General features: G+C 57.4%; 96 protein-coding genes, 1 tRNA gene and 1 other RNA gene (2 of these 98 cut by a window edge). 29 read left to right on the top strand and 69 right to left on the bottom strand.

From position 1 onward, the window contains the following. From M2Q46_RS09985 to mnmC, 8 genes are all read right to left on the bottom strand, one after another. Positions 1-591: the 5' portion of an ABC transporter permease subunit gene (locus M2Q46_RS09985; protein WP_022983464.1), read on the bottom strand. The gene continues 189 nt to the left of window position 1, outside the view; only the first 591 of its 780 coding nucleotides appear in the window; its start codon is at positions 589-591; its stop codon lies beyond the left edge, outside the window. A 173-nt stretch (positions 592-764) separates the two neighbouring features. Then, positions 765-1523, bottom strand: coding sequence for a glutamine ABC transporter substrate-binding protein GlnH (gene glnH / locus M2Q46_RS09990; RefSeq protein ID WP_009455006.1), 759 nt, complete (start codon positions 1521-1523; stop codon positions 765-767). A 201-nt stretch (positions 1524-1724) separates the two neighbouring features. Continuing rightward, positions 1725-2516, bottom strand: a complete 792-nt coding sequence (locus tag M2Q46_RS09995) for a MetQ/NlpA family ABC transporter substrate-binding protein (RefSeq protein ID WP_009455007.1) — start codon at positions 2514-2516, stop codon at positions 1725-1727. A 50-nt stretch (positions 2517-2566) separates the two neighbouring features. After that, entirely contained in the window at positions 2567-3226 is a 660-nt protein-coding gene (locus tag M2Q46_RS10000) for a methionine ABC transporter permease (protein ID WP_022983463.1), read from the bottom strand. After that, entirely contained in the window at positions 3223-4233 is a 1011-nt protein-coding gene (locus tag M2Q46_RS10005; RefSeq protein WP_045930959.1) for a methionine ABC transporter ATP-binding protein, read from the bottom strand. Before M2Q46_RS10005 ends, M2Q46_RS10000 begins: the two co-directional genes overlap by 4 nt. A gap of 246 nt (positions 4234-4479) precedes the next feature. After that, positions 4480-4555 (bottom strand) — tRNA-Lys (locus M2Q46_RS10010). A 265-nt stretch (positions 4556-4820) separates the two neighbouring features. Further along, complete coding sequence (locus M2Q46_RS10015) at positions 4821-6989, bottom strand: glycoside hydrolase family 31 protein (RefSeq protein WP_115634325.1); 2169 nt, start codon at positions 6987-6989, stop codon at positions 4821-4823. Positions 6990-7140: 151 nt separating this feature from the next. Further along, positions 7141-9006 carry an FAD-dependent 5-carboxymethylaminomethyl-2-thiouridine(34) oxidoreductase MnmC gene (gene mnmC, locus M2Q46_RS10020; protein ID WP_302357171.1) on the bottom strand — a complete coding sequence of 622 codons (1866 nt, stop codon included), beginning with the start codon at positions 9004-9006 and terminating at the stop codon, positions 7141-7143. Between the two features lie 132 nt (positions 9007-9138). On the opposite strand from mnmC, the gene M2Q46_RS10025 reads away from it, so the two are divergent. Then, the gene (locus tag M2Q46_RS10025; RefSeq protein WP_060185615.1) at positions 9139-10002 is read left to right on the top strand and encodes an inositol monophosphatase family protein; all 864 of its coding nucleotides are present in this window, start codon (positions 9139-9141) and stop codon (positions 10000-10002) included. 159 nt (positions 10003-10161) lie between these two features. On the opposite strand, the gene M2Q46_RS10030 is transcribed toward M2Q46_RS10025, so the two are convergent. Continuing rightward, complete coding sequence (locus M2Q46_RS10030; RefSeq protein ID WP_203145058.1) at positions 10162-11859, bottom strand: AMP-binding protein; 1698 nt, start codon at positions 11857-11859, stop codon at positions 10162-10164. Between the two features lie 80 nt (positions 11860-11939). Between M2Q46_RS10030 and M2Q46_RS10035 the strand changes: the two genes are divergently transcribed. The 3 genes from M2Q46_RS10035 (at position 11940) to mgtE (ending at position 15172) form a co-directional block, all read left to right on the top strand. Continuing rightward, the gene (locus M2Q46_RS10035) at positions 11940-13139 is read left to right on the top strand and encodes a M20 aminoacylase family protein (RefSeq protein ID WP_035271064.1); all 1200 of its coding nucleotides are present in this window, start codon (positions 11940-11942) and stop codon (positions 13137-13139) included. Between the two features lie 185 nt (positions 13140-13324). Next, a complete protein-coding gene (locus M2Q46_RS10040) occupies positions 13325-13669 on the top strand; it encodes an acyl-CoA thioesterase (RefSeq protein WP_003803527.1) in 345 nt (114 codons plus the stop codon). A gap of 21 nt (positions 13670-13690) precedes the next feature. Then, positions 13691-15172 carry a magnesium transporter gene (gene mgtE, locus M2Q46_RS10045; RefSeq protein WP_109088800.1) on the top strand — a complete coding sequence of 494 codons (1482 nt, stop codon included), beginning with the start codon at positions 13691-13693 and terminating at the stop codon, positions 15170-15172. A gap of 290 nt (positions 15173-15462) precedes the next feature. Here the strand turns inward: mgtE and M2Q46_RS10050 are convergent, their stop codons facing one another. The 3 genes from M2Q46_RS10050 to M2Q46_RS10060 form a co-directional block, all read right to left on the bottom strand. Beyond that, positions 15463-16356, bottom strand: a complete 894-nt coding sequence (locus M2Q46_RS10050; protein ID WP_170978597.1) for a DUF1932 domain-containing protein — start codon at positions 16354-16356, stop codon at positions 15463-15465. Between the two features lie 212 nt (positions 16357-16568). After that, entirely contained in the window at positions 16569-19295 is a 2727-nt protein-coding gene (gene secA / locus M2Q46_RS10055; protein ID WP_009455031.1) for a preprotein translocase subunit SecA, read from the bottom strand. Between the two features lie 119 nt (positions 19296-19414). Then, complete coding sequence (locus M2Q46_RS10060) at positions 19415-20347, bottom strand: M23 family metallopeptidase (RefSeq protein WP_009455033.1); 933 nt, start codon at positions 20345-20347, stop codon at positions 19415-19417. 18 nt (positions 20348-20365) lie between these two features. Between M2Q46_RS10060 and M2Q46_RS10065 the strand changes: the two genes are divergently transcribed. Further along, entirely contained in the window at positions 20366-20848 is a 483-nt protein-coding gene (locus tag M2Q46_RS10065) for a DciA family protein (protein WP_115634326.1), read from the top strand. Between the two features lie 33 nt (positions 20849-20881). On the opposite strand, the gene lpxC is transcribed toward M2Q46_RS10065, so the two are convergent. From lpxC to rnpB, 16 genes are all read right to left on the bottom strand, one after another. After that, positions 20882-21805, bottom strand: a complete 924-nt coding sequence (gene lpxC, locus M2Q46_RS10070; RefSeq protein WP_026485180.1) for a UDP-3-O-acyl-N-acetylglucosamine deacetylase — start codon at positions 21803-21805, stop codon at positions 20882-20884. Positions 21806-22015: 210 nt separating this feature from the next. Continuing rightward, positions 22016-23182 (bottom strand): cell division protein FtsZ, encoded by a 1167-nt coding sequence (ftsZ, locus tag M2Q46_RS10075; RefSeq protein WP_035271073.1) that lies wholly within the window; start codon positions 23180-23182, stop codon positions 22016-22018. A gap of 171 nt (positions 23183-23353) precedes the next feature. Beyond that, entirely contained in the window at positions 23354-24580 is a 1227-nt protein-coding gene (ftsA, locus tag M2Q46_RS10080; protein WP_009455039.1) for a cell division protein FtsA, read from the bottom strand. A 7-nt stretch (positions 24581-24587) separates the two neighbouring features. Beyond that, the gene (locus tag M2Q46_RS10085) at positions 24588-25379 is read right to left on the bottom strand and encodes a cell division protein FtsQ/DivIB (protein WP_009455041.1); all 792 of its coding nucleotides are present in this window, start codon (positions 25377-25379) and stop codon (positions 24588-24590) included. A gap of 17 nt (positions 25380-25396) precedes the next feature. Then, positions 25397-26347, bottom strand: a complete 951-nt coding sequence (locus M2Q46_RS10090; protein WP_035271076.1) for a D-alanine--D-alanine ligase — start codon at positions 26345-26347, stop codon at positions 25397-25399. Then, on the bottom strand, positions 26344-27750 hold the full coding sequence (gene murC / locus M2Q46_RS10095; RefSeq protein WP_022983453.1) for a UDP-N-acetylmuramate--L-alanine ligase: 1407 nt from the start codon (positions 27748-27750) through the stop codon (positions 26344-26346). The genes M2Q46_RS10090 and murC overlap by 4 nt, the downstream gene beginning before the upstream one ends. After that, positions 27747-28820, bottom strand: coding sequence for an undecaprenyldiphospho-muramoylpentapeptide beta-N-acetylglucosaminyltransferase (murG, locus tag M2Q46_RS10100; protein ID WP_226348922.1), 1074 nt, complete (start codon positions 28818-28820; stop codon positions 27747-27749). Before murG ends, murC begins: the two co-directional genes overlap by 4 nt. After that, positions 28817-30010, bottom strand: coding sequence for a putative lipid II flippase FtsW (gene ftsW / locus M2Q46_RS10105; protein WP_022983452.1), 1194 nt, complete (start codon positions 30008-30010; stop codon positions 28817-28819). The genes murG and ftsW overlap by 4 nt, the downstream gene beginning before the upstream one ends. Then, entirely contained in the window at positions 30007-31536 is a 1530-nt protein-coding gene (gene murD / locus M2Q46_RS10110) for a UDP-N-acetylmuramoyl-L-alanine--D-glutamate ligase (protein WP_302357175.1), read from the bottom strand. The genes ftsW and murD overlap by 4 nt, the downstream gene beginning before the upstream one ends. Beyond that, on the bottom strand, positions 31533-32705 hold the full coding sequence (mraY, locus tag M2Q46_RS10115) for a phospho-N-acetylmuramoyl-pentapeptide-transferase (protein ID WP_035271084.1): 1173 nt from the start codon (positions 32703-32705) through the stop codon (positions 31533-31535). The genes murD and mraY overlap by 4 nt, the downstream gene beginning before the upstream one ends. Then, on the bottom strand, positions 32695-35472 hold the full coding sequence (gene murF, locus M2Q46_RS10120; RefSeq protein ID WP_302357182.1) for a bifunctional UDP-N-acetylmuramoyl-L-alanyl-D-glutamate--2,6-diaminopimelate ligase MurE/UDP-N-acetylmuramoyl-tripeptide--D-alanyl-D-alanine ligase MurF: 2778 nt from the start codon (positions 35470-35472) through the stop codon (positions 32695-32697). Before murF ends, mraY begins: the two co-directional genes overlap by 11 nt. Next, positions 35469-37208 carry a penicillin-binding protein 2 gene (locus M2Q46_RS10125; RefSeq protein WP_035271088.1) on the bottom strand — a complete coding sequence of 580 codons (1740 nt, stop codon included), beginning with the start codon at positions 37206-37208 and terminating at the stop codon, positions 35469-35471. Before M2Q46_RS10125 ends, murF begins: the two co-directional genes overlap by 4 nt. Next, on the bottom strand, positions 37205-37507 hold the full coding sequence (gene ftsL, locus M2Q46_RS10130) for a cell division protein FtsL (RefSeq protein ID WP_268380786.1): 303 nt from the start codon (positions 37505-37507) through the stop codon (positions 37205-37207). Before ftsL ends, M2Q46_RS10125 begins: the two co-directional genes overlap by 4 nt. Further along, complete coding sequence (gene rsmH / locus M2Q46_RS10135; protein WP_268380789.1) at positions 37504-38574, bottom strand: 16S rRNA (cytosine(1402)-N(4))-methyltransferase RsmH; 1071 nt, start codon at positions 38572-38574, stop codon at positions 37504-37506. Before rsmH ends, ftsL begins: the two co-directional genes overlap by 4 nt. A gap of 7 nt (positions 38575-38581) precedes the next feature. Next, complete coding sequence (gene mraZ, locus M2Q46_RS10140; protein WP_009455053.1) at positions 38582-39010, bottom strand: division/cell wall cluster transcriptional repressor MraZ; 429 nt, start codon at positions 39008-39010, stop codon at positions 38582-38584. A 289-nt stretch (positions 39011-39299) separates the two neighbouring features. After that, an RNA gene (rnpB, locus tag M2Q46_RS10145) (RNase P RNA component class A) lies at positions 39300-39705 on the bottom strand. Between the two features lie 65 nt (positions 39706-39770). On the opposite strand from rnpB, the gene M2Q46_RS10150 reads away from it, so the two are divergent. Continuing rightward, entirely contained in the window at positions 39771-41585 is a 1815-nt protein-coding gene (locus M2Q46_RS10150) for an ATP-binding cassette domain-containing protein (protein WP_083054110.1), read from the top strand. A gap of 15 nt (positions 41586-41600) precedes the next feature. Here the strand turns inward: M2Q46_RS10150 and yfaE are convergent, their stop codons facing one another. The 8 genes from yfaE to M2Q46_RS10190 form a co-directional block, all read right to left on the bottom strand. Continuing rightward, positions 41601-41909, bottom strand: coding sequence for a class I ribonucleotide reductase maintenance protein YfaE (gene yfaE, locus M2Q46_RS10155; RefSeq protein WP_009455057.1), 309 nt, complete (start codon positions 41907-41909; stop codon positions 41601-41603). Continuing rightward, complete coding sequence (gene nrdB, locus M2Q46_RS10160; protein WP_026485169.1) at positions 41906-43042, bottom strand: class Ia ribonucleoside-diphosphate reductase subunit beta; 1137 nt, start codon at positions 43040-43042, stop codon at positions 41906-41908. The genes yfaE and nrdB overlap by 4 nt, the downstream gene beginning before the upstream one ends. A gap of 18 nt (positions 43043-43060) precedes the next feature. After that, positions 43061-45340: a class 1a ribonucleoside-diphosphate reductase subunit alpha gene (nrdA, locus tag M2Q46_RS10165; protein WP_035271093.1), complete on the bottom strand. Its 2280-nt coding sequence runs from the start codon at positions 45338-45340 to the stop codon at positions 43061-43063. A gap of 198 nt (positions 45341-45538) precedes the next feature. After that, positions 45539-47365 carry a DNA helicase RecQ gene (gene recQ / locus M2Q46_RS10170; RefSeq protein ID WP_302357183.1) on the bottom strand — a complete coding sequence of 609 codons (1827 nt, stop codon included), beginning with the start codon at positions 47363-47365 and terminating at the stop codon, positions 45539-45541. Between the two features lie 9 nt (positions 47366-47374). After that, positions 47375-48511 (bottom strand): hypothetical protein, encoded by a 1137-nt coding sequence (locus tag M2Q46_RS10175; protein ID WP_035271098.1) that lies wholly within the window; start codon positions 48509-48511, stop codon positions 47375-47377. Between the two features lie 21 nt (positions 48512-48532). Then, positions 48533-50305, bottom strand: a complete 1773-nt coding sequence (locus M2Q46_RS10180) for a ClcB-like voltage-gated chloride channel protein (protein ID WP_302357185.1) — start codon at positions 50303-50305, stop codon at positions 48533-48535. Between the two features lie 8 nt (positions 50306-50313). Continuing rightward, a complete protein-coding gene (locus M2Q46_RS10185) occupies positions 50314-51363 on the bottom strand; it encodes a cytochrome d ubiquinol oxidase subunit II (RefSeq protein WP_009455069.1) in 1050 nt (349 codons plus the stop codon). Then, positions 51360-52700, bottom strand: a complete 1341-nt coding sequence (locus M2Q46_RS10190) for a cytochrome ubiquinol oxidase subunit I (protein WP_302357186.1) — start codon at positions 52698-52700, stop codon at positions 51360-51362. Before M2Q46_RS10190 ends, M2Q46_RS10185 begins: the two co-directional genes overlap by 4 nt. Before the next feature lie 161 nt (positions 52701-52861). Here M2Q46_RS10190 and M2Q46_RS10195 point away from each other — a divergent pair, with 161 nt between their 5' ends. The 5 genes from M2Q46_RS10195 to M2Q46_RS10215 all read left to right on the top strand — a co-directional run bounded on the left by M2Q46_RS10195 (position 52862) and on the right by M2Q46_RS10215 (position 58125). Continuing rightward, positions 52862-54619, top strand: coding sequence for a glutamine--tRNA ligase/YqeY domain fusion protein (locus M2Q46_RS10195; RefSeq protein ID WP_035271102.1), 1758 nt, complete (start codon positions 52862-52864; stop codon positions 54617-54619). 10 nt (positions 54620-54629) lie between these two features. Then, entirely contained in the window at positions 54630-55400 is a 771-nt protein-coding gene (gene minC / locus M2Q46_RS10200; RefSeq protein ID WP_026485162.1) for a septum site-determining protein MinC, read from the top strand. Between the two features lie 223 nt (positions 55401-55623). Beyond that, complete coding sequence (minD, locus tag M2Q46_RS10205; RefSeq protein WP_009455077.1) at positions 55624-56439, top strand: septum site-determining protein MinD; 816 nt, start codon at positions 55624-55626, stop codon at positions 56437-56439. 1 nt (position 56440) lies between these two features. After that, positions 56441-56719: a cell division topological specificity factor MinE gene (gene minE, locus M2Q46_RS10210; protein ID WP_009455079.1), complete on the top strand. Its 279-nt coding sequence runs from the start codon at positions 56441-56443 to the stop codon at positions 56717-56719. Between the two features lie 257 nt (positions 56720-56976). After that, positions 56977-58125 (top strand): aromatic ring-hydroxylating dioxygenase subunit alpha, encoded by a 1149-nt coding sequence (locus M2Q46_RS10215; RefSeq protein WP_302357187.1) that lies wholly within the window; start codon positions 56977-56979, stop codon positions 58123-58125. Between the two features lie 122 nt (positions 58126-58247). On the opposite strand, the gene M2Q46_RS10220 is transcribed toward M2Q46_RS10215, so the two are convergent. From M2Q46_RS10220 to ettA, 3 genes are all read right to left on the bottom strand, one after another. Then, positions 58248-58475 carry a glycine zipper 2TM domain-containing protein gene (locus M2Q46_RS10220; protein WP_035271107.1) on the bottom strand — a complete coding sequence of 76 codons (228 nt, stop codon included), beginning with the start codon at positions 58473-58475 and terminating at the stop codon, positions 58248-58250. A 125-nt stretch (positions 58476-58600) separates the two neighbouring features. Further along, complete coding sequence (locus tag M2Q46_RS10225) at positions 58601-59137, bottom strand: isochorismatase family protein (RefSeq protein ID WP_009455085.1); 537 nt, start codon at positions 59135-59137, stop codon at positions 58601-58603. Between the two features lie 10 nt (positions 59138-59147). Then, positions 59148-60821 (bottom strand): energy-dependent translational throttle protein EttA, encoded by a 1674-nt coding sequence (ettA, locus tag M2Q46_RS10230; protein ID WP_009455087.1) that lies wholly within the window; start codon positions 60819-60821, stop codon positions 59148-59150. Positions 60822-60983: 162 nt separating this feature from the next. Here ettA and M2Q46_RS10235 point away from each other — a divergent pair, with 162 nt between their 5' ends. Beyond that, positions 60984-61484 carry a hypothetical protein gene (locus tag M2Q46_RS10235; RefSeq protein WP_088451053.1) on the top strand — a complete coding sequence of 167 codons (501 nt, stop codon included), beginning with the start codon at positions 60984-60986 and terminating at the stop codon, positions 61482-61484. 6 nt (positions 61485-61490) lie between these two features. Here the strand turns inward: M2Q46_RS10235 and M2Q46_RS10240 are convergent, their stop codons facing one another. Together M2Q46_RS10240 and M2Q46_RS10245 are read right to left on the bottom strand one after the other, a co-directional pair. Beyond that, positions 61491-62414 carry a glycosyltransferase family A protein gene (locus tag M2Q46_RS10240; RefSeq protein WP_035271108.1) on the bottom strand — a complete coding sequence of 308 codons (924 nt, stop codon included), beginning with the start codon at positions 62412-62414 and terminating at the stop codon, positions 61491-61493. 251 nt (positions 62415-62665) lie between these two features. Next, positions 62666-62794: a hypothetical protein gene (locus tag M2Q46_RS10245; protein ID WP_003803595.1), complete on the bottom strand. Its 129-nt coding sequence runs from the start codon at positions 62792-62794 to the stop codon at positions 62666-62668. A gap of 225 nt (positions 62795-63019) precedes the next feature. On the opposite strand from M2Q46_RS10245, the gene uvrA reads away from it, so the two are divergent. Genes uvrA through M2Q46_RS10260 form a run of 3 tightly spaced genes read left to right on the top strand, consistent with a single transcriptional unit; the run spans position 63020 to position 70468 of the window. Then, complete coding sequence (gene uvrA / locus M2Q46_RS10250) at positions 63020-68722, top strand: excinuclease ABC subunit UvrA (protein ID WP_302357189.1); 5703 nt, start codon at positions 63020-63022, stop codon at positions 68720-68722. Continuing rightward, positions 68695-69807 (top strand): aminodeoxychorismate synthase component I, encoded by a 1113-nt coding sequence (gene pabB, locus M2Q46_RS10255; RefSeq protein ID WP_302357190.1) that lies wholly within the window; start codon positions 68695-68697, stop codon positions 69805-69807. Before uvrA ends, pabB begins: the two co-directional genes overlap by 28 nt. 10 nt (positions 69808-69817) lie before the next feature. Then, on the top strand, positions 69818-70468 hold the full coding sequence (locus M2Q46_RS10260; RefSeq protein ID WP_302357191.1) for an aminotransferase class IV: 651 nt from the start codon (positions 69818-69820) through the stop codon (positions 70466-70468). Here M2Q46_RS10260 and M2Q46_RS10265 read toward each other — a convergent pair. Then, positions 70445-71245 (bottom strand): tRNA threonylcarbamoyladenosine dehydratase, encoded by an 801-nt coding sequence (locus M2Q46_RS10265; protein ID WP_257113040.1) that lies wholly within the window; start codon positions 71243-71245, stop codon positions 70445-70447. The two genes, M2Q46_RS10260 and M2Q46_RS10265, sit on opposite strands and share 24 nt — an antisense overlap. A 252-nt stretch (positions 71246-71497) precedes the next feature. Between M2Q46_RS10265 and M2Q46_RS10270 the strand changes: the two genes are divergently transcribed. The 5 genes from M2Q46_RS10270 (at position 71498) to purU (ending at position 75447) form a co-directional block, all read left to right on the top strand. Then, the gene (locus tag M2Q46_RS10270; RefSeq protein WP_302357193.1) at positions 71498-72169 is read left to right on the top strand and encodes a gamma-glutamylcyclotransferase; all 672 of its coding nucleotides are present in this window, start codon (positions 71498-71500) and stop codon (positions 72167-72169) included. 9 nt (positions 72170-72178) lie between these two features. Continuing rightward, positions 72179-72811 (top strand): pyridoxamine 5'-phosphate oxidase, encoded by a 633-nt coding sequence (gene pdxH / locus M2Q46_RS10275; protein WP_035271119.1) that lies wholly within the window; start codon positions 72179-72181, stop codon positions 72809-72811. A 39-nt stretch (positions 72812-72850) separates the two neighbouring features. Next, positions 72851-73363 carry a flavin reductase family protein gene (locus M2Q46_RS10280; RefSeq protein WP_009455106.1) on the top strand — a complete coding sequence of 171 codons (513 nt, stop codon included), beginning with the start codon at positions 72851-72853 and terminating at the stop codon, positions 73361-73363. Between the two features lie 88 nt (positions 73364-73451). Next, positions 73452-74567, top strand: a complete 1116-nt coding sequence (locus M2Q46_RS10285; protein WP_137431407.1) for an NAD(P)/FAD-dependent oxidoreductase — start codon at positions 73452-73454, stop codon at positions 74565-74567. Between the two features lie 25 nt (positions 74568-74592). Further along, positions 74593-75447 (top strand): formyltetrahydrofolate deformylase, encoded by an 855-nt coding sequence (gene purU, locus M2Q46_RS10290; RefSeq protein ID WP_164837966.1) that lies wholly within the window; start codon positions 74593-74595, stop codon positions 75445-75447. Between the two features lie 320 nt (positions 75448-75767). On the opposite strand, the gene ggt is transcribed toward purU, so the two are convergent. Together ggt and M2Q46_RS10300 are read right to left on the bottom strand one after the other, a co-directional pair. Continuing rightward, on the bottom strand, positions 75768-77513 hold the full coding sequence (gene ggt, locus M2Q46_RS10295) for a gamma-glutamyltransferase (RefSeq protein WP_060185599.1): 1746 nt from the start codon (positions 77511-77513) through the stop codon (positions 75768-75770). Next, positions 77510-78391: a LysR substrate-binding domain-containing protein gene (locus tag M2Q46_RS10300; protein WP_302357194.1), complete on the bottom strand. Its 882-nt coding sequence runs from the start codon at positions 78389-78391 to the stop codon at positions 77510-77512. The genes ggt and M2Q46_RS10300 overlap by 4 nt, the downstream gene beginning before the upstream one ends. A 290-nt stretch (positions 78392-78681) precedes the next feature. Here M2Q46_RS10300 and M2Q46_RS10305 point away from each other — a divergent pair, with 290 nt between their 5' ends. Beyond that, positions 78682-79875, top strand: a complete 1194-nt coding sequence (locus M2Q46_RS10305; RefSeq protein WP_022983442.1) for an acyl-CoA dehydrogenase — start codon at positions 78682-78684, stop codon at positions 79873-79875. Positions 79876-80138: 263 nt separating this feature from the next. Here the strand turns inward: M2Q46_RS10305 and M2Q46_RS10310 are convergent, their stop codons facing one another. Continuing rightward, positions 80139-80585, bottom strand: a complete 447-nt coding sequence (locus M2Q46_RS10310; RefSeq protein ID WP_035271462.1) for a MaoC family dehydratase — start codon at positions 80583-80585, stop codon at positions 80139-80141. Positions 80586-80959: 374 nt separating this feature from the next. Between M2Q46_RS10310 and M2Q46_RS10315 the strand changes: the two genes are divergently transcribed. Next, positions 80960-81775 (top strand): alpha/beta fold hydrolase, encoded by an 816-nt coding sequence (locus M2Q46_RS10315; RefSeq protein WP_060185596.1) that lies wholly within the window; start codon positions 80960-80962, stop codon positions 81773-81775. A gap of 65 nt (positions 81776-81840) precedes the next feature. Here the strand turns inward: M2Q46_RS10315 and M2Q46_RS10320 are convergent, their stop codons facing one another. The 8 genes from M2Q46_RS10320 to M2Q46_RS10355 all read right to left on the bottom strand — a co-directional run bounded on the left by M2Q46_RS10320 (position 81841) and on the right by M2Q46_RS10355 (position 90025). Next, a complete protein-coding gene (locus M2Q46_RS10320; RefSeq protein WP_268380819.1) occupies positions 81841-82866 on the bottom strand; it encodes an L-threonylcarbamoyladenylate synthase in 1026 nt (341 codons plus the stop codon). Then, positions 82859-84031, bottom strand: a complete 1173-nt coding sequence (locus tag M2Q46_RS10325) for a 5-(carboxyamino)imidazole ribonucleotide synthase (protein WP_257113036.1) — start codon at positions 84029-84031, stop codon at positions 82859-82861. The genes M2Q46_RS10320 and M2Q46_RS10325 overlap by 8 nt, the downstream gene beginning before the upstream one ends. A 24-nt stretch (positions 84032-84055) precedes the next feature. Continuing rightward, on the bottom strand, positions 84056-84568 hold the full coding sequence (gene purE / locus M2Q46_RS10330) for a 5-(carboxyamino)imidazole ribonucleotide mutase (protein WP_226348940.1): 513 nt from the start codon (positions 84566-84568) through the stop codon (positions 84056-84058). A gap of 242 nt (positions 84569-84810) precedes the next feature. Next, on the bottom strand, positions 84811-85692 hold the full coding sequence (locus M2Q46_RS10335; protein ID WP_009455127.1) for a phosphoribosylaminoimidazolesuccinocarboxamide synthase: 882 nt from the start codon (positions 85690-85692) through the stop codon (positions 84811-84813). Between the two features lie 139 nt (positions 85693-85831). Further along, positions 85832-86896: a class II fructose-bisphosphate aldolase gene (gene fba, locus M2Q46_RS10340; protein ID WP_009455128.1), complete on the bottom strand. Its 1065-nt coding sequence runs from the start codon at positions 86894-86896 to the stop codon at positions 85832-85834. A gap of 81 nt (positions 86897-86977) precedes the next feature. Further along, complete coding sequence (gene mog, locus M2Q46_RS10345) at positions 86978-87607, bottom strand: molybdopterin adenylyltransferase (protein ID WP_052159344.1); 630 nt, start codon at positions 87605-87607, stop codon at positions 86978-86980. Positions 87608-87687: 80 nt separating this feature from the next. Then, positions 87688-88446 carry an SDR family oxidoreductase gene (locus M2Q46_RS10350; protein WP_009455130.1) on the bottom strand — a complete coding sequence of 253 codons (759 nt, stop codon included), beginning with the start codon at positions 88444-88446 and terminating at the stop codon, positions 87688-87690. A gap of 136 nt (positions 88447-88582) precedes the next feature. Continuing rightward, positions 88583-90025: an aldehyde dehydrogenase family protein gene (locus tag M2Q46_RS10355; RefSeq protein ID WP_083054125.1), complete on the bottom strand. Its 1443-nt coding sequence runs from the start codon at positions 90023-90025 to the stop codon at positions 88583-88585. A 75-nt stretch (positions 90026-90100) separates the two neighbouring features. Between M2Q46_RS10355 and M2Q46_RS10360 the strand changes: the two genes are divergently transcribed. Both M2Q46_RS10360 and M2Q46_RS10365 read left to right on the top strand, forming a co-directional pair. Further along, positions 90101-90943, top strand: a complete 843-nt coding sequence (locus M2Q46_RS10360) for an NAD-dependent epimerase/dehydratase family protein (protein WP_266108126.1) — start codon at positions 90101-90103, stop codon at positions 90941-90943. Positions 90944-90953: 10 nt separating this feature from the next. Further along, complete coding sequence (locus M2Q46_RS10365; RefSeq protein ID WP_302357364.1) at positions 90954-91202, top strand: type II toxin-antitoxin system HicB family antitoxin; 249 nt, start codon at positions 90954-90956, stop codon at positions 91200-91202. A 64-nt stretch (positions 91203-91266) separates the two neighbouring features. Here the strand turns inward: M2Q46_RS10365 and M2Q46_RS10370 are convergent, their stop codons facing one another. The 3 genes from M2Q46_RS10370 to tkt form a co-directional block, all read right to left on the bottom strand. Beyond that, entirely contained in the window at positions 91267-92457 is a 1191-nt protein-coding gene (locus tag M2Q46_RS10370; RefSeq protein WP_063688601.1) for a phosphoglycerate kinase, read from the bottom strand. 62 nt (positions 92458-92519) lie between these two features. Continuing rightward, complete coding sequence (gene gap, locus M2Q46_RS10375) at positions 92520-93533, bottom strand: type I glyceraldehyde-3-phosphate dehydrogenase (RefSeq protein ID WP_009455139.1); 1014 nt, start codon at positions 93531-93533, stop codon at positions 92520-92522. Between the two features lie 12 nt (positions 93534-93545). Next, positions 93546-95591: a transketolase gene (tkt, locus tag M2Q46_RS10380; RefSeq protein ID WP_035271142.1), complete on the bottom strand. Its 2046-nt coding sequence runs from the start codon at positions 95589-95591 to the stop codon at positions 93546-93548. 194 nt (positions 95592-95785) lie between these two features. Here tkt and M2Q46_RS10385 point away from each other — a divergent pair, with 194 nt between their 5' ends. Continuing rightward, positions 95786-96514: a 16S rRNA (uracil(1498)-N(3))-methyltransferase gene (locus M2Q46_RS10385; protein ID WP_009455141.1), complete on the top strand. Its 729-nt coding sequence runs from the start codon at positions 95786-95788 to the stop codon at positions 96512-96514. Positions 96515-96517: 3 nt separating this feature from the next. On the opposite strand, the gene M2Q46_RS10390 is transcribed toward M2Q46_RS10385, so the two are convergent. The 4 genes from M2Q46_RS10390 to M2Q46_RS10405 form a co-directional block, all read right to left on the bottom strand. Then, complete coding sequence (locus tag M2Q46_RS10390) at positions 96518-96985, bottom strand: barstar family protein (RefSeq protein ID WP_009455142.1); 468 nt, start codon at positions 96983-96985, stop codon at positions 96518-96520. Beyond that, positions 96985-98181, bottom strand: coding sequence for a patatin-like phospholipase family protein (locus tag M2Q46_RS10395; protein ID WP_035271147.1), 1197 nt, complete (start codon positions 98179-98181; stop codon positions 96985-96987). Before M2Q46_RS10395 ends, M2Q46_RS10390 begins: the two co-directional genes overlap by 1 nt. Before the next feature lie 8 nt (positions 98182-98189). Continuing rightward, positions 98190-100484 carry an NADP-dependent malic enzyme gene (locus tag M2Q46_RS10400; RefSeq protein WP_302357197.1) on the bottom strand — a complete coding sequence of 765 codons (2295 nt, stop codon included), beginning with the start codon at positions 100482-100484 and terminating at the stop codon, positions 98190-98192. 216 nt (positions 100485-100700) lie between these two features. After that, positions 100701-101600, bottom strand: coding sequence for a hypothetical protein (locus M2Q46_RS10405; RefSeq protein WP_203145078.1), 900 nt, complete (start codon positions 101598-101600; stop codon positions 100701-100703). 142 nt (positions 101601-101742) lie between these two features. Here M2Q46_RS10405 and M2Q46_RS10410 point away from each other — a divergent pair, with 142 nt between their 5' ends. Next, positions 101743-102903, top strand: a complete 1161-nt coding sequence (locus M2Q46_RS10410; protein WP_088451084.1) for a pyridoxal phosphate-dependent aminotransferase — start codon at positions 101743-101745, stop codon at positions 102901-102903. 94 nt (positions 102904-102997) lie between these two features. Here the strand turns inward: M2Q46_RS10410 and M2Q46_RS10415 are convergent, their stop codons facing one another. Next, entirely contained in the window at positions 102998-103837 is an 840-nt protein-coding gene (locus M2Q46_RS10415; protein ID WP_239055153.1) for a lytic transglycosylase domain-containing protein, read from the bottom strand. Positions 103838-103933: 96 nt separating this feature from the next. On the opposite strand from M2Q46_RS10415, the gene M2Q46_RS10420 reads away from it, so the two are divergent. Next, on the top strand, positions 103934-105478 hold the full coding sequence (locus M2Q46_RS10420) for a UbiD family decarboxylase (protein ID WP_035271470.1): 1545 nt from the start codon (positions 103934-103936) through the stop codon (positions 105476-105478). A 125-nt stretch (positions 105479-105603) separates the two neighbouring features. Here the strand turns inward: M2Q46_RS10420 and gloA are convergent, their stop codons facing one another. Both gloA and M2Q46_RS10430 read right to left on the bottom strand, forming a co-directional pair. Beyond that, complete coding sequence (gloA, locus tag M2Q46_RS10425; protein WP_266108129.1) at positions 105604-106020, bottom strand: lactoylglutathione lyase; 417 nt, start codon at positions 106018-106020, stop codon at positions 105604-105606. A gap of 94 nt (positions 106021-106114) precedes the next feature. Beyond that, positions 106115-107038: a LysR family transcriptional regulator gene (locus M2Q46_RS10430; protein ID WP_230940579.1), complete on the bottom strand. Its 924-nt coding sequence runs from the start codon at positions 107036-107038 to the stop codon at positions 106115-106117. 305 nt (positions 107039-107343) lie between these two features. Between M2Q46_RS10430 and M2Q46_RS10435 the strand changes: the two genes are divergently transcribed. After that, positions 107344-108723 carry an MFS transporter gene (locus M2Q46_RS10435; RefSeq protein WP_083054130.1) on the top strand — a complete coding sequence of 460 codons (1380 nt, stop codon included), beginning with the start codon at positions 107344-107346 and terminating at the stop codon, positions 108721-108723. A gap of 246 nt (positions 108724-108969) precedes the next feature. Continuing rightward, a complete protein-coding gene (locus M2Q46_RS10440; RefSeq protein ID WP_302357200.1) occupies positions 108970-109404 on the top strand; it encodes a hypothetical protein in 435 nt (144 codons plus the stop codon). Positions 109405-109462: 58 nt separating this feature from the next. Here M2Q46_RS10440 and M2Q46_RS10445 read toward each other — a convergent pair whose 3' ends face one another. The 6 genes in view from M2Q46_RS10445 to M2Q46_RS10470 are tightly spaced (at most 47 nt apart) and all read right to left on the bottom strand, a layout consistent with a single transcriptional unit that may run on beyond the window. Further along, complete coding sequence (locus M2Q46_RS10445) at positions 109463-110773, bottom strand: amidase (protein WP_302357201.1); 1311 nt, start codon at positions 110771-110773, stop codon at positions 109463-109465. After that, positions 110754-111920 (bottom strand): DUF1116 domain-containing protein, encoded by a 1167-nt coding sequence (locus M2Q46_RS10450; RefSeq protein ID WP_035271162.1) that lies wholly within the window; start codon positions 111918-111920, stop codon positions 110754-110756. Before M2Q46_RS10450 ends, M2Q46_RS10445 begins: the two co-directional genes overlap by 20 nt. A 9-nt stretch (positions 111921-111929) precedes the next feature. Further along, the gene (locus tag M2Q46_RS10455) at positions 111930-112544 is read right to left on the bottom strand and encodes an NAD-dependent dehydratase (RefSeq protein ID WP_115634331.1); all 615 of its coding nucleotides are present in this window, start codon (positions 112542-112544) and stop codon (positions 111930-111932) included. Positions 112545-112591: 47 nt separating this feature from the next. Then, entirely contained in the window at positions 112592-113464 is an 873-nt protein-coding gene (locus tag M2Q46_RS10460; protein WP_035271165.1) for an NAD(P)-dependent oxidoreductase, read from the bottom strand. Positions 113465-113484: 20 nt separating this feature from the next. Continuing rightward, positions 113485-114450 carry a PDR/VanB family oxidoreductase gene (locus M2Q46_RS10465; RefSeq protein WP_088451094.1) on the bottom strand — a complete coding sequence of 322 codons (966 nt, stop codon included), beginning with the start codon at positions 114448-114450 and terminating at the stop codon, positions 113485-113487. Between the two features lie 18 nt (positions 114451-114468). Continuing rightward, positions 114469-115343, bottom strand: partial view of an aromatic ring-hydroxylating dioxygenase subunit alpha gene (locus M2Q46_RS10470; protein WP_137431417.1) — the 3' portion only. Its footprint extends 349 nt past the window's final position; the window shows 875 of its 1224 coding nt (coding positions 350-1224); the start codon falls outside the window, past its right edge; the stop codon is at positions 114469-114471.

The following is a 115343-nucleotide window of genomic DNA, read 5'->3' on the forward strand; positions in this document are numbered from 1 at the left end:
GATGATGCACTGGTTACCCATGGCGGGAATCATGCGGCGAAACGCCACCGGTCCAATAATGTGGCGCAAGATCTTGTGAAACGGCAGGCCCATGGCCTCTCCGGCCTCTTTCAGGCCCTTGGGCACAGATTGCAAGGCACCACGCACAATCTCGGAAATATAGGCCCCGGAGTTGATCATCAAGGTGAAGATCGCCGCGGTCAGCCCGTCAATTCGGATACTGGCCAGCATGGGTAGCGCGAAGTAGATGAACATCACCTGCACCACGATAGGCGTGCCGCGTATGAACAGCACGTAAAGCTGGCATAGGAAAGAGAGCACATACAACAGGTAGCGTCTGAAAAAGCCCAATAGCGACAGAGCGATCAACGCCTGTATGGAGCTCCAGATCCAGGCTGGCACAAAGCTCAGCCAGTTGCTCATCAGCCAGGACAGGCCCTTGAGCGCAAAGCCCAGTGCAAACACGCCCAACACGAACAAGGCGGCTCGGCGCCAGGTGACCGGTACCCGAATATAGGTGGTAATCACCCCGGTCAGAAAACCCAATATAGCGCCACCCACCAACCCCAAAAGGGTAATGAGCAGCGTCATTTTTGTACCTTCCAGAAGGCTGGGTAAAGCCCCCCAGATAGCGTCCCATTCAAAAGTCACAGTGCTACCTTTGTCTTTGAATAAACGCCCACAACAGAGCGTCAAAAAATAAAAGCGGTGATCCCGTTACGACACGCGATCACCGCTTGGCATGCGCTTGGCTTTACGCCTGTTTATTCAGGCTGCTTGCCAAACCATTTCTGGTAGATTTTGTCGTAGGTGCCATCAGCACGAATATCTTTCAAAGCCTGGTTCACGACCGGAACCAGTTCGCTGTCCTTGGGAAAGGCGATACCGTAGAAGTCACCACTTTTCACGGCACCAGTGACCTTCACACGATCCTTGCCGCCAGTCTGGGCGTAGTACTGCACGTTAGGCGTATCGTGCACCACCGCGTCCACACGGCCAGTTGCCAGCTCCAGGAAGGCATTGTCGATATTGGGGAACAGCTTGAGCTTGGCGGTAGGAACCGAGCGCTGCATGAAGTCCACCGTGGCGGTACCGATCTTCACCGCTACAGTCTTGCCTTCCAGATCGGAGGCAGTCTTGATGGCCGAGTTATCGGTGTTGACCAGAATGGCCAGACCGCTTTCGTAGTAAGGATCGGAGAAATCGATCACTTGCTTGCGGTCATCACGAATGGTGATCCCGGCCAGCGCGGCATCCAGATTGCGGGTTTGCAGGCCTGGAATAATGCCGTTGAAGTCCATGGGCTGGAAGCGGTAATTCAGATTGGCCTTCTTGGCGACCGCATCCCACAGGTCGATGTCAAAACCGGTGTATTTACCGTTTTGCTTGAACTCAAAAGGCACAAACGCCGTATCGGTTGCGACCACCAGCTCTTTGCCTTGTTGTGCCAGAGCCTGCCCAGCGGGCAAAGCCAAAGCCAAGGCCAAACCGGCCATCAGGGTTTTCATTTTCTTATTGAACATCCGTTACTCCTCTGTAGGGACTGACCCAAAACCAGCCAGTTCGATGTTTTACCCAAGTCAGCGCAGGCTCATGACCTGCCCCAGCGTTGATCTATCCTACCCGAAGCAGCACAACTGTTTGTATTTAATAGTTTTAAAAAAAGAAAAACCTCGGGAAATCCCGAGGTTTTTTCATACAGCGAGTCGTATCAACACTCAAATTCAGAACGCAGGAACAATAGAACCTTTGTACTTGTCAGCGATGAATTTCTTCACGTCTTCGCTATGCAGAGCCTGGATCAGCTTGGCCACGCGTGGGTCATCCTTGGACTTGGCAGCTACAGCGATCAAGTTGGCGTAAGGGGAGTCTGCACCTTCGATAGCCAAAGCATCCTTGGTGGGGTTCAGACCGGCTTCCAGCGCGTAGTTGGTGTTGATCAGGGCGATATCCACATCAGCCAGAACGCGAGGCAAGGTAGCGGCTTCCAGCTCCTTGAACTTCAGCTTCTTGGGGTTCTGGTCCACATCACGCGAGGTAGCCAGGATGTTGGAGGGATCTTTCAGCGTCAGAACGCCGGCTTTTTGCAGCAACAGCAAGGCACGGGCACCGTTGGAAGGATCGTTAGGGATCGCCACCAGTGCGCCTTCTTTCAGCTCGTCCAGGCTCTTGATCTTGGTGGAGTAGGCACCGAAGGGCTCAACGTGAACCACGGCCACCGACACCAGATCGGTTTTGTGTTCTTTGTTGAACGTATCCAGGTAAGGTTTGTGCTGGAAGAAGTTGGCATCGATATGGCCGTCAGCCACTTGCTGATTGGGCTGCACGTAATCGGTGAACACCTTGATATCCAGGTTCACACCTTCCTTGGCCAAAGCAGGCTTCACAAACTCCAGCAGCTCGGCATGCGGCACGGGGGTAGCAGCAACCGACAGGGTCTCGGCAGCTTGGGCCACGCTGGCCAGCAGAGCCGACACGGACAAGGCCAGAACGGGAACAAATTTCTTCAAAGACATGAGCGACTCCAGTTTCAGAAAGGCAAGACTATGACGATAGCTGCCAGGACTTATTTTCGGCTCAAGCGAGCCACCATGGCGTCTCCAAACACCTGCAGGAGTTGCACCAGCACCACCAGGATAGTCACGGTCACCACCATGACATCCGTTTGATATCGTTGATAACCAAAGCGCAAGGCCAGGTCACCCAGGCCACCACCGCCGATCACACCGGACATGGCCGAATACCCCACCAGGGCAATCGCGGTCACAATCAGGGCCGCCACAATGCCGGTCGTCGCCTCAGGCAGCAAAGCCAGCAAAACGGTCTGACGGGAGTTCGCTCCCATGGCACGGCAGGCCTCATTCACACCGGGATCCAGTTCACGCAGGACGTTTTCCACCAAACGGGCAAAAAACGGCGCGGCGCTCAGGACCAAGGGTGGAATAGCGCCCTGCACCCCCAACGACGTACCGGCCAGAATGCGTGTCAAAGGAATAATGACGATCAGGAGAATCAGGAACGGCACGGACCGCAAAATATTCACGATCAGGGACAAGCTCTGGTAGATCCAGGCATTGTCCAGCATCTGCTTGCGGCTGGTCAGAAACAGCAGCACGCCTAATGGCAAACCAATAATTGCGGTAAAGCCCAGCGAAATACCCGTCATCAACAAGGTATCAATCGTGGCTTCACCAATCAGCGCCCAATCCAGGTTGCTAAAGTTCATGGTCGCAATACCTCAAATTGGACATTCAATTCAGTCAGCAAGGCATCCAGCCCTGCTTTAGCCTGCGCATCGCCTTCCACGGCCACGACCAGTTGTCCGTAAGGCTCGGTCTTGATGCGGCCAATGGCCCCCTGCAAAATACTGACATTCAGCCCCAGCTGGCTGGTGATACGGCTGATCAAAGGCTCCGTTGTCGCCACACCGCGCACGCTCAAGCGCATGACGCTACCGGGCACACCCTCTGCCAAGGCATGCCAGTCGTCAGCGTTCACGCCGCTTTCACTGAGCAAGGACTGCGTAGTGGGATGATGCGGGTGCAAAAACACATCCAGCACTTCACCACACTCCACAATCTTGCCGGCATCAATCACGGCAACCCGATCACAGACTGAGCGAATGACATCCATGCCGTGCGTAATCAGGACAATCGTCAGCCCCAGCTCCTGATTGATCTCGCGCAGCAAACGCAAGATCGACTGGGTGGTTTCCGGATCCAGCGCCGAGGTCGCTTCGTCGCACAGCAAAAGCTGCGGCCGATTGGCCAGGGCACGGGCAATACCGACGCGCTGCTGTTGTCCGCCCGATAACTGACGGGGATACTTATTGGCATGGTCCTTCAAGCCCACCAGCTCCAGCACTTCCAGAGCACGAGCGTGACGTTGGGCGCGATCCACCCCTGCCAGGCGCAGAGGAAAACAGACATTATCCAGAACCGTGCGGGAATGGAGCAGATTGAAATGCTGGAACACCATACCCACGCCCTGTCGGAACGCGCGCAACTGCGCACCCGAAAAGCGTGTGATGTCCTGATCCTGTACCCAGACCTGACCTGAACTGGGTTGCTCAAGCAGATTGAGCATGCGGATCAGCGTACTTTTCCCAGCACCCGAGCGACCAATAATACCGAAGACCTCTCCTTGGTGAATCTGCAAGGAAACGTCGTTCAAAGCATGAACGGTCTTGCCTGCCAGGGAATAGGTTTTTGAGATGTGTTCAAGACGAATCAAGATGAACTCAGCCTAGTTAGTCAGTCGAGTTATAAAAGCCTGAGCTGTAAGCGAAATTTACCATAAAGCAAATTTGACTATGACCAGATAGATATAACCCAAGGAAATATTGAAACCATACTGAGGGCTGCACTGTATAGCAAGATTTCCGACCGGCCAATGCGCGGATGTGACCTTGGCTGTGCAAGGCAAGCGCCCAAAGAAAAAGGCCGCTAAGAGCGGCCTTGTTTCTACGTTTCAGTTTAGTGGTGGGTCGTGCGCGACTCGAACGCGCGACCAACGGATTAAAAGTCCGCTGCTCTACCGACTGAGCTAACGACCCCCGACTGAAAGATGAAATTATGGCCTGATTCGAAGGAGCCGTCAAGCACTAAATGCAAAATAATTGGAAAAAAGGCGTTTTTCTTTAAAAAACCTGAAAACAGCGTCTTGTTAAGGCCCCGCCCCTGCCCTTTTCCCTGTTTCAGAAACAAAATCGGAACATCTATCCAGGAGCATTTACTGCTGAAAATAGAAAATGCCTCCCGAGACTGAGGTCAGACCCCAATGCCGGGAGGCATTCAAAGACGATCAGGCTCGTCTAGCGCTTAACGGGCACGAGAAATACGAACCTCGGCACCACGGCGTTTGACCTCCAGCCCTTCGGACGGCAGGATCTTCAATCCTTCCAGACCCTTGATGTAGCTGGAGCCCTGCATCTGCATGACGCGAATCTTGTTGCGCATCACAACCGGGCTGTGCTCGGGCATGCCAAACATCCAGACCTCATCCAGCAAACGAGCCGAGTTGAACTCGGATGTATGCTTGACCACCGGTCCCAGACACAGCATATGGCCTTCGCGGCCAAAGACCGGCAAGCGGTCCAGACCCACAGTCATTTTCAGGATGGTGCCGCCTTCATAGCGCCAGCCCGTGCTCAGATCCCACCAGGCATCGCCTTCAGGCAGGTAGACCTCGATATCCTGGCCGGGCTGCAAGACAGGAGCCACCAGCAAGGCAGGACCCAACAAATACTGGGTATCCCACAAGCGAGCCTGGGCATCTGCCGGGAAGCTTTGAGCCATGGAGCGCTGTACCGGCAAGCCAGTACGCACGGCGTCTTCAATAATGCCCAATACATAAGGCACCAGACGGAAACGCCACTCCAGCCAATGAGCAACCTGAGCCTGGGTTTCTTCATCAAACGCATCAGGACGCAAGGCAGGAATACCTTGCAGACTGAAGTTTGCCGAGAAAACCGACATGGCCAACCAGCGCAGGTACAACTCTGGCGTCATTTCGCTAGTCGATGCAGCCGCATTGCCCCAGCCATGAATCTGGATAGGCACGCCGCTATTACCGGTAGCCAAGGCGGACTTCAAGGATTGCGTCAGACCTGCCCAGGTATTTTCCACCTGCGGGCCCAACTGCCAGGCAAAGCGCTGGGAAGATGGGCTCAGGTCGCGGCTGGCAACCACGCCTTCTTGCGGTGTCTTGTGACCGGCAACAGCATCAAACAGGGCCTGACGTGCCAGCACAGGGTAAATTGCACGCAACAGGGCGCCAGACTCGCCACCACGGCTGGTGATGGCATCCGGAATATCAAAACGGGCATTGCACAACACGGCACCCAGACCATCGTCGACCATCTGACGCTGGCGCTCGGTCCACATGCGGAACACGTCTTTGTGGGTCAGGTCCAGCAAACCGTAGTCGCGTCCACCGCTTAGCTCGTCGCCAGGGAAGACATAGGCGCAGCCGTCGTCATCATTGATAAGCAACCAACCGCGATCTTCCCACTCTTCGAACAAGCTGGTGCCCGCCAGTACGCAAGGACGAGTCCAGGCGGCCAGCTGCAACTGATCATTCTGCAAGGCAGAGAAAGCGTCGCGAGGGTCAGCCATGCGGGCGGCATCCCACTCCAGCGTAGGCTTGTCCTGCTGAAAATCGTAAGGCTCCGGTGGCGGCAAGACGGCCACATCCAGCGCAATGCCCTGCTCGCGGCACTGATTGGCCAGCTCACGCAAGGACGTTACATCCTGCGCCTGAGCGCCATCCAGCCACAAGCCCATAGGCGTGACACCGGGCTGACCAGCACGGCCCGTCAAGGCGGAGTACTGGTTGATGATTTCGCTGGGATCACCCAGGAACAGGAAGAAATCCAGGTCGGCAGCGTGTACACGAGCGCGGTACGCATCCAGGTCTTGCTGACCCAGATCATGTTCAACCCGCTCGAAGGTATTGATGTATAAACCCCAGCCTTGGGTGCTCCAGAGCAAAGGCAGGCTGCGGTCGTCCGGGCGATCGGTGTCGACTGTTTCCTCGCGGCGGTCCAGCTCGCCCAGGGTTTCGCCCAAACCATACAGGGCATCTTCCTCGGCCAGGGCCAGAGCCAGCTGCCAGCAACTGTTGGGCTCTTGCTCGAGTGTCAATGGCTGATCGCCACTGCTCAAGAGCAGTTGCTCGCCACGCCGGACTTCAAAGCGCCACGGATTGGCCTGAATGTGCAGGGCAAGCTCGCCCTGCTCAATCCGCCAGCCCGAATCGGCTGCTTCCAGTTGAAATTCGCTGACCGCCTCATGGCGGGCCAGCAGCATATCGCCCAAAGCTTTGGCACGGGTACTGAGCTTTTCATTATCGAGCCGGGTAGCCGGCATACAGCGGAAACGAAAAACACCCGGCGCATGAGCTTCGATGCGCAGCGCAAAATCGGTTTCGACAAAAGCGAAATCGGCCTGGGCCGGTTTCGTCGTCAACAAACTCAGATGATTAAACAATTGTGTCACGTCGTCAGAGTGGAGCGAACGGCACGATGCTGATCGCAGGGTCACGCTCAAGATTACTTAACAAGGCCACTATTTTGACGTATTTGCGCTACAAAGGAAAATGTTGCTTCAAATTTCGCCGAAATAATTCGAAAAAAGGGCCTTAGCGAGGTATTAAAGCTTGCTCCAAACGCCGCTCCAAAGGAATGGGTTCCTCCAGACAATAAGCGGCAAACAAACTGGCTGCCAGCAGGCTCCAACTCAAACCACGTGAGCCGTAAGCCGCAGCCATAAACAAACCGGGCGGGCCCGGCACAAAACCCATCACGGGCAAATGATCACTTAAAGCACAGCGCCAACCGGCCCATCCTTGTTCGGGTGTTGCCACCGCCACAGCGGGATGAGCCAGCATGGCAGAAACTTTTTCTATATTTTGCTGATGACCCTGGCGGCTGACCTGGGCAGACTCACCAAAACGTTCGTAGGTGCTACCAATGACTTGCCCCTGCGGGCCTACAGGCAGGATATAGCCCTGACCGCTTAAAGTCACTTCGCCACGAGTCAAAGCCTGTTCGGCAGGCAAGTATGTCACCTGCCCGGCCAGACGCTGCATGGCCGCCAGCCGTGGCAGGGGATGCTGGGCCAAGAACTCGTCGGGCAGCAAACTCAGGCTTTGGGCTGCCGCAGCTATCACTACACGATTGCTGCTTTCGAGGCACTCCCCCTGCTGATTGCAGACCTCCCACACTTCCGGCTCCGGGCCGGCTCGCAAGGACACCTGCTCTGGCAGGCATTGAATCAAGGGGTGATCCAGCAGATAGGCAACCAGTGCGCCGGGATTCACCACCATGCCTTGCGGAAAATACAGGCCACCGCCTTGCAGCGGCACCCCAGCCAAGGCCGAGCCCTGCTCACGATCCAGCCATTGCACCCAATCCTGGTCCAAGGCCAAACGCTCCAGCGCCTGCTGAATTTCGGCATCACTATTGCCCGCCTGCCCAAACACCAAGGTTCCGACTCGACGCGGGCGAGCCGCTTCCGGCAAGTCTTTCCAGCCCTGCCAGGCATGCAGAACAGCATTACGGCTCAAGCGGGCCAAGGGGGCATCATCCAGGGCGAACACGGGGGAGATGGCAGCCAGACGGTGGCCTTGATGCGTTGCATCCAGGCCCTGGCTCAGTGCCGGATCACAAACCAGAACGGGCACACCTTTGCGGGCCAACTCCCAGGCACAGGCCGCTCCCGCCAAACCGGCACCAATCACTACCGCCCGCCCTTGCTGTGGTGGCAAATTGCTTCGTCGTCCCAGGTGGGGACGCAAGCGAGCGCGAATGGTGCACCACTTCCCCCCGGCACCGGGGACTTTTTCCACTTCAAAACCTACCGAGGCCAGATCACGTCGCACCTGCCCGGCACAGCACCAGGAAGCCGCTGTCGCCCCCGGCGCAGCCAGACGCACCAGTTGCCCCAGGACCGACCGCGACCACATGGAAGGATTGCCACGGGGCGCAAAGCCATCCAGGTAAAACGCGTCCGCATGGCAGTGCAGCTCGCGCATCATGGTTTCGGCTTGCCCAAAGGCCAAGGTCAGTGTGACTTGTCCCCTATCCAGCTCCAGCCTGTGTATGCCCGGCACCAGTATGGGCCAGGCTGCCAGCAGTTCCTGGGCTTGGGTCTGCAACTCCTCGGGCAAGCGGGCGTACAGAATCGCCAAATCTGCCTGGCGGAAGGGATGGGCCTCAACCGACACGAAATGCAGCCGCTGGCTGCGCTCCGGGTCCTGACGCCAGGCCTGCCAGGTAGCCAGAAAGCTGGCCCCCAGTCCAAAGCCGGTTTCACAAATCGTAAATTGGGATCGCCCCCGCCAACGCTCGGGCAGACCATTACCGTGCAGAAACACCCGTCGTGCCTGCCCCAAAGGGCCATCTGCCGGGTGATAGCTATCCTGATACACCGCGCTGACGGGCACGCCATGCTCATTGAACTCCAGAACGGCCGGGACCAGGGGCTCAAACGCAGAGGCAGCCATTAATTTTCCTGCCCATAACAACACTCACACACGCTCTAACCCCTTAAACTGGCCTTAATCAAACTGACACCAACAAACACGTACAATGAAAAGTCTCAGCTTCAGACTTTTCTTTTTTAAAACCGGATTGCCATGCCATTGTCACGTTTACCGCTCAGCGCCTGCCTGGACGCTGCTGTTACCGCAGCCCATGCCGCCGCCGCTATTTTACAAGCCTATGCGTCGGACCGTAGCTCTCTGGTGATCAGCAACAAAATGCACAACGATCTGGTGTCGCAAGCCGATCATGAAGCCGAGCAGGCCTGCATCAGTGTGCTGATGGAGCGCACCCCGGACATTGATATCGTGGCCGAGGAAAGCGGCGGCGTGAATACAGGCCGTCCCACCTGGTATATCGACCCGCTGGATGGCACGACCAACTTCCTGCACGGCATTCCTCACTATGCCGTCTCAGTTGCCCTGATTGCCCCGGCCGGCACGCAAATGGATAACGGCGTTCTGGCCCAGGACACGCCGGTCATTGCCGTGGTCTACGACCCCAATCGCGAAGAGCTGTTTACCGCCATGTACGGTGTGGGCGCCTGGTTAAATGGCAGCCGTATTCAGACATCCTCATCGAAAAAACTGGCGGACTCGGTATTGGCCACAGGCTTTCCCTTCCGCGACTTCTCTTTTTCCGACCAATACATGCCCAGCCTGAACGCCTCCATTACAGGCAGCCGTGGTGTGCGCCGCATGGGTGCCGCCGCGCTGGATCTGGCCTGGGTGGCTTGTGGCCGTTACGACGGTTATTGGGAAATGGGCCTGGCCCCTTGGGACGTTGCCGCTGGCACCTTGCTGGTGCGTGAAGCCAAGGGTGTGTGTCAGGACCTGTATCAGGAAGAGCCCTGGCCCGTCAGCGGTCACGTCTACGCAGGCAATGCCCACATTGCCGATGAGTTGCTGGGCATGGTGCGTCCGTCGCTGACACAGCGTCCGACCAAACCCAAGCCTTAACGCCTTATTCGGGGCCAGTTGCCAAACCTCCTGCTCTGATCTTCATCGCCCGATAAAAAAGCGAGCCATTTAAAACGGCTCGCTTTTTTCATACAGATCAGGTTGCAGGCCAGGTTTAGCGATTTGCTGAGTAATCGTCCCTTCCTCCAAACCTCCAAATCAAGCCTGCGCTTCAGGCTTGACTTGCTCATCCCGCAGGACGCGGCGCAAGATCTTGCCCACATTGCTCTTGGGCAGTTCATCACGGAACTCAATAATGCGGGGACGCTTGTACGCCGTCAGACGCTCTTTGCACCATTGCTTGATATCGGCTTCAGTCAAGGACGGATTACGTTTGACCACGAACAGCTTGATGCTTTCACCACTGTGCTCGCTGGGCACCCCCACCGCCGCCACTTCCAGCACATCAGGATGCGCCGCCACCACGTCTTCAATTTCATTCGGATAGACGTTAAAGCCCGACACCAGAATCATGTCTTTCTTGCGATCCACTAGACGAATACGTCCCTGCTGATCCATGACACCGATATCACCTGTCTTCAAGAAACCATTAGGCGTAAAGACATTGGCGGTTTCCTCCGGCTGGTTCCAGTAAGCCGACATAACCTGCGGCCCTTTGACGGCCAGCTCGCCTTGTTCACCCATGGCAACCGGTTGCCCCTGTTCGTCCAGCAAGAGCACATCGGTTGAAGGCAAGGGAAATCCAATCGTGCCACTGTAATCGCGTGAATCCGTCGAGTTCACCGCCACCACCGGGGAGGTTTCCGACAGACCATAGCCTTCAATCAAAGGGCAGCCCGTCACAGCCAGCCAACGCTCGGCCACGGCTTTTTGCAAGGCGGCACCACCGGCCAGACACAGTTTGAGCTGCGCAAACGGCAAGGTACGGAATTTTTCGTGATTCGCCAGCGCATTGAACAAGGTATTCACCGCTGGAACGACTTCAGGCGGATTGCGTTTCCAGGCCTTGTAAACCGAATTGAGATCGCGCGGATTCATCACCAGCACCATATGCATACCTGCATACATGGCAAACAGACCGCAAACCGTCAGCGCGAAGATATGATAGAGCGGCAAGGCCACCATCATGGTGTAAGCCGGGCCTTTAAAGTCACCCAAAGCGGGAAAGCCCACGGCCTCCACCTGCAAGACGTTTGCCATCAAATTGCGCTGGCTAAGCATGGCGCCTTTAGGACGGCCCGTTGTGCCGCCCGTGTATTGCAACAGCGCCAGATCATCCGGTTTGGCGGGCTGACGGCTCAGGCTCAATTTGCTGCCCTGCTCCAGCACGGCCTCCAGACTGTGCGAACCCGGCAAGGAATAAGACGGCACCATGCGTTTCAAATAACGCACGGCGAAATTCACCACGCTGCCCTTGAGCCCCATCAGATCACCCACGGTACTCAACACCACGTGGGCAGGCTTCACATTGTCAGGAACTTGCTGCAGCACATGCGCAAAGGTTTCCAGAATCACAATGACCTGGGCCTGGCTATCGGCCAGTTGGAACTCCAGTTCGCGTTCGGTGTATTGCGGGTTGGTATTGACGCCCACCATGCCCGCCCGCATGGTGCCCAGCAAGCAAATCAGGAAGGGCAAACCATTGGGCAGCATCAGCATCACACGGCTGCCACGCTCCAGCCCCTGTGCCTGCAACCAGGCCGCGAAGGCATCCGCGCTGCGGTCCAGATGTTCATAGGAAATGTCATGCCCCATAAAGGTCAGCGCAGTCCTGTCCTTATGCTTTTTCATGGCGGCATCCAGACAATCGATCAAAGTCTGCTCGGCGCCTAACTGAATCTCATGGGGCACGGAGGCCGGATAATGCTCGAGCCAAGGTTTTTGCTGAGTATCCAAGGGCTTGTCACCTAATACGTGTTTATTTATGGTTAACTCTACTCTACTTTATTGTTCAAACCCAAGGACAAGCCCGCATCATGAAGCTGTTTGAACCCATTTCCGCCTGGTCGCATGAAATTGCGGCTATCCGGCGCGATCTCCACACCTACCCCGAACTGGCTTTCGAGGAAACCCGGACGGCCGATCAAGTCGCGTCCTGGCTGGAGAAATGGGATATTCCGGTACATCGTGGTCTGGGCGTGACAGGCGTTGTCGGTATCCTGAAGGGCACGGGCGGCGAAGGTCCATCCGTGGGGCTGCGCGCCGATATGGACGCCCTGCCCATGCAGGAGCTGAACGAGTTCGAACACAAAAGCCGTCACGACGGCAAGATGCATGCCTGTGGACACGATGGACATACCGCCATGCTGCTGGGTGCAGCGCGCTACCTGTCCGAGCACCGTGATTTTGCGGGCACCATCTATCTGATTTTTCAGCCTGCCGAAGAAGGTTTTGGCGGCGCACGCGAAATGATCAAGGATGGCTTGTTCACGCTGTTCCCCATGCAAGCTGTATTCGGCCTGCATAACTGGCCCGGCATGCCTGCCGGCACCTTCGGGGTTTTGCCAGGCGGCATGATGGCCTCCAGCAATACCTTTGAAATTCGCATTGAAGGCAAAGGCGCCCATGGAGGCATGCCCCATCTGGGCGTGGACCCCATCATGGCGGCCGTGCAACTGGCGCAAAGTCTGCAAACCATTGTCAGCCGCAATGTGGACCCCCTCGAACCCGTGGTGCTGAGCATTACCCAGATTCATGCCGGCTCTGCCGATAACGTTATTCCCAACGAAGCAGTCATGCGCGGCACGGTACGCACCTTCTCCACCGAAGCCCTGGACCTGGTCGAGACCCGCATGCGCGAACTGTGCGAGCAAAGCTGTGCCGCCCAGGGTTGCAAGGCCGAGTTCGACTTTGACCGCCGCTACCCCCCCACCATCAATAATCCCGAGCAAGCGGCCTTTTGCGCGCAAGTCATCCGGGAGCTGGTCGGCCCCGACAAGCTGCGTCAGGACATCCGCCCTTCCATGGGCGCCGAAGATTTCTCCTTCATGTTGCAAGAAGTCCCCGGCTGCTATGTCTGGCTAGGCAATGGCGATGGCGACCATCGCAGTCAGGGCCACGGCATGGGTCCGTGCATGCTGCACAACGGCAGCTACGACTTCAACGACGCCCTGATTCCTATTGGCGCCAGCTACTGGGCCAAACTGGCTCTAGACTGGCTGGCACAACACCGTTGATGCTTTAACAAATGTTTCATAGCGGGGCCAAAGCTTGCCGTTACAATGGCAGGTTCTATTGTTGACGGCGTGCGCTCCGCGCGACGGGCATCTGTCCCACCACCCTTTCTTCCTATACGGGAGTATTTGTGACTACTTCAAGCAACATCTCTTCGCTCCCGGACGGAGCCCCCACCCTGCGCGTCATGCCCATGCCCACAGACGCCAATATTCACGGTGACGTGTTTGGTGGCTGGATCATGTCCCAGGTGGACATTGCCGGAGCAATTCCTGCAACACGACGCGCCCAAGGCCGGGTCGCCACCATTTCCGTGAATGCCTTCACCTTCAAGCAGCCCGTGTTTGTGGGTGATTTGCTTAGTTTCTACACAGAAATCATCAAAACAGGCCGCACCTCCATTACGGTTTCGGTGGAAGTGTATGCAGAACGCAAACGCCTGCAACTTGAAACGGTCAAGGTAACGGAAGCCACGCTTACCTATGTGGCTACCGATGACGAGCGCCGCAGCCGCCCGCTGCCCCCTCTCTAAGTATTCGTGACAGGCAGGCCTATGCAGGAAAACCTGGTACCCCCTACTTCGCCCAGTGACACTCCCAAGCCACGCCGCCTGGAGCCCGAGGATGCGCAGCAGGCACTTTATCGCCTGAAAAACATCCTCAAGCGCCAGGAAGTGGTGGAATCGCTGGCCCAGCGCCAGTTCGAGGACGACGACCGCTCCAACCTGCTTGAGGGCTTGATCCATCGCCAGCATGAGAGCGAGATCAAGTCCATCCTGAACGATCTGCACCCGGCCGACATTGCCTTCATTCTGGAGTCCTTGCCCGAGCTGGAACGCCAGGCCATCTGGCAATTGGTGGATGCCGAGCACGACGCCGACGTGCTGCTGGAAGTAGCGGACTGGGCACGTGAATCGCTGATTCGTTCCATGGACGCCGCGGACCTGATCGCGGCCGCCGGCAATATGGATGCCGACGAAATTGCCGATCTGGTCCCTGACCTGCCGCCCGATGTGGTGGCAGCCGTGCAGCGCGGCCTGACGGACGAGGAGCGTGCACAGCTGATCGAAGCCATGGGCTACCCCGAAGACACCGTGGGCGCCATCATGGACTTTGACATGGTGCGCGTGCGCGAGGACGTCACCCTGGAAGTGGTCCTGCGTTACCTGCGACGTTTGCAGGAACTGCCCGACCACACTGACCAGATCTTTGTGGTGGATCGTGCCGACAAACTGCAAGGCACGCTGTCGCTGACCCGCATGCTGGTCAGCGAGCCTGAAACCCTGGTGTCCTCCGTCATGTCCACCGATTATCTGACTCTGAATCCACTGGATTCGGACTCGGATGCAGCCGGGGCCTTTGAGCGTTATGACTTGGTGTCTGCTCCCGTGGTGGACGATATTGGCCGCCTGATTGGCCGAGTCACCATTGACGAAGTAGTGGACGTGCTGCAAGAGGACTCGGAAGAACAGGCCCTGTCTCGTGCCGGTCTGCAAGAGGACGATATTTTCTCGCCCATCCGTACGGCTATCCGCAACCGGGCCCCCTGGCTGCTGATCAATCTCTGTACGGCAGCAACGGCTTCCTTCATTGCCTCGCGCTTTGAGGATACCGTCAGCCACATCGTGATCCTGGCTTTCCTGATGTCGATTGTGGCCGGTATTGGTGGCAACTCCGGCAACCAGACCATGACCATGATCATTCGTGCCATTGCCACCGGCCGAGTCACAGGTTCCAACGTCCTGCCATTGATCAAGCGCGAACTGCTGGTGACCTTTCTGGTTGGTGTTTGTGGCAGCGCGGTAACGGCATTCTTTGCCTGGTTTATCTCCGGCTCGATCGCCATTGCTGCCGTGATGATGGCCGCCATGATCGGCAATATGTTGATTGGCGCGGCGCTGGGCGTGATGATCCCGATTCTGCGTGATCGCTTTGGCAATGACCCGGCTGTGGGCTCCTCGGTATTGCTGACCTTTGCGACGGACTCGCTAGGTTTCTTGCTGTTCCTGGGACTGGCGACGGTGTTCTTGCTGTAAATCGCCTGCGGGTATGATTAAAAAAAACCGGCTTCTGGCCGGTTTTTTGATTTCTGCATCAAAAGGAGTAAATCGCCTCTTTTAATCTTTTGGCCCCAGGGAACCTGAAAATCCGAACACTGGAACACCTAAATATCGGGGCGTTGGCCCGTTGATCCGTTGGATTTCAGTATGTTTGCCTTATCTTGTTAAGCACAAGCTCTCTACCTTTTCCCGGGGAAAAACGTGGTAGCCAATCTCAGAAGTTGCTGCAAACTCAAACACGCGCACCAAACTGTCCTTCCAAACAACTAAGATCGTGAGGACGACAGTCGGGCCTCTTCCAAGAACACTTCCAAACTCTCCTGTGTCCCCACGGCCTGAGCTCTTTGCAAAGACTCGGTCTGCGCTGTGTGCTCAAAAAAATCCAGTACGCCATTGGTCACTCGCGGCGCAATGCCTGCCAACTCCAGCTGACGACGCACTTGCAGAACCTCGTCACGGCGGCGCACGCCGTGCACCAGATGGCTGCGCAGGCAGGACTCCATAAAGTCCTGCAAGCCCCGCTGATTCAAATCCTCCAGGACTTCATACAGCTCGGCCCGCAAACCCATGCGCTCGGCCAGCATCAAGTTTTCAATTCCCAAGGCCTCCAGCCCCTTGGTCATCAAACTGCGCAGCAGCTTCAAGCGCATTGCATCCCCCGCCTGTCCCGGCAAGATACGCACAGAAGCGCCCTGAGCCTGCCAAAACGCCGCAGCCCTGCCTGCCCCTTGCCCTGCCGCCAACAAAGCCGTCTGAGCGCCTGTAGAGGGCACAGAGCCCATAATCGCCAGGTCAGCCAGCTCGATTCCGTGCTGTTGCGCCAAAACGTCCATGCTCTCCATGTCCTGGGGCTCGGCCGTACACAAATCCATGTACAGCGCTCTCACAGACAAATGCGGCATGACGGCCTTGGCCACTATGTATGCCTGTGTTCCCGTCACTGCCGACAACACGCCGTCAAGACTCCGCCAATCCGTATCCGCCTGCAAGCACAGTTGCGCTCCCAATTGCTGCGCCAGTTCGCTGGCTGCGGCACTTTCCCGGCGCACCAGGATAAACGGCACCTGCACACCAGCCGACTTCAAGGCAGCACCATAAAAACGCGCGACTTCGCCCGCCCCGATCAGGGCAATACGATGTAATAAGGGAGATGTTGTCATAGAAAAACACACAGAAGAAACGATCAGCCGCAGCCGGTAGCACCAAGCTGCGTCCTGTAGCTTACAGGGAAAAACGGCCCTGCATGAGCGGGATATAACCATTCACAGATCAGTTCGCAGCAACAAAGCTGGCATCCAAGAAAAAACCCCATGCGCCAGGGGCTCATGGGGTTTGATCTCGCAGCCTGCAGGCTGGGCAGCTTGAGTCAGAATCAGTTCAAGCGCCCATGGCACTGCTTGTATTTCTTGCCGCTGCCGCATGGGCAAGGATCGTTACGGCCCACGCGTGGCACTTCGCCCTTGGCCGCTTCGTCCAGACCGGGATCTTCACCGCTCAAGGCAGCATCGTAGTCCGAATGATGGAAACGGACATTGGAGTTGGCAGGAACCTCAACCGCGGCTTCCTCGACCTGCTCCGGAGTCTGAATACGCACGGTCATCAGCACTTTGACCACTTCATCACGCACACGGTCCAGCATGTCGGAGAACAGCTCGAAAGCTTCGCGCTTGTATTCCTGTTTGGGGTCTTTCTGGGCATAACCGCGCAGATGAATCCCCTGACGCAGGTGATCCAGGGCCTGCAAATGGCCACGCCATTGCGTATCAATGGACTGCAAGAGCACGGAACGCTCGAAATTGCCCCAGTTAGGCTGACCAACCAGATCAATCTTGGCTTGCAGCAGACGCTGGGATTCTTCGATAACGCGATCATGCAAGTCATCGTCGGTCAGATTGGATTCTTTCTCCAGCATTTCAGCCAAAGGCAGCTCAATCTGGAAGGTGCTCTGCAAAGCGGTGGTCAGGCCGGGGATATCCCATTGCTCTTCCATGGTGTCTTGCGGCACGTATTCACGGAACAGACGGCTGACGGCGGCTTCGCGCAGGCTGCTGATGGTGTCGGAAATATCAGCCGACTCCAGCACTTCATTACGCTGGGCGTAGATCACCTTGCGCTGATCGTTGGCCACGTCGTCATACTGCAGCAGCTGTTTACGAATATCGAAGTTGCGGGCCTCGACCTTGCGCTGAGCGGATTCGATGGAACGAGTCACCATGCGGGCTTCGATAGGCTCGCCTTCAGGCAAACGCAGACGCTCCATGATGGCGCGCACACGATCACCGGCGAAGATGCGCATCAGCGAATCTTCCAGCGACAGGTAGAAACGCGAGGAACCTGGGTCACCCTGGCGACCGGCACGACCACGCAGCTGGTTGTCAATACGGCGGGATTCGTGACGCTCGGTACCAATAATGCGCAAACCACCAGCCTGTTTGACCTGCTGGTTCAGCGGTTCCCAAGCAGCACGAATAGCCTGGATCTTGGCTTCTTTTTGCTCGGCACTCAGGGACTCGTCTTCACGCACCTGAGAAATTGCACGTTCGATGCTGCCACCCAAGACAATGTCCGTACCACGACCGGCCATATTGGTGGCGATGGTCACGTGACCGGGCATACCAGCTTCAGCCACGATGTCGGCTTCACGGGCGTGTTGCTTGGCGTTCAGTACCTCGTGCTTGACGCCAGCGGCATTCAGGCGTGTGGAGATCAGCTCGGAGTTTTCAATGCTGGTGGTACCCACCAGTACAGGCTGACCACGTTCGTGGCAGTCCTGAATGTCTTTCAGAATGGCATTGAACTTTTCGTCATCGGTTTTGAAGACCTGGTCGTTTTGGTCCTTACGGGCCAGCGGACGATTCGGTGGAATGATGACGGTTTCAAGACTATAGATTTCCTGGAACTCATAGGCTTCGGTATCGGCCGTACCCGTCATGCCCGACAGCTTGTCGTACATACGGAAGTAGTTCTGGAAAGTAATCGACGCCAGCGTCTGGTTTTCGTTCTGGATACGAACGCCTTCCTTGGCTTCCACAGCCTGGTGCAAGCCATCCGACCAGCGGCGACCAGCCATCAAACGGCCGGTAAATTCGTCCACAATCACCACTTCGCCGTCCTGGACCACGTATTGCTGATCGCGGAAGAACAGGTTGTGGGCGCGCAGGGCGACCATCAGGTGGTGCATCAGGGAAATGTGGCGTGGCTCGTACAGCGACTCGCCTTCGGGAAGCAAACCGATTTCGGTCAGGATCTGCTCGGCACGTTCGTGACCGGCTTCGGAAATATGAACCTGCTGGCCCTTTTCATCGACCCAGAAGTCGCCTTCGGGCTCGGGCTCGTGTGGACGAGGCTCTTGCGTCATGCGGGTCAGCATGGGCGGAACCACGTTCATGCGCACGTACAGCTCGGTATTGTCTTCGGCCTGTCCGGAGATGATCAGCGGTGTACGGGCTTCGTCGATCAGGATGGAGTCAACTTCGTCGACAATCGCGTAGGACAAACCGCGCTGGCGGCGATCCTCGGCGCGGTATTCCATATTGTCGCGCAGGTAGTCAAAACCAAATTCGTTGTTGGTACCGTAGGTAATGTCAGCCTGATAGGCAGCAATCTTCTCGGCATTGTCTTGCTGGGGAACTACGACCCCCACGCTCAGACCCAGGAAGTTGTACAGACGCCCCATCCAGTTCGCATCGCGTCGAGCCAGGTAATCGTTGACGGTCACCACGTGCACGCCTTTGCCGGACAGTGCATTCAGGTACACGGCCAAGGTCGCGGTCAGGGTTTTACCCTCACCCGTACGCATTTCGGAAATCTTGCCGTTGTGCAAGGCAATGGCACCGAGCATCTGCACGTCAAAGTGGCGCATGCCAAATACACGGACACCCGCCTCGCGCACTACAGCAAAAGCCTCGGGCAGGAGCGAGTTAAGCGAGGCGCCATCCTGAACACGTTGGCGCAGCTCCTGCGTCTTGGCTGCCAAGGCCTCGTCGCTCAGGCCCTGAATAGTAGGCTCAAGAGCATTAATCTGGGCGACCTGCTTACGGTACTGTTTGAGCAATCGGTCGTTACGACTGCCAATAAGCTTTTTCAGCAATGAAACCATTCTTGTGTCGTCAATGTAGGCGAGGCCGCAAGGGCTTGAATCTGTGCCTCGAGCCTATCTCTGGTTAAAAGGGATGCGCAAGCAAACAATCAGTTTAACGCACATGCTGCAAGACGGAACTACTTGTCCGAATCCAATTGCGCGATCTGCTGTTCTACATACTCACGCGCCGGCAGAAAAAGCTTGGGATCCAGAGCATGTCCGGCCATGCGCACTTCAAAGTGCAGGTGCGAGCCTGTGGACTGCCCGGTAGATCCGACACGGGCGATCAACTGCCCTTTTTCTACTACGTCGCCTAATTTAACAACGATTGATGACGCATGGGCGTATCGCGTGCTCATGCCATTGCCATGATTGATTTCCACCAGCTTGCCGTAACCTGTCATATAGCGGGCTTCCGATACCACCCCACCGGACGCGGCATAGATAGGCGTCCCCTTGGGTGCTGGAAAGTCCAAACCTTCGTGCAAGGCATGACGGCCCGAGATCGGGTGACGACGCCAGCCAAAGGAAGAAGCTACCTCGTCATAGTCCACCGGACGGTAATTGGGCAGACGTGCTTCGTTGCCGGTACGCTCGGTCAGCACGGAATCCAGCATTTGAAACCAGTCCTGTTGCTCGGACATCTGTTTGGCCAGATTATCCAGCTGCTCGCCCAGACGGTCGGCGTTCCAGACCAGGTCGGCTCCATCCATGCTGTCCATGACGGCCAGATCCTGCACGGGCATGGCACCGGCCAGCTCCGGATCGGTGTACTCAATGCCGGCCGCCTTGGCTACGCGCTTGCTGACACCGTCCATCTCGATCAGTTTGGCCTGCAAACCGCCGACTTTTTCGGCCAGGCGGGTCACGTTGTCCTGCATGGCAGCGGCCTGGCTCTGGGCCATATCCGCGTCCAGCGACACGCCACCGCGCTCACCCCAGTGCGACTGCACCAGAGCTCCCGCCGCTGCGGAAACGCCCAGCGATACCAGAGCCACCAGGGCGATCACCGTACGGCGCACCCCTTTGGCTTTGGCATCTAAGGACGTATAGTCTTTATGTTGATCCACTATCGTATAACCTCGAACATGACCTGGAAGCCCCCTTTTTCCTCATCCGCGCCAAAACGCAGTAGCGGGCAAAGCCACGCTTTGGGTTGGCTGGCCAGCGACCAGCAAGGTTCCCAGGTACTGGAAATGGCCCGGCAGCTGATGGCGGCGCAGACCCATGTAAGCAAAGCCTTGCCACCTGCTTTGGGCAAGGCTTGTAAAGTAGCCCGTATAGACAGACAGCAATTGACGCTGGCAGTTCCCAGCGCCGCACATGCGGCCAAGCTGCGTCAGCTGTTGCCCACTGTCACACGGCAGATGAATGCCGCTGGCTGGAACATTAGCGAGGCGCTGGTGCACGTGCAAGCCCATTTGTTTGCAGCTGTGACAGAAAAGCCCGCGCGCCAGGTACAAGTCCTGGACGAACGGGCCTTGGAATCATTTGAAAAGCTGCATGACTCATTGCCGCAAGGTCCCTTGGCGCAAGCCATCGAACGCTTGTTGCGTCATCATCGCGGCTAAGCAAAGCACCAGGATCGGGCCCCTAAGCAAGTATCAAGCGAATTTCCACTCGCTGGAAAAAGCGTGGGGTGCACTGGCAGCCGACTCGAAAGTCACCAGTTCCCAGCTATCCTGGGCGGCCAGCAAGGCACGCGCCAGCTGGTTATTCAAACCATGGCCGGATTTGCACGCCACATAGCGTGCAATCAGGGGGTGGCCAATCAGGTACAAGTCGCCAATAGCATCCAGAATCTTGTGCTTGACGAACTCGTCCTCGTAACGCAGACCGTCGCTGTTCAGGACACGGTACTCGTCCATGACGATGGCATTATCCAAACTGCCGCCACGGGCCAGACCGGCCGCACGCAAAGCTTCCACTTCGCTGGCGAACCCGAAGGTGCGCGCACGTGAAATAGTCTTCACGTACGAGTCATGCGCAAAATCCACCTCGGCAAAATTGGCCGTTGCATCAATGGCCGGGTGGTGAAAATCGATAGAAAACTGAAGGGCAAAGCCTTCGTAGGGCTCCAGACGGGCCCACTTGATGTCCTGCCCCTCGCCTTCAGAGACTTCGATGGGTTTGAGGACACGCAAAAACTTCTTGGCGGCTTCCTGCTCCTGCAAGCCCGCCGAACGCAACAAATACACAAATGTGCCGGCGCTGCCATCCATGATGGGCACTTCTTCAGCCGTCAGGTCCACGTGCAGATTATCAATGCCCAGGCCAGCGATGGCCGACATCAAATGCTCGACGGTTGAAACCCGAACATTATCCTTGATCAGCACCGAAGCCATACGCGTACCACCGACCTTGTCTGCCTGTGCGGGTAAATCCACGATTTCGGGCAGATCGATACGGTGAAACACAATACCCGTGTCAGGCGCAGCAGGGCGCAGTGTCAGTTCGACACGACGACCAGAGTGCAAGCCGACTCCTTTGGTACTGATGACATTCTTGATGGTGCGCTGACGAAGCATGGCTGTTCTTGTATTTGTAAAGTGTTGTTCGCAAAGACTATTGTAACCGTAATACGGGTTATCCACTATACGCTTTCTAAAAACATAAGCAATTGTCAAGCGTCAAACACCACGACACAACAAAGCACTTACGCCCCCTGAGCGCGAACGCCCAGGGGGAGTCGTGGGAGAAATCAAATTGGCGACTCGGGTAATCGCCGAACCTGATTTTTAATCAGCCTGCTTGCGCAAGAACGCCGGAATGTCGAAGTGATCCATACCGGCAGTCTCCAGTGCACGCACCTGAGCCGAAGCCTGGCTGCGTGGATTGCGGATGACGGCAGGCACGTCGGCGTTGGCGTAATCCGCACCGATGACAGGCATGTTGTCCGTACCTGTACGTAACACTTCTTCGTTGTTTTGTACCAACTGTGGGCGCGCTTGCTTGCGACCCAGGCCAGTAGCAACAACAGTCACACGCAGGCTGTCGCCCATGGACTCATCGTAAGCGGTACCAAAGATAACGGTGGCGTCTTCTGCAGCGTAGCCACGGATGGTGTCCATGATTTCGCGCGTTTCGCGCATCTTCAGGGACGACGAAGAGGTGATGTTCACCAGCATGCCGCGGGCACCGTGCAGGTCCACACCTTCCAGCAATGGGCAAGCGATGGCGCGCTCAGCCGCTTCACGAGCGCGGTTCGAGCCGGAAGCCACAGCGGTACCCATCATGGCCTGGCCTTGCTCGCCCATGATGGTTTTCACGTCTTCGAAGTCGACGTTCACGTTACCTTCAACATTGATGATCTCGGCAATACCGGCGCAGGCATTGTGCAAGACATCGTCAGCTGCCTTGAAGCAATCGGACTGTGTTGCGTCCTCATCCATCAAGTCGTACAGGTTTTCATTCAATACAACGATCAGGGAGTGAACGTGCTTGCTCAGCTCCTCGATCCCTTCTTCGGCCATGCGCAGACGGCGATTGCCTTCAAAGGAGAAAGGTTTGGTGACGACACCCACGGTCAAAATGCCCAATTCCTTGGCCACTTCAGCCACAACGGGGCTGGCACCCGTACCGGTGCCACCGCCCATACCGGCTGTAATAAACACCATGTTGGCGCCGTTCAATGCTGCGCGAATTTCTTCGCGAGCGGTTTCAGCGGCTGCACGGCCTTGGTCAGGCTTGGCACCGGCGCCCAGGCCGCTGCGGCCCAGACGAATCTGGATAGGTGCATCGCTGCTGGCCAGCGCCTGCGAATCGGTATTGGCGCAAATGAAATCAACGCCCTGAACACCAGAGTTGATCATATGCGTCACAGCGTTACCGCCTGCGCCGCCCACGCCCACGACCTTGATGACCGTGCCGCTACCGCTGGTATCTAACATTTCAAAGTTCATCATGATTGACTCCCACTCAAACACTTAATTAGTCAAGTTTCTACGTACTTCCCCGATACAACTGAAATTTGGAATCAGCTCAAAACATCTGCCAACCAAGGGGTTCGCACCCGGTTTGAACTGCCTCCTGGACCGCCCTTTCAGGCTGCCCGACCTGAGCGTCTTGCAACGCCCTTAATTCATGAACCATTCCTTCATACGGGCCATCAGACCTTTGACGCTGCCTTTTTGCTGAGCCACCTTGCGGCCACGAGCGCTTTGCAGGCGTGCCTCGGTCAACAAGCCCATCACGGTCGAAAAACGTGGGTTGCGCATGACATCAGCCAAGCTACCTTCATAGCTGGGCACAGCAATACGCACAGGTTTCAAGAACACGTCCTCGGCCAGCTCCACGATGCCCGGCAACATGGCCGTACCACCAGTCAACACCACGCCCGAGGACAGCAAGTCTTCGTAGCCCGATTCGCGCAGGCTTTGCTGCACAAAGGTAAACAGCTCTTCCACACGCGGCTCGATCACAGCACCCAGGGCCTGGCGCTTGACCTGGCGGTTGGGACGATCACCCAGACCGGGCACTTCAATCATTTCTTCCGGATGGGCCAGCGATTGCTTGGCCACACCAAAACGCAGCTTGATCTCTTCCGCATCCGGCGTAGGGGTGCGCAACATGGCGGCAATGTCGCTGGTGATCTGGTCGCCCGCGATCGGGATCACGTCGGTATGACGAATCGCACCGCCGGTGTAGATGGCGATATCGGTTGTACCGCCACCAATGTCTACCAGCACCACGCCCAGCTCTTTCTCGTCCGCCGTCAGGCAAGACAAGCTGGAGGCCAGAGGCTGCAAAATCAGGTCCTGTACTTCCAGACCACAACGACGCACACACTTGACGATGTTCTGCGCCGCGCTGACGGCACCGGTCACAATGTGTACCCGCACTTCCAGACGCAGACCGCTCATGCCTATGGGTTCGCGAATATCTTCTTGCGAATCCACGATGAACTCCTGCGTCAGCACGTGCAGCACTTGCTGGTCGGTGGGGATATTCACGGCCTTGGCCGTTTCAATCACGCGTGCCACATCGGTCGCTGTGACTTCCTTGTCTTTCACCGCCACCATGCCACTGGAGTTGAAGCTGGTAATGTGGCTGCCTGCAATTCCGGTGTAGACCTCACGGATCTTGCAATCGGCCATCAACTCCGCCTCTTCCAAAGCGCGCTGGATGGAATTGACTGTCGTCTCGATATTGACGACCACCCCTTTGCGCATGCCCTGGGATTCATGCTGTCCCAGACCAAGCACTTCAAACCGGCCTTCCGGCAGCACTTCGGCCACCACCGCAACCACTTTGCTGGTGCCGATGTCCAATGCAACGATCAGGTCTTTGATGTCACGAGTCATATGTTCTTTACTTCACAGGGGTAGATGAAACCGGAGCCAGCGTTATCGCAAAGCCATTCGGGTAACGTAAGTCGGCACTTTGCAAAGCACGGTCGCCAAGCCGTTGCATCAAGGCAGGCCAAGCCTGCACAAATCGTTCAACACGTACCGCAAAGGGCAATGCACCTTTACGACCGTGCGGGTCGGCAATATCAGCAGCCGGGTCACGCCCCAGGCTTAGCTGCATGCCGTTGGACAACACCACATCCCAGGCGTAGCGCGGGCTCAGCGTCACTTCACTGACCTGTACATCCAGCGGCCCAAACCAGCGTGCCAGCTCGGCATACCGTTGCACCACCAGACGCTCCGAATTCGGAGGACCGCTTAGCTGGGGTAAATCCACGTCATCAGGCACCACGGCTTTATTGGCCGAAAATGATTCACCCCAGGTGTTGATCATTTCGTCTTCGTTCCAATAGGCCAGCGGCTGCTGTTCTTCAATCCGTACCGACAAGCTATTGGGCCAAACGCGGCGGATCTGCGCGCGACGTACCCAAGGAGCCGTTTCAATCAGAGCGCGGGACTTGTCCAGATCTACGGTGAAGAAGTTGCCTTGCAGACGACCGGCAATCGTGGCTTTCACCCCTTCAGGAGTCACATAAGCCAGACGCTCGCCTTGCGAGGACTCGATCTGAATGCGTTCGATATTGAAGTACGGACGACGCACAGCCCAAACCACAACACTGATCACCAATGCCGATACCGCTAGCAAAGCCAGCGTATTGGCGATCAGGTTGGTCAGACGTGCATCGGAAAACATGAGTCAGGCTCCCCGTTCTATAAGCTGCGAGCAATGGCCTGCACCTTGCAGCGCGCCGTTGCCAAAATGTTCACGCACAACTGGGCGTAGCTGGTGCCCTCTGCTTTGGCTGCCATGGGCACCAAAGAGTGGCTGGTCATGCCCGGAGAGGTATTCATCTCCAGCAGCCAGGGGCGGTTTTGCTCGTCCAGCATGAAATCGGCACGGCCCCAGCCTTCGCAGCCCAGTGCATTGAACGCACGGACGGACAGATCCTGGATATGTGCCGTCAACTCAGGCGACAGATCTGCAGGACAGAAGTACTGGGTTTCGTCCGAGTAATACTTGTGTTCGAAGTCGTAATTGCCTTGTGGGGCCACAATATCGATCACGGGCAAGGCACGTGCCTGGGCGCCCACGCCGATGATGGGTACAGTCAATTCGCGACCACGAATGAATTGCTCAGCCAGCACGACCGTGTCGTAATGCATGGCGGTTTCAAAGGCGGCAACAGCCTCCTCGGCGCGGTCCACACGCACCACCCCCACGGTGGAACCTTCATGGGGCGGCTTCATGATCAGGGGCACACCCAGACGTTCAACCGCAGCGGCAACCTGGCTGACATGATCCAGCTGCGCAAAACCGGGAGTGGGCAAACCCAGGTGCTGCCAGATGTGCTTGGTCATGATCTTGTCCATGGCCAGGCCGGAGGCCATCACACCGCTGCCGGTGTAAGGAATGCCCATCCACTCCAAAGCACCCTGCAAGGTGCCGTCTTCGCCGTAACGACCATGCAAAGCAATAAACACGCGGTCAAAACCGGCCTGAGCCAGTTCGGTCAGTCCTTTCTCGCCCATATCGAACAAATGCGCATCCACGCCCATGCTGCACAGCGCTTCATGCACGCCTGCGCCAGACATCAAGGACACTTCACGTTCGGCGGACTTGCCGCCGTACAACACGCCGACCCGACCAAAATCCGCTGTCATGCCATTTCTCCCAATTGAGCAGGGATCCGGCTGATGGACCCTGCACCCATTACCAACACCACATCGCCGTCACGGACAAAGTCCAGAACGGCTTGTGCCATATCGCTGATTTCGGCCACGAAAATGGGTTCGACCTTGCCGAGCACACGCACTGCGCGACTCAAGGCACGGCCATCGGCGGCCACAAGGGGAGCCTCACCGGCGGGATAGACCTCTCCAAGGAGGACCGCATCGGCCTGGCTAAGTACCTGCACGAAATCTTCAAAGCAATCACGGGTGCGTGTGTAGCGGTGCGGCTGGAATGCCAGCACGATGCGGCGATCAGGCCAAGCACCACGTGCGGCCGCCAAGGTAGCAGCCATTTCGACAGGATGGTGACCATAATCGTCAACAACAGTAAACGTGCCACCACCTTGCGCCTGGGAAACCGGGAAGTCACCCACCATGGAGAAGCGGCGCCCCACGCCGGTGAACTCTTTCAGGCCACGGGCTATGACCTCGTCACTGACACCCAGCTCAGTGGCAACCGCAATGGCAGCCAAGGCATTGAGTACATTGTGCTTTCCGGGCAGATTCAGGCACACGGACAGCAGGGGAAGATCACCTGTGGCCCCTTTGCGCTGCACATCAAAACACATGGTGGTGCCACGGCTTTCGATGTTGATCGCGCGGACCTGGGCATCGGTATCAATGCCGTAAGTCGTGACAGGACGCGATACAAAAGGAATGATTTCGCGCACATTCGCATCGTCGTTGCACACGATCGCACTGCCGTAAAACGGCAGGCGGTGCGTGAAGTCGATGAAGGCGCTTTTCAGTCGGGCAACGTCATGACCATAGGTGTCCATATGGTCGACGTCGATATTGGTGATGATGGCCATCACCGGCAACAGGTTCAGGAAAGAAGCATCGGACTCATCCGCCTCCACCACGATGTAATCGCCCTGCCCCAAGCGGGCATTGGCACCGGCCGAATTCAGGCGACCACCGATCACAAAGGTGGGGTCCAGATCAGCCGCGCCCAGCAGGCTCGCTACCAGGCTGGTGGTGGTGGTCTTGCCGTGCGTACCAGCCACGGCAATGCCGCGCTTCAAGCGCATCAGCTCGGCCAGCATCAGGGCACGTGGCACCACCGGAATGCGGGCGGCACGCGCGGCCAGCACTTCGGGGTTGTCACCCGCAATGGCGGTGGAGGTGACGATAGCGCCCATGCCAGCGACGTTTTCGGCTTTATGGCCGATCACGATACGAGCACCCAGCTGCTCCAGGCGACGAGTCACCGCCGTTTCCTGAATATCCGAGCCACTGATGGCAAAGCCCAGGTTCAGCATGACTTCGGCAATGCCGCTCATGCCCGAGCCGCCAATCCCTACAAAATGAATATGTTGAATGCGGTGTTTCATCCCACCCTCCTTGCCGCCTGCTGACATGCTTCGGCAATCTGCTGCGTGGCATTCAACTGTGCATGTTCTTGCGCGTGGCTGGCCACACGACTTAATTCTTCACGGTTCAGTCCTTGCAACCACTGCGCAAGCCACTGAGCCGTCAACTCCGATTGTTTCTTGAGCCACGCACCCGAGCATTCGCTCAGGTAGCGGGCGTTGGCTGTCTGGTGATCGTCAATCGCGTGTGGCAGAGGCACGAACAGAGCCGCTACGCCGATTGCAGCCACTTCAGCTACCGTCATGGCACCGGCGCGACAAATCAGCACATCGGCCTCTTTCATGGCCTGCGCCATATCGCCAATAAAGGCCTTGCAGTCGGCCTGCACCTGATTGTCTGCGTAGCTTTGCTGCAAGCTTTCCAGATGCTGCTGGCCGGACTGATGGGTTACATGCGGACGCTGCTCGGCAGGGATCAGCGCCATGGCCTCAGGCACCACTTTGTTCAGCGCTGCAGCCCCCAGGCTGCCGCCCACCACCAGAATGCGTAGCGGTCCGCTGCGTTTGGCATAACGCTCGGCAGCCGAACCTTGGCCTACGAAAGCATCGCGCACCGGGTTGCCCACAGTTACTGCACCAGGCAAGGCACCGGGGAAGCCGGTCAACACACTGGTCGCCATTTTGGCCAGGTAGCGATTCGCCGTACCGGCCACCGCATTTTGCTCGTGCACTACCAGCGGGCGGCGCGACACAAAAGACATCAGGCCACCGGGGAAAGCCACGTAGCCGCCCATACCCAGTACCACATCCGGCTTGGCTTCCTGCAGGCAGCGATGCGCCTGCCAGCAGGCACGGATCAAAGTAAAGGGTAAAGAGAGCAATGCCTTCACGCCTTTGCCTCGTAGTCCGGAAAATCGCAGAGGCAGCATTTTAATCCCATGCTGTGGGACCAAGCTACCTTCCATGCGCTCGGGATGACCCAGCCACAACACTTGCCAGCCGCGTTGCTGCATGGCTTCAGCCACGGCCAGCCCGGGCATGATGTGCCCACCTGTACCGCCTGCCATGATCAGGATGGTTGGAGTGCTCATGTGCGCTTACCTCGCATCATTTGCCGATTCTCAAAATCCACCCGCAGCAACAAGGCAAAAGCCACCAGATTCATCACAATGCCCGAACCACCGTAACTGACCAAAGGCAAGGTCAGGCCCTTGGTAGGCAACAAACCCAGCACCACACCAATATTGATAAAAGCCTGCACGCCGAACCACAGCGCCACACCTTGAGCGACGACACCGCTGAACAAGCGATCCATGGCGCAGGCCTGACGACCAATATTGAAGCTGCGCCATACGACAAAGCCAAAGGTCAGGATCAGGGCGGCCACGCCAACAAAGCCCAGCTCTTCACCAATTACCGCGACGATGAAGTCGGTGTGGGCTTCAGGCAGGTAATGCAGTTTTTCCACGCTGGAACCCAGACCCACGCCAAACCATTCGCCTCGGCCCAAAGCAATCAGCGAGTGCGACAACTGATAGGCACTGCCATAAGCATTGTCAGGATTCCAGGGGTCCAGATACACGAACAAACGTTCACGACGCCAGGGCGAGAGCCAGATCAGCAAAAGGAAGCTGCTGACCATAATGCCCAGCAAGGCAGAGAACAACTTGCCGTTAATTCCGCCAATGAACAAAATGCCCACCGCAATGGCCACGATGACCATGAAGGCGCCCAAGTCAGGCTCCATCAACAGCAACACACCAACCAGACCCAGGGCCACCGCCATAGGCAGGAAACCCCGAATAAAGGTATGCAGATGCTGCTGCTTGCGCACGGTGTAATCAGCGGCATACAGAACCATGGCTACTTTCATCAGCTCCGAAGGCTGGAAGTTGATGATGCCCAAAGGCAACCAGCGACGTGCACCGTTTACTTCACGGCCAATGCCGGGAACCAGCACCACCAGCAGCAAGAAAATAGCCAGAGCAAACAGAGGCACGGCCAACTTCTGCCACACACGCAGCGGCACGGTTGCGGTAAACATGGCCAGCACCACACCCACCACAATGAACAAGGCGTGGCGAATTACAAAGTAGTAACGACCGTAGCTTTCATAGCGCGGTCCGTCTGCCAAAGCGATCGAGGCCGAATACACCATCAGCAAACCAAACAGGGTCAGCATCAGTGTGGCGGCCAGCAAGGGGCGATCAAACGCAGGCAATGCCGTGCGTCCGGGACGTACGGCATTGACACCCGAGGTCAGCTCAGCAAACAGACTCATGCCGGCTCTCCTCTATCCAGTGCCATCTCGGTCACGGCGGCGACAAAACACATGCCGCGATGGTGATAGCTTTTGAACATATCCATGCTGGCGCAGGCCGGAGACAGCAAGACCACATCGCCCGAACGCGCCTGCTCGGCAGCAGCTTGCACAGCAGCTTCCAGACCCTCGCAGAAACGATAACGGACATCATGAGCGTCCAGAACAGAGGCAATCAGCTTGGCGTCCTGCCCAATCAAAAACACTTCGGCCACATTCGAGGCAGCCGCAACGGCCAGCGGCTCAAAATCCTGGCCCTTGCCCAAACCACCGGCAATCAGCCAGACACGCTGATCAAACCCGCGCAAGGCGGCAACAGTCGCGCCGACATTAGTACCTTTGCTGTCATCCAGATATTGAACACCGTCCATCACACGCACCAGTTCGACACGGTGCGGCTCCCCTTGATAGGTGCGCAGACCATTGAGCAACTCAGCCCAACCCAGACCCAGACAACGAGCCAGCAACAAGGCTGCTTGGGCATTCAAGGCGTTGTGACGCCCCTTGATCTGCAAAGCCTCAACCGGCATCAAGCGTTTCAAGCCACCTTTACCGCGCACGGCAGGCTCAGCCGGTGCATTACGTTTTTTCAGGCCTGTGGCCGGCAGCTCAAAATCGGTAGGCTCATTGGTCACCAACCACTGCATGCCGCCATCCGTCAGCAAGCCCATATCGCCCAGCAAAGCGGGCTGGTCCAAACCGAAGCTGCGCACCGACTCCTGGCTGGCATCGGGAATCATGGCCATAACGGCTGGATCATCACGATTGACCAAGGCCACATCACACATGCTGTACATGCGCTGCTTGGACTCGACGTAAGCGTCCATGCCGCCATGCCAGTCCAGATGGTCCTGGGAGATATTCAGTACAACGCCAGCATCTGCCTGCAAGCTAAAGGTGCTGTCCAACTGGAAGCTGGACAACTCCAGAACCCAGACCTGAGGCAAGGCATTGTTTTCCAGAGCGTCGCACAGGGCGGTCAGCGCAGCAGGGCTGATATTGCCCACGGCCAGTGCAGAAACACCTGCCTGCTCCAGCAAGTGGCGCGTCATGGCTGTGACGGTAGTCTTGCCATTGGTGCCGGTAATGGCCACCACACGGCTTTCATGGCCTTGATCAGCCAGGTCTTTCAAGGCACGGGCAAATAGCTCGATCTCGCCAATGACTTCGATTCCACGATCTCGTGCCTGGCTTAAAAAGGCGGCCAGAGCAGGATCCAGGGGCGACAAGCCTGGGCTGATCACCAGGGTATGCACGTCGCTCAGGCTATCGGCCTGCAAGGCGTTCTGCCCCAGACGCACGTCCAGAGGCGCGTTGCTCAGGGCCTGAAGCTTGTCCAGACCCTGCACGTTCTCGCGTGTATCCGCCAAACGAATGCTGGCCCCCTGGGCCAAAGACCAGCGAGCCGCAGCAAAGCCTGTCTCGCCTAACCCCAGGATAAGCATGAGACCGTCTTTACGGATCGAAGGAAAACTCAACGCATTCATCGCAATTTCAATGTAGACAGACCGACCATGACCAGCATCATGGTGATGATCCAGAAGCGAACCACCACCTGTGTTTCTTTCCAGCCGCCAACTTCAAAGTGATGGTGCAGCGGCGCCATACGGAACATTCGTCTGCCCTGCCCGTAGCGTTTCTTGGTGTACTTGAACCAGGTCACCTGCAGCATCACCGACAAGGTTTCCACCACAAACACGCCACCCATAATGAACAGCACGATTTCCTGGCGAACGATCACCGCAATCGTGCCCAGCGCACCGCCCAGGGCCAGCGCACCCACATCACCCATGAACACTTGGGCGGGATAGGCGTTGAACCACAAAAAGGCCAGACCGGCACCGGCAATGGCCGCACAGATCACCATCAACTCGCCCGCGCCGGGGATATAGGGGAACAAGAGATATTTGGAGTAGTCGACCCGGCCAACCACGTAGGCAAAAATGCCCAGGGCAGCGCCCACCAGCACGGTAGGCATGATGGCCAGACCGTCCAGGCCGTCCGTCAGGTTGACAGCGTTGCTGGAGCCAACAATCACTGCCCAGGTCAATACCACAAAGCCCAGCACACCCAGCGGGTAGCTGACGGACTTGAAGAACGGCACGATCAGGTCAGCCTGCGTAGGCAGGGGCATGGTGAAGCCGCTCAGGACCCACTCTTTGAACAAGGGCCACAGCTCAGTATTGGCAGGCACCGAAACGGCAAAGCTCAGGTACACGGCCGCAACGATACCGATCAAGGCTTGCCAGAAAAATTTCTGACGCGAGGACATGCCTTCGGGGTCACGATTGACGACTTTCTTGTAGTCGTCTGCCCAACCAATCCAGCCAAAACCAAAAGTCACCAGCAGAACAACCCACACAAAACGGTTGGTCCAGTCTGCCCACAACAAGGTACTGATACCGATAGAAATCAGGATCAGGACACCGCCCATGGTGGGCGTGCCGTTCTTTTGCAAATGCGATTCCGGACCGTAAGCGCGGACAGCCTGACCAATCTTCAGTTCGGTCAACTTGCGAATCACCCAGGGTCCTGCCAACAAGCCAATTGCCAGCGCAGTGGCGCTGGCCAAAATAGCACGCAGGGTGATGTACTCAAACACCCCAAAGGCGCGAATATGATCGTCCGATAGCCAACGTGCCAGTTCAAGAAGCATGAGTGGCCCCTTCGTTATGGGAGAAGTGGTTTTCCAGGGCGGCAACCACACGCTCCATACGGGCGCTGCGCGAACCCTTGATCAACACATGGGATGGCTCCAGGGCCAGCAGATAAGCCACCATGTCTTCCAAAGTCTCGAATTGATGCGCACGCGCACCAAAAGCCTGGGCAGCATGGCTGGCATCGCCACCCAAGGTCAGCAATTCATCCATGCCACGCTCTTTGGCGTAGGCACCCACTTCAGCGTGCAATTCGGAGCTGTTATCACCGATCTCGGCCATATTGCCCAGCACCAGCACCTTGCGGCCTTTCAGCTGTGCCAGCACATCAATGGCAGCACGTACCGAATCCGGGTTGGCGTTGTAGGTGTCGTCAATCAACTGGTAACCGGAAGACAGCTGCTTGGGCTGCATACGGCCCGTGACAGGACGGAAGCTTTCCAGACCCTGCACAATCGCGCTCAACGGCGCACCGGCGGCATGAGCGCAAGCGGCAGCGGCCAAGGCATTGCGCAGGTTGTGGATACCGGGGCTGTTCAAGGTCAGGGCAGAAGACTGACCTGCCACATGCAACACAAAACGGGTTTGAGCTGGCTCGACAAACATATCGGCCGCAAAGACCGTTTCCTGACCGCTCAGGCCAAAACGCAATACGGGACGCTGACCAGCCTGCTCAGCCCACATGGCGCTGAAGGCATCATCATCAGGAATCACCAGCGCGCCATCTTGTGGCAGCGCGTCGATCACGGCACCGTTTTCACGAGCCACTGCTTCCACACTGTGCATGAACTCCTGGTGTTCACGCTGTGCGTTATTGATCAGGGCAATCGTGGGGCGAGCCATGGACGCCAGCACGGCAATCTCACCGGGGTGGTTCATGCCCATTTCCAGAACGGCGGCTTTGTGCTCGGAGCTCAAACGCAGGATGGACAGGGGTACGCCCAGATCGTTGTTCAAATTACCGCGAGTTGCCAGGCTTTCTGCTTCGCCCAACCAGGCGCGCAAGATCGCGGCAATCATTTCCTTGGTCGTGGTCTTGCCATTGCTGCCGGTCACGCCAATGACAGGGATGTCAAAGCGCGAGCGCCACTCGGTCGCCAAGGTCATCAGCGCACGACGCGTATCGCCCAGCACAATTTGTGGCAGTTCGACGTCGGCATCACGCTGAGCCACGAGGGCCGCCACAGCGCCCTGCTCTTTCGCTTTTTCCAGATAGCGATGACCATCGAACTGCTCGCCGCTCAGGGCCAGGAACACATCACCTTTGCTCAGGCTGCGGGAGTCGGTGCTCAAACGCACGCCACGCAACCACAGCAAGGCGGCTTTGGCCCAGTCGGAATCGTCAAACACAGAGCGCTCGCCCTGCACTTCCTGGTAGGTTTCGTGGCCCTTACCGGCCAGCAAAACAATATCTTCAGGGCTGGCAGCCCAGATCGAAGACAGGATGGCGCGAGCCCGATCCATTTGCACGGCCGGCGCTTCAGGCATACCAGCCACGATCTGACGAATGATTTCGGCAGGATCTTCAAAACGAGGGTTGTCGGTCGTGACCAGAACGCTGTCAGCCAGACGAGCCGCCACTTCACCCATAATGGGGCGCTTGGCCGTGTCGCGGTTACCGCCGCAACCAAATACGCAAATCAGCTTGCCGCCACGTACGCTGGCCACTTCACGCAAGGCTTGCAGGGCGCGTTCCAGTGCATCGGCAGTATGAGCGTAATCCACCACGACCAAAGGCAAGGGCTGACGACCTGCGGTGCTCTTGGGCGTCACAATTTGCAAACGGCCAGGCACGGACTCCAGCTTGTCCATGATGCGAGCGATCTTGGACACGGGCCAGCCTACTTCTTGCAGCACACCGGCCACCAGCAAGAGGTTGGCCACGTTATGCTCACCCAGCAGGTGAGTCAGAATTTGGGCGGTGCCGTGAGCAGTCACCAGATTGAATACCTGGCCGTCGGCACCGGTATGCACGTCCTGAGCCAGCAAATCTACCTCGGGCTGGCTCATGGAGTAGGAAATCACACGGGCGGCCAGACCGGCCTGCATCAATTCACGGCCCGTTTCATCGTCAGCGTTCACGACGGCGCTACGCAGACCAGGCCAACTGAACAGGCGCAGCTTGGCCTGTTTGTACTCTTCCATGCTGTGGTGATAGTCCAGATGATCATGCGTCAGGTTCGTGAACCCGGCAATATCAATACGGACACCATCCAGACGGCCCTGTTCCAGACCAATGGACGAGGCTTCCAGGGCCACGGCATTGCCGCCTTGGGCGCGAATAGCAGCCAGGCTACGGTGTACGGTCAGCACGTCCGGCGTGGTCAGGACGCCACCCAGATTGGAGCCATCGGGCAAGGTCACGCCCAGCGTACCGATCGTGCCGCAAGGCACTTGGGAATGATTCAAGGCCGACGCCACCCACTGCACGGTGGACGTCTTGCCATTGGTGCCGGTCACCGCCACGACAGTCATGGCCTCGGAAGGACGGCCCCACCATTCGTGGGCCACTTCACCCAGCAAGGCACCCAGATTGGGAACCTGCAAAACAGGCACACCGGGATCAACTGTTTGATCGCCCTGCTCGCGCACAATGGCCACAGCACCTTGCTGCACAGCCTGAACTTCGTACTCACGACCATCACCCTGATGGCCGCGGCAGGCGAAAAACGCATCACCCGCCTTGATCTGGCGGGAATCCAAACACAGATTAGCCGTGGGCGCTACATGCTGCGCCAGCCACTCCAATATTGCTGCGGCGTTCATCGTACATTCTCCGCACCGGGGCCAACGGCCACCAGCGAATCTATGGGCGCATCAGGCTGGACACCTAGGCGTCGCAAGCTCCGGGCCACAATTTCTGAAAAAATCGGCGCGGCAATACGCCCGCCGTAATAATTGGAACTATGTGGTTCGTCAATCGTGACGGCCACCACAATGCGAGGATCGGAGACAGGCGCGAAGCCGACAAAAGAGCCGCGATACAAGGACTTGCTGTAGCGACCATCCACAATCTTGCGGGCCGTACCGCTCTTGCCAGCGACGCGATAGCCTTGCACCTGAGCCAGACGGGCACCGGCGGGACCCGCCGCGGCTTCCAGCATGGCGCGAACTTCCGCGGCCACTTTAGGTGTGTAAACCTGAACGCTGGCAGGCTTGCCTTCACGCTTGAGCAAAGTCATGGAAACCATGTCGCCATTACGCGCAAACGCCGTGTAGGCGTGGGCAATTTGCAGCAGGGAAACCGACAGGCCGTAGCCATACGACATGGTGGCGCGCTCGATGGGACGCCAGCGCTCCCAGGGGCGCAGTCTTCCGCTGGCAATACCGGGAAAATCGGCCTGCGGAGAACGGCCAAAACCCAGCTCGGTAAACTTGTTCCACATTTCCTGCGAAGTCAGGCGCTCGGAAATCATGGTCATGCCAATATTGCTGGACCGACGCAAAATACCGGCAGCATCCAGCATGCCATTGTTGCGACTAACGTCACTGATCACGCTACCTTGGTAGCGGTACTGACCATTGCCCGTGTTGAACTGGGTGGCGGTGGTGATGCGGTTGATATCCAGCGCCAGAGCCACGGTAAACGGCTTCATGATGGAACCGGGCTCAAAGGTGTCGGTCAAGGCACGGTTACGCAGGGCCGGACCCTTGCGATCATCCCGGTCGTTGGGGTTGTAGGTAGGCAAGTTCACTAGGGCCAGAATCTCCCCGGTTTTCACGTCCATGACCACGGCCGCAGCGGCATTGGCCTTGACGTCTTCCATACCTTTTTTCAAGGCAGTGTACGCGTCGAACTGCAAGCCGGCATCAATGGACAAGTGCAAATCCTGACCGTGGGTAGGTGGGATGATGGCGCGCACGTCCTCCACCACACGTCCCAGACGGTCACGAATTACGCGGCGCGAACCGGGCGTGCCGGACAAGGCAGAGTTGAAGGCAAGCTCAATGCCCTCGATGCCCTGGTCTTCAATATTCGTAAAGCCCACAATGTGCGCCATGACATCCCCTTCGGGATAGAAACGACGCATTTCTTCTTGTTGGTGGATACCAGGGATTTTCAGTTCAGCGATTTGAGCCGCCACATCCACATCCACCTGACGCTTGATGTAGACGAAGTTACGATCTTCAACGGACAGACGACGCTCGATATCGGACTGCCCCATACCAAGGAGCTTGGCCAACTGACCGATCTGCTCGGGTTTGGCATTCCGAGCATCATCAGGAATAGCCCAGATGGCTTTGACAGGCACACTGGAGGCCAGCACCACAGAACCCGTACGATCAAAAACCTTGCCACGCATGGGCGGCAGCACCTGGGTGCGCTCGTAACGGCGCTCGCCTTGCTGCTGCAAAAATTCGGTAGACAGGCCCTGCAAATACAAAGCCTTGACGATCAGGGCGCCAAAACCCAGAAACAAGAGGACCAGCACCAAACGCGAGCGCCAGAATGGAATCTGGACGCTCAGGACGGGATTTTCGTGATAGCCGAATCGTTTCATGGCCGCCCTCCGGACTGCGCCTGGGTCGAGCTCAGCTCACCCCCTTGCAAATAGAGAGTGCGCTCGGGAGAGCTCAACACCAGGCCCAATTCGTTGCGACCAATATCGTCTACGCGAGCGTTACGGGCCAGCTCGGCCCGTTCCAGTTGCAGACGACGCCAGTCCGTATCCAGTTCACCGGCTTTGGTGACCAGACGATCGGTTTGCACAAACAGCTCGCGCGCCTGATAGCGCGCCGTCACCAAAGAGATGGCCGAAAGCATCAACACCAAAGAGAGGGTGATGACCAGGCGCATCATCGGCGGCCTCGCTTGCCGGCGGGCTGTCGGCTATAGGCGGCCTGTTGCAGCAGACGCTCGCTGGCGCTGCGCATCCAGTCCTGGGGGATGGGGGTGTCGGTGCGTTGCACCACACGTAATACCGCCGAGCGGGCTCGGGGGTTGTCGCTGGACTCCTCGTCGGTGGGCAAGATTCTGCCCAAAGACTGCACCAGAGGCTGGGGCAAGTCTTTTTCTAGGATAGGTAGACGTGACTGTTCCTGCGCGGGACGCGCAGCTGCGTTCATGAACTGTTTGACCATGCGGTCCTCCAGTGAATGAAATGCAATCACCGCAAGCCTGCCCCGAGTCGCCAATCGACTCAGAATTGACGGAAGCGCGTGCGCGAGCTCTTCGAGCTCACGATTGAGGTAAATCCGTATAGCCTGGAAGGTCCTGGTTGCCGGATGTTGACCCTTTTCGCGCGTGCGGACGACACCGGCGACGAGCTCGGCGAGATCACGCGTTGTATGTAGCGGGCGGGATTGGCGGCGATCAACAATCGCCTTTGCAATCTGGAAAGCAAACCGTTCTTCGCCATATTCTGCAATGACCTCCTTTAAAACCTCTACGCTGACCTCGGCCAGCCACTGTTCAGCGGTCAAACCACCGCTGGTATCCATGCGCATGTCCAACGGACCTTCGCGCATAAAAGAGAAACCTCGTTCTGCGTCGTCGATTTGTGGCGAGGAAATGCCCAAATCCATCATGACGCCTTGCAATGGCCCCACATCCAGCTCGTCCAGAGCCTTGGCCAAATCACCAAAACCACTATGTACAACCGTCACACGGCTATCTTGTGCTGCCAGCTCCTGGGCCACGGCGATCGCTTGCGGATCCTTGTCGATCACGATCAGGCGCCCCTGGGGACTCAAGTGCGACAACAAGAGACGGCTGTGACCGCCACGACCAAAAGTGCAATCGACGTACACACCATCGACCAAACCCTGGATTTCGGGGTTTTGCGCCCAGCGCCGGGCCTCAAAGGACGGATCCACGAGGGCCGCCACCGTAGGCTCCAGCAGCACGGATCGATGTACCAGCGTCATGACTTACTCAGAAAGAAAAAGTGTCGAATACGTCTGTGGAGTTTTCAGCCAGATCCTGGGCCTGTCGGCGTTCCAGTTCCTGCGCATTCCACAACTCAAAATGGGTGGCCATACCCAGCAGCATGGCGTCGCGCTCCAACCCCACTGCGGTGCGCAGTTCGGGAGCGATCAATATCCGACCAGCGGAGTCCAGATCAACGTCCTGAGCACTACCCAGCAGCAGGCGTTGCAAGAAACGGGCACTCATGGGGAAGCGGGCAATTTGTTCGCGCTTTTCTTCCCACACACTGCGCGGATACACCAGCAAACAGCCGTCGGGATGGCGAGTGAGGGTCAAGCGGCCTTGTTCCTGCTGCAAAAGCGCGTCACGGTGCCGAGTCGGAATGGACATCCGACCCTTAGCATCCAGTGTGAGTGCGCTGCTGCCTTGGAACACTATTTTCCCCCACTTTTTTACACTATTTCCTACTTTTCCCCACTCTACGGGGGAAAGCCTTTGCGGTCAAGGCAGTGGTTGCAATTTTTTCAATCACAACAAGCACTTAGCGCACTATCCTAGAAGTGGCTAAAAAAAAATACTGTGTGAAATCAAGAAATTGCAGGGCGCATTAAAAGTGAATTGTTATAAAAATGCGCGCAAGCGACTCTTGCCAAGGATTCAACATCCTTAACAATTGCTTTCAAATGTACGAAATCGGTGCAATTGGTGGCGAACGCCGGGGGAAGTGTGAGACAGGCCTATAGGCCGGATTCTGTATGCCAGCGGGAACCCGCTGGCCGGCAATCATTCCTCTGGACCGACCATTACTGGCCGGTTCTAGCTACCTACCCGCATACTGAGACGAGCCGCCTCTCGGGCTAAAAGCCTGCGTATGCCTATTTGGTATTGCTCCGGGTAGAGGTTACCGCGTTTCACCCCACAGCACTTTGCACCGAAGTACAAGAAAACACGGAAGTCGCCGTATCTGTGCCTGCTTGCGCAAGCCCTTGCTGTGGTCTCGTCTCTGTGGCCCTGGTCCTCGGCTCGTCTGGCGTGATGCCACACTTGCCGGACGGCTGTTAGCCGCTACCCTGCTCTATGGAGTCCGGACCTTCCTCGATACTTGGTACCGCGACTGCCCAGCCTGCCTCACAGATGCATTGTAACCTGCGACAATAGAGAAATTCGCAGGACGCGCTGATTTATCTGGAGTCTTATGTCCACCAATCTGATTTCCCTGACCGATGCCCAATTGGCATTCGGCCACCATGCTTTGCTGGACCATGCCGATCTGGTCATTCAAAGCAACGAACGTATCGGTCTGATCGGGCGCAATGGTGCTGGCAAATCGTCACTTTTGAAAATTCTGGATCAACGTCAAGCTCCCGACGATGGTCAGGTCAAACGACTGGGCGGGCTGAAAGTAGCCACCGTCGAACAAGAACCGGAGCTGGATCCGAATCTGAGCATTTACGATTTGCTGTGTGGCGATTTCACCGAAGCCGAAGACTGGCAACGCCCTGCCCGCGTCAACGCCCTGATCGACAAGCTGGGCTTGAATCCGGATGCACTGGCTGGCAGCTTGTCGGGCGGACAGCGTAAACGCGTCGCCCTGGCCAATGCCCTGGTGAACGAACCCGACCTGCTCTTGCTGGACGAACCCACCAACCACCTGGACTTTGACGGCATTCTTTGGCTGGAACAATTGCTGCTGGATTTCCGCGGCAGCGCGGTCATCATTACCCACGACCGCCGTTTCCTGGATGTGGTGGCAACGCGAATTGTCGAGCTGGATCGCGGCAAGTTGTTCAGTTTCCCCGGTAACTTCAGCCAATGGCAGGAACGCAAGGCTGAATACCTGGAAGCAGAGAAGCAACAAAATGCCAAATTCGACAAATTTCTGGCCCAGGAAGAAGTCTGGATTCGCAAAGGCGTGCAAGCCCGCCGCACCCGAGATGAAGGTCGTGTTCGCCGCCTGGAACAATTGCGCCGTGATCGTGCCGAGCGACGCGAGCGCTCGGGCGACGTCAAATTCGCCATTTCCGAAGGCCAGCGCTCCGGCAAACTGGTCGCTGAACTGCAAGATGTCACACACGGCTACGACGATCGCATCCTGATCAAGGATTTCTCCACCGTGCTGATGCGCGGAGACCGTATTGGCCTGATCGGCCACAACGGCGCCGGCAAAACCACACTGCTACGCATCATGCTGGGTTTGCAAGAGCCTAATTCTGGCACTGTACGCCACGGTACCAAACTAAACATTGGCTACTTTGACCAAATGCGCAGTCGCCTGGACGAAAACGCCACTCTGGCGGACACCATCAGCCCCGGCAGTGAGTGGGTGGAAATTGGCAATCAGCGCAAGCACATCATGAGCTACCTGGAAGACTTCCTGTTCCCGGCAGCCCGCGCTCACTCCCCGGTACGCAGTCTGTCTGGCGGTGAACGTGCCCGACTGGCGCTGGCCCGCATGTTTGCCCAACCTACTAATGTATTAGTACTGGACGAACCGACCAACGACCTGGATATCGAAACTCTGGAGCTGCTGGAAGACCTGATTCAGGATTACACGGGCACCGTGCTGCTGGTCAGCCACGACCGTACCTTTCTGGATAACGTGGTCACCCAGGTGATTGCAGCCGAAGGCGACGGCCATTGGGGCGAGTATGTGGGTGGCTACGACGAGTGGCTGGCACAACGCCCGCAAGCCAAAGCCGAGACACCGGCAGCCAGCACTCCAACTCCCGCCGCTACTGAAAAACCTGCTGCAGAGCGCAACAACAAGGCTAACAAGCCTGGCCGTCTGGCCCCGTGGGAAGAAAAGGAACTGGACGCGCTGCCCGAGAAAATTGCAGCCATAGAAAGCCAGCAAGCCGAACTGGCAGAACAGCTGAGCGCACCGGATCTGTATAAAGATGGCTCTGCTCGAGCCGACGAGATCAACCAACAACTGGATCAGCTCAACACTGACCTGGAGCAGTTATTTGAGCGTTGGGAAAAGTTGGAAGAAAAGCGCTTGGCCAGCTAAAGGGAGACAGAGGAATCAGGGATTCAGCCCGGTAAAGCCGAACTGATCCTCCGGTTCCTCCTCAATCCGGGCAATGCGCTGACAATCGACCATGATCGGTTCGAGTACCGTGCAACAACACGGCAGAACCTCGCCTGGGCCGACATACGCTAAAGGCTGCTCTTTATAAGCAACCTTTCCATACACAAGAGGAATACGGCAGGAGCCGCAATAGCCGCTCCTGCATTGATACTCAACCTGATGGCCGGTTCGTTCCAAACCTTCCAACAAAGTTTCGCCGTCCCGCAACTGAAAGTCATGATCAGTTGTCCGGACTTGACTCATAACTCGATACCGTCGAAATCGCCAGCCGACACGGCCGAGTCGATCTGACCGACCAGGTAAGAGCTCAGTTCCACCTCTTGAGGTGCCACCTGCACGGTGTCCGAGGACAGCCAGGTGTTGATCCAGGGAATGGGGTTGTGTTTGACGGACTCAAACGCAGGCTTCAGGCCCACAGCACCCATACGGATATTGGTGATGTATTCCACGTACTGTCCCAGAATGTCCTTGTTCAGACCAATCATGGAACCGTCGCGGAACAGGTAATCCGCCCACTGTTTCTCCTGCTCGGCTGCGTCTTTGAACATATCAAAGCAGACCGGCTCCAGTTCGCGGGCAATCTGAGCGAACTCGGGATCATCGCTACCGGAACGCAGAATATTGATGATGTGTTGCGTACCAGTCAGGTGCAACGCTTCATCACGCGCAATCAAGCGAATGATCTTGGCATTACCTTCCATCAACTTGCGCTCGGCAAAAGCGAAGGAGCAGGCAAAGCTGACGTAAAAGCGGATGGCCTCAAGAATATTGACGCTCATCATGCACAGGTACAGCTTCTTCTTCAGCTCGTAGACGCTTAGCGTGCGGGTTTCACCGTTGATCTCATGCTCGCCCGCGCCCAGTTGGGCATACAGCATGGTGTCGCTGATCAGATCGTCGTAGTACGAAGAAATATCGGCCGCACGCAGCTGAATGTTTTCGTTACGCACGATGTCGTCAAAAATAACGGACGGATCATTGGCAATATTGCGAATGATGTGCGTGTACGAGCGCGAGTGAATTGTCTCGGAGAAAGCCCAGGTTTCAATCCAGGTTTCCAGCTCCGGAATCGATACCAGAGGCAGGAAGGCCACGTTGGGGCTGCGGCCCTGAATGGAGTCCAGCAAGGTCTGATATTTCAGGTTGCTGATGAAAATATGCTTTTCGTGGTCAGGCAGGTTCTGGTAGTCGATCCGGTCCTGGGTGATGTCCACTTCTTCTGGACGCCAGAAGAAGGACAACTGCTTTTCAATCAGCTTTTCAAAAATCGGATATTTTTGCTGGTCGTAGCGAGCCACGTTAACCGGCTGCCCAAAGAACATGGGTTCTTTGAGCTGGTCGTTATCCGTTTTAGAAAAAGTACTATAGGTAGTCATGATGCTATTTACCCTTGCTTAGATCTTGCACGCGCCGCCTGCGCAACCGTCGTCCTCTACTTCGCCATGCGAATCATCGGCACCGTCGCGGGTGTTGTGGTAGTACAAGGTCTTCACACCGTATTTGTAGGCCAGTAGCAAGTCCTTGAGCAGTTGCTTCATCGGTACGCGACCACCCTCGAACCGCTGTGGGTCATAGTTGGTGTTCGCAGAGATCGACTGGTCAACGAACTTCTGCATCACGCCAACCAACTTCAGGTAGTCGTCGTTACCGGGCATTTGCCACAGCAACTCGTACTGATCCTTATATTTTTCAAATTCGGGCACCACCTGACGCAAGATGCCGTCCTTGGACTGCTTGACGGACACCAGGCCACGCGGAGGCTCAATACCATTGGTGGCATTGGCAATCTGGCTGGAGGTTTCCGAAGGCATCAAGGCGGTCAGGGTGGAGTTGCGCAGACCGTGCTTGACGATGTCAGCACGCAGGGCTTCCCAGTCCAGGTGCAGCGGCTCGTTGCAAATACCGTCTACATCTTTCTTGTAGGTGTCGGTAGGCAGCAGTCCCTTGGCATAGGTTGTTTCGTCAAAGGCGTCGCAAGGACCGTATTCACGCGACAACTGTACCGAAGCCTTCAACAGGTAGTACTGGATGGCTTCAAAGGTACGGTGGGTCAGGCCCAACGCTGCCGGGTCGGAGTAACGGGTGCCGTTCTTGGCCAGGTAGTAAGCGTAGTTGATGACGCCAACGCCCAGGGAGCGACGCTTGTTGGTTGCGTTCAGTGCAGCCTTGACCGGGTAGTCCTGATAGTCCAGCAAAGCATCCAGAGCGCGAACAATCAGTTCAGCCAGACCGTCCAGCTCGTCCAGGGACTCCAGAGCACCCAGATTGAAAGCCGACAGCGTGCACAGCGCGATTTCACCTTCGGGATCGTTCAGATCGTTCAAAGGCTTGGTGGGCAGGGCAATTTCCATGCACAGGTTGGACTGGCGCACGGGAGCGCGGTCGGCCTGGAATGGGCTGTGCGTGTTGCAGTGGTCCACGTTCTGAATGTAGATACGGCCGGTGCTGGCACGCTCTTGCATCAGCAGGGAGAACAGCTCCACAGCAGGCAGGCTGCGCTTGCGGATGGCGGGATCTTGTTCGTACATCTCGTACAGACGCTCGAACTCGTCCTGGTCGGCAAAGAAGGCTTCGTACAGACCGGGCACGTCATGAGGCGAGAACAGCGTGATATGGCTGCCCTTGATCAAGCGTTGGTACAGCAAGCGGTTGATCTGAACACCGTAGTCCAGGTGACGGATACGGTTTTCTTCTACACCACGGTTGTTCTTCAGAACCAGCAGTGTTTCCACTTCCAGGTGCCACATGGGGTAGAACAAGGTTGCCGCACCACCACGCACGCCGCCTTGCGAGCAGGACTTCACAGCGGCCTGGAACATCTTGAAGAAAGGCAGGCAGCCGGTGTGCTGAGCCTCACCACCGCGAATTTCGCTACCGACGGCGCGAATGCGACCACCGTTGATACCGATACCGGCGCGCTGCGATACGTAACGGACAATGGCGCTGGTCGTGGCATTGATGCTGTCCAGGCTGTCGTCACATTCGATCAGCACGCAAGAGCTGAACTGACGGGTGGGTGTGCGCACACCAGCCATGATGGGCGTGGGCAAGGAAATCTTGAATTGCGATACCGCGTCGTAAAAGCGCTTGATAAAGCCCAGGCGAGTGTCGGCAGGGTAACGGGCGAACAGGCACATGGCCACCAGCATGTACAGGAACTGGGGGCTTTCGTAAATGCGCTTGGTCACGCGGTTTTGAATCAGGTACTTGCCTTCCAGCTGCTTGACGGCACCGTAAGAGAAGTTCATGTCACGCCAGTGATCCAGATGGGCATCCAGCTCATCGAACTCGGCGCGCGTGTAGTCTTGCAGCAGATGCGGATCGTAGCGACCTTCCTTGGTTTGCAAGGTTACGTGATCGAACAGGCTTGGAGGTTCAAACTGACCAAAAGCGATTTTGCGCAAATGGAAAATCGCCAGACGGGCAGCCAGATATTGGTAGTCAGGCGTATCTTCGGAAATCAGATCCGCAGCCGACTTGATGATCGTTTCGTGGATGTCGCTAGTGCGAATGCCGTTATAGAACTGAATGTGAGAGCGCAGCTCTACTTGAGAGACGGACACATTACTCAGACCTTCAGCGGCCCAATCAACCACTCGGTGAATCTTGTCGAGGTTAATAGGTTCTGTACGGCCATCTCGTTTGGTGACCATTAGCTGTTCGGTTGATTGCATGTCAGTCTCTGAAATCGGGGGTGATTGACGGAAGACGCGGCTTTTGCAGCCGCCAGCGTCATTTGATGCACACCATATATAGTGTGATATTGGCGTCATTCTACTACATATAGCGGATTGAGCGAATAGCGGTTTTTGGACTGCAGAGCAGATTCGGCACATAAAAATGCAACTAAACTTTGCTCTGCTAACAATTTCCTATTGCGTCTGGAACTCTTGCACGCAGCGCAGCAAAGCCTCGCCATAGGCCTCTCTTTTACGTACGCCTATGCCTGTAATCGGCTCCAGATCAGCCTCTGAACTAGGGCAACGAATAGCCACTTCGCGCAAAGTGGCATCATGGAAAATGACATAGGCCGGCACACCATGTTCGCGTGCGGTAGCCGCACGCCAGGCGCGCAAAGCCTCGAACCGCCTCTGTTGGTCGGGTTCCAGAGCAGGTCCGGCAGGCGCCTGACCTTTTACTCGGTGTGCAGCCGGTCCACGTGTTACGGTTTCGCGCCGCAACATCAAGGTCCGCGCCCCTTTGAGCACTTCACGGCTGGCCTCGGTCAGCAACAAGGTGCCGTAGCCTTCCGGGTCCACCGTGACCAAGCTATGCGCCAGCAACTGGCGCAGCACCCCGCGCCAGGCCTGGTCGGTCAATTCCTTGCCCACACCAAAGACAGTAAGCTTGTCGTGTTCATGCTCTTTGACACGATCCGTCAACTTGCCCAGCAGAATATCGATCAGATGGCCGGCCCCGAAACGCTGACCACGTTCGCGCCACAATCTATAGATAGTGGAGAGCATTTTCTGCGCTGCCACTGTGCCATCCCAGGCTTCTGGCGCTTCCAGGCAGGTGTCGCAGTTACCGCAAGGTTCGATCTGCTGATCGAAATACGCCAACAAGCGCTGACGGCGGCAGGAAATGGTTTCGCATAGGCCCAACATGGCATCCAGCGCGTGCCCCTGCTGGCGTCGATGTGCCGCATCGCCTTGCGACTGGTTAATCATGCGATGTAATTGCACCACGTCCTGCAAGCCATAAGCCAGCCAGGCCGTGGCCACTTCGCCATCGCGCCCTGCCCGCCCGGTTTCCTGGTAATACCCTTCCACCGATTTGGGCAAGTCAATGTGGGCTACAAAACGCACATCCGGTTTATTGACGCCCATGCCAAAAGCAATGGTCGCCACCATGACCACTCCTTCTTCTCGAAGAAAACGGGCCTGGTTGATGGCACGTTGCTGCGCGTCCAGTCCTGCATGATAGGGCAAGGCATGAATACCGTTCTTGCACAGGAACTCGGCCGTGTCTTCCACGCGTGAACGCGACAGACAATACACAATCCCCGCATCCCCGGAGTGCTCCTCCTGAATGAAACTCAGGAGCTGCTTGCGCACTTCGTTCTTTTCGATGATGCGGTAGCAAATATTGGGACGATCAAAACTGGCAACAAAATGCCGGGCTTCTTCCAGCTTCAGGCGCTGAGCAATTTCTACCCGCGTCAACTGAGTGGCGGTAGCCGTCAAGGCAACCCGTGGCACACCTGGCCAACGCTGGGCCAGCAAATCCAGACCCAGATATTCAGGGCGAAAATCGTGCCCCCACTGCGATACGCAGTGAGCTTCGTCAATGGCAAACAGGGAAATCTGGCCGCGCGCGAGCAAATCCAGACAGCGGTCTGTCAGCAAGCGTTCAGGAGCCACATAGAGCAGATCCAACTGCCCCGTCAGAAATTCGCGCTCGACCTCGCGGGCTGTTTGCCAATCCTGGGTGGAGTTCAAATACGCCGCATTAACACCCAACTCATTGAGGGCGTCCACCTGATCCTGCATCAAGGCAATCAGGGGGGACACAACCACGCCGGTGCCGGGTCGCACCAAAGCAGGAATCTGGTAACAGAGCGACTTGCCGCCGCCGGTGGGCATCAAGACCAGGGCGTCGCCGCCTTGGATCAGGGTCTCGATAATCTCGTGCTGAGAACCACGAAAACTGTCATAACCAAAAACTTCCTGAAGAACCTCAAGTGCTGACTGGGCCATGCCGCCTGCTTAAAAAATCGGAATAGAAAAACGCAGCGCGATGTTCGACTGACGACTTTCCAGATGACGGCGAGCTTGCAAACCCACCCTAAGGTGGGGACTGTACCAGAACTGCTGCGTGACCCCAAGGTAGCGGTTCTCCCCCCCGGCAACTACCTGCTGCACCTCGTACTGAGTCTTCACTTCACCCCAGCGGCGCAGGGGCACGGACAGGCCGACAATCTGCCGACTGCTAGCCGCATCCACCTTCATGCCCTGGTAACGGCTCAAATCCAGAAAATTGTCCTGGTAGCGTTCACCCTGCCACTGCAGATGCAAATCATCCAGCACATCCAGGCCATAGGCTGCCTGATAACGCCAACCTTGCCCCACCGCATGGGAAGCTTTGGCCACGCTGGCCTGCCACACGCCAAAGTCCGGCGATCGATAGGTTGCACCCAGACCGGTCAGCCCAAAATCACGAGCGCTTTCCATCTGAGTATCAATACTGGTACGACTGGTGACATCGGTGCTGAGCATCAAGCTGCCGGCCGAAGAGCCATACACCAGATCCCCGTTATCCTGCTTGCCCGTCATATCCAGCGCGCCAACAGCCAGGGCATAACGCCATGGCCCGGCCGGGCCCTGCTCGAACTGCTGAGTGATATTGATACCGCCCAGTTCCACGGGCCGCGCCCAGTCCGGTGCGGTAACCGTGTCATTGCCCAGGGTCAGCTGCAGCCCGTCTTCATTCACATAGCGCCAGTTGCGCTCGCCAAACTGCCAGACCTGGTCGGGCGCACTGCTCAACCAGCGGGCACTCCAAATTGGAGAGGACTGCTGACTATATTGGATGGAGCGCGCCAGACTGGCGGTGCTGGCACCGCTCAGACTGAAATCGGAAAATGTGTAATCCATGGAGGCCGCTGGACTGAGCAAGTCCTGATCTCCTTGGCGATGCCACTGCGTAGCATCAAAAAATGGCTCCACAGGCGGGAGCTCCTGGGCCGGAATGGCCTGTGCCTCATCCACGCCATACACGCGGGTAGCAGACAAATTCTCCAGCCCAACACGATTTTGAGCGGTGGCCAATGGAACAGCGAACAGCATGGCAAGACCGACCAACAGCCCGCCTGCCAAGCCTCGCTGGCAAGCTTTTGTACGCATGATTTATGTCACAAAAAGAGTTTAGCGCCGGGCATCCAGCATCACTTCGCCGCTCGCATCCAGGGAGCGTTTGATGGCGGAGTATTTTTCCAGCACAGCAGACTTATAGACTACACCAATCAGACGACCCGAGCCGTCACCATTCAATACGGGCAGACGCTCTCCAGCAAAGCTCACAAAGTGTTCCTGAGCCTCGTCCAGACTCATGTTCGGGTAGAGCGTCTTGACGAAATCCATGCGCAGAATATCGCCCACCACACGCTCCTGGGCAGCGTTGTCGTCCAACAACATTCGAGTCAGGTCAGGCTGAGCAATCACACCTTGATAAACCTGCTCCTCGTTCACCACATACAAATAGCGCACGGGGTAGTCCAGAAACATCTGCAAGGCATCGCGCATTTGAGTAGTGGTGCTGACGACGGTATCAGCTGGACGTACCAGCTCGGCCAAGGTGGTGTGACGCAACTTGTGGCGCAGCAAGGCATCGCGCTCGCGCACCAGGGTGACTTCATACATGGCGACCTCGGCCACACCACGGGACACAAAATAAGCCATGACACAGGCCACAATCAAGGGCAGCACCAACTGATAGCTCAATGTCATTTCAAACAACATCAGTATGGCCATGAAGGGAGCGCTGGTGGCGGCCCCCAGAAACGCGCCCATGCCCACCAGGGTGAACAAGTACAACGGTAAATCCAGACCCGGCAAGATCAGCAAAGTCAGTTGACCAAACAAGGTGCCAAAGGCCGCGCCCACAAAGATGGCGGGGGTAAACACACCGCCGACAGCGCCCGAACCAACTGTCAGCCCTGTGGCCAGAACCTTGAACGCCAGGATAAGCAGCACGCTGTACCAGGCCCAGTCGCTGTGCAGCATGGAGGACACTACGCTAAAGCCATTACCGGCCACGCGCGGCATGACAATCAGCAAAAGTCCCAGCAACAAACCACCCAAAGCCAAGCGCAAAGGCAAACCCAGGCCAGTACGCTTGAACAGGGTGCGGAACAGATTCAACAATTTCAGGAAAGCGGGTGCAGCCAGACCAATCAGCACACCCAGGACCAGAAAGGGCAAGATGTCCCAACCCGCAACGGCCTGAACATTCGTCATTTCGTAAGGGGCGTGATAACCGCCCAGCATACGCATGGTCAGGTGAGCACTGACAGCCGCCATCAACAGGGGGCCAAAGCTGCTCATGGTCATGGTACCCAGCACAATCTCGGCCACAAACACGGCACCGGCGATCGGAGCGCCATAAGCGGCAGCTACACCGGCTGCGGCACCACAGGCCACCAGCAGGCGCAGACGGGCTTCACCAAACAAGGTGAAACGGCCTATCGCGGAAGCGGACAAGGAGGCCAGATGCACCATCGCCCCTTCGCGGCCGATCGAGCCGCCCGAGGCCACCGTCATCAAGGACGACAAGGATCGCAGCAGCCCCTGGCGAATGGACAAGCGGCCATCGCCAATGGCCACAGCTTCCATATAGTCAGAATTGCTTCCCGACGGCAGACGCCCTGCCAGCCATAGCAGGATACCGGCACACAAACCGCCCAAGGTGGGAAACAGGAGGCGCATGTACCAGGGCAGACTTTCCGTGACTGCGACGATCCCGCCGTGCTGACCCGTGATAACTTGCTGCACAAAGCGCATGCCCTGATGAAAGGCCAAAGTCGCCAAGGCACCCAAAATACCAGCCAAGACCGCCCAGGCCAGCATGGCGGGCATATCAGACAACCACTTGAAACCCTGCAGACGCTTGCGCATCGACAGCACGGAATGGGCAATCATAAAAAAGGTCAGCCTTTAAAGCTGGGCGGCAAAGGTGGGCGGGACAATCCAAACATGCGCCAGTACACCCACACGTTGAAAATCAGCACGATGGGCAAGGTAATCACAATCGCCGACAGGATCAGGCTCAGGGCTGGCACCCCGGCAGCGGCGTCCCAGATCGTCATCTCGTCCAGGATCAGATAGGGGAAGAAGCTGAACGCCAGCCCGGCCATGACGGACACCATCACGAACAGGGTCAGCAAAAAGGGCAAGGTCGTGGTGCGATAGCTGCTGTTGATCATGCGCTGCAGGCTCATTTCAATCGACACAAAGCAGCTGAGAATCAAGGCCCAGAGGAACAAGACCAAGCCCCAATACGGCCCGTCGCTCCATTTAAGCAGCACGCCGGCATTCACAAAGGCCAACACGACGGACACACCCACGGCACCGGCCGCAAACCAGCGTACCGAACGACGGCCCCAATTGACCGCTCGGGCACGCAGCTCGCCTGCTTCACGCATGATGAGCCAACTAGCACCTAGCAAGCAGTACGCGGCAATAGCGCAAAAGCCCATGAAGACAGAGAACCAGATATAACCGGCATCGCTCTGAAAGCCCACTACGACCTGCGCCAGCAACACACCATGGGAGAACGCCGTCAACCAGGACCCCAGGGCAAAACCCATTTGCCAGCGGGACTGACGCTCTACCGGCGCGCGCAGTCGGAATTCGAAAGAGACGGAACGGGCAAAAACGCCCACGCCCAGCGCACATAACGGTCCGTACAGGCCGCCCATCACCGCCCCCCAGGCTTTGGGGAAAGCGCAGACAAACAAACCCAGGCCAAGAAACAGCCAGAACTCGTTGGCATCGCGCCAGGGGCTCAGCAATGACAGCATGCGGGGACGCAAGGAGTCCGGTGCCAGCAAGGACAGACAGCCCACGCCAATATCGAAGCCGTCCAGAACCGTCCCGGCCACAATAATCAAAAAGAACAGGGCCAGAAACGCCAGCGGCATCCAGAACGCCGGATCATGGGCGCCCAGGCCCAACGCATTTGCAAAAGAGTCAATCATGCCCGCCCCCGATGTCGCGCGATCGGTACCACACCAAAACGAACGGCATGTCGCAACTTCTGGAAAAAACCAATCATGCACAAGATGTAGACCAGGCCGTAACTCAGCAAACCCAGCCCGACGGTAAAGACGCTCTCGGTGCTTTGCACTTGCACGGCCTGAATATCGTTACCGACCAGATAAGGCAAAAAGCCCAACAAGACGTAGGCTGCGCCACCCAGCAACATGATCCAGCCCAACACCGAGGCGACCACCATGAGCTGACGTTCTCTATAAGAAAGAGAGTGCGGGTCCAGGCCATAACGGCGAGTGCGCAACAAGACCCACAGCAGCAGGAACAGCATCAAGGCTCCTGCCAGCACGGCTACACGGAAGGACCAGAAGGTCAGGGTGACGGGCGGCATGGCGTCGGAAAACTGATCCAGACCCATCAAAATGCCACTGTCATTACGACCCAACCAGCATCCACCTGCATGAGACCAGCGCAGCACACCCAGAACACTGTCCTGCATGGCGGAGGGCGCCGCCACCAGAATCAAATCAGGCTGCGAGCCGCTTTCCCAGTACGCCGCCGCAGCCGCTGCCTTGGCAGGCTGATGCTCCGCAGTCATGAAACCATTGCCTATCACGGCGAGGATCAGGGCCAGCCAAGCCACCCCGCCCAGAAACAGGGCACTGCGAAAGGCCAGACGCTCCTGGTCGGTAACCGGCTTTTGCATGGTCTGGGCGCAGGTTACACCCAACATGAAAAAGGCCACCGTCAGCAAACTGCCTGCAAACAAAAGACCGGCATACCAGGGCAAGGCGGGCGTGCTGAGCACATCCAGCCATTCCATCACCACATAATGGCCTTCAATCACATCGACACCCGTTGGCACCTGCATCCAGGCCACAATCGCCACCAGCCAGAACGCCGTGACGGTAACGCCCAGGGCCACCATCAGCACCACCACGGTATGAACCAGATTGGACAGCATGCGCTGGGCAAACAGCATCACACCCAAAAAGCAGGATTTGAAAATGAACAAGGACAGCATGGAGGCGGCCAGCATGGGACCGATAACATCACCCACCTGCTCCATCAGGCCCGGCCAGACACTGCCAAACTGAAGCAGCACGGGCATGGACGCCGCAAAGCTTAAAATAAACGCCAGCGCAAACAGACGCACCCAAAAACGGTACGCCCCCATCCAGGCCGCCGCTGTGTTGCCAAAGGTTCTGATCTTGAAATACAGCAACACCCAGGCCAGTCCCAGCTCCAGGGCCAGAAACAGCAGCATGAAGCCCAGGCTAAGGAAAAACTGGGCATGAGACAGAGAAAGGGCGGAGTGCGTCATAATGAGCGCTAGTGTAGGGTGAATTGGCCTGCAAACGCCACCATACTACCCCAAGTTCTTCCCTGATTTTTTAGAACCCGTTCATGGGGTAAATACCCCTCTAAAACAAGAACGTGGCAAAATGGCCGATTAGTCTGTCGGCTTCTTTATTTCAAACGTGTATGACCTCTGACACCACTCCCGCTCCCGTATCTAATTTTCTGCGCACGATCATCGACCAGGATCTGAGCGCTGGCCGTTACGCACAAAAATCCTGGGCCGGTCAGCCAGGCCCGGCCAGTACCCAGGAAGGGGCGGCTGTTGATGCCGCGCGTATCCGTACGCGCTTTCCCCCCGAGCCCAACGGCTATCTGCACATTGGGCACGCTAAAAGTATCTGTTTGAACTTCGGACTGGCCAGCGACTACCAAGGTGCCTGCCACCTGCGCTTTGACGACACCAATCCTGAAAAAGAAGAACAGGAGTACGTGGACGCCATTATCGACATGGTGAAATGGCTGGGCTTTGACTGGACCTTCAATAAAGAAGAGAACCTGTACTTTGCCAGCGACTACTTCGACTATATGTACCAGTTCGCCGAAGCCCTGGTGAACGCGGGCCATGCCTACGTTGACGAGCAAAGCGCCGAAGAAATGCGTGCCAACCGTGGCACCCTGACTGAAAAAGGCGTGAACTCGCCCTGGCGCGACCGCCCTGCCCAGGAGTCCATCAAGCTGCTGCGCGAAATGCGCGACGGCAAGCACCCCGATGGCAGCATGGCCCTGCGCGCCAAGATCGATATGGGCTCGCCCAATATCAATATGCGCGACCCGGTCATGTACCGTATCCGCCATGCAGAACACCATCGCACTGGCGACAAATGGTGTATCTACCCCATGTACAGCTGGGCGCACCCTGTGGAAGACGCGCTCGAGCGCATCACCCACAGTCTGTGTACCCTGGAATTTGAAGACCAGCGTCCCTTCTATAACTGGATTCTGGAACGCCTGGTCGAACTGGGGCAGTTGTCCGACCCGCTGCCCAAGCAGTACGAGTTCTCGCGTCTGAACCTGTCCTATGTGGTCACCAGCAAGCGCAAGTTGCGCCAGCTGGTTCAGGAAAACCACGTATCGGGCTGGGACGATCCGCGCATGCCTACCCTGGCCGGTTTGCGCCGCCGTGGTTACAGCGCCGGTGCCATCCGCCTGTTCACCGACCGCCTGGGTGTGTCCAAGGCAGCCCAACACGTGGACTACAGCCTGCTGGAACAAGCCCTGCGCGATGATCTGGACCCGGTGGCCGACCGCAGCGTTGCCATTCTGGACCCGATCGAACTGATCATTACCAATTACCCGGAAGGCCAAAGCGAGCTGTGTCACGCACCGCGCAACCCACACAATCCGGAGGCCGGCCAACGCGAGTTCCCCTTCTCCGGTCGCCTGTACATCGAGCGCGAGGACTTCAAGGAAGAGCCACCCAAAAAGTACTTCCGCCTGTTCCCCGGCAATACCGTGCGTCTGAAGTACGGCTATGTCGTGCGTTGCACCGGCTGCGTCAAGGACGAGCAAGGCAATGTCACCCAGGTTTTGGCGGAATACCTGCCCGACACCAAGAGCGGCACGCCCGGTGCGGACTCGGTCAAGGTCAAGGGCAATATCACCTGGATCAGCGCCGAGCACGCGATTGCCGCCGAGATTCGTCTGTACGACCGTCTCTTTGCCCACCCTCAGCCCGATGCAGCCGACCAGGACTTCCTGGAGCACATCAACCCGAACTCGCTGCGCGTGATTCAAGGTTGGCTGGAACCCGGCACCAAGGCTACGCCCGATGCCCGCTGGCAGTTTGAACGCCTGGGCTACTTTGTGGCGGACCGTGTGGACTCCACGCCAGAAAAACCCGTTCTTAACCGTACTACGACTCTGAAAGACACTTGGGTCTAAGGCTATTGACGTGAACGATCAGACTCATGCCAAAGGGCCGCAGGCCCTGGATTTCAAAAGCGCCACGCTGTACGCCGTGCGGGTGGTGCTGCGTTCGGCTGACACGGCCGAGCAGTTAGCCGCTCTGTCTCAACGCATGAAAGACGCTGGCTCCTTCTTTGAGGACGAACCCGTCGTCATTGATGCCAGCGCTATTGATGCGCCGGTGGATTGGGCCACCCTGGTTGCCGCTTTGCGTGAGCACAAGCTGCACCCGGTGGGTATCATTGCCCACCCTGACCATGCCGATAACGCCATCGACAGCGGCTTGCCGCATGTGGAGTTGTCCAATCCGCCAGCCCGCCCCCAAACCCAGGCCGCACCGGACAAGGAAGTGCCCGTGTTGTCGCAAGCCGCCCAGCAAGAAGCACCCGCGGCGGTCGCCCCGCCACCGCCCGCTATTGCTCCGGCTGCGCTCATCATCAACCGTCAGCTGCGTTCCGGCCAGCGCATCTACGCGCGCCACACGGATCTGATCGTGATCGGGGCGGTCAGCCAGGGTGCAGAAGTGGTAGCCGATGGCAATATCCACGTCTACGGTCCGCTGCGCGGCAAGGCCATGGCTGGTGCCCGTGGCGATGCAAAAGCACGCATCTTCACCACCGAGCTGGACCCGGAACTGATTGCCATTGCCGGTGTGTATCGCATTATTGAAACGCGACTGGATGCACAGCTACGCAACAAGCCCGTTGTCGTCACGCTGGAAGAAGATACGCTCAGATTTGATCCTCTGAGCTCCTAGCAGTACAAGGCGCCGGCTTTTGCCGGCGCTTTTTATAGAGGCTTGCACTGAGAGCCCGCATGAGAGCAAGCAAGTGCAAGCGCAACCGTGTAAGCTGACACGGAACAAAGCAATTGATATGTTTTGTTTCTAAGCAGTAGGCTAAGTGGCAGAACGGATGTCAAAATTAGGCCCGTTATGCTTTACGATTATGTGACTTGAAAAACAAAGGAATCCGATTGTCATGGCGCGTATAGTTGTAGTGACCTCCGGCAAGGGTGGCGTGGGCAAAACCACCACCAGTGCCAGTTTTGCATCTGGTCTTGCGATGCGCGGTCACAAGACCGTGGTCATCGACTTTGACGTTGGCTTGCGCAACCTGGACTTGATCATGGGTTGCGAGCGACGCGTGGTGTATGACTTCGTCAACGTGATCCAGGGCGAAGCCACATTGAACCAGGCCCTGATCCGTGACAAGCAGCTGGAAAATCTGTTCATCCTGCCCGCTTCCCAGACGCGTGACAAAGACGCGCTGACCCGCGAAGGTGTGGAAAAAGTACTGGAAGAGCTCAAGGGCATGGGTTTTGAATACATTGTGTGCGACTCGCCCGCAGGTATCGAAACCGGCGCCTTGATGGCCTCCTACTTCGCAGATGATGCGCTGGTTGTGACCAACCCCGAAGTGTCCTCAGTTCGTGACTCGGACCGCATCCTGGGCATTCTGGCCGCCAAATCGCGACGTGGTGAACAGGGCAAAGAGCCCATCAAAGAATATTTGTTGTTGACCCGTTATAGCCCCAAACGCGTGTCGGACGGCGAGATGCTGTCCTTGCAAGACGTTGAAGATATCTTGCGCATCAAGCTGATTGGTGTCACCCCCGAGTCGGAAACCGTGCTGCAAGCATCCAACCAAGGAGTACCCGTTATCCATATCAAGGAAAGTGATGTGTCCCAGGCCTATCAGGACATCGTAGATCGTTACCTGGGTGGCGAAAAACCATTGCGTTTTGTGGATTACGAAAAGCCAGGTCTGTTCAAGCGCCTGTTCGGAGGAAAGTAATATGTCTTTCCTGTCCTTCCTGCTCGGTCACAAGAAAACGTCGGCAACAGTTGCCAAGGACCGTCTGCAACTGATCCTTATTAACGAACGTGGCCAAGGGGGTGTTGCCCCGGACTACTTGCCCCGCTTGCAGAAAGAGCTGGTCGAAGTGATCTCGCGCTACGTGAAGATTAATCCCGATGACATCAAGGTGAACCTTGATCGCCAGGACTCGCTGGAAGTGCTGGAAGTCAAAATCGAAATGCCGCAAATTGATGCCAGCACGCTGGAAAACAAGTAAAGCGTCGCTGACAGAAAAACTTTGCTGCTTGAAATGGCCATCCCTTGCGGATGGCCATTTTCATGGCTGCTGCCTATACCAAAAGCAAGCCGCAAAACACCTGCAACGAGCAGCGCAATGCGGCTAGGCGGCTAATAGATCAGGTACAATTTTCCCTTGGTAATCGGCCCGTTCCGATTTTTCTTCGCGCCAGAGATGGCAAGTAGTGCCATCGATGCCCCCTGAGGCCTGGCTTATTGACCCATGCGGAGGGAATCATGACCGAGCTCGGTCAGATGGCACGTCTTGTGCCCGCTCACCCCCAGCTTCCTGTTAGCGCCTATTTCGACCACGCTCTGTTCGAGCGCGAACAAGAGCGTATTTTTCAGCAGTCGGCCTTGTACGTTGGCAATGAAAAACTTGTTCCCGAACCCGGCGACTGGCGCACCTTGATCCAGGAAAACGCTGCCCGTACTCTGATACGCAGCCAACACGGCGTAGAACTGCTCTCGAACGTCTGCAGGCATCGCCAGGCCCTGATGCTTGGTGGCATGCCCGGCCAGCCCAATCAGGCCAACCACGGCTCCCTGAGCAGCACAGGCGGCAATATTGTCTGCCCCCTGCACAACTGGACCTATAACGCGCAAGGCGACTTGCTGGCGGCTCCCCGTTTCAAGGACAAACCCTGTCTGAACCTGGAACGCTACCCCTTGCAAGATTGCCATGGCCTGCTGTTTGAAGGCCCGCGCGATCCAGCCCAGGATATGGCCGCCTTGTTCAGCCGACCTGAATTCGACTTTCAGGACTATGTGCTGGATCACGTCGAAATCCACCAGTGCAACTACAACTGGAAGACCTTTATCGAGGTCTATCTGGAGGACTATCACGTCGCCCCCTTCCACCCCGGTCTGGGTCAGTTCGTGACCTGTGATGACCTGGAGTGGGAGTTCAGCGACTGGTATAGCCTGCAACGAGTCGGCGTGCATCAGGCCCTGGCTAATCCAGGCTCACCTACCTATCGCCAATGGCATGACAATCTGCTGGCCTACCGCCAGGGCGAAGCACCGGATTTCGGTGCCGTCTGGGTAACCTACTTCCCCACCCACATGATCGAGATCTATCCGCATGTGCTGGTGCTCTCTACGCTGTACCCCAAGGGGCCGCAGGAAACCATGAATGTGGTGGAGTTCTACTACCCGGAAGACATCGTGGCCTTCGAGCGTGACTTTGTGCAAGCACAACGCGCCGCCTATATGGAAACGGCCATAGAAGATGATGAGATTGCCGAACGTATGGATGCCGGCCGCCGCGCCTTGATGGAGCGTGGGGTCTGCGAGGTAGGCCCCTACCAGTCACCGCTGGAAGACGGCATGAAGCACTTTCACGAATGGTATCGCTCCATGATGGACGAGCGGCACCACCCGTAAGACATCACCGCAAGCCTGCTTACTGCCCTAAGCAAGAAAAAAGCCTCAAAGCCGGGAGGGATCTCCCAGGCTTTGAGGCTTTTAATCCGATGAGCGTTTCAGCTCAATCAGAGAATTTGAATTTAGCGGTTCTTGCCGATCTGATCGCCGATCACGCCACCAATCGCTGCGCCACCGACCGTACCCAGAATGCCGCCGTCAGTAATCACTGCACCGGCAACACCACCCAGACCCGCGCCGGTTACGGCACCCTTTTGACGTTTGCTCATACCATCCCAGGAAGAGCAGCCCGCCATCACGACGGCCAGAACCGTGGCCATACCCACTTTAGTGATAGTCGTCATTTTCATCCGTAAACCTCCGTGAAGTATCCGTGCTTAACACGGCATTAAAGTCTATCTTCACCCTACGGAGCCAATTAGTCCAGACCCTATTGTTAGGCAACGCAACAGATGTAATTCAGCTTTTGTTCAGTTTATTTGATCAAAGCCAGAACCTGCTTGAATACAGGGTTAGCCGGCGTTTCCAGCCATTCAAACATGGCCATTTCGGCGCTAACGCGCTCCAATCCATGCATCGCCCAGCGATCCCAGGCGGCTTGTCGGGACTCGGGATGGCGCGAGCCTACGCAGTCCCCGACCAGCACAGGTTCATAACCGCGCTCCATCAAACCCAGGCCAGTTTGTAACACACACACGTGAGACTCTGTACCCAGTAACAAGACTCGTGTGCGCCCTACCGGCAAGGCAGGCAAAAAATCGGCTTCGCGCGTGGCATCGAAGTGGGTTTTATGCAGCACTTTATCAATATGTGGCAACAAAGAAGCATCGGTTGGGCCGATTTTCTCGGCCCAATGCTCGGTTGCCAGCACCGGCACCCCTAAAAGACGCGCCGCCTGTGCCAGCTTCCCGGCCCGTTCGACCAAGGCTTGGTGGTCTGCAATGGCGGGCAGGAGCCCCGTTTGCATATCCACAATCAGGACGAAAGACTGGTGAGCATTGAGCACAGGCATGGCACTTTCCTTATTTCAGGGACTTGTAGCGGATACGACGAGGTTTGGCAGCATCTTCGCCCAGACGTTTCTTCTTGTCTGCTTCGTATTCCTGATAGTTGCCATCAAAGAATACGACCTGCGAATCACCCTCAAAAGCCAGTATGTGGGTGGCGATACGGTCCAGGAACCAGCGATCGTGACTGATCACCATGACCGAGCCGGCAAACTCCAGCAGGGCATCTTCCAGGGCACGCAGGGTTTCCACGTCCAGGTCGTTGGATGGTTCGTCCAGCAGCAAGACGTTGCCGCCGGCGATCAGGGTCTTGGCCAGGTGCAGACGACCACGCTCCCCGCCAGACAGATTGCCCACGATCTTGTTCTGATCCGCGCCCTTGAAGTTGAAGCGGCCCAGGTATGCACGCGATGGCATTTCAAAGCGGCCCACGGTCAGCAGGTCTGCGCCATCGGCAATCGCGTCAAAGACGGTCTTTTCATTAGCCAGGGCATCGCGCGACTGGTCCACATAAGCCAGCTTGACGGTTTGGCCCAGTTTGACCGTACCGGAATCAGGCTGTTCTTTACCGGCCAGCATGCGGAACAAGGTGGACTTACCGGCACCGTTAGGACCAATAATCCCGACGATGGCACCAGCTGGCACCTTGAAGCTCAAGTTGTCGATCAGCAGACGATCGCCATAGCCCTTGCTGACGTTTTCAAATTCAATAACTTCATTACCCAGACGTTCGGCCACAGGAATGAAGATTTCCTGGGTCTCGTTGCGCTTCTGGTATTCGTGCGAGGACAGTTCCTCGAAACGGGCCAGACGGGCCTTGGCTTTGGCCTGACGTCCCTTGGGGTTCTGGCGCACCCACTCCAGCTCTTTCTTGATGGTGCGCTGACGAGCACTTTCCGACGCCTCTTCCTGCTTCAGACGGTCGTCTTTCTGCTCCAGCCAGGAGCTGTAGTTGCCCTTCCAGGGAATACCGTGGCCACGGTCCAGTTCCAGAATCCACTCGGCGGCGTTGTCCAGAAAGTAACGGTCGTGAGTGACTGCTACTACAGTGCCGGGGAACTGGCGCAGGAACACTTCCAGCCAATCCACACTTTCCGCGTCCAGGTGGTTGGTGGGCTCATCCAGCAGCAACATATCAGGCTTGGACAGCAGCAACTGGCACAGGGCCACGCGGCGCTTTTCACCACCGGACAGGTTTGCAATGGAGGCATCCCAAGGTGGCAGACGCAGCGCATCGGCCGCGATTTCCATTTGGGTTTCGATGTCGTCCGCACCACTGGTCGCGGCGGCGGCAATAATGGATTCCAGTTCGGCCTGTTCGGCGGCCAGAGCGTCAAAATCTGCGTCGGGCTCGGCGTATTCGGCGTAGACCTGTTCCAGACGCTGACGCGCCTCGAACACCTGACCCAAACCGGCCTGCACGGCTTCGCGCACGCTGTGTTCGGGGTTCAGCTGAGGTTCTTGTGGCAGGTAACCGATCTTGATCCCCGCCATGGGGACGGCTTCGCCCTCGATCTCGGTATCTACCCCGGCCATGATCTTGAGCAAGGTGGATTTACCCGAGCCGTTCAGGCCCAGCACACCAATCTTGGCACCTGGAAAAAAAGACAAGGAGATATTGCGCAGAATCTGCCGCTTGGGCGGCACAATCTTGCCCACGCGGTTCATCGAATAAACGTATTGAGCCATATAAACCTAAAAAGGAAAAACAGGTCGTGTTCGGAAAACTGGGATTGTAGGCGTTTGGCGCCCGAAAGGTGCGCTTCTGTCAGGTTCAGAACAAAACACCCGGCCTGAGTGCAGGCCTGTCTCAGGTAATATACTCACTTTTGCTGACAATCCAAAAACGCCATGCCCACACCTGACGCCCCTGAACTTGTATTTACCACCGAAGAGATCGAAACCCTGGGCCGCACCGCCGATGCGCTGAGTGCCTACCTGGGTCGTGCCGTCCTGGCCGAGATCGTGGGAGCGGAAGAAACCGGCTTTGAATGGGTCATCTTTGCCATGCCCCTGGACAAGAATGAAGACGAAAGCGAATTCACGATTGTGCAGGTAGGCGGCGAACAGGCCCGCATCGTGGGCAACCGCGGCGGCTTGGACCCCAAGGACACGGCGGTCTACGCCTGCCGTTACCTGTGGGCCATCCAGTTAAGTGATGCCGAGCCTGTGCGCTTTATCAAAGTGGACGAAGAAGGCGAGGAAGTCGCCTGGACCGAGACCCTGGAAGAATTGCTGCCCTTCGCCCTGAGCGAAGATGCCTTCGCCGTCGAGGATGAGACGGATGAAGACGACGAGGACGACGATGATGACAGCCCGGAACCGGGCGCGCACGGCCACACCCTGCACTAATCGCGTTCAGGCCCGTCGCTTGTCCCGCAGATATAAAGCGACACCCACCGGCCACATCAAACCCACCAGCAGATAAGACGCCAGGCCTTTCAAGCCATAACCTGCTGGTGGCTTGCGCCCACTGGCACGCAGGTGCAGCCCAAAGCGGGTGTAACGCGCAGCAGCCATCAAGAACGCCTTGGGTTCGTAGCGGAACCAGGGCAGACACTTCACCACCGTATCCTGCGCCAGCAGCCACAAGCCCAGTGCATGTTGCTGGCTGGTTTTGCCTTGCACCGACAAGGAGTCCGGGCTGTCGTGGTAGACACGGAATACGGTGTTCACAAATCGGTTCTTGTAGCCCGCACGGGCAATCGCCCGCCACACCAGGCTTTCAGGCACAAAGCCGTCGATCTGATCGGGAAAGGGAAACTTGCGCAGTACGGCGGTACTCAAACAGCCGAACTTCTCGCCCCGCACGTGGTAGCGAAAACTCATGTCCAAAGAGCTGGCATCAAAAATATCCTGGGGAAACATATCCCCGACGACCTTGCCATCCGGTCGCACACACAGACCCGTAATGCCTGCATAAGCTGCTCGCTCTGATACAGGGATGTCGGCCCAGATCTGCGCCATATCGTAGAGCGCATTCACCAGCAGGGTGTCATCACTGTCCAAAGCAACGACCAGTTCACCTTGGGCCAGAGCCACGCCGTGATTGAACGCCGCCTTCTTGTGACGATTTTCCTGCCAGGCATAATGAATCGGAAAGGAGGCTTGCTGTTGCCAGCCTTGCACCAGTTCCCGTGTCCCGTCTGTGGAACCATCGTCAATGACCACCCACTCAAAGTCCTGACAGGTTTGCTCGCACAAGGAACGATAAACGCGCTCCAAGGTGTGAGCGCGGTTATAGCTAGGTGTCAGGACGGTGAACAAATGGCGCCATTCCATACGCGGGTGTCCCCATAAACCACTGTTTTGATTATTGTTACGGGCAGCTACTTACATCTGCATCAGAATGACATCATCATAAAGCAAGCACGGCGCTGTGCAGCGCACTATCTGCAGGGCTCCAGACAAACCCGAAGCAAAATCAAACGCGCACAAAAAAACCACAGGCTTGCCTGTGGTTTTTTTGCTGCTGGGTGTGATTTCAAGCTGAAAAATCAGGTTTCTGCTTGTACACCGCTCAAGCCAGGCACTTAGACGCGCTTGACCTTTTCCAGCATTTTGAAAACGCCCTTGGGTGCGCGCACAAACAGACGTTTGAATGCTTTACCCAGGCAACGACGCTCCAGCGTGTTGCGGCGAGTGCGTTTGATTTCCGCCATGGTGATCTCCGATCTTAATGTAAGCCCTGCCGGATGATCCCGACAAAAGCGCAATAGCTAACCAGAAATTCTACCGTAATCCGCGTTAAGATACAAAGGCTAGAGTGTGCATCCCTGGCAACACCTTGCTGGCGTGTACCGCTCTCACTGGCGCATGGGGCCTGTTTGACAGGCCTTTTCGCTGCCGCTTCCCTACTCTGCCCTCTCCAAAAAGCCGACCTTGCCATGAGCTCAGAAATTCGCATTTTTGGCGCCCGCCAGAACACTCTGAAAAACCTGAATGTACGTATCAAAACGGGCGAGTTATTGGTTATTACCGGCGTTTCCGGCTCAGGCAAAAGTTCGCTGGCCTTTGACACTCTGTATGCAGAAGGCCAACGACGCTATGTAGAAACCTTCTCCCCTTATGCGCGCCAGTTCCTGGACCGCATGGACAAGCCCCAGGTCGATCGCATTGAAGGCATTCTGCCCGCCATTGCCATTGACCAGGTGAACCCGGTGCGCAACTCGCGCAGTACCGTGGGTACCATGACGGAGCTGAACGATTACATCAAGCTGCTGTACGCCCGCTTGGGCGAGTTGTATTGCCGCCAGTGCGCCCAGCCTGTGCGCCGCGACAATGCCGACAGCATCGCCAAGCAGATTCGCAAGCTGGCAGAGGACCACGATGACCCACGCCTGGTTCTGACCTTTGCCGTCAAGGTTCCGGCCAACTTCACGCAGCAAGAAATTGAAACCTTGCTGCATCAGCAGGGCTACACCCGCCTGCACCACGAGGAAACACAGACCGTCACGGCCAGCAGCAGCACGAAAAAGGGCAAAAGCAGCAAAGCCGCCCCCACGGAGCAAAAGCTTCTCTATGTGATTCAGGACCGCTTCCGTGCCAGCACGGTAGAGCCGGAACGTTTCATGGAAGCGATCGAAGCGGCCTTGCGCCACGGACAAGGCAAGTTGACGGTGTATGCTTCGGCCAGTGCCGATGGCCCGGAAACCGCCTGGCGTTTCAGCCAGGGTCTGCACTGTGCCCAGTGCGATATTGAATACAGCACGCCGGTTGCCAGCACCTTCTCCTTCAACTCGCCCCTGGGCGCGTGTGAATCCTGCCGTGGCTTTGGCCGCGTGATGGGTATTGATTACGGCCTGGTCGTTCCCGATCCCAGCAAAAGCCTGCTTGAAGGTGCGATCCGCCCTTGGCAGACAGCCAGCTACAAAGAATGTCAGGTCGAGATGGAGCGCTACGCTCCGGCAGCCGGTGTACGCCTGAGCGTGCCCTGGAAGGACTTGAGCCAGGAAGAGCGCGACTGGGTGATTAACGGCACCCCGGACTGGAAAGGCGGTAATCAGGCCTGGAAAACCCAGTGGTACGGTGCACAGCGCTTTTTCGACTGGCTGGAGTCGCGCGCCTACAAGATGCACGTGCGTGTGCTGCTGTCTAAATACCGCAGCTACAACACCTGCCCGGCCTGCGCCGGCTCGCGTCTGAAACCCGAAGCCAGCTTGTGGCGTGTGGGCGATCAGGCGGCCCCCGCCGATTCCCGCTACCCACGTTTCATGCCCGTGCATTCAAACTGGCTGCGCGAGCAACTGGATGCCATGCCCGGCCTGAGCGTCCCGGACCTGATGCGTTTGCCTATCGAGCACGTACGCACATTTTTCCGTGGCCTGCACTTTGGCGATGCACGCGATGCGGCCATTGATCTGCTCTTGAAAGAAACCCTGTCCCGCCTGGATTATCTGTGCGATGTGGGCCTGTCCTATTTGTCGCTGGACCGCCAAAGCCGCACCCTGTCTGGCGGTGAAGTGCAGCGTATCAACCTGACCACGGCACTGGGCACCTCGCTGGTAAACACCCTGTTCGTGCTGGACGAGCCCTCGATTGGCCTGCACCCACGCGATATGCACCGCATTATTGAAGTAATGCATCGTCTGCGCGGCAATGGCAACACCCTGGTGGTGGTCGAGCACGACCCGCAAGTGATGGTGGCCGCCGACCGTATTCTGGACATGGGCCCCGGCCCTGGCGAGCGTGGCGGTCAGATTCTGTTTGATGGTTCGCCCCAAGCCTTGCGCGGTGCAGAAACGCTGACAGGCCGCTACCTGAGTGGCGAGCTGAGCATCGAATCGCCCCGCCCCATGCCTGTGGCCGACAACACCCCGCGCCTGCTGCTGGAAGACGTAAGCGCACACAATCTGCGTCATATCTCCGTGTCCATTCCGCTGGGCCGTCTGGTCTGCGTAACGGGCGTCTCCGGCTCGGGTAAATCCACGCTGATTCAGGACGTGCTCTACCCGGCCATCCTGAAACAACAAGGCAAACCAACGGAAGCCCCTGGCCCTTACGGTGCCTTGCTGGGCGCCGAGCAAATTGCCGAAGTAGTGATGGTGGACCAGACGCCTATCGGCAAAACGGCCCGCTCCAACCCGGCCAGTTATGTCGGTGCCTTTGACCCTATCCGCAAGCTGTTTGCCCAGGCCCCGCTGTCCAAAGAACGCAGTTACACGCCCGGCACCTTCAGCTTCAATAGTGGCGATGGCCGCTGCCCGACTTGCGGCGGTACGGGCTTTGAGCATATCGAAATGCAGTTCCTGTCGGACGTGTATCTGCGCTGCCCGGATTGCGATGGCAAGCGCTTCCGCCCCGAAGTGCTGGAAGTGCGTATCGAACACTTTGGTCGCAGCGCCTCGATTGACGAGGTGCTGGACATGACCGTGCATCAGGCCATGGAGTTCTTTGAAGGCCTGCGCGATGTGCAAACCGGCCTGGCACCCCTGGCCGATGTGGGCCTGGATTACCTGAAACTGGGCCAACCTGTGCCTACGCTCTCGGGCGGTGAGGCACAACGCTTGAAACTGGCGGCTTATCTGGCCCAGGCTTCGCGCACCCGTCTAAGCCAGGTGAAGGTCGCCAAGAAAGGCAATCTGTTCCTGTTCGACGAGCCCACCACCGGCCTGCACTTTGACGATATTGCCCGCCTGATGCGCGCCTTCCGCAAGCTGCTGGCCGCTGGTCACAGCCTGCTGATTATTGAGCACAATCTGGACCTGATCCGCGCGGCAGACTGGATTATTGATCTGGGCCCCGAAGGCGGCGAACATGGCGGCCAATTGCTGGGCACGGGTACGCCTGGCGACATCATGGCGCTGGAGCAATCGCACACCGGCCATGCCCTGAAAGAATACGAACAAGCCATTCTGGGTAAAGGCTCGGCCCTGTTCCAGGAACCCGAGGTAGATTACAAGGCCAGCTCGGGCGGCAGCAACGATGGCCAGATCGCCATCCTGAATGCACGCGAACACAACCTGAAGAACATCTCGGTGCACATTCCGCACAACACCTTCACCGTCGTGACGGGTGTCTCCGGTTCGGGCAAATCCACCCTGGCCTTCGACATTCTGTTTAACGAAGGTCAACGCCGCTACCTGGAATCCCTGAACGCCTACGCCCGCGCGATTGTGCAGCCCGCCGGTCAGCCCGATGTGGACGCAATCTACGGTATTCCACCTACCGTTGCCATTGAGCAGCGCACCAGCCGTGGGGGGCGCAAATCCACCGTGGCCACCATGACGGAAATCCACCATTTCCTGCGCTTGCTGTATGTGAAGCTGGCCACCCAATACTGCCCGGACTGCCATGTGCCTGTGGCCCCGCAAACGGCCGAGCAAATCGCCGCGCAATTGCTGCGTGATCATAAGGGTGAGCATATTGGTTTGCTGGCTCCCCTGGTCACCGCTCGCAAGGGCTACTACACCGACCTGGCCAAATGGGCGCAGGGCAAGGGCTATACCCATTTGCGCGTGGATGGCGAGTTCATCCCCGTCAACCCTTGGCCGCGCCTGGACCGTTACAGCGAACACACGCTGGAACTGCCGGTGGCCGACCTGATTATTGACCCTCGCCACGAACTGCAACTGCGCCAAGCCATACGCGAGGCGCTGGAGCTGGGTCACGGCTCCTTCAGTGTCCTGGCTCCCCTGACGCCATCGGGTTCCATGTCGCTGGAGCAACGCCGACAAGGTCAACCGCTGTCCACGGCCAGCCAGCAACACTTCTCCGTCAAGCGGGCTTGCCCGTGCTGCGGCACCAGCTTCCCCGAGCCGGACCCACGCATGTTCTCCTACAACTCCAAGCACGGCTGGTGCAAGGACTGCTTTGGTACGGGCTTGAAGCTGACCGGCTTCGACCAGGAACAAACGGGCGAGGAAAACAGCTGGAACAACGGCTACGAAGGCGAAGCCGTGGAATGCCCAAGCTGTCACGGCCAACGTTTGAACCCGGTCTCTCTGGCTTTTGAATGGCGCGACCAATCCATTGCCAAGCTGGCCGGTTTGCCCGTGGATGAAGCGCAGACCTTTTTTGGCAGCCTGAACATGAGTGGCCGCGAGGCCGATATTGCGCGCGACATTCTGAACGAAATCCGCAGCCGTCTGGACTTCATGCACGAAGTGGGCCTGGGATATCTGGCGCTGGATCGTGCCGCCCCCACCTTGTCCGGTGGGGAAGCCCAGCGTATCCGTCTGGCGGCCCAGTTAGGCTCAAACCTGCAGGGCGTGTGCTATGTGCTGGATGAACCCACGATCGGTCTGCACCCGCGCGACAACCAGATTCTGCTGAACGCCATGGCGCGTCTGGAAGGCAACGGCAATACGCTGGTGGTTGTCGAGCACGATGAAGACACCATACGCCGTGCCCAGCACATTATTGATATGGGCCCCGGTGCGGGAAAACGGGGCGGTGAAGTCATCGCGCAGGGCACACTGGCAGAAATCGAGGCCAACCCCAATTCGCTGACTGGCCGCTATCTGCGCGAGCCGCTCAAGCACCCCATGCAGGCACGCCGTCCAGTCCAGGCCGATGCACCCATGCTGACGGTGCACGATGCCAGCCTGCATAACCTGAACAAGGTCCAGGCCGGTATTCCGCTGGGCAAGCTCAGTCTGGTGACGGGCGTGTCAGGTTCCGGCAAATCCACCTTTGCCCGCGATGTGCTGCTGGATAACTTGCAACGTGTTGTCGGCAGCAAAGAAAAACCGGTGTGGCAGGGTTGTTCCAGCATCAGCGGCTGGGAAAGCCTGGACCGCGTGCTGGAAGTGGACCAAACCCCCATTGGCAAGACACCCCGCTCCTGCCCGGCCACCTATATCGGCTTCTGGGACGAGGTGCGCAAACTGTTTGCCAACACCAACGATGCCCGCCTGCGCGGCTGGAGCGCCTCACGCTTCTCCTTCAATACCGGCGATGGCCGTTGCCCCTTGTGCGAAGGCCAAGGCATGCGCACCCTGGAAATGAGCTTCCTGCCGGACGTGAAGGTGCCTTGTGACGCCTGCCACGGCCAGCGCTTCAATCCCGAAACACTGGCGGTGACCTGGCGCGACGTCTCCGCCGGTCAGCTTTTGCAAATGGATGTGGATGAGGCGGTTGAATACTTTGCCGCACATCCTAAAATATTGCGCCCCCTGCAGCTGATGCAAAGCGTAGGCCTGGGTTATCTGACCCTGGGCCAACCCTCCCCCACCCTGTCCGGTGGCGAGGCGCAGCGCGTCAAGCTGGTCAGCGAACTGGTCAAGGCTCGTCTGGACGAAGGTCTGACTCGCACAGGCCGCGCCTACAAGGCTCCGCACACCCTGTACGTGCTGGACGAACCCAGCGTAGGCCTGTCCATGGCGGATGTGGAAAAGCTGATTGTGGTGCTGCACCGACTGGTCGATGCCGGCCATACCGTGCTGGTGATTGAACATAATCTGGATTTGATTGCCGAAGCAGACTGGATTGTCGATCTGGGCCCCGAAGGCGGCTCGGGCGGCGGCAGGCTGGTGGTGCAAGGCACGCCGGATCAAGTACAAGCCAACCATGCCTCGCATACCGGCATGGCCCTGGCGGAATTTTTAAAGGAACACGGCGCATGTATGGCCGATTTGAAGACAGACTAAAAGGCTATGCGCTGGAAATGCAGGGCTACCTGGGCCATATCCAGGCTCGTAGCCCTGAAGACTTAAGTACTGCTTTTGAAAAAATCGAACAGGCTCGACAGGCTGGTCACTGGGTGGCACTGGCACTGGACTACGAACTGGCCGAGCTGTTCGAACCCCGTCTGTCTGCGCGTGATGCAGCGCCCCATGCGCCCCTGAATGCGCTGGTGTTTGAGCAGGCTCAGGAAGTGGCTTTATGGGATAGTCAGGCAAAGCCCGAATTGAAGGTCAGCCTGCAAATCAGTCAGCAAGACTACCGGGATGCTCTGGCCCAGGTTCAGCAAGGCTTGCAAGCCGGGGATTTTTACCAGATCAACTACACCATGCCGCTAAGTATTCAAACCGGCATGGCACCGCGTGATCTCTATACCGCACTGGCCAGCCGTCACCCGGTAGCCTACGCTGCGTATCTGGATTTGGGTGATCGTCATATCCTGTCGCTTTCGCCTGAACTGTTTCTGGAAAAACGAGGCAGCACCGTGCGAACCCGCCCCATGAAAGGCACACGCCCGCGCGATACCGACCCTGTTCAAGATCAGAACAATGCCCAGGAGCTGCAAAGCAGCCTGAAAGACCGAGCTGAAAACCTGATGATTGTGGATTTGCTGCGCAACGATCTGGGCCAGGTAGCCCGCACCGGCACCGTACAAACCACCAGCCTGTTCGATGTAGAGCAATATGCCTCGGTCTGGACCATGACTTCCAGCATCCAGGCCGAGGTAGACCCGGACTGCAGCCTGCAGACCCTGCTACGCGCCCTGTTCCCCTGTGGTTCGATTACCGGCGCCCCCAAGCTGGCTGCCATGCAATGCATACGCCAGCTGGAGACGCAGCGGCGCGGTATTTACTGCGGCTCGGTGGGTTATCTCAGCCCCCAGGGCGATTTGTCCCTGAATGTCAGCATCCGCAGTCTGGAACTGGACAATCACGGCCAAGGAAGGTTTGGCGTGGGCGGTGGCATTGTGCTGGATTCGGACCCGGATCAGGAATGGTTGGAGTGCTTGTGGAAAGCACGCGTATTGCAGGCCCCTGTAACACTGACTTAAAGGCAGCATCATGAGCCAAAGCAAACCTGAATTGATAGAAACCTTGCGGGTAGACGCGGACGGCCAGATCCCCCTGCTGGAACTGCATCTGGAGCGCGTGGCACGCAGCTGCGCGGAACTGGGCTACGACTGGGATGCACAAACCTGGTTGCAGGCCATGCATACCGCGTTGGGCCAGGCCCCGGTCAACACACCCTTGCGACTGCGTATCTTGTGGGGTGCCGACGCCAGCGCCCAGGCACAGGCGAACGCACTGCCAGCACTGGAAGGCCCCTTACAGCTATGCCTGTCCCGCATACCCCTGCCCGCTCAGGACCCGCTGCTCTCGCACAAGACGACGCATCGCCCCTGGTATCAAGAGGCCAGCGCCCTGCTGGAAAAGCATCCCCAAATCTTTGATGTGATCTATCTGGATACACAGAACCGGGTTTGTGAAGGCAGTCGCAGCAATATTTATATTCAGGACGAACAGGGCCAGTGGTGGACACCGCCCGCCCAAGGCTGGCTCTTGCCCGGCGTGCAACGGCAGGCGCTTCTCAATAGCAAGCTGGTTCGTGAAACCGAAATTTCCCTGGAGGATTTACTGAACGCCAAGGCAATCCGAGTCTCGAATGCCTTGCGTGGCTGGCAGGACGCCTTACTGGTCCAGTATCCGGTTTAAGGCGTAGTCGGCGGCCTGCATGCCCATGCTGGCCGTCACAGTGACCCCGGAGCCATAACCCGCGCAGGCCAGTCCTTGCAGCGCACCGTCTTCGGCCTGGGTCCAGTTCTGTGGCAGACGCGTTTCCTGCTCGAACCACAGGCAATCCACTCCCATGCGAGGCACACGCTTCAAGGCGCGGCCCTGAGCATCGCTGCCACGCGCAAAGCCATGCTGCTTGCGCAGGATCTGGCGCAGCTTGCCCAGCAAGGCATCATGGCGTGCTACCGACAAGTCTCCCCGGCGCAACGTCAGCGGGTCGGTTTTGCCTCCTGCCCCGCCGCAGCTCAGCAGGGGCACCTTGCAGCGCCTGGCCTGCAAGATCAGAGCAATCTTGGCACTAGCCTGGTCAGTGCAATCCAGAAACACGTCGGGGCGCTGCTCCATCAGGCTGGCCGCATTATCCTCAGTGACAAAATCTTCAATCAGCTGCAGCTGGCACTGAGGATTGATCTGCGCAATGCGCTGGGCCATGGCTTCAATCTTGGCCATGCCCAAGGTGCTGTCCAGAGCAGGCAGTTGGCGGTTGATATTCGATTCGGCAATATTATCCAGATCAATCAGGGTAATTCGGCCTACGGCCGAACGGGCCAGCGCTTCCACCGCCCAGGTTCCCACGCCCCCGATACCCGCCACCATCACATGGGCGGCCGCCAGACGCTCTCGCGCTCCGGCTCCATACAAACGATCCAAACCGCCGAAACGGCGTTCGGCATCCATGTTGTGCTGCTCTGTCATGCAATCTGTCCATCACCGGCCCATGCGGCCAAACCCGTTAATTCTACGTCTAATTGCCCCTGACCAGCCTGTGAAACGGGCCTTATGCCCTGGTGGCTTGACTGTGCCCTGCCAAATAGCAACACTCATATAAGCAAATTAGTATTTTTCCTTAGTTATCAGCATCAAAGCCCGCTACAGTGGACTGTGCTTGCTCTACAATTGTCATAGGTTTCAAGCATCTGTGATTTTGGCTTACCACCCCTTTTTGCCGTGAACATCGATTCTACTTCCGCCTCGCCTTCCGCCGTACCCACACCGTGCAGCTTTCGTGTCCTGACTGACGAAGAGCGCAACGCCTCTTTGCGTCAATCCCTGGAAGAGGTGCAGTGGTGTGAAAAACAAGACCTGTGGGTCTATGGTTACGGCTCTCTGATCTGGCGTCCCGATTTTGAATTTGCCGAGCAGCGCCAAGCCTTGCTGCGCGGTTACCATCGGGCGCTGTGCTTGTGGTCACGTATCAACCGCGGTACGCCCGAGCAACCCGGTCTGGTTTTCGGGCTGGATGTAGGCGGTTCTTGCCGGGGCATGGCCTTTCGCATTCCCGCCGAAAGCGTCCCCAAGGTATTCGATGCCCTATGGCTGCGCGAAATGCCCAGCGGTGCCTATATTCCTCGCTGGTTGCGCTGCCGCACCAGCCAGGGCGATATTCGTGCCCTGGTCTTTACCATGAACCGCAAGACCGACGCCTACGTCCCCCGTATGCCGGACGAACAGTTGCGACAAGTGGTGTACTCGGCCCAGGGAACCAACGGCCCTTGCATCGAATACGTCATGGAAACCGCCTCGGCGCTGCAACGCTCTAAAATTCTGGATAAACGCCTGCAATCAGTGGTTCAATTACTACAGAGCCAGACTGCACTGCTTAATCCTCAACAAGCCTAAGAGCGCCCCATGTCCCTTGCCGATTTGCGTAACGAATACGAACGCTTTTCCCTGAGCGAAAACGAACTCTGTGCCGATCCTCGCCAGCAATTTCAACGCTGGCTGGATCAGGCGATTGAGCTAAAGGAAGTCGAACCCACGGCGATGACGCTGGCCACCGTGAACCCGGAAGGCCGCCCATCGGCGCGCATTGTTCTGCTCAAGGGTTACGACGAACAAGGCCTGGTGTTCTTTACGAATTACCAATCTCGCAAGGGTACGGACCTGGACCATAACCCTTGGGCCAGCCTGTCCTTTTTCTGGGCCTCCATGCAGCGCCAGGTGCGCTTTGAAGGCCGCATCAGCCGCATCAGCGCAGCCGAATCCGACGAATACTTTCACAGCCGTCCTCTGGGCTCTCGCATTGGGGCCTGGGCCTCGCCGCAAAGCCAACCCATCAGCCGCACAGAGCTGGATGCCCGTGCCAAGCAGTACACTGAAAGCTTAGGTGAACATCCCGCCCGCCCTGAACACTGGGGTGGCTTCCGACTGACTCCAGACCATGTCGAATTCTGGCAAGGCCGTGCCTCGCGCCTGCACGACAGGCTGGTGTTCGACCGCAAGGACACATCTGACTGGCAGGTGAGCCGACTGGCTCCTTAAGCCGTTCCCTTGGGGACGCCTGCCCTCAGCATTGATGCAATGACTGTTTTTTCTTCTACCTTCGATAGCGACTTCTTCCGTTCGGCACTGGGCCGTTTCGCCACTGGCGTGACGGTCGTGACCGGTGCCAACAAAGACCACCCGGATCAGGCCATTGGCCTGACCGTCAGCTCCTTTAACTCTGTTTCCCTGGACCCACCTCTGGTGCTGTGGTCGCTGGCCAAGCGCTCCCAGTCCCTGCCACACTTTGTGGACGGCCAGGGCTACGTGATTCACGTTTTGGGAGCCAGTCAGCTATCGCTGGCCAAGCGCTTTGCCTGGGGCGATCAGGCCGAGCGTTTTCGCGATCACCCCATCAAGCGTTCCCCGCACGGCTTGCTCATGTTGGACGACGAGCGCTGCAGTGCCTGGTTCGAGTGCAAGCCTTATGCCGTGCATGAGGCAGGCGACCACCTGATCTTTATCGGTGAAGTCACCCACTGCGAACGCAGCGCCCATCAGCCCCTGATCTACCATGCGGGCGACTTTGACCTGACTCCTTCCCTGGCGTGACGGGGTGTTGCAACGCAGCCCTGACGACGACAGCATGGCGGGAGTACACTACGCCTTTTGCTCCAACGCGCCAATAAGGTCCTGATTCATGGCAAACGATGTCGATTGCATAGTGCTGGGAGCGGGGGTCGTAGGTTTGGCCTGCGCCCGACAAATGGCCCAGCAAGGCATGGAGGTTCTGCTGATCGAGCAAACCGCCAGCATTGGCAATGGCGTCAGTTCCCGCAATTCAGAGGTCATACACGCGGGCATTTACTACACACCGGGCAGCCTGAAGGCCCGCCTGTGTGTAGAAGGCAAAGCCCGGCTGTATGACTACTGCCAGGAACACCATATAGCCCACGCCCGTTGCGGCAAGCTGATTGTGGCGACCACGCCCGAACAGGAAGCCGATCTGCTCAAGCTGCAGGCCCAGGCGCGCGCTTGTGGTGTGGACGATTTGCAGTGGCTAAATGCCGCCCAGGCCCAGGCTCTGGAGCCGGCCTTGAATTGCAGCGCCGCCCTGCTCTCTCCTTCCACCGGCATTGTAGATACCCATGCTTTGATGCTGGCCCTGCAAGGCGATGCAGAAAACCACGGTGCCCAACTGGTCTTCAATACGCCTTTTGTCAGTGCGCGTGTCCTGCCCGGACAAGGTTTTGAAGTGCATGTGGGTGGCGCAGAAGCGTTCAGCCTGACAAGCACCCATCTGATCAATGCGGCTGGTTTGGGCGCGGTCGCCGCCGCACGCCAGATCGAGGGGCTGGATGCCAGCCATATCCCGAATGCCTATCTGTGCAAAGGCAGCTATTTCTCTTTGGCGGGTCGCTCGCCCTTCAAGCACCTGATCTACCCCATGCCCAATAAAGCAGGGCTGGGTGTGCATCTGACGCTGGATCTGGCCGGTCAGGCCCGCTTTGGCCCGGACACCGAATGGGTACAGGACGAGAACTACGATATGGACCCGCAGCGGGGCCAATCTTTTTACGCGGCCGTGCGCGAGTACTGGCCCGCTTTGCCTGATAACAGCCTGAACCCCGCCTATAGCGGTATCCGGCCTAAAATTGTGCCCGCAGGCCATGCGGCAGCCGACTTTGTCTTTTCGGGTCCCGCCGAGCACGGCATACCCGGACTGCTGAATCTGTTCGGCATCGAATCCCCCGGCCTGACCGCGTGTTTAGCGATTGCACAACACAGCCAAGAAACCCTGGCCCAGGCAGCTTAAAAACTTTTCTGAAATCTTTACAATACTGTCGATGAACGATTACATCTTGACCCTATCCTGCCCGGATCGTACCGGCATTGTCCACAGCGTATCGGGCTGGCTGCTTGAGCAGAACGGCAACATTCTTGAGGCACAGCAGTTCGGCGACGCCGCCACCAACCGCTTTTTCCTGCGCATCCAGTTTTCCCTGCCCGAAAAGCAGGACGTCAATGCGCTGCAAACCAGCTTCGCACCCATTGCTGAAAAATTCAGCATGGACGCCAATATTTACGACGCACAACGCAAAGCCCGCTTGCTGATCCTGGTCAGCCGTCAGGGCCACTGCCTGAACGATCTGCTGTTCCGCGCCCATAGCGGCCAACTGCCGGTGGAAATTGCTGCTGTGGCCTCCAACCATACCGACCACGCCGGTCTGGCTTCTTCTTACGGCATCCCTTTCCATCACCTGCCCGTGACACCGGAAACCCGCCCCGAGCAAGAGCAGCAAATCATCGACCTGGCTCGTGACCTGAAGATTGATCTGGTTGTGCTGGCCCGCTACATGCAGATTCTGTCCACCAATCTGTGCCAATCCCTGTCTGGTCGCGCCATCAATATTCACCACAGCTTCCTGCCCAGCTTCAAGGGCGCACGCCCCTACCACCAAGCACATGCTCGTGGTGTGAAGATTATTGGTGCTACCGCCCACTACGTGACGGCTGATCTGGACGAAGGCCCGATCATCGAACAGGACGTGGAACACGTCACCCACTCGGTCAGCCCAGCTGAGCTGACCCAGATCGGTAGCGATGTGGAGTCTCTGGTTCTGGCCCGTGCTGTGCGCGCCCACGTGGAGCACCGCATCTTGCTGAACGATCAGCGCACGGTGGTATTCCGCTAAGCAGTGAGGTCAGACCGGCCTTAAGACTGAAAAAAAGCCCTCAATGCTATGGATATAGATCCACGCATTGAGGGTTTTTTACTGGTCACCCATTTTTTCAGAAGCCAGATGACATGAGCCTGCTCGCTACTTGGCAATTAGCTCTACCAGCCTCAGGCAACGATCGACTGCTGTCTCTGCCAATCTCTGACGAGTATCTGCTTCAAATCGCCAACAGCCTCTCCCGCATACTGACTGCTTCCTCAAGTCGACCATACGCTTGCAGCATGTCTCGTCGGCAAGACCCATATTTACCTCGGGTACACGGCTACAAGCTCTGCTTATTGCCCTAACGCTAAACCTTCACGCCGAGGGTCTACCCCCGCTTCCAGTCCCTCCTGAGTCCAGCGAATCACATGCGTACCGCTAGGAAAAGGCTGCTCACGCACCTCGTGCCCCATTGCCCTCAAGGCCTGCGCCTGTTCCGTCACCGTAGTCCCAGCTTCCAGCTCTGTCGCCCAATTGCGGCTGCCGTAATGGGGCAGGCTGACTGCCTGTTGAGCATCCAGATTCCACATCAACATGCCGGTCAGGGCTTGAGCCACATAAGGAATAATGGCACTGCCACCGGGTGAGCCCAGGGCAATGACAGGACGGCCATCCTGCATCACCATCATCGGTGCCATGGAACTGCGTGGACGCTTGCCGGGCTCCACCCGATTCACGGACAGGCGTCCCATTTCGTCTTTGGGGCTCAAGGCAAAGTCAGTCAGCTGATTGTTCATCAAGAAACCATGCACCATGATCTTGCTACCAAAAGCTGACTCGACCGAAGTGGTCATGGACACCACTTGCCCCTTGGCATCCGCCACGGACAAATGCGTCGTGGAAGGCAGCTCGGGCGTGTTGTCGCTGGCAGCCTGTGAGTCGGCCAAGGGCTTACCCGGTTGAGCGTGTCCCATGGATCGGTCTGGCTGAATCAAGGCAGCGCGGGATTTCAGATACTCCGGAGCCAGCAAAGCCTGCTGAGGGACAGACACAAATGCCGGATCGGCCACCCAGGCATCCCGATCCGCGAAGGCCAAACGCCCCGCTTCAGAGAAATAGTGAATCGCTTCCACAGATTGCGGCTTCGCCGCAGCAATGGGCGTGTGCTGCAAGATACCCAGCATCTGCATCACACTGATAGCCCCGGAACTGGGCGGTGCCATGCCACAGAGAGCCACTTGCTGCCAGTCCATACAGAGGGGTTCACGACGCAAGGCGCGGTACTGCGTCAAGTCAGACACGGCCAGATCACCCGCAATGGGATCGGCAGCGACGGCAGCCACCATATCCTGGGCAAGTTCACCTTGATAAAAAGCCTGTGCACCCTGCCTGGCCAACAAGCGCAGCACCTGCGCGTATTCCTTGTTCTGCAAACGATGACCAACTGGCCAGGGCTTGCCTTGCTCGTCCAGAAAATAGGCACGTGTAGCCGCCTTGTCAGCCAGTTCAGGATTATCGGCAATCAAGGTATTCAAGCGTGGGCTGACTTCAAAACCGACCTCAGCAAGCTCAATCGCCGGGTCAAACAAATTCGCCCACGGCAGCACGCCACCGTCTTTATGCATCAACTCCAGGGCACGCAGCAAACCCGGTACGCCTACCGAGCGACCACTATTGACCGCCTGCTTGAAGGACATGGTTTTACCGTCCAGCTCGAAGCGATCCAGACTGCTGGCTGCGGGCACCGTTTCCCGTCCGTCATAGCTCATCAGGCCGGTCTTGGGCTGGAACATCAGCAAGAAGCCGCCACCGCCAATGCCGGAAGACTGTGGTTCCACCAGCCCCAGAACTAACTGAGCCGCAATGGCTGCATCCACCGCACTGCCTCCCTGATCCAGGATGCGCAAACCCGCTTGTGTCGCCAAAGGATGTGCCGTCACCACCATGCTTTTCTGGGTGACAAGCTTGTCACGCTGCATGACACTGCTGGCGGTTTCCGGGTTTAAATGCTGGCTGGCTGCTTCCCGAGCATGCGCAGGTAGCGCCAGAGCCAAGGTCAAGGCAGCCGACAACAGAGCCGGTTTCCAGTGCAATCTCATGTGTTCTCCTTTTGGTCCTCAAGCAGCCATTGTTCCAGCAAAACCACCGCTTCGCTGGGCTCATTGGCCGTGGGATAACTAAAAAAATAGGCCTCACTGACAGGCATGGCATGATCCAGCGGCATGATCAGCTCGCCCTGCTCCAGCGCCTGTTGCACCAGAAAACGCGGCATCAAGGCCACGCCCATGTCGGCATGCAATGCCGACATCACCAGGCTGAACAGCTCGTAACGCGGGCCGGAACTGACACGCAAATCAGGCTCCAGACCGGCAGATCGATACCAGTCCGACCAGCTATCGGGGCGCGTGGACATATGCAGGTGAACCAGCTTTTGCCAGTCGTCACTGGCGGCCAGCTCGGGCGAGCAGACCGGCACCAGTTCGCCTTCGTCAAACAGCTTGATCCCTTCGGTTTGCGGCCATAACTGCCGTCCATGATAAATGGCAGCATCAAAGGGGTGGTCGCCAAACTGAAACGGAGTGGTACGAACGGACAGGCTGACTGTGATGTCCGGATAACGCTGGGAGAAACGTGCCAGGCGCGGCATCAGCCACACGGTCGACAAGGTAGGCAACACGGCCAGATGGATGCTGCGGCCCACACCGGCGCGTGCAATCAGGCTGAAAGTATCCTTGCCGATTTGCTCCAGATGGTGACGGATGCGAGCAGCATAATCGCGCCCTGCCGGAGTCAACACCAGACGCCGCCGCACCCGTGTCAGCAAGGTCACACCCAGCCGCTGCTCCAGGCCGCTTACCTGCCGGTACACCGCGCTATGCGTCAAGGACAATTCCTCGGCCGCACGGGAAAAAGTCCCCAAACGGGCCGTGGCCTCAAAGGCCTGTAATGCGCCCAAACTGGGTACGCCTTGTCTCATAGGTCTTCCTCTTAATCATGCCGCCTCAGCCCTCCTCATTCAGTGCAGAGCCGGATCGTTACGCCAGAACACGACATTGTGCAATTTTATCAATTGCCTTGTGCGCTTTATGCACACTATGCTGAGACTTTATATTGATCTCGCTGATCCACAGCCACCTGATGATGCGCTTGCTGCTCATAGTGGCGACTGTCAGCGATACTTAAGCAGCTCTTTTCTATTTTCCAGATTGATGGCGCCCATCCAGGCTCCACCTGACTGACCCTCTTTGATCTTCCCGGAGTACCTCTATGTCTGCCAATCCCTCTTTCCATTGGGACGACCCCCTGCTGTTGAATCAGCAGTTGAGCGATGAAGAGCGCATGGTGCGCGATGCCGCCCACGCCTATGCACAGGAAAAGCTGCTGCCACGCGTACTGGAGGCCTTTCGCCACGAACAGACTGACCCCGCCATCTTTGCCGAGATGGGCTCGCTGGGCCTGTTGGGGGCCACCATTCCCGAAGCCTACGGTGGCGCTGGTCTGAACTATGTCAGCTATGGTTTGATCGCCCGCGAAGTGGAGCGTGTGGATTCAGGCTACCGCTCCATGATGAGCGTGCAATCCTCTCTGGTCATGGTGCCGATTTTTGAATTTGGCAGCGAAGAACAAAAACAGAAATATCTGCCCAAGCTGGCCAGCGGCCAATGGATTGGCTGCTTTGGCCTGACTGAACCCAATCATGGCTCGGACCCCGGCGCCATGGAAAGCCGCGCTGTAAAAGTGGACGGTGGCTATCGTCTGAGCGGCAACAAGACCTGGATTACCAACTCCCCCATCGCCGATGTGCTGGTGGTCTGGGCCAAAGTCGTGGGTGGTGACGACGACGGCAAGATCCGCGGCTTCATTCTGGAAAAAGGCATGAAAGGTCTGTCCACCCCGGCCATTCACGGCAAAGTAGGCTTGCGTGCTTCCCTGACCGGCGAAATCGTCATGGCCGATGTGGAGATTGCAGACAGCCAGATGCTGCCCCATGTCTCGGGTTTGCGTGGCCCTTTCACCTGCCTGAACTCGGCCCGCTTCGGGATTGCCTGGGGTGCCTTGGGCGCCGCCGAATCCTGCTGGCATACCGCCCGCCAGTACACCCTGGACCGCAAGCAGTTTGGTCGCCCCTTGGCGGCCAATCAACTGATCCAGAAAAAACTGGCTGATATGCAGACCGAAATTACACTGGCGCTGCAAGGCTGCCTGCGTCTGGGACGCATGAAAGACGAAGGCACAGCGGCGGTCGAAATCACCTCCATCATGAAGCGCAACTCCTGCGGCAAGGCACTGGATATTGCCCGTCTGGCACGCGACATGCTGGGAGGTAATGGTATCTCTGACGAGTTCGGTATTGCTCGCCACCTGGTCAATCTGGAAGTGGTGAACACCTACGAAGGCACCCACGACGTACATGCCCTGATTCTGGGACGCGCACAAACCGGGATTCAGGCTTTCTTCTAAAGCAAACCAAACAGGGCAAAGCCAGAGGCTTTGCCCTTGTCCGTTTCAACCGGAACAAACTGGTGAATTACATGCCGTAAGGGGACTTCTCTCCCGTCTGCATTTACGGTTTTTACTGCCGAGAGACTCGAGGTAAACAGTATCCCTTCATAAGCAGCGGGCAAAAAGCCTGGAATGAAGGTTCTTTCCAGTCGCAGGGCCGTCTCAAGATCAAAGTGGCCGCTGGAAAGTTGGTAAACCAAAACTATGCGGTGGCGGTCTTTTTATTCTTGTTCGGACTTCAACTCAAACATGCTGGTCGATTCCATTTCCAGCACCAGCTCATCACGCTGATTGAACACATTCCAATTCCAGCGAATGATGCCCAGATCTGAACGGCTGCTGGACACACGCTTGGACGCCACCGTGGCCTCCAGACGGATTGAATCACCGGCCCGCACAGGCAAAACCCAGCGCAGACGCTCCAGACCGGGCGAACCAAAGGACTCGGAATCGTGCAAGGCAGAATCCACGGCCATGCGCATGGTTTTGCCGCAAGTGAGCCAGCCGCTGGCGATCAAACCGCCCCAATGGCCCTCTTCGGCCTGCTTGTCGTCAATATGAAAGGACTGCGGATCGTATTTCTGGGCAAATTCCAGCATTTCTTCGCGAGTCACAGGGACAAGTGGGTGCTTGATGACCATACCCACTTCAAATTCAGCAAATTTCATGTTGTTGTACAACGAAAAAAGCCCCCACGCTGCGCCTTCGGCTTGCTGCCCCCCGAGGGGGAGTTTTTGCCTTGGGGCGGCCCGGCGACAAAAAAAGCCCCCACGCTACACCTTCGGCTTGCTGCCCCTCCAAGGGGGAGCTTTCACCTTGGGACGGCCCGGCGGCAAAAAAGATCGAGATCGCCACTCTACCATCTCTGCCAGAATTTGCAGCCCCTGCCCCTACTGCGCCACAAACCGCAGCAAACTGTCCACATCCGGTATCAGGAGAAGCCAGCCTGTGCGTCTTATACCAATCTATGGCATAAAGAGAGTTTCCTGATTACTAATTACCTGAGCGCCCGGTTTGTTCGGGGCTATGCACAACCAAGGCTATGACAACACTCGATTCATCTTTGCAATTTGCGAGCCTGACTCAGGGCTCACAAGCCATCCAGCTGGAATATCAACGCATTGCCCCCGAACGGGAAACCGCCCCTTTGCTGGTGTTCCTGCACGAAGGTCTGGGCTCGATTGCCATGTGGAAAGACTGGCCGGCACAACTGTGCGAACAAACCGGCTGTAGCGGCCTGATGTATTCCCGCTATGGCTATGGCCGCAGCACCCCTCGCCCGGATAATCGCCCCAAAGAGCCCGACTACCTGCATGAGCAGTCGCTGGACGTGCTGCCTCAACTACTGGAGCAACTGGGCGAAGACGGCAAGAAGCGCCCGATTGTGCTGGTCGGCCACAGCGATGGTGGCTCGATTGCCCTGCTGGCGGCCAGTGGCTTTAGCGACAAGCTGCAAGGCATTGTAGTGATGGCCCCGCACCTGTTCGTGGAAGACATTTCCCTGCGCGGCATTCTGGTTGCCCGCGAAGCCTACGAGCAAGGCTTTTTACGCGAACGTCTGGGCCGCTATCACGATGATGTGGAATCCGCTTTCTGGGGCTGGAACGCCACCTGGACCGATCCCCGATTCCGCGACTGGAATATTGAACAAGAGGTCAGCCGTATCACCTGCCCGATTCTGGCGATTCAGGGCGTGGATGATGAATACGGCACGCTGGAACAGATCCGCCGCATCAAGGAGCTGGTGCCCCACACCGAGCTGCTGGAACTGGAGCAATGCGGTCACCTGCCCTACCGGGATAAGGAAGCGCAGGTGAACCAGGCGATTGTGGACTTTCTGAAACGAACAGCCCGCTAAGTAGCGAACTCACTCAGTCCCTAAGCTCAGCCCTTAAAGCACACACGCACTACTAAACAGCAGACTTATTCAAAGGCTGCTGCTGCTCGGCCCAGGCGGTCATTGACCGCCTGCCAGTCCGGCGTATCCGGGCAACGCTGCACCCAAATATGTTGGTACTGGCCTTGGTCCAGACGACGCAACATGGCGTACAAGTCCTGGGCATAAAGCTGCGCATCCGGGCTGCACACATACCAGTCGTGCACCTCCGCCGAAAATGGCGGCAAGGAGGCAAAAGCGACAATGGCCTGCTTGCCCCCCTGGCTCAAAACAGCCTGCACCGCAGCCGCGCTGTCTTCATCAAACAAAGATAAAGGGGTACGAGGCGCATAGTGCGCTTTCAAGCTGCCCGAAACCTGTGGGGCTTGTTGATCCGGGCTGGCGGGTTCGTAGCCGATAACCTCGGCAATCATGGCGGCGCTAATGTGGCCAGGCCGCAAAAGCACGGCACCCACACCTTGATGAGTACGCGACACGTCCACAATGGTGGACTCGATGCCCACTTCCGACGGGCCCGCTTCCACAATCAGCAGTTCCTCTGCACTCATGTCCGCGAATTCATCGCGTACATGGCTGGCCGCCGTGGGCGATACCTGACCGAACTTGTTGGCCGAAGGCGCCGCCACACCGGCCTGACCGCTGGGCTTGAGTTCTGCCATGCGCTTGAGCAAAGCCTGTGCCACCGGATGGGAAGGGCAACGAATACCAATGCTGCTTTGCCCGCCACTGACCGTATCCGGAATAGCCGGATTGCGCGGCAAGATCAGCGTCAAAGGACCCGGCCAGAAGGCATCAATCAATTGCTGCGCCACGGGCGGAATATCCGTCACCCAATAACGCAAGTCGGCACCAGGGGCCACGTGCACAATCAAGGGATGATTCGCAGGGCGGCCCTTGGCCTTGTAAATCAGTTGCACCGCCGCCGGGTTTTCTGCATCCGCGCCCAGACCGTAGACTGTCTCGGTTGGAAAGGCCACCAGCCCCCCTTGTGCCAGCACACGGGCGGCTTGCTCTATCTGCTGCTCGGAAGGGCTACGGGTGGAATCACTCATGATCAAACGCGATACGCAAGGCAGCGGCGGCTCGGGCAGTGCGTTCACGCACTTGCTGATCCGACTCGCCCACAATATTGACGTGACCCATCTTGCGGCCAACACGGGCCTCGGCCTTGCCGTACAGGTGCAAGGACACGCCAGGCACAGCCAGCAAGGCAGCCCAATCCGGCTCACGCATCTGGTCCTGTCCATCAAACCAGATATCGCCCAGGATATTGAGCATCATGGAAGGACACAAAGCGCTGGTATCACCCAAAGGCAAGGCCGCCATCACGCGGGCTTGCTGTTCAAACTGGCTGGTGACGCAGGCGTTCATGGTGTAGTGACCGCTATTGTGCGGACGAGGAGCCACCTCATTGGCCAACAAACGGCCATCTTCCAGAATGAAGAACTCCACACACAAGACACCCACGTAGTCCAGCGTACGGGCGATAGCGGCAGCCGCCTGACGTGCCTGCTCGGACAAGGCATCATCCTGAAACTGGGCGCTGATGGTGGACACGGCCAAAATGCCATCACGGTGCTCATTACGGGCACATGGGAAGGTTTTGACCTGATCGTCCAGGCCACGAGCCAGAACAACCGAAATTTCGGATTTCAAGGGTTGCAGGGCTTCCAGCACACAGGCCTGGGAACCGAACTCCTTGAAGGCAGCCAGCGCCTGTTCACGGTCTGCCACACGTGCCTGACCCTTGCCGTCGTAACCAAAACGCGCAGTCTTCAAAATGCCGGGGAACAAGGCGCTGTCAGCGGCCTGCAAATCGTCCAGGCTTTCGATGGCCGCATAAGGAGCCACCGGCACACCGGCCTGCGCGATAAAGGCTTTTTCACGAATACGATCCTGCACAATGCCTACGGCATCACCAGACGGTGTGACTCGTGTGTGCTTGGCCAAGGTCAGCAAGGACTGCGCTGGTACGTTCTCGAACTCGGTACTGACGGCTTGGCACAAGTCCCCCAGACGGGCAAGCGCTTGGGCGTCATCGTAGGCCGCACAGATATGCAGATCGGCCACTGCACCCGCAGGGCTATGGGTGTCCGGGTCCAGCACGGCCACCTTGTAGCCCAGGCTTTGGGCGCTATGGCAGAACATGCGGCCCAGTTGGCCGCCTCCAATCATGCCCAGCCAGGAGCCAGGGACCAGAAGGGCAACATCAGTCATGGGGGTCATCATCACAAAATAAAATCAGGCAGTAGCAGGAGGAACACGCATAGCTCGGGCGGCCTCGGTCTGGCGGGCACGGTACGCAATCAGTTTTTCAGTCAGCACAGCATCGTTGACCGCCAGATTGGCAATCACGTGCAGCGCGGCATTGGCGGCACCGGCCTCACCAATGGCGAAGGTGGCAACCGGCACGCCCTTGGGCATTTGCACAATCGACAGCAGGGAATCTTCACCGCGCAGGTAGCGCGAAGGTACAGGTACGCCGAACACGGGCAAGTGCGTCAGGGCAGCCAGCATGCCGGGCAAGTGAGCCGCGCCGCCTGCCCCGGCAATAATGGCTTTCAGGCCACGGGCCGGAGCCTGGGCACCATAGTCCACCATATCAATCGGCATGCGGTGGGCAGAGACCACACGGCACTCATAGGACACGCCAAATTCGTCCAGAATGGCCACAGCCTGGCTCATGACATCCCAGTCGCTGGAGGAACCCATCACAATGCCCACTGTGGGGACCGCAGGAGTTTGTACGCTCATTAGAGATACGCCCTAAAAGGAAGAAGGCGCCATGCTGCCAGGCGCCTTGGTAAATAGAAAAACAGCAGGGTCCATCCAATGATGGGTTTTCCGGCGAGGCAGACTTTGCTCTGCCCATCGCCCTCCCCCAAAGCCCGGCTCGCTGTAGCTAAGTTGTCCAAGGACATGCAGCCGCTTGGCACCCTGCGAAGGACGAGCAGGCAGCTCGTTTACGGCGAGCGCCTGTCCGGGCTGTAAACCGTTCACGCTGTCAGGCGTTCCAGGGCTTCACGGTATTTGTCAGCCGTACGCTCGGCCACCTCAGCAGGCAAGCGAGGAGCGGGTGGCGTCTTGTCCCAAACCTGGGTTTCCAGCCAATCGCGCACAAATTGCTTGTCGTAAGACGGTGGGCTGATGCCTTCGGCATAGCTGTCGGCTGGCCAGAAACGCGAGGAATCCGGGGTCAGCACTTCGTCCATCAAATGCAGCTGGCCTTGATCGTCCAGGCCAAATTCAAATTTGGTATCGGCAATCAGAATGCCACGGCTGGCCGCGTAGTCGGCAGCTTCGGTGTACAGACGCAAGGTGACGTCACGGATCTGCTCGGCCAGTTCCTGACCCACTTCCTTGACCACGTGGGCGAAATCCACGTTCTCGTCATGCGAGCCCATTTCTGCTTTGGCAGCCGGGGTAAACAACACGTGGGGCAGCTTGGCCGCTTGCTTCAAACCAGCCGGCAAGGTAATGCCACATACCGCGCCGGTAGCCTGGTAGTCTTTCCAGCCCGAACCGATCAGGTAACCACGAGCCACGGCTTCCACCATGATGGGCTTCAAGCGCTTGACCACCATGGAGCGGCCTTCCACTTGGGCGCGCTCTTCAGGCGCCACCACATCAACCGGGTTCACGCCAGTGGTGTGATTAGGGATGATGTGCGCCAACTTGTTCAGCCAGAACTCGGTCATCTGCGTCAAGACAGCGCCCTTGCCGGGAATGGGATCGTCCAGAATCACATCGAATGCCGAAATGCGATCACTGGCCACAATCAACAACTTGTCCTCACCCACCGCATACATGTCCCGAACTTTGCCGCGCGCGAGTAGCGGCAGGGAGCTCAGGCTGGATTGATGTAAGGGCTCTTGCACGATTTCATCCTTAAAACGAAAACATCCCGCTGACTATGGATGCAGGCGGGACGACAATCCCGGCGCCTGCGGCACCGGGCAAAGACGCGGAGACCGGGGCGGGCAGTCGTGCTGCCCACTCCTGCTCCGCCTGACAAAATTACTGAACGATCTGGGACAACTCGCCGGTGCTGTACTGGCGGGCGATTTCCTGCAAAGGAATGGCCTTGATCTTGGAGGCCTGACCGGCGGCGCCGAACTGCTGGTAGCGGGCCACGCACACTTTCTTGGCGGCTTCGCGAGCAGGTTTCAGATATTCGCGTGGGTCGAATTTCTCCGGGTTTTCGAACAGGAAACGACGGATGGCAGCGGTCATGGCCAAACGGATATCGGTGTCGATATTGACCTTGCGCACACCGTACTTGATGGCTTCCTGAATTTCTTCCACAGGCACGCCGTAGGTTTCTTTCATGTTGCCACCGAACTGGCGGATTTCAGCCAGCAGTTCCTGAGGCACACTGGAGCTGCCGTGCATGACCAGGTGAGTATTGGGCAAACGACGGTGAATTTCTTTCACGCGCTCGATGGACAAAATGTCGCCGGTAGGCTTGCGGGTGAACTTGTAAGCACCGTGGCTGGTACCGATGGCGATGGCCAGTGCGTCCAGTTGAGTGCGTGTCACAAACTCAGCGGCCTGCTCGGGGTCGGTCAACAACTGATCCAGAGTCAGAACGCCGTCAGCACCGTGACCGTCTTCCTTATCACCCTGCATGGTTTCCAGGGAACCCAGGCAGCCCAGTTCGCCTTCAACGGTCACGCCCAGCTTGTGAGCCATTTCGACCACTTTGCGGGTGACTTCCACGTTGTACTCAAAGTCGGCAATGGTCTTGCCGTCGGGCAACAGGGAGCCGTCCATCATCACGCTGGAGAAACCCAGCTCGATGGCGCCTTTGCAAATCTCGGGGGACTGGCCGTGGTCCTGGTGCATCACCACAGGGATGTTGGGGTAGGACTCGACAGCAGCTTCGATCAGGTGACGCAGAAACGCTTCGCCTGCGTATTTACGGGCGCCGGCCGATGCCTGCATGATGACGGGGCTATCCGTCTCCGAGGCGGCTTCCATAATGGCCTGGACCTGCTCCAGGTTATTGACGTTGAACGCTGGAATACCATAACCGTGCTCGGCCGCGTGATCGAGCAGCTGGCGCATGGAAACTAGGGCCATGAGAAGACCTCCTGAAGACTAAAATAATTGAAAAACTTGGCCGGGCACGGTTCCGTGCACAGCCGATCGTTTGTAAGCGTATTAACTGGCGGTCCGACGCGCCGACTTGGGGCGGAACGCATTGACCACATGCTCGTGAGTTTGTGCGTAAGGTCCACCAATCAGGTCGATGCAATACGGGACTGCTGCAAAAATACCCGGCACCAATACTTGTCCGGTTTCTGAATCCCGTAATCCTTCCAGAGTTTCCTGAATGGCTTTGGGCTGCCCAGGCAGATTGATAATCAGAGCAGCGTGGTCCTGAATTTCTCGGATGACCGCAACTTGCCGCGACAAAATCGCTGTTGGTACGAATTTTAAACTGATTTGGCGCATCTGTTCACCGAAACCGGGCATTTCGCGCGTTCCAGCGTCCAGAGTGGCCTCCGGCGTCACGTCGCGACGCGCCGGACCAGTGCCACCGGTAGTCAAAATCAGGTCGCAACCCGCTTCCACCAAGTCGACCAGGGTGTCGGTAATCTGGGCACGCTCGTCGGGAATCAGCCGTTCCAGATAGGCAGGCGCTACCGTCAAGGCGGAGTCCAGCCAGCTGCGCAGCGCCGGTATGCCTTGATCCTGGTACTGTCCGCTGGAGGCGCGATCTGAAACCGACACCAAGCCGATACGCAATTGATCCGGATGCTCGCGGGGAGACTGTCGATTGAATGTCATGCTTTTCCTTGGAAGCGAAATAAACTACAGGCCCTGAACGGGCCTGCCAATAGCACGATTGTAACGAATCGCAGTGGGGCTTAAATACAACGGCCGCCGTCTACTTCGATGCAAGTGCCTGTAATGAACTCGGCCTCGTCCGAGGCCAGATACAGCGCTGCCGCTGCCACGTCCTTGGGTGTGCAAAAACGTCCCAGCGGAATTCCCGCCAAGAAACGGCTGCGGTTTTCCGGCGTATCGGGCATGCCCATGAACTGTTCCAGCAACGCCGTGTCACCAATCACCGGATTAATGCAGTTCACCCGGATATTATCCGGCCCCAACTCGGCCGCCATACCCTTGCTGATGGTCACCACCGCGCCCTTGGTGCCGTTGTACCAGACCAGTCCGGGGCGCGGACGCAAGGCGGCGGTAGACGCAATATTGATGAAAGAGCCCGAGCCCTGGGCGCGCAGATACGGCACAAAGTGTTTGGCGGTCCAGTAAATGCTTTTCACGTTGACGGCATAGACCAGATCGAACTCGCTTTCGCTGACCTCCAGCAACGGTTTATTGCGATGCGTGGTGCCCGCATTGTTCACCACAATATGCAGCCCACCGCATTCGCGCAGGGCAATATCCAACAGGGCATGAACTTCGTCCCCTTGCGAGACATCGCAAGCGGCAAAAATGGCCTGACCACCCTGTGCCTGAATCTGGGCCGCTGCGGCCTGCCCTTGCTCTGCATTCAGGTCGGCAATCAGTACACGCGCTCCTTCGCGTGCAAAGCGCTGTGCAATGCCCAGGCCAAAACCCGATGCACCGCCCGTCACGATAGCCACTTTGTCTTGCAATCGCATGTTTGTCTCCTTCTGCTTTTTATATAGAAATGGCGGCTTTGCGCCGCCATTGGTGAAACCTGTTTAGCGTTCAGCTGCCATGCTGCCAGAAAACCGGAGCCACCACAGCCGCGCTAACCCCTAAATACCCCTACGATCAGCTGGCCGCATGACGTAGCGCAACCGTCTTCAGGGAAGTCAGGGCGTACAAGGCTTCAAAGCCCTTCTCGCGGCCTATGCCGGACTGGCCGGTTCCACCAAAAGGCAGTTCCACCCCACCTGCCGCACCGTAATTATTCACAAAGACCTGCCCGGCTCGCAGTTGCCGGGCCATACGCACTTGACGAGCCCCATCGCGGGTCCAGACCCCGGCCACCAGACTGTAAGGCGTGCCATTGGCCATGGCGATGGCTTCTTCCTCTGTACCGAAGGGCTGGGCCACCAGAACAGGACCGAAAATTTCCTCCTGGGCCAGACGATGTTCAACAGGCACATGGCCCAATAAAACAGGCACTTGGTAAAAGCCGCCTGCCGGGGCCTTGGAGTCCAGCTTGCCTTGCGCCAGCACCACAATGCCATCCTGGTCCAGATTTTCCAGATAGGAACGCACCCGCGCTTGCTGCTGCGCGCTGATCAGGGGACCGCAATCCAGATTGTCGCTGGCCGCCCCGGTCAGCAGCGCCTTGAAGGCTTCGGCCAGACGCTCGGTAAAGTCGCCATAAATAGCGCGCTGAATCAGCACTCGACTCCCTGCCGAGCAGGTCTGCCCTGCGTTCTGCACAATCGCATTGACCACGACCGGCAAAGCGGCATCCAGATCCGCATCCGAGAACACGATTTGTGGAGACTTGCCGCCCAGCTCCAAGGTAACCGGCACAAAATTCTGCGCTGCTTGCAAGGCCACCTGACGGCCTGTGCCGGGAGAGCCAGTAAAGGAAATGTGATTGATATCCGGATGAGCAGACAGAGCCTGCCCGGCTTCACTACCCAGCCCCGTGCAGATATTCAGCACTCCCGCTGGCAAACCCGCTTCGTGCAACAACTCGGCCACGCGCAGCAAGGACAGGCTGGCATCCTCTGCCGGTTTGACCACGCAGGTATTCCCCGCAGCCAGGGACGCGGCTACGCTGCGCCCGAAGATCTGCAAGGGGTAGTTCCAGGGGATGATATGCGCGGTAACCCCCAAGGGTTCACGCAAGGTGAACGCCGTCATCTCCCAGCCCAGCGGGATAGTTTGACCATGCAGCTTGTCCACCGCGCCCGCATAGAACTCAAAATAGCGGACAATGGCAGCAGCATCGGACTGGGCCTGACGCAAAGGCTTGCCGGTATCGCGAGATTCCAGCCGCGCCAGCTCCTCTCGGGCATCAGACAGAGTTCGAGCGCAACGCAGCAATAACTGGCTGCGTTGGGCGGCCGTCAGACGGCTCCACGGCCCCTGGCTGGCACGTCGGGCGGCCTGTACGGCCCAATCAATATCCACCTCGGACGATTGCGCCAAGCGGGCGAAGGTCTCGCCTGTGGAGGGGTCGATAACCGGTAGCAAACCACCGCCCTCCGCGCCAAGTTGCTGTCCGTCAATCCAATTGCGACACTCCATGACCGCCTCCAATGCTATTGTTATCTCAGCCAATCGAGCTTTGCTCGAGATCATTCTACTCAAGGACCTGCTGCTTTGGACTCTCGACAACGTACTTTGCTCTTAGCGGGCGCTGGCGATCTGGGCACCCGCACCGGGATGCTGGCCCGCCATCACGAATGGCCGGTGATCGGCCTGCGCCGTCATGTTCCCCTGGACGATCACAGCGGGATCGAATGGGTGGAAGCTGATTTGAGCGAGCCCACCTCCCTGCGCCTGAAGCACCGTAAAATCACCCACGTACTTTACGCTGTCTCTCCCGACCAGCGTAGCCAGGCTGCTTATGAGCGGGTATTTCTGCACGGTCTGGAAAACCTGCTCAACGAGCTGGACCTGAAAGCCTTGAAACGCTTTGTCTTTGTATCATCCAGCGCCGTCTACGGGCCGAGCACTGAATGGGTGGACGAGAACTCGCCCACAGAGCCTACGCAATTCAATGGCCGAGTACTGCTGGAGGCCGAGCAGCTGCTGCACCACCGCATCCCGGCCCAAGCCGTCGTCATCCGCCCCAGCGGCCTGTACGGGCCAGGGCGTACTCAATTACTGGACCGCCTGCGTGAAGGCCGCGCAACAGTGCCGGACGATCCGGAGCACTGGGCCAACCGCCTGCATATTGAAGACGCTGCGCGTGCCTGCTGGCACCTGCTACGCACTCCCGCGCCCTTCCCTTGCTACATAGGTACGGATAGCCGCCCTTATCGAATTACCGAACTGTATGACGGACTGGCGGATCTACTGGAAGTGGCCCACCCAGAACGACGCCAATCCAATGAAGGTGGCAAACGTCTGAGCAACCAGCGACTGCTGGACAGCGGCTTTCAGCTGGATTGGCCGGATGCGATGCAAGGGTATGCTCAGTTGATTAAAGATGGGGCGTGAAGCGCAGTCCATGCTCTATCCACTCCACGTGCACAAGGATGAACATAGCGCCTATGGCGCGCGCTTCCCCGACTTCCCAGGCTGTTTTGCAGCAGCTGATGAATTACAGAATCTTGCTCGGGCTGCCCAAGAAGCGGTTAAGGCACACTGCTTCGGTGATAGCTCCCCCCCCTCACCGACCACACCTGAAGACTGGTTTGAACATGAGGACTATAAAGAGGGGTGTTGGATGATGGTCGATATTGGCCTATCCAAGTAGGCAGAAAACAAAAAAGCCAGCCAACGTTCGTTGACTGGCTTTTTCTTACGAAGCAAAGACTGGCTTAAGCCTTGTCTTCCAACGCAGCCACGGCTGGCAAACGCTTGCCTTCCAGGAATTCCAGGAATGCGCCGCCGCCGGTGGAGATGTAGTCCACATCGTCACCAATATTGAACTGGGCAATCGCTGCCAGGGTGTCGCCACCGCCCGCAATCGAGAAGGCCTTGGAGCCTGCAATCGCGCGCGACAGGGTTTCGGTGCCTTGTGCGAAGGCCGGGAACTCGAACACGCCCAGAGGGCCGTTCCAGACCACGGTGCCAGCCTTGGCGATGATGTCAGCGATCTGCTGAGCCGTTTGCGGGCCCACGTCCAGAATCATGTCATCGTCCTGAACCTGATCAGCAGCCTTGATTTCAGCCGCTGCATCAGCGGCAAAGGACTTGGCGCACACCACATCCACAGGGATAGGCACCTCGGCACCGCGCTCTTTCATGATGCGGATCACTTCACGGGCTTCTTCCAACTGGCTTTCTTCCACCAGGGATTTGCCCACGGACAGGCCACTAGCCATCATGAAGGTATTGGCAATGCCGCCACCGACCACCAGTTGGTCAACCTTTTCAGCCAAAGCGCGCAGGATGGACAGTTTGGTGGACACCTTGGCACCACCCACAATCGCGACCAGAGGACGGGCAGGCTGGTTCAGGGCACGGCCCAAGGCCTTCAACTCGGCTTCCAGCAAAGGACCGGCACAAGCCACGGGAGCAAAGCGGGCGATACCTTCGGTAGTCGCTTCAGCACGGTGAGCCGTACCAAAGGCGTCGTTTACGTAAACGTCACACAAGGCTGCCATTTTGCGAGCCAACTCGGGATCGTTCTTCTTTTCCCCCACATTGCAGCGGCAGTTCTCCAGCAAGACCACTTGACCGGGCGACACTTGCACGCCATCCAGCCAATTGCGACGCAGCTCAACGGGCATGCCCAGCAACTCGGACAAACGTTGCACCACGGGCTCCAGCGAATCCACAGGCTGGCACTCGCCTTCTTTAGGGCGACCCAGGTGAGACGTGACCATCACCGCAGCGCCGGCATCCAGCGCCATGCGAATGGCAGGCACCGAGGCACGCACGCGCGTATCTTCGGTGATACGTCCGTCTTGCAGGGGGACATTCAGATCAGAGCGGATAAATACCCGCTTGCCTCGCAGCGCGTCCGTTTCGGCCAACGCAGACAAGGTCTTGATGCTTGTAGACATGATTTTTTGTTCTGGGAATTAACGTGACAGGGGCGGGAAATCCCGCCCCTGCTATTCAGATCTTACTTGGCCGACATCAGTGCGATGGTGCTGTCGAGCATGCGAATGGAGAAGGCCCATTCGTTGTCGTACCAGGCAGCCACTTTAACCATATTGCCGCCGGTCACCTTGGTCAGCAGGGAGTCAACCGTGCTGGAGGCGGTAGTGTGGTTGAAGTCGATGGAAACCAGAGGCTCGGTGCAGTAGTCCAGAATGCCCTTCATGGCGCCTTCCGAAGCGGCTTTCAGAATACCGTTCACTTCTTCAACGCTGGTGTTGCGGCTGGCCACGAAAGTCAGGTCAACCATGGACACGTTGATGGTGGGAACGCGCACGGCGTAACCGTCCAGCTTGCCATTCAGTTCTGGCAGCACCAGACCCACGGCAGCCGCTGCGCCGGTCTTGGTGGGGATCATGCTGCTGGTGGCCGAACGGGCACGGCGCATGTCCTTGTGACGCACGTCGGTCAGAACCTGGTCGTTGGTGTAAGCGTGGATGGTGGTCATCAGACCGCTGACCACACCCAGTTCCTTGTGCAAAGGAGCAACCAGGGGAGCCAAACAGTTGGTGGTGCACGATGCGTTGGAGATAACGGTATCGGTGCTCTTCAGAATGTCGTGGTTCACGCCGTACACGATGGTGGCGTCCACATCCTTGCCACCGGGGGCCGAGATGATGACTTTCTTGGCACCGGCTTGAATGTGCTCACCAGCCTTTTCCTTGGTGGTGAAAGCGCCGGTACATTCCAGCACCACGTCCACACCCAGCTCAGCCCAAGGCAGGGTCAGCGCATCGCGCTGGCTCAGCAGGCGGATACGGTCGCCGTTGACCACCAGATGATCGCCATCCAGCGACACATCAGCGTTGAAACGGCCATGCACGGAGTCATAGCGAGTCAGGTGTTCGTTGATCTCGGCACCGCCCGAGGCGTTGATGGCCACGATCTCGATATCGTGTTTTTTGCCGTACTCGTAGTGGGCACGCAAGATCATGCGGCCGATACGACCATAACCATTGATTGCGACGCGAATCGTCATGTCAGACTCCAATTACAAAATTTCTTGAACGGCCGCAGCGACCTTCTCTGCTGTCAGACCAAAATGCTTGAACAGGACGCCAGCCGGGGCGGATTCGCCGTAGGTATCGATACCCACCACGGCGCCTTCCAGGCCCACGTACTTGAACCACAGACCTGTGGTACCGGCTTCAACCGCAACACGCGGGATGCCGGGTGTCAGGACCTGGTCACGCCACTGCTTGTCCTGCGCGTCGAACAGGTTGGTACAAGGCATGGACACCACACGGGTCGCAATACCTTGCTGAGCCAGTTGCTCCTGTGCTTGCAGCGCCAAACCCACTTCCGAGCCGGTTGCCATAATGATGGCGCGCGCATCTTGCGCATCACGCAGCACGTAGCCACCACGACGGATGTTCTGGATGGTTTGCGCATCGCGCTCGACGAAAGGCAGATTCTGGCGCGACAAGAGCAAGGCGCTAGGACCACCGTCCTGTACGTCCATACCGATGCTGGTAGGACGCTCGACCGAGCAAGCCCAGGCCACCGCCGTTTCCGTGGTGTCGCAAGGACGCCAGACATGCAGGTTGGGGATCAAACGCAGGCTGTTGGCGTGCTCGATGGACTGGTGTGTCGGACCGTCTTCGCCCAGACCGATGGAGTCGTGGGTGAATACGTGCACAACACGCTGCTTCATCAAGGCAGCCATACGGATGGCGTTGCGCGAGTAGTCGGAGAAAGTCAGGAAGGTGCCGCCAAAAGGCAGGTAACCACCGTGCAGAGCCAGACCATTCATAATGGCGGCCATACCGAATTCACGTACACCGTAGTTGATGTGGCGACCGAAATGCACACCGTCGGCGTGGGCACGTACGGCTTCGGCACCCTTCCAATCGGTGAAGTTCGACCCGGTCAGGTCAGCCGAGCCACCCAGCATTTCTGGCAGCACATTGACCAAAGCGCTAATGGCCAATTGCGAGGCTTTACGCGACGCAATGGTTTCGGCCTTCTGAGCGGTTTCTTCAATAAAGGCCTGTACTTTGGCGCTGTAGTCAGCAGGCAGTTCGCCTTTCAGACGACGGGCCAATTCTGCGGCCAGTTCAGGGTAAGCCTGGCTGTAAGCGTCAAAGCGCTTTTGCCATTCCGCTTGCTGGGCGCCGCCTTTTTCGCGGCAATCCCAACCTTGGTAGACTTCCTGAGGAATTTCAAACGGTCCGTGGTTCCAGTCCAGTGCTGCACGGGTGGCGGCAATTTCATCAGCGCCCAGTGGGGCACCGTGAACCTTCTCGGAACCGGCGGCGTTAGGAGCACCCTTGCCGATCACGGTACGGCAGCAAATCAGGGTAGGACCCGTGCCCTCTTTCGCGTTGCGGCGAGCCTGTTCAATCGCGCTATTGATCGAAGCGGCATCGTGGCCGTCAACCGCGCGTATCACGTTCCAGCCGTAGCTTTCAAAACGGGCGGGCGTATCGTCACCAAACCAGTTCTCGACCTTACCGTCGATGGAGATGCCGTTGTCGTCGTACATCACGACCAGCTTGGACAGTTTCCAGGTACCGGCCAAGGAGCAAGCCTCGTGCGAGATACCTTCCATCAAACAGCCGTCGCCAGCGAAAACCCAGGTCAGGTGGTCGACCACATCGTGGCCTTCGCGGTTGAACTCGCGCGCCAACAAGGCTTCCGCCAATGCGAAGCCAACAGCATTGCCCAAACCCTGGCCCAAAGGACCTGTGGTGGTTTCCACGCCCGCGGTAATACCCACTTCAGGGTGGCCGGGAGTGCGTGAATGCATCTGACGGAAGTTGCGCAGCTCGTCCATGGGCAGGTCGTAGCCACTAAGGTGCAACAAAGCGTAGATCAGCATGGAACCGTGGCCGTTTGACAACACAAAACGGTCGCGATCAAACCAGGCAGGGTCGGCAGGGTTGTGTTTCAGGTGCCGGGACCAGAGAACCTGGGCGATATCGGCCATGCCCATGGGCGCACCGGGGTGGCCCGAATTAGCTTGTTGCACGGCATCCATAGACAAGGCACGGATGGCATTGGCTAGGGTTTTATCAGAGGCTGACGCAATATCCATTAGAAGCTCATTGGGGCGGCGGCGCGACAATTCCGACAGGCGGACGGCTCACGGCCCTGATTAGTTTATAAAACGCGCTATTTTAGCATTGCTGGCGCTAAATCGCCCCCACTTGAGCTGGGGCCTTGCGCTTTCTCCCCGAAGCCTGGGTACGGTATGCTTGTGCGGTTTTTTATGCTTGATGGTGTCTTGATATGGCAGCTCCCCGTTTCTACCACCCCCTGGACTTGACGGCCCAGACCGAGATCGCCCTGCCCGAGGCTCTGGCGCATCACGCTATCCGGGTGCTGCGTTTGAAGGACGGTCAGGACATTGTCCTGTTTGACGGGCGCGGAACCCAGTATCCCGCCACCTTGCGCATTGATGGCAAAAAGGGCTTTGCCAGCCTGGGCGATGCCCAAACACCTGTCCGCGAGCTGGCCGGTCGCATAACGGTGCTGCAAGGCATTGCCTCCAGCGACAAGATGGACTGGATTATTGAAAAAGCCGTGGAAATGGGCGTCAGCCGCTTTGTGCCGATTCGCGCGCAACGTAGCGTGCTGCAACTGAACGCGGAGCGACAGGCCAAGCGTATGGGCCATTGGCAAAGAGTGATTGAGTCGGCCAGCGAGCAGTGTGGTCGCAACCGCTTGATGGAACTGTCAGCGCCGCTGACATTGGCCGAATATTTCCGCGAGGCGGAAACTGGCCTGCATCTGTTCTGTGATCCCGATGCGCCTCAGCAATTGGCGCAGGCCATTGGACCGCAAGATCAGGCCATGACTATCTTGATTGGCCCCGAAGGCGGGTGGTCGCCCGAAGAGCAGAAGGTGGCACTGGGAGCCCAGGCTCAGGCGATTCGTTTCGGGCACCGCGTGCTGCGAACCGAAACCGCCGCCTTGGCGCTGACAGCAGCGATCAGCGCCTTGCAAGGCTGGGAATAAGGCTTATTCTTCGTCCTGGCTGGAGTAGGAAGCAGGGGTCTCACCCGGTTCAGGGTCAGGATGCTTGCCAGCGTGCAGAACGACACATACAAAACGGCGCTCGTTATTCGAGGCCCAGGCATGCACATCTTCACACACGCCCAAAATAGCCTGGGCGTCTTTTTCCAACGCAGGATCACCACTGTGCAGATTGTCCAGCCACAGGGCCAGGCCTGCTTTCTGATCCAGCACGGTGTCACACAGGCAATCGTAGAGCGCATCCAGATTGCCACCAAAAAATTCAGGGTAATCGACAGCCTTGGCGACTGCTCGCAGCACAGCGGAACGATTGCGCGCACGATCGCAACTTACTTCCAGGGCGGTAAGCCCCTGGTCCTGTGCCTGCTCCAGAAAATCAGCAGCCGTCAGGCCCGTTGCGTCGAGCACACCGCCTTGTTGCAAAGCTTCTTGCAAAGTCAGGGATTGGCTCATCAGGACGCTTCCTTAAAAAACGCTAACACTTCTTCACGACGACTCATGGTATCGGTCTTTCCTAACTCGATCAGCTCTTGGGTGTAGCCGGACTCGAATAACAAATATGAAATTAATGCACCGCCTGTGGTCGGACCGGACTTTGAAGATACACCAAGTACTCGAAATAGGGTACGTGCAGCAGTTGGCATCTGATGAATATGCCGAGTGGCAATTTCATCCAGCGAGCGGCTGGGGGTGATGGCAAACGTGCTGACAGGACGCAGCGATTGGCTTTGTAATACATTTGCAGGCATATAGGCAAGCAATGTATTGATGCGTTCCATACGCTCAATATCCGTTGACACACTATCAAGGAATATGTTGGATAAAGCATAGCCACTGATCTGCGCCAAAGAGGGGTATGGCGGATCCTTGGATTCCTGTTCGTGATAGGTATTGTCGGCGTATCCGGTACCCACAATCAGCACCTTGTGCGCTCCCAGATGAATGGCCGGACTGATGGGTGCCAACTGACGCATCGTCCCGTCCCCGCACCACTGGGTTTGCTTGCCCACTTGCAGAGACTGAGCCGGAAACATGAAGGGAATGGCGCTGGAAGCCATCAGGTGGTCCACCCCGATGACACCGGGGATGGCACGGCGCAGATTGCGCGTCCAGGGGCGAATACGCTCGTCAGACTGATAGAAAGTCAGGTGCTCACCAGTGGTGTAGGCCGCTGCCGTAATCGCCAGCGCGCCCACATGCTGCTGGGCCAGATTGCGCTGCAAACGGTCGAAGTCCAGGCTCTCTTCCAGCAGGTCGCGCAGGGGCGAATTATCCAGCATGGAGTGCGGCACATGGTCACGCAGACGCGGCGCCAGCCAGCCCAAGGCCAGCGTGGCCACCCAGTGCACACTGGTCGCCAGCAACTGCAAAGGGTCAGCATGAAAAATATCGTTGGTGCGCAACGAGCCCCACAGCTGTTGTATATGGTCTACAGCCTCATGAGGCCTGTCGGCGCGGCACGCCAATCCGGCAGCGTTGATGGAGCCTGCCGAAGAGCCACAAATAATATCGAAGGGATTGCGAAACTGAGGATTGCGATCAGGATCCAGCAGCTCCAGCAAACCGGCCAGCACCCCCGCCTGATACGCACCGCGCGCCCCGCCCCCATTCAGGACCAATGCCACAGGAGCGGGAGAGCGCTGGATCATGATCGGTATCAGCCTTCAGTAGCGACGTTGGCATCCACTACCGTGACCGCCGTCATATTGACGATACGGCGCACCGAAGAAGTGGACGTCATGATGTGAACCGGTGCTCGTGCCCCCAACAGGAAGGGGCCGATTGCCACGTTACCACCGGCAGCCGTCTTGAGCAGGTTGTAGGCAATATTGCCTGCCTCCACGTTCGGGCACACCAGCAAGTTCGCCTCGCCAGTCAGGGCCGAGGTGGGCAGGATTTGATGGCGGGCCTTTTCATCCAGCGCGCAATCGCCGTGCATTTCCCCGTCCACCTCCAGACTGGGGTCCAGCTTGCGCACACGCTCCAGCGCACCCCGCATGGTGACGGCGGCAGGCGAATCATTGGTGCCGAAGTTGGAGCTGGACAGCAAGGCCACCTTGGGTTCGATATTGAACTGACGCATCTTGCGAGCTGCCGCCAAGGTGATCTCGGCCACCTGATCCGAATCGGGATCGTGGTTCACGTGCGTGTCCGTCAAGGCGACGGTACGCTCGCTAAGCAGCAGAATATTCATGGCCGCATACGTTTCCACGCCGGGTGCCTTGCCAATCACCTGATCGACCAGCTCCAGATGGTTCTCGTAACGGCCCACCGTACCACAGATCATGCCATCAGCATCACCCAGGTGCAGCATCATGGCACCGATCAAGGTTGGGCGACGACGCATTTCCACACGCGCCATCTCTTTACTGATACCGCGACGGGACATGATTTCCCAATAGCTGGTCCAGTAACGGTGGAAACGATCATCCTGTTCGGGGTTGGTCACTTCCACATCAATGCCCAAACGCAGGCGCAGGCCATAGCGTTCAATACGCTGCTGCAGGACAGCCGGACGCCCCACCAGAATCGGGCTGGCCAAACCTTCATCCACAATAATCTGCACGGCCCGCAATACACGCTCGTCCTCACCCTCGGTAAAGACCACACGGGACTTGGCGCCGTCCTGCACCAGGCCACGGGCCAGCGAATAGATGGGCTTCATGAAGGAGCCGGACTTGTAGACGAACTGACGCAGCTGATAGATATAGCTTTTCAAGTCCGCTATCGGACGCGTCGCCACGCCCTCGTCCATCGCCGCCTTGGCAACGGCAGGCGCAATGCGCACGATCAGGCGTGAATCGAACGGACGGGGAATAAAGAAGGATGGGCCAAAAGAAACCTCTTCCAGACCATAAGCAGCGGCTACGCCTTCATCCTGCTCTTCACGCGCCAGCTGACAAATAGCCAGCACAGCGGCTTTCTCCATGCCGCGCGTGATCGTGGTGGCTCCCACATCCAGCGCACCACGGAAGATATAAGGGAAGCACAGCACATTATTGACCTGGTTCGGGTAATCCGAACGGCCGGTTGCCATGACTACATCATCACGCACAGCGTGGGCATCTTCAGGCAGGATCTCGGGATTGGGATTGGCCAAGGCCAGAATCAGGGGCCGGGGAGCCATTTTCTTCAACATCTCGGGCTTGAGCACGCCACCGGCGGACAAGCCCAGAAACACATCGGCCCCCTCAATCACATCACTCAGGCTGCGGGCGTCGGTCTGCTTGGCAAAGCGGGCCAGCTCGGGCACGGGATTGCCGGGACGACCTTCGTACAACACGCCATCAATATCCGTAACCCAGACATTTTCCAGCGGCAGCCCCATATCAATCATCAGGTCCAGGCAAGCCAGCGCGGCCGCACCGGCCCCCGAAGTCACCACCTTGACCTGCTTGATGTCTTTTTCCACCACGCTCAGGCCATTCAGAAAGGCGGCCGTCACACAAATGGCGGTGCCATGCTGGTCGTCGTGGAAAACAGGAATGCTCATGCGTTGGCGCAGCTTGCGCTCCACTTCGAAACATTCGGGTGCTTTGATGTCTTCCAGATTGATGCCGCCAAAGGTCGGCTCCAGACCCGCAATAATCTCCACCAGCTTGTCCGGGTCGGTTTCATTGATCTCGATATCAAAGACATCCAGACCCGCAAAGCTCTTGAACAGCACGGCCTTGCCTTCCATGACCGGCTTGGAAGCCAGCGCGCCAATATTGCCCAGGCCCAACACAGCGGTGCCGTTGGAAATCACCCCAACCAGATTGCCCCGACCGGTGTAGCGAAAGGCATTTTGCGGGTCGTTGACGATCTCCTCGCAAGCGGCCGCAACCCCAGGCGAATAGGCCAGTGCCAAATCGCGCTGGTTGGAGAGTTGCTTGGTCGGCGTGACCGATAACTTTCCGGGTCTGCCCTGCTCGTGATATTCCAGGGCTGCTTTCCGAAAATTGGCGTCCATGCTTATACCTACCCAAAAATCCATTCAAAACGGACCGGGATCGCCAGAGCGCTGCCATTGCCTGTCAGCGTGAATTCAAACAAGCGCGTGGCTTGATACGCTGAATGCTGTGCTTGTCTCCGAAACCCCGGTCACCTTGCCTGGCCCCCAAGGCCAAAGCAAGGACCATTCTAGCCCTTGAGTTACAACATGGGTCAAGCACAGGCCAGGACAAACTTATAGCGTCTGGCCCGGATAGGAAAATCGGTCCGCTGGATCAAACAGGGCTTTGATGCGGCTATCCACATCCTGAGCTTGCCAGGCCTGCTCCTGATTCGGCCAGGACCAATCTTGCGGGTCCGAGCCGCTTAAAACGGCATCATCCAGCACCAGCCATTCCACCCAGGCCAAATCACCGCCGTGGCCCAGCATCAGATGAGCCAGATTGATGCCCTCGCCTTCAACCGGCTCCAGTGCATCCAGCCTATAGCGGCAAGGCCATTGTTCTTGTCTCAAGGCCTGGGTTTCGGATTCGCCCATCAATTGGAACAGGGCCGGAATCAACTGCTGCATGCGCAGGCTATCAAGCGGGTTGCGGTTTTCCTGACCAAAGGGCCCCAAAGCTGCCTGCGTGTTGTCAGCCAGAATGACCGAGCAATGCAACACGCCCGACAAGGCAGTGCGACCTGTGGGCCAATCATGCTGGCGTCGATCCGCCAGCCAGGCGGCCACGGTCATCCCGGCAGGCGCATTGGCCAGTCCTTGAAAACCTTTGGCTTCCATTTCACCCAGCAGGCAGCCAGGCTGAACAAACCAGCGATTGGAGTTGGGCTCCAGACGATCGCAGCGGGCCATCTGTCGGCCCGGTGCCAGAACAATCAAGGGACCATCGGTTTCACTGGCCTGCGGCACACCTTCCAGACACACCGTCACACCGTACTCGGCGGCCAGCGTCAACACCATATGGACATCCGCGCTGGAGGCAGGCTCCAGACGAGCCTGCTCGTGATCCGGTTCCGCACTGAGTTCTGACCACTCACCTTGAACCCGAGCTTTCAGACGTGAACAAAATGTCTGCCACGCTGTTTGGGGAGGACGACGCCCCATCAAAAATGCACGCCGCGACGAAGAAACCATAGACTTTTCCTGCAACAAACCTAAACTTGAGTCTCACTGGCCCGACGGTTTGTACCCCTACAGGGCACACGCACATGCCACAGCCACCTGACGCCCTTTTGAGCAAGGTCCTACAATACACTTTTTACCCGAGATTTGCCGTATGTCCCGCCTCGCCAGTCGTACCGAACATGTTCTTCCTTTTCATGCTGTTGAACTCTTCAAACAGGCTAATGCCCTGAAGGCCACGGGCCGCGACATTATCAGCCTGGGCATAGGCGAACCGGACTTCACCGCCCCGCAAGCCGTGGTCGATGCGCTGCATCAGGCCAGTAATCAAGGCTTGAGTCAGTACACCGCCCCTGCCGGTCTGACGGCTTTACGTGAACGTATCGCCCTGTATTACGAGCAGCAGTTCCAGGCCCGTGTCGACCCTTCGCGTATTGTGGTCACGGCCGGCGCATCCGGTGCCCTGTCTCTGGCTACGCTGGCTCTGATCAATCCTGGTGACGAAGTGCTGATGCCCGATCCGTCCTACCCGGCCAACCAGAACTTCATCATGGCAGCCGGTGGTACGGCCCGCCTGATCCCGGCCTCGGCGGAGGAACGCTTTCAGCTAAGTGCCCAGCATATTCGCGAGCACTGGGGTCCCAAGACCCGCGGCGTTCTGATTGCGTCGCCAAACAATCCCACCGGCGCAACGATTTCCCGCCCTGCCCTGCAAGAACTGATCAAGGAAGTGCGCGCCCGTGATGGCTTCATCATCATGGACGAGATTTATCTGGGTCTGTTTTATGAAGAAGCACCGCTCAGCGCCCTGACCCTGGATCAGGACATTATTGTTATCAATAGCTTTTCCAAGTACTTCCACATGACGGGCTGGCGTCTGGGCTGGTTGATCCTGCCCACCTGGATGACAGAAGCCTGCGAGCGCATGGCTGCCAGTCTGGCAATTTGCGCTCCCTCCCTGGCCCAACATGCCGCCCTGGCCTGCTTCGAGCCTGAAACCATGGCGATTTATGAAGAGCGTCGGCTGGCCTTCAAACAGCGTCGTGATTATCTGCTGCCCGAGCTGGAGCGTCTGGGCCTGCGCGTACCCGTGCGCCCGGATGGCGCTTTCTATATTTATACGGATATTCGTGAGTACAGTCAGGACAGCGATGCCTTCTCGCAGCAACTGCTGCACGAGGCCGGAGTGGCCGCTGTGCCGGGCCGGGACTTTGGTACGGCCCACGCGCCTTACACCTTGCGCCTGTCCTACGCCACTGGCATGGACCGCTTGCAAGAAGCGATCAGTCGTCTGGGACAATTTCTGGGCCGCTAAACCCGGCATCGTTTCAGTCTGCCGGGCAATGCAGCCCGACTCCAGTAAAGTATTTCGGGCCGCAAGGCCCGATTTCTTTTTCCATTCAGACCACTTAGCGTGCCCGGATCGGAATGCCCGAGGCCAAGGCAATACGGCGACGTTCAGCCAGCACCTTCGCGCCATAGCCGCCATCGCTAGGCCCGGTTGCGCCCACATAACAGGCCAGGCCGCCTTCAATAGACCCACGGCGACGGATACAGTCCGACAGAATCTGCGCACCCACCCGAATATTTGCCTCGGGGCTCAGCACGGCCAACGTCCCTTCCATATAGATATCGAACTTCTCTTTATGGACTTTGGTCATCACCTGCATCAGGCCCTGCGCACCTACATGACTTTCCGCATAGGGGTTGTAGCGTGACTCAATGGCGATCACCGCCAGAATCAGTTGGGGGTCCAGATTCTTTTCCTTGCCCACAATAAAAGCGGTGTGGATCAAGGCCCCTGCCACCGAATAGGCAATCTTGTACTTGCGCGCCAAATAGCTGCGCAAGGCCTGCTGCTGAGCCGCCGTGACGCCCGCAATGGGCTGCCCGGTGACCGAAGCACGCAGGTTCTTCATAAAGCCCTGATAAGTAGAGACAGCTTGCTGCTGTTCTGTCTGGCTCAAGTCCTCGCCCTCTTCGGACAGGTTGGACTGTATCTTGTCCGCTGGCCAGACCGCCTGGCTGTACGCATCGTATTTCACCGCCTCGGGGCGCAGGGTTTGCACGAGACCGGTATAAAGCTGGTTAAACTGAGCGCGCATCGACGGCACAACCACACAGGCTGCAATCGTCACCAGTACGGCAATGCCCAGGTACATGGCACACACGTGCACAAACTCACCGATGCGATACGTCAGGGTGCGGGCCGAGCGACTAAGTACATAGTCCATATCTTGGAAGCCCATGGGATCATCCTTAGTATTGCTAACTGCCCGATGTTAACCTTAGAACCTGTTCAAGGTCTTAACCAAAAATATCTGCAAGCGGAGCCCCGTTCTTCTGTGAAATACCGTGACTTGAGAGACTTTATTGCCCAGCTGGAAGCCAAGGGCGATCTGAAGCGGATTACGCAGCCAGTTTCCACCTCGCTGGAAATGACTGAAATCAGTGACCGGGTACTGCGTGCCGGTGGACCGGCGCTTTTGTTTGAAAACGCCCAGCATCAAGGCTCCAAAGCCGCCATGCCTGTCCTGGCCAATTTGTTCGGCACGCCGCAACGCGTCGCCTGGGGCATGGGTGCACAGGATGTGTCGGCATTACGCGACACTGGCGAGCTGCTGGCCAATCTGAAAGAGCCGCAAGCCCCCACCGGGATGCGTGATGCGCTGTCCAAAGTGTCCATGCTCAAGTCCGCCCTGTGGGATATGAGCCCCAAGAATGTCCGCTCTCCCGCGTGTCAGGAAGTAGTGCTGGAAGGCAAGGACGTGGACCTGAACCAGATCCCCTTGCAGCTGTGCTGGCCCGGCGACGTGGCCCCCTTGCTGACCTGGGGCTTGGTGATTACCAAAGGCCCTCATGCCAAGCGTCAGAACCTGGGTATTTACCGTCAGCAACTGATTGGCCGTAACAAGCTCATCATGCGCTGGTTGTCCCACCGTGGCGGTGCCTTGGACTTCCGCGATCATGCACTGACCAACCCCGGCAAACCTTTCCCGATTGCCGTTGCCCTGGGCACCGACCCCGCCACCATTCTGGGTGCGGTCACCCCCGTGCCCGATAGTCTGTCCGAATACCAGTTTGCCGGTTTGCTGCGCGGCTCGCGCACCGAAGTGGCCAAAGCCCTGGGTAGCGACTTGTCTGTCCCCGCCTGGGCCGAGATTGTGCTGGAAGGCCATATCCTGCCCAGCAATCACCCGGATGCCCTGGCCCCCGAGGTGCCTGAAGGGATGAAGCCGCCCGCAGACAGCAGCTACGAAATGGCACTGGAAGGCCCTTACGGCGACCACACCGGCTACTACAACGAGCAGGACTGGTTCCCGGTCTTTACTGTCGAGCGCATCACCATGCGCCGCAACCCGATTTACCACAGCACCTACACCGGCAAGCCGCCCGATGAGCCTGCCGTTCTGGGCGTTGCGCTGAACGAAGTCTTTGTGCCCCTGCTGCGCAAGCAATTGCCTGAAATTGTGGACTTCTACCTACCACCCGAGGGCTGCAGCTACCGCTTGGCCGTGGTGTCGATTCGCAAGCAATACGCAGGCCATGCCAAGCGCGTGATGTTTGGTGTCTGGAGCATCTTGCGCCAGTTCATGTACACCAAGTTCATCGTGGTGGTGGACGAGGATGTGAACACGCGCGACTGGAAAGAAGTGATCTGGGCCATGACCACCCGTATGGACCCGGTGCGCGATACCGTGCTGGTGGAAAACACACCTATCGACTATCTGGACTTTGCCTCGCCCGTTTCGGGACTGGGCGGCAAGATGGGCATGGATGCCACCAATAAATGGCCCGGAGAAACCCAGCGCGAATGGGGTACCCCTATCCAGATGGATGAGTCCACCAAGAAAAAAGTGGACGATATGTGGAGTTCGCTGGGGCTGTAAGCCAGAACGCGCCTTCATATGGCAGGTTCCAAAAACAAACAAAGACCATCACCGCAACGGTGCATGGTCTTTGTTTTATTCTGCTCTTCAATGCGGGCCAGTCAACGCTACGCCCAAGGCCAGTATCAGGTCGGCGAGGCCAAAGGCTCCACCAGTTCAATCAGGTACTCATCCGGGTCAAACACAAAGGCAATCGTGCGTTTACCGTGATTCATCTGTTTAGGTGGTGTCTTGATCCTGACGCCCTGCTCCTCCAGATAACGCACCGCCTGATGCACATCCTGGACCATCAAGGCCAGATGACCAAAAGCCCCACCCTTCTCATACGGCTCTTTTTGATCCCAGTTCCAGGTCAGCTCCAGACTGGACTGTGTGCTCTGGTCAAAGCTGAGAAACACATTGGTAAAGCGGCCGGACTCATAGTCTGTGTGGCGCACCACATGCATACCCAGAATATCGCGGTAGAACGCCAGGGACCGCTCCAGATCCAGGACACGCAACATGACATGATCAAGGCCAAACTGTATTTGGGAAGTGCTCATAGCAAGGGGCAGAGGATTGAAAATTGCAATGTAGCAAAACCGCCCTCCTTGCATCATGACCGCTCATCAAGGGTCCATGAGAAATACTCAAGCCTTACGCACTGGCTGCCATCAACTCCGACGAGATGGTCTGGATGAATAAAGGCACACAGGGATTGGCATTGCTTTCCTGCCACATGATGTTGATGAAGGACTGCGGATGCTGGCCCGACAAGTCCAGATCAATCGCCACCAGATCACGGTGCACGTACTTGCGCAAGGACTGCGACAAAACGGCAATGCCGATATTGGCCGCCACCATGCTCATGATGCCGGTAATGGTGCTGGCTTCCTGTACGGAATTGGGATGAAAACCGGCATGTCGACACAGGGAATAGAAATAGCGCCGCCAGACCTGCCAATGCGTCTTGCTGCCCACCACAAAACGCTCATTGGCCAGTTCCACCAAGGGGATGGATTTTTCTTTTGCCAAAGGGTGATCGCTCTGCAAAAGAACGATGGGATCATCACGACATACCGGCTTCCACAGCACGCCCAGTTCCTCGGGGTCATCAGAGAAAGCAAAGCCAAAGCCCAGATCCAGACTGCCCTGCTGCAAGCCCTGTATTTGCTGTTGCGTGGGCATATATAACAAATCGGTTGTGATGTTCGAATACTGCTGCTTGAAGTGCTCCAGCGTTCTGGGCAGCACGTCCTGCACCGCATAGTCGTTATAGGCAATGATCAGGTGTCCGATATCGCCAAACTTGGCTTTCTGAGCCAGCTCAATACCGCGCTCCAGATGCACAAAAACCTGTTCGATTTCCTGCAGCAATAAAAAACCTGCCGCTGTGAGCTTGACCTGGCGGGTGCTGCGTTCAAACAGGTCCACCTGCAAATCATCTTCCAGCTTTTTGATGATGCGCGTCAGGCCCGGTTGCGTGATGTGCAGCAGCTCCGCCGCCTTCTTGAAATGCAACTGTTCGGCCACCGTTTTAAAGGCGCGCAGGTGATGCAAATCCAGGCGTGCGGGAATCATGGTTTCGCTCATATTTTAGATTGATAACATCGCGATCAATAATAGTGCGCGAATAGTGAATGGACAAGCAATTTGCAGAGGATTAGCTTATCTAGCACGCGCTGGATGGCGCTTTGCAAGCATGCCAGGACCGGATGCCCAGCCCCACGGAAAGGAGGAACTCATCCTGTTGCAGCCGATGCTCTAGCCGAGCTTTCAACCAATACCAAGAAAAGATAGACACATAGAAATAATAAAAAAACCAGCTACCCCCACAGGGTTGATTTCAAAAAACAGATAGTCCCAATACTTGAGGAGACATAAGTATGCAAAGGGAAAGCACCGTGGCCGAATCGGAACATACCGATACGGGTCACATCAAGAAAGTAATGATGGGTTCAGCGGCCGGTACGATCGTTGAATGGTTTGACTTTGCCTTGTTCGGCTATATGGCCGTCTACATCGCACAAAACTTCTTCCCCTCGGAAGACAAGATGGCGGGCCTGCTGGCCACCTTTGCCGTATTTCTGGTGTCCTTTATTGTTCGCCCCCTGGGCGGCATCTACTTTGGCAGGCTGGGCGACCGCATTGGCCGCAAGAAGATTCTGGCCCTGACCGTCTTGCTGATGTCCGGGTCCACCGCCGCCATCGGTCTGATTCCAACCTATGAAAGCATTGGCATCTGGGCTCCGGTTCTGCTGATCATCATCCGCTGTATTCAGGGGCTGTCGGCCGGTGGCGAATATACGGGCGCCACCATCTACACCGTTGAACACAGCCCCATGAACAAACGCAACTCCTACGCCTGGGCCATGTCCGGTGCCACCTACTTTGCGTTTGCACTGGCAGCCGGGATCAGCGCTGGCCTGGCCGCCATTGTCGGCACCGAGGCCATGGGTGATTGGGGCTGGCGCACCATCTTCCTGCTGGCCATTCCCATGGGCATTGTGGCCTTCTTCATTCGGGATCATCTGGCCGAATCGCCCGAGTTCCAGCAGATGCGTGCGGAGAAAAAAGGTCAGCTCAGCTACAGCGCGTCCCAGGTCTTCAAGGCAGAGGGTTCCAATATTGTGAAGTTGGGCGGCTTTATCGTGCTGTACGCCCTGTCCTTCTACATTTTCTCCACCTACATGAACACCTTCCTGCGCACGGTCATTGGCTTGTCCTCCGTCCAGTCCCTGACTGCGAACATGGTTGCCCTGCTGTTTGTCACCGCCCTGACCCCGCTTGCCGGTGTGATCTCGGACCGGGTGGGCCGCCGTCGCATGATGCAATTTGCCGCTGTCTGGCATGCGCTGTTCACCATTCCGGCCTATATGATCGTCAGCAAGGGAGCTTCGTTGGAGGCCGCCATTTTCGGCATGCTGATTATCGGTATTGGTCAGGTGGCAGCCAGCGTAGTGGCCGTCACCCTGCTCTCGGAGATGTTCCCGACCGACATGCGCTATACCGCTTCGAGCATGTGCTACAACATCACCTTCGCAATTTTTGGTGGCACCGCACCTTACCTGGCTATCTGGCTGACGGCGCAAACAGGCAGCTATCTGGCTCCCGCGTTTTACGTCACGGTGGTCGCGGTTCTGTGCTTTTTCTGGGTAACTGTGCTGATGCCCGAAACCGCCAACAAGCCTTTGCGCCGCTACCACACCGAGCCGGCTCATGATGCCAAACCGGCCGTCAGCATGGGCAAGGCAGGCGCCAGTTAAGCCTTCTTTATTCCCGCTGGTTTTCCGCAATCAACAGCCCTGTTTTACAGGGCTGTTTTTTTATGGAAAAAGAGCATTGATTTACATTAAAAGCAATTCACATAAAGCTGATTCTGCCCATACAGAAACAGTATTCCCATACCGGCTTCTATAGAATAGCCTTCTATAGCCCGCGTCAAATATAGACTCACCTCCTGCCTTAAGCAGACTGAAGAATGCGCTTGCACTGCCCAAGGGATTTGCACCATGACCACCATCAGCCTTACCGACGTAACCGTAAGCAGCGACGCCGCCTCGCATGCCCAAGGGTGGCTGACGGTTCAATTCAGTAATGGCTACCGCATCCAGGCCTCCTGCCCCGAGAGTAATGACAACTGGGCTCAGGGAACCCGGCAGTTGTGCAAGCCAGTACATCGCGACGGTCTGGCTCCCACGCAGGTGGACGAGCTGCTGATGCAAGCGGCTGACGATGGCAGCTATGTCGTCTTGCAGGCCACTTTACCCAAGACCTCCATTCCCATGACTTACGCCCGGCCCGCTGACGAGCACGTTTATATGGAGCTGTCCCATAAACAGCAAAGCGTTTTCAGCGCAGATTTTCTGGCCATTGCCGCGATTATTTTCGGGGCCTTGTATGGTTTGAAATGGCTCTTTGAAAAGTACCTGCTGCCCAAACTATAAAAACGCAGCCCAAAAAAAACGTCCTGTAAAAACAGGACGCTTAAAAGAAAAAAGAAAACTACACCGCCAGAACTGAGCTGCTGTTTAAAAAGCGCTGCTGCAACTGACGCGCCTGTAAAAGCAAAACATCATCCTGGTGCGGCTTTCCAATCAACTGCAAACCCATAGGCAATTTCTGGAAATACCCCAAAGGCAGGGACACCACCGGCAAACCCAGCAACTGCCAGGCACGACTCATGAAGGGCGCCCCTGTTCCTTCGGTTTTATAAGGCGCAACACCGGCTGCCGCAGGTGCCAGAATGAAATCCGCCCCACTATCTGCAAACCACTGCAGCATTGCCTGTTTGAGCGTGTCCGCTCTTTGCAAGGCAGCGATGTACTCCTTGTAGGGAAAAGCCAGACCCGTGCTCATCAAGGACTGCATATGGGCGCTCAAGGTTTCATGCTGCTGTTGCTCGTACACCAGATTCCGGGCCACTTCATAAGCCATGATCTGAGCATGCAAGGCCGTCAATTCAACAACGGCGTCCTGCAAGGGAAAATCCACCAGCGTATGCCCCTGTTCCGACAAATCCTGCTGGCATGCCTGCACGGTCTCCAGCATCTTGCCCTGAACTTCACCCAATGCCTGCCCAGAGAAAACACCGAACACACAAGCCGCCTGCGCTCCCGGCGTGCTCAGAGTCAAGGGTTTGTGCAGCAGAATATTGCGCAGCAAGAGCGTGTCGAGCACGTCATTGCTGAGTATGCCCAGGGAGTCCAGAGACTGAGCCAGCGGCTGAATATTGCGCAAGGAAAACTCGTTCTTGCTACCTACATAGCCAATGCAGCCACAGTAGGACGCTGGCCGTATGACCGATGCCGCCGTCTGTGTACCAAAGGCAACCGGCACCATGAAATCGGCCACGGCGGCGGCAGAGCCGCTGGAGGAACCGCCGGGGGTGCGTTCGGCATCATGCGGGTTATTCGTCTTGCCAGCCTGAAAGTAAGCAAACTCAGTTGTGACCGTCTTACCCATCAAAATGCCACCTGCCGCTTTCATCGCGGTAACGCAGGAGGCATCCATATCCGGAATCCGATCCTGATGAATAGCCGAGCCCATTGTGGTGGGAATACCAGCCGTATCAATGACGTCCTTGACCGCAAAGGGCAGGCCCATCAAGGGCGAGGCCTTGTAAAAATCACTGCGGCTTTCGTACTCGGCCAGATAGTCGTCCTGATCAATCAGATACTGCCAGGCACCAATCTTCTCATCGCGTATGGCAATGCGCTCATAAAAGGAGGCCACGATCTCCGGCAGACTGGCTTCGCCCGTATGCAGAGCATGCAGCAATTGATGCAAAGGCAGCTTAAACCACTGTCGTTTCATGCTGCCACTCCTTGAGAGCTTGCAATAAAGAGGCATCCACCGTCGCCACCCCACCACCAACACGGCCACGTTCTCCGGCACCGTCAATCATGCCCAGCAGCACCAACGGCCCGGTATTGTTGGCAATCACTTGCCCAAAATCGCTAATACCATTGCGCCCAGCCAGAAAGGGCAAGCGGGTTTTCAGGAACTTGTTTTGACGCGTCAGGTAGTCCGAGGGTAGAAAGGCGTGCAGGTTCCTGGCACTCATTCCCGCCAGATCCAGACACTGGCCACCCAGCCCTACAAAATCCACGACAGCACTATCGCCCAGGGCACCCAGTGCTTTTGCCTGCTCATTACCGGGCTCTTTATTGCCAGCAATAACAGGAGCGTCCGTAACCAGCCAAGTTGTGGAGCTGGCCAATTGCAAACCAAAGCGCAAGCCATTACCGCCAACTTTAACGATGGCATCCGCGCCATCAGCAGGAGCCTGATTTGCCAGAATCAAGGCGCTGGCGGCCATCCAGTAATTCAAGGCCCAAGCCATCGCACCATATAGAAAGCTTTGGCTGGCGTCGTCATTAATGCCCCAGGAGACAATAATGTCGGCCAACTGCCGGGAGCCATGCATGGTACGAGCATGACCGTCATCACTATTCAACAAGGAGGCCTGAACGATGGGAGCCAGATCTACCGGTCCCTGAAACTGTGCAGCCAGCCGCGCACCCAAATCCTGATGCAGCCAACGCAGATGCGGCACCATTTCATCGGCAAAAATACCCAGGCGGGTACACCATTGCATGCCTTCATTCAGCACCGAGTACTTCTTGTTTTCGGGCTGATTACTGTCGCTGACCTCAATCAAATACATGGACGGCGTGACCACTCCGGCCAATGGCACCACCACGCCGTAATCCTGCGCGGGCGCCAGTTGCACGCCCCCTGCGTCCAGCAAGGCTTGCGCCTCTTGTTTGCTAGCTGCCCAGCCCTCATACAAAATGCCGATCAAAACCGAATTTCGGATTGCGGCAGGCAGCTCCTGTGCATCCCGAAACGGTGGCCCGGCATGCAGGACCAGACGGCCTTGCGAGGGCAAAATGGATTGCAGAGGCCGGACCCCTGTCCAGGCTGGCATCACGGCCTGCGTCTCTACATGCTGAGCCATATCGTCTCCTTACGCCACGCGCACCCAGGTTTCGCTGTTCGCCAGGCTGGCGGACTGCGCACGCGAGCCGTTAAAGTCCCGCTCTATGGTGTTGCCCGGCAAGGCCGTGCCATTGATCAGCACCCTGGCTTGCTGCGCCGGATGGAACACGCACATCATTTCGTGCTTCTGGGTTTGGGTCTGGCTTTGCGGCAGGTCCACACAAATCGCTGGCTGCGTCATGTGATGCCATTGCAATTCCACCGTCAGACCTGCACTGGCGGAGGTGACAGATTCGCTGACCAGATCAGGGAAACGGTTCACTGTCTGGAAAACGCCGTCACTCAAGACCTGCAACTTGTCCAGCGCCACCGCCTTGCGAAACAGGCCAAAATGGCGCACGAAGTCCCGTACCAGATACTCGGCCAAGGGCTTGTTATCCGTGATCAGCAAACGCGCGTCGCTGTCCTGCCCGTCTTCGTAAGGCTTGTCCAACACCAGGATGGCCTGGCCGCTGCCATACGCCGAGCTGGCGATGCGAAAGTACAGGGACAAGGACGACCAGTCCTGTTCAGGGTCGGTCTTCAAGTAAATAAAAGGGTTGTCACCCGTCCAATCCAAGGTGCCGGTTTTAATTCCCGTCATGCTCAAGTCTCCGTGTTCAATGTAGTCGTCATGGGAGCCTGGACGTTTCACGCCAGGTCTTTTTCCACCGCGTATTCCTGACGCAGTTGCTGGAAGTCCGTGCTTGGTTGCCAGCCCAGAATTTCCTTGGCCGCATGGCTGCTGAAAATGGAGGCACGAGGATTGTTCTGATACCAGCGTGGGTTCTTGATTTCAGGCACAGGGCCAATAATCTGCTGATACCAGTCTGTGGTTGCCAAGGGGTGGGAGCTATCGTCTGCGCTAATGAAAAACACGCCGTAGCGCAAACCTTGCAGATTCACGGCGGCCTCAAAAGCACGCGCCAGATCTGCAGCCCAGATGTAATAGAACAGCCAGTTACGCTGCGGGCTATCGACAAACTGGATGTACTCGGCAATGGTTTCCGGCAGCACCACGGCCAGCGGACGCAGGCAGATCACCTCCATATCGCTGGCATCGCTAAAGCTTTTTGCCATTTGCTCCATGACGATCTTGCTGACACTGTAGGCCTGATAAGGCTTGTTTTCATGGGCCTCGTCCACAGGCAGATACTGGGGTTTCCAATCGGCTCGCATCTCCGACAGACCGCAGGCTGAAATACTGGAACACAGCACCACTTTCTTGACGCCGTTTTCGCGACAGGCTTGCAGCACATGCCAGGTGCCACGCACATTAACGTTGATGTACTGCTCTTCAGCGGCCTTCCAGTCAAAATCAATTGCCGCCAGGTGAATCACGGCATCGGCATCTTTGGTGGCCGCACGCACGGCCTCCAGATCCATCACATCCGTTTGAATAAAAGAAACCTGATGCTGGCTGGGTTTCAGATCCGCCACGACCACATCCATGGTCTGCATCAATTGCTGTACAACGTACGAGCCCACACGGCCCGAGCCGCCTGTAACCACCACTTTTTTCATGGTGTTTCTCCTGTTTATTGTTATAGATCCAAAACCAGTTCGGCCGACAAGGCGCGCGAAACGCAGATCATCATGGTTTCATTCAGCTGCCGTTCTTCTGGCGACAGCACAAAATCTCGATGCTCCGGCAAGCCGGAAATGACCACGGTTTCGCAGGTGCCGCAGGTGCCGTTCTGGCATGAGCACTTGACCCGTATGCCCTCCCGTTTCAAGGCGGCCAGAATCGTTTCATCCCCCGCTACCGCGATGCTTTTGCCCGACTTCTGCAAGGTCACGGTAAAGCCCTTGCCTTGCAGCATGGCCGGGTCGGTCTCTACCGAGAAGCGTTCCAGCACCAGTTGCCAGCCAATATCGGCCTGTTCCTGTTGATAGTTTTCCAAGGCGGTCAGCAAAGGCTGCGGACCGCAGGAATAGACGACGGTCTGCGCATCCAGCGCTTGCAATGCACCTTGCAGATCAAACAGCCCGTCCTGATTGGAGGCATGCGTGGTGATACGCGCAGCATCCACTTGTTGCAGCTCTTGCAGAAAAATAAAATCCGCTGCGTTTCTTGCCAGATACAGCAAGTGCCAGTCCAGGCCGGCTGCCGCAGCGGCCTGGACCATGGGCACGATAGGCGTGATGCCTATGCCCCCGGCCACAAAAAAGCACTTCTTGTTTGCAGCAAAGGGAAAGTGATTTTTCGGCACGCTGACAGCCAGCGCATCACCTTCCTGCAACACCTCATGGATATACGCAGAGCCGCCCCGCCCGGCTTCTTCTTTCAGAACGGCAATTTGCCATTCACGGGTATTGGCCTGCTGGCCACACAAGGAATATTGACGGTAAAGCGGCTCGGTCTTTGACACCGCCAGCTCCAGCTCAATATGCGCACCCGGCTCCCAGACAGGGAACGCGTCCCCGTTTTGCAAACCCAGGGTCAGGCCTACGACTCGCTCTGACAGCCTGGTTTTCTTCAACACGCGTGTTTGCAAAGTTTGCTGCATGATGCTGCTCCTGCTCCCTTAGGCAATCGCTCGGATCGGCAATACCCGGCTTTGCTCGTCCACACGGCGCTCTTCGGCGCGGTACAGATCAATCAGCCAGTTTTGCAAACGCTTGATGACCAGCTCTTCATTGGTCAGACGGCCACGGGAAGCAAAGTTGGATTGCATGCCCTGATGCGAACGACGCCAGGCAAACAGGTCCTCGATCATCACGGGGTACAGATCATCGTGTTCCTGATCGAACTTCTCTTTGTGGTCCTCGCGCTCCAACGTTTCCTGCGGGTACATCCAGGACACGCCATAGGTGGACTGCTTGGCGCTTTTGGGCAGCCACATGAAGTACTTCACCTTGTCGGGCATGGCCACCAGCAAGAGGTTGGGCGCTACCGTCACGTAGGAAAGCTGAGTTCGCTCCTGGTCAGTCAAGCCCTTCATGGGCGGCTGCAAGATGGAGCCGGTATGCGTGGGGGCTGCGTCTTTGTGGGTGGAGATCAGGTTGTAGGAAACAATGCCGTTGGCCACGTCATTGAAGACTGCGGTTTCGTCCACACGATCCGGATTGGTTTCATACATGCCGCCCCAGGAGGAGGCGTGCAAAAAGCTGCAGTGATAGCACTCGTCATTGAAGATCTTCCAGTTCCAGTCGAAACTTTCCATCTTCAACGGTTCCGAGGACTTCAGCTCGGACATGCGGTAGTTCGCCAACTGCTTGCCCAGATTACCCAAGCGGGTGTGCAAGGCAGGAGCCATGGCGTCGTAGTTGATGAAGATAAAGCCTTCCCAAACCTCGGCGCGGATCTTGGGCAGACAAACACTCTTGGGGTCAAAGCTGGCACCGGTATCGGTCAGACCTGGGGCGGAAACCAGCTCGCCCTCCATGTTGTAGACCCAGG

The sequence above is a fragment of the Alcaligenes sp. YSL9 genome, assembly GCF_030515105.1.
Taxonomy (GTDB): Bacteria; Pseudomonadota; Gammaproteobacteria; order Burkholderiales; family Burkholderiaceae_B; genus Alcaligenes; species Alcaligenes phenolicus.

What these genes read in the sequence shown, in the direction of transcription:
- glnH (WP_009455006.1), bottom strand. Translation starts at nt 1,523, where the DNA reads ATGTTCAATAAGAAAATGAAAACCCTGATGGCCGGTTTGGCCTTGGCT.
- M2Q46_RS09995 (WP_009455007.1), bottom strand. Translation starts at nt 2,516, where the DNA reads ATGTCTTTGAAGAAATTTGTTCCCGTTCTGGCCTTGTCCGTGTCGGCT.
- M2Q46_RS10000 (WP_022983463.1), bottom strand. Translation starts at nt 3,226, where the DNA reads ATGAACTTTAGCAACCTGGATTGGGCGCTGATTGGTGAAGCCACGATT.
- mnmC (WP_302357171.1), bottom strand. Translation starts at nt 9,006, where the DNA reads ATGGCTGCCTCTGCGTTTGAGCCCCTGGTCCCGGCCGTTCTGGAGTTC.
- M2Q46_RS10025 (WP_060185615.1), top strand. Translation starts at nt 9,139, where the DNA reads ATGCCATTGTCACGTTTACCGCTCAGCGCCTGCCTGGACGCTGCTGTT.
- M2Q46_RS10035 (WP_035271064.1), top strand. Translation starts at nt 11,940, where the DNA reads ATGAAGCTGTTTGAACCCATTTCCGCCTGGTCGCATGAAATTGCGGCT.
- M2Q46_RS10040 (WP_003803527.1), top strand. Translation starts at nt 13,325, where the DNA reads ATGCCCATGCCCACAGACGCCAATATTCACGGTGACGTGTTTGGTGGC.
- mgtE (WP_109088800.1), top strand. Translation starts at nt 13,691, where the DNA reads ATGCAGGAAAACCTGGTACCCCCTACTTCGCCCAGTGACACTCCCAAG.
- M2Q46_RS10050 (WP_170978597.1), bottom strand. Translation starts at nt 16,356, where the DNA reads ATGACAACATCTCCCTTATTACATCGTATTGCCCTGATCGGGGCGGGC.
- secA (WP_009455031.1), bottom strand. Translation starts at nt 19,295, where the DNA reads ATGGTTTCATTGCTGAAAAAGCTTATTGGCAGTCGTAACGACCGATTG.
- M2Q46_RS10065 (WP_115634326.1), top strand. Translation starts at nt 20,366, where the DNA reads ATGACCTGGAAGCCCCCTTTTTCCTCATCCGCGCCAAAACGCAGTAGC.
- lpxC (WP_026485180.1), bottom strand. Translation starts at nt 21,805, where the DNA reads ATGCTTCGTCAGCGCACCATCAAGAATGTCATCAGTACCAAAGGAGTC.
- ftsZ (WP_035271073.1), bottom strand. Translation starts at nt 23,182, where the DNA reads ATGATGAACTTTGAAATGTTAGATACCAGCGGTAGCGGCACGGTCATC.
- ftsA (WP_009455039.1), bottom strand. Translation starts at nt 24,580, where the DNA reads ATGACTCGTGACATCAAAGACCTGATCGTTGCATTGGACATCGGCACC.
- M2Q46_RS10085 (WP_009455041.1), bottom strand. Translation starts at nt 25,379, where the DNA reads ATGTTTTCCGATGCACGTCTGACCAACCTGATCGCCAATACGCTGGCT.
- M2Q46_RS10090 (WP_035271076.1), bottom strand. Translation starts at nt 26,347, where the DNA reads ATGACAGCGGATTTTGGTCGGGTCGGCGTGTTGTACGGCGGCAAGTCC.
- murC (WP_022983453.1), bottom strand. Translation starts at nt 27,750, where the DNA reads ATGAAACACCGCATTCAACATATTCATTTTGTAGGGATTGGCGGCTCG.
- murG (WP_226348922.1), bottom strand. Translation starts at nt 28,820, where the DNA reads ATGAGCACTCCAACCATCCTGATCATGGCAGGCGGTACAGGTGGGCAC.
- ftsW (WP_022983452.1), bottom strand. Translation starts at nt 30,010, where the DNA reads ATGAGTCTGTTTGCTGAGCTGACCTCGGGTGTCAATGCCGTACGTCCC.
- murD (WP_302357175.1), bottom strand. Translation starts at nt 31,536, where the DNA reads ATGAATGCGTTGAGTTTTCCTTCGATCCGTAAAGACGGTCTCATGCTT.
- mraY (WP_035271084.1), bottom strand. Translation starts at nt 32,705, where the DNA reads ATGCTTCTTGAACTGGCACGTTGGCTATCGGACGATCATATTCGCGCC.
- murF (WP_302357182.1), bottom strand. Translation starts at nt 35,472, where the DNA reads ATGAACGCCGCAGCAATATTGGAGTGGCTGGCGCAGCATGTAGCGCCC.
- M2Q46_RS10125 (WP_035271088.1), bottom strand. Translation starts at nt 37,208, where the DNA reads ATGAAACGATTCGGCTATCACGAAAATCCCGTCCTGAGCGTCCAGATT.
- ftsL (WP_268380786.1), bottom strand. Translation starts at nt 37,507, where the DNA reads ATGATGCGCCTGGTCATCACCCTCTCTTTGGTGTTGATGCTTTCGGCC.
- rsmH (WP_268380789.1), bottom strand. Translation starts at nt 38,574, where the DNA reads ATGACGCTGGTACATCGATCCGTGCTGCTGGAGCCTACGGTGGCGGCC.
- M2Q46_RS10150 (WP_083054110.1), top strand. Translation starts at nt 39,771, where the DNA reads ATGTCCACCAATCTGATTTCCCTGACCGATGCCCAATTGGCATTCGGC.
- yfaE (WP_009455057.1), bottom strand. Translation starts at nt 41,909, where the DNA reads ATGAGTCAAGTCCGGACAACTGATCATGACTTTCAGTTGCGGGACGGC.
- nrdB (WP_026485169.1), bottom strand. Translation starts at nt 43,042, where the DNA reads ATGACTACCTATAGTACTTTTTCTAAAACGGATAACGACCAGCTCAAA.
- nrdA (WP_035271093.1), bottom strand. Translation starts at nt 45,340, where the DNA reads ATGCAATCAACCGAACAGCTAATGGTCACCAAACGAGATGGCCGTACA.
- recQ (WP_302357183.1), bottom strand. Translation starts at nt 47,365, where the DNA reads ATGGCCCAGTCAGCACTTGAGGTTCTTCAGGAAGTTTTTGGTTATGAC.
- M2Q46_RS10175 (WP_035271098.1), bottom strand. Translation starts at nt 48,511, where the DNA reads ATGCGTACAAAAGCTTGCCAGCGAGGCTTGGCAGGCGGGCTGTTGGTC.
- M2Q46_RS10180 (WP_302357185.1), bottom strand. Translation starts at nt 50,305, where the DNA reads ATGATTGCCCATTCCGTGCTGTCGATGCGCAAGCGTCTGCAGGGTTTC.
- M2Q46_RS10185 (WP_009455069.1), bottom strand. Translation starts at nt 51,363, where the DNA reads ATGATTGACTCTTTTGCAAATGCGTTGGGCCTGGGCGCCCATGATCCG.
- M2Q46_RS10190 (WP_302357186.1), bottom strand. Translation starts at nt 52,700, where the DNA reads ATGACGCACTCCGCCCTTTCTCTGTCTCATGCCCAGTTTTTCCTTAGC.
- M2Q46_RS10195 (WP_035271102.1), top strand. Translation starts at nt 52,862, where the DNA reads ATGACCTCTGACACCACTCCCGCTCCCGTATCTAATTTTCTGCGCACG.
- minD (WP_009455077.1), top strand. Translation starts at nt 55,624, where the DNA reads ATGGCGCGTATAGTTGTAGTGACCTCCGGCAAGGGTGGCGTGGGCAAA.
- minE (WP_009455079.1), top strand. Translation starts at nt 56,441, where the DNA reads ATGTCTTTCCTGTCCTTCCTGCTCGGTCACAAGAAAACGTCGGCAACA.
- M2Q46_RS10215 (WP_302357187.1), top strand. Translation starts at nt 56,977, where the DNA reads ATGACCGAGCTCGGTCAGATGGCACGTCTTGTGCCCGCTCACCCCCAG.
- M2Q46_RS10220 (WP_035271107.1), bottom strand. Translation starts at nt 58,475, where the DNA reads ATGAAAATGACGACTATCACTAAAGTGGGTATGGCCACGGTTCTGGCC.
- M2Q46_RS10225 (WP_009455085.1), bottom strand. Translation starts at nt 59,137, where the DNA reads ATGCCTGTGCTCAATGCTCACCAGTCTTTCGTCCTGATTGTGGATATG.
- ettA (WP_009455087.1), bottom strand. Translation starts at nt 60,821, where the DNA reads ATGGCTCAATACGTTTATTCGATGAACCGCGTGGGCAAGATTGTGCCG.
- M2Q46_RS10235 (WP_088451053.1), top strand. Translation starts at nt 60,984, where the DNA reads ATGCCCACACCTGACGCCCCTGAACTTGTATTTACCACCGAAGAGATC.
- M2Q46_RS10240 (WP_035271108.1), bottom strand. Translation starts at nt 62,414, where the DNA reads ATGGAATGGCGCCATTTGTTCACCGTCCTGACACCTAGCTATAACCGC.
- M2Q46_RS10245 (WP_003803595.1), bottom strand. Translation starts at nt 62,794, where the DNA reads ATGGCGGAAATCAAACGCACTCGCCGCAACACGCTGGAGCGTCGTTGC.
- uvrA (WP_302357189.1), top strand. Translation starts at nt 63,020, where the DNA reads ATGAGCTCAGAAATTCGCATTTTTGGCGCCCGCCAGAACACTCTGAAA.
- pabB (WP_302357190.1), top strand. Translation starts at nt 68,695, where the DNA reads ATGTATGGCCGATTTGAAGACAGACTAAAAGGCTATGCGCTGGAAATG.
- M2Q46_RS10260 (WP_302357191.1), top strand. Translation starts at nt 69,818, where the DNA reads ATGAGCCAAAGCAAACCTGAATTGATAGAAACCTTGCGGGTAGACGCG.
- M2Q46_RS10265 (WP_257113040.1), bottom strand. Translation starts at nt 71,245, where the DNA reads ATGACAGAGCAGCACAACATGGATGCCGAACGCCGTTTCGGCGGTTTG.
- pdxH (WP_035271119.1), top strand. Translation starts at nt 72,179, where the DNA reads ATGTCCCTTGCCGATTTGCGTAACGAATACGAACGCTTTTCCCTGAGC.
- M2Q46_RS10280 (WP_009455106.1), top strand. Translation starts at nt 72,851, where the DNA reads ATGACTGTTTTTTCTTCTACCTTCGATAGCGACTTCTTCCGTTCGGCA.
- M2Q46_RS10285 (WP_137431407.1), top strand. Translation starts at nt 73,452, where the DNA reads ATGGCAAACGATGTCGATTGCATAGTGCTGGGAGCGGGGGTCGTAGGT.
- ggt (WP_060185599.1), bottom strand. Translation starts at nt 77,513, where the DNA reads ATGAGATTGCACTGGAAACCGGCTCTGTTGTCGGCTGCCTTGACCTTG.
- M2Q46_RS10300 (WP_302357194.1), bottom strand. Translation starts at nt 78,391, where the DNA reads ATGAGACAAGGCGTACCCAGTTTGGGCGCATTACAGGCCTTTGAGGCC.
- M2Q46_RS10305 (WP_022983442.1), top strand. Translation starts at nt 78,682, where the DNA reads ATGTCTGCCAATCCCTCTTTCCATTGGGACGACCCCCTGCTGTTGAAT.
- M2Q46_RS10310 (WP_035271462.1), bottom strand. Translation starts at nt 80,585, where the DNA reads ATGAAATTTGCTGAATTTGAAGTGGGTATGGTCATCAAGCACCCACTT.
- M2Q46_RS10315 (WP_060185596.1), top strand. Translation starts at nt 80,960, where the DNA reads ATGACAACACTCGATTCATCTTTGCAATTTGCGAGCCTGACTCAGGGC.
- M2Q46_RS10320 (WP_268380819.1), bottom strand. Translation starts at nt 82,866, where the DNA reads ATGAGTGATTCCACCCGTAGCCCTTCCGAGCAGCAGATAGAGCAAGCC.
- M2Q46_RS10325 (WP_257113036.1), bottom strand. Translation starts at nt 84,031, where the DNA reads ATGACTGATGTTGCCCTTCTGGTCCCTGGCTCCTGGCTGGGCATGATT.
- purE (WP_226348940.1), bottom strand. Translation starts at nt 84,568, where the DNA reads ATGAGCGTACAAACTCCTGCGGTCCCCACAGTGGGCATTGTGATGGGT.
- fba (WP_009455128.1), bottom strand. Translation starts at nt 86,896, where the DNA reads ATGGCCCTAGTTTCCATGCGCCAGCTGCTCGATCACGCGGCCGAGCAC.
- mog (WP_052159344.1), bottom strand. Translation starts at nt 87,607, where the DNA reads ATGACATTCAATCGACAGTCTCCCCGCGAGCATCCGGATCAATTGCGT.
- M2Q46_RS10350 (WP_009455130.1), bottom strand. Translation starts at nt 88,446, where the DNA reads ATGCGATTGCAAGACAAAGTGGCTATCGTGACGGGCGGTGCATCGGGT.
- M2Q46_RS10355 (WP_083054125.1), bottom strand. Translation starts at nt 90,025, where the DNA reads ATGGAGTGTCGCAATTGGATTGACGGACAGCAACTTGGCGCGGAGGGC.
- M2Q46_RS10365 (WP_302357364.1), top strand. Translation starts at nt 90,954, where the DNA reads ATGCTCTATCCACTCCACGTGCACAAGGATGAACATAGCGCCTATGGC.
- M2Q46_RS10370 (WP_063688601.1), bottom strand. Translation starts at nt 92,457, where the DNA reads ATGTCTACAAGCATCAAGACCTTGTCTGCGTTGGCCGAAACGGACGCG.
- gap (WP_009455139.1), bottom strand. Translation starts at nt 93,533, where the DNA reads ATGACGATTCGCGTCGCAATCAATGGTTATGGTCGTATCGGCCGCATG.
- tkt (WP_035271142.1), bottom strand. Translation starts at nt 95,591, where the DNA reads ATGGATATTGCGTCAGCCTCTGATAAAACCCTAGCCAATGCCATCCGT.
- M2Q46_RS10385 (WP_009455141.1), top strand. Translation starts at nt 95,786, where the DNA reads ATGGCAGCTCCCCGTTTCTACCACCCCCTGGACTTGACGGCCCAGACC.
- M2Q46_RS10390 (WP_009455142.1), bottom strand. Translation starts at nt 96,985, where the DNA reads ATGAGCCAATCCCTGACTTTGCAAGAAGCTTTGCAACAAGGCGGTGTG.
- M2Q46_RS10395 (WP_035271147.1), bottom strand. Translation starts at nt 98,181, where the DNA reads ATGATCCAGCGCTCTCCCGCTCCTGTGGCATTGGTCCTGAATGGGGGC.
- M2Q46_RS10400 (WP_302357197.1), bottom strand. Translation starts at nt 100,484, where the DNA reads ATGGACGCCAATTTTCGGAAAGCAGCCCTGGAATATCACGAGCAGGGC.
- M2Q46_RS10405 (WP_203145078.1), bottom strand. Translation starts at nt 101,600, where the DNA reads ATGGTTTCTTCGTCGCGGCGTGCATTTTTGATGGGGCGTCGTCCTCCC.
- M2Q46_RS10410 (WP_088451084.1), top strand. Translation starts at nt 101,743, where the DNA reads ATGTCCCGCCTCGCCAGTCGTACCGAACATGTTCTTCCTTTTCATGCT.
- M2Q46_RS10415 (WP_239055153.1), bottom strand. Translation starts at nt 103,837, where the DNA reads ATGGGCTTCCAAGATATGGACTATGTACTTAGTCGCTCGGCCCGCACC.
- gloA (WP_266108129.1), bottom strand. Translation starts at nt 106,020, where the DNA reads ATGAGCACTTCCCAAATACAGTTTGGCCTTGATCATGTCATGTTGCGT.
- M2Q46_RS10430 (WP_230940579.1), bottom strand. Translation starts at nt 107,038, where the DNA reads ATGATTCCCGCACGCCTGGATTTGCATCACCTGCGCGCCTTTAAAACG.
- M2Q46_RS10435 (WP_083054130.1), top strand. Translation starts at nt 107,344, where the DNA reads ATGCAAAGGGAAAGCACCGTGGCCGAATCGGAACATACCGATACGGGT.
- M2Q46_RS10440 (WP_302357200.1), top strand. Translation starts at nt 108,970, where the DNA reads ATGACCACCATCAGCCTTACCGACGTAACCGTAAGCAGCGACGCCGCC.
- M2Q46_RS10445 (WP_302357201.1), bottom strand. Translation starts at nt 110,773, where the DNA reads ATGAAACGACAGTGGTTTAAGCTGCCTTTGCATCAATTGCTGCATGCT.
- M2Q46_RS10450 (WP_035271162.1), bottom strand. Translation starts at nt 111,920, where the DNA reads ATGGCTCAGCATGTAGAGACGCAGGCCGTGATGCCAGCCTGGACAGGG.
- M2Q46_RS10455 (WP_115634331.1), bottom strand. Translation starts at nt 112,544, where the DNA reads ATGACGGGAATTAAAACCGGCACCTTGGATTGGACGGGTGACAACCCT.
- M2Q46_RS10460 (WP_035271165.1), bottom strand. Translation starts at nt 113,464, where the DNA reads ATGAAAAAAGTGGTGGTTACAGGCGGCTCGGGCCGTGTGGGCTCGTAC.
- M2Q46_RS10465 (WP_088451094.1), bottom strand. Translation starts at nt 114,450, where the DNA reads ATGCAGCAAACTTTGCAAACACGCGTGTTGAAGAAAACCAGGCTGTCA.